The organism is Lysobacter sp. M15 (assembly GCF_022662515.1).
Lineage (GTDB): Bacteria > Pseudomonadota > Gammaproteobacteria > Xanthomonadales > Xanthomonadaceae > JAKPBU01.
Genome location: NZ_JAKPBV010000005.1, coordinates 55345 through 170687 on the forward strand (window position 1 = coordinate 55345; position 115343 = coordinate 170687).

Annotated in this window: 100 protein-coding genes, 2 tRNA genes and 1 pseudogene (1 of these 103 running past the window's edge); 69 read left to right on the plus strand and 34 right to left on the minus strand. The window is 66.8% G+C overall.

Annotated elements, in window-relative coordinates; all coding sequences use genetic code 11:
* The 5 genes from MC380_RS03855 to MC380_RS03875 form a co-directional block, all read left to right on the plus strand.
* Positions 1–412: the final stretch of a YdiU family protein gene (locus MC380_RS03855; RefSeq protein ID WP_242163154.1), read on the plus strand. The gene continues 1199 nt to the left of window position 1, outside the view; the window shows 412 of its 1611 coding nt (coding positions 1200–1611); the start codon falls outside the window, past its left edge; it ends in the stop codon at positions 410–412.
* Positions 413–493: 81 nt separating this feature from the next.
* Positions 494–1147 carry a DUF5666 domain-containing protein gene (locus MC380_RS03860; protein WP_242163156.1) on the plus strand — a complete coding sequence of 218 codons (654 nt, stop codon included), beginning with the start codon at positions 494–496 and terminating at the stop codon, positions 1145–1147.
* 473 nt (positions 1148–1620) lie between these two features.
* Entirely contained in the window at positions 1621–3519 is a 1899-nt protein-coding gene (locus MC380_RS03865; RefSeq protein ID WP_242163158.1) for an ATP-binding cassette domain-containing protein, read from the plus strand.
* A gap of 99 nt (positions 3520–3618) precedes the next feature.
* Complete coding sequence (locus MC380_RS03870; protein WP_242163160.1) at positions 3619–4158, plus strand: SRPBCC domain-containing protein; 540 nt, start codon at positions 3619–3621, stop codon at positions 4156–4158.
* Positions 4159–4160: 2 nt separating this feature from the next.
* Complete coding sequence (locus MC380_RS03875) at positions 4161–4766, plus strand: YdeI/OmpD-associated family protein (RefSeq protein WP_242163162.1); 606 nt, start codon at positions 4161–4163, stop codon at positions 4764–4766.
* 39 nt (positions 4767–4805) lie between these two features.
* Here the strand turns inward: MC380_RS03875 and MC380_RS03880 are convergent, their stop codons facing one another.
* Entirely contained in the window at positions 4806–6446 is a 1641-nt protein-coding gene (locus MC380_RS03880) for a M14 family metallopeptidase (protein WP_343223538.1), read from the minus strand.
* A 286-nt stretch (positions 6447–6732) separates the two neighbouring features.
* Here MC380_RS03880 and MC380_RS03885 point away from each other — a divergent pair, with 286 nt between their 5' ends.
* The 11 genes from MC380_RS03885 to MC380_RS03935 all read left to right on the plus strand — a co-directional run bounded on the left by MC380_RS03885 (position 6733) and on the right by MC380_RS03935 (position 20106).
* Positions 6733–7365 (plus strand): glutathione S-transferase, encoded by a 633-nt coding sequence (locus MC380_RS03885; RefSeq protein WP_242103953.1) that lies wholly within the window; start codon positions 6733–6735, stop codon positions 7363–7365.
* A gap of 142 nt (positions 7366–7507) precedes the next feature.
* Positions 7508–9130 (plus strand): oligopeptide:H+ symporter, encoded by a 1623-nt coding sequence (locus MC380_RS03890; RefSeq protein WP_242163164.1) that lies wholly within the window; start codon positions 7508–7510, stop codon positions 9128–9130.
* 18 nt (positions 9131–9148) lie between these two features.
* On the plus strand, positions 9149–9760 hold the full coding sequence (locus tag MC380_RS03895; protein WP_242103951.1) for a rhomboid family intramembrane serine protease: 612 nt from the start codon (positions 9149–9151) through the stop codon (positions 9758–9760).
* Positions 9761–9872: 112 nt separating this feature from the next.
* Positions 9873–10571 (plus strand): histone H1-like repetitive region-containing protein, encoded by a 699-nt coding sequence (locus MC380_RS03900; protein ID WP_242163166.1) that lies wholly within the window; start codon positions 9873–9875, stop codon positions 10569–10571.
* Positions 10572–10590: 19 nt separating this feature from the next.
* Entirely contained in the window at positions 10591–10875 is a 285-nt protein-coding gene (locus MC380_RS03905) for a GNAT family N-acetyltransferase (protein ID WP_242103949.1), read from the plus strand.
* Positions 10876–10917: 42 nt separating this feature from the next.
* Positions 10918–11631 (plus strand): pseudouridine synthase, encoded by a 714-nt coding sequence (locus MC380_RS03910; protein WP_242103948.1) that lies wholly within the window; start codon positions 10918–10920, stop codon positions 11629–11631.
* A gap of 207 nt (positions 11632–11838) precedes the next feature.
* Positions 11839–12051, plus strand: a complete 213-nt coding sequence (locus MC380_RS03915; RefSeq protein WP_242103947.1) for a cold-shock protein — start codon at positions 11839–11841, stop codon at positions 12049–12051.
* Between the two features lie 218 nt (positions 12052–12269).
* On the plus strand, positions 12270–13094 hold the full coding sequence (locus MC380_RS03920) for a DUF3298 and DUF4163 domain-containing protein (RefSeq protein ID WP_242103946.1): 825 nt from the start codon (positions 12270–12272) through the stop codon (positions 13092–13094).
* Positions 13095–13150: 56 nt separating this feature from the next.
* Positions 13151–14272, plus strand: a complete 1122-nt coding sequence (gene cfa / locus MC380_RS03925) for a cyclopropane fatty acyl phospholipid synthase (RefSeq protein WP_242163167.1) — start codon at positions 13151–13153, stop codon at positions 14270–14272.
* Positions 14273–14598: 326 nt separating this feature from the next.
* The gene (locus tag MC380_RS03930; protein WP_242163170.1) at positions 14599–19209 is read left to right on the plus strand and encodes a DEAD/DEAH box helicase; all 4611 of its coding nucleotides are present in this window, start codon (positions 14599–14601) and stop codon (positions 19207–19209) included.
* A 123-nt stretch (positions 19210–19332) separates the two neighbouring features.
* Complete coding sequence (locus MC380_RS03935) at positions 19333–20106, plus strand: UdgX family uracil-DNA binding protein (RefSeq protein ID WP_242163171.1); 774 nt, start codon at positions 19333–19335, stop codon at positions 20104–20106.
* Between the two features lie 49 nt (positions 20107–20155).
* Here MC380_RS03935 and MC380_RS03940 read toward each other — a convergent pair whose 3' ends face one another.
* Positions 20156–21229, minus strand: a complete 1074-nt coding sequence (locus MC380_RS03940) for a DUF1615 domain-containing protein (protein ID WP_242163173.1) — start codon at positions 21227–21229, stop codon at positions 20156–20158.
* A gap of 286 nt (positions 21230–21515) precedes the next feature.
* On the opposite strand from MC380_RS03940, the gene MC380_RS03945 reads away from it, so the two are divergent.
* Together MC380_RS03945 and MC380_RS03950 are read left to right on the plus strand one after the other, a co-directional pair.
* On the plus strand, positions 21516–21782 hold the full coding sequence (locus MC380_RS03945; protein WP_242103941.1) for a DksA/TraR family C4-type zinc finger protein: 267 nt from the start codon (positions 21516–21518) through the stop codon (positions 21780–21782).
* Between the two features lie 108 nt (positions 21783–21890).
* The gene (locus tag MC380_RS03950) at positions 21891–22145 is read left to right on the plus strand and encodes a hypothetical protein (protein ID WP_242103940.1); all 255 of its coding nucleotides are present in this window, start codon (positions 21891–21893) and stop codon (positions 22143–22145) included.
* Positions 22146–22295: 150 nt separating this feature from the next.
* On the opposite strand, the gene MC380_RS03955 is transcribed toward MC380_RS03950, so the two are convergent.
* A complete protein-coding gene (locus MC380_RS03955; protein WP_242103939.1) occupies positions 22296–22802 on the minus strand; it encodes a hypothetical protein in 507 nt (168 codons plus the stop codon).
* A gap of 167 nt (positions 22803–22969) precedes the next feature.
* On the opposite strand from MC380_RS03955, the gene MC380_RS03960 reads away from it, so the two are divergent.
* The gene (locus MC380_RS03960) at positions 22970–23395 is read left to right on the plus strand and encodes a hypothetical protein (protein ID WP_242103938.1); all 426 of its coding nucleotides are present in this window, start codon (positions 22970–22972) and stop codon (positions 23393–23395) included.
* A gap of 59 nt (positions 23396–23454) precedes the next feature.
* On the opposite strand, the gene MC380_RS03965 is transcribed toward MC380_RS03960, so the two are convergent.
* Positions 23455–26487 carry an Rne/Rng family ribonuclease gene (locus tag MC380_RS03965; RefSeq protein ID WP_242163176.1) on the minus strand — a complete coding sequence of 1011 codons (3033 nt, stop codon included), beginning with the start codon at positions 26485–26487 and terminating at the stop codon, positions 23455–23457.
* A gap of 476 nt (positions 26488–26963) precedes the next feature.
* Here MC380_RS03965 and MC380_RS03970 point away from each other — a divergent pair, with 476 nt between their 5' ends.
* Positions 26964–27965: an RluA family pseudouridine synthase gene (locus MC380_RS03970; RefSeq protein ID WP_242163178.1), complete on the plus strand. Its 1002-nt coding sequence runs from the start codon at positions 26964–26966 to the stop codon at positions 27963–27965.
* Between the two features lie 100 nt (positions 27966–28065).
* Here the strand turns inward: MC380_RS03970 and MC380_RS03975 are convergent, their stop codons facing one another.
* On the minus strand, positions 28066–28407 hold the full coding sequence (locus MC380_RS03975; RefSeq protein ID WP_242103935.1) for a 4a-hydroxytetrahydrobiopterin dehydratase: 342 nt from the start codon (positions 28405–28407) through the stop codon (positions 28066–28068).
* Positions 28408–28507: 100 nt separating this feature from the next.
* Between MC380_RS03975 and MC380_RS03980 the strand changes: the two genes are divergently transcribed.
* Entirely contained in the window at positions 28508–29104 is a 597-nt protein-coding gene (locus MC380_RS03980) for an NfuA family Fe-S biogenesis protein (protein ID WP_242103934.1), read from the plus strand.
* Between the two features lie 54 nt (positions 29105–29158).
* The gene (locus MC380_RS03985; RefSeq protein WP_242163180.1) at positions 29159–30805 is read left to right on the plus strand and encodes a transmembrane repetitive protein; all 1647 of its coding nucleotides are present in this window, start codon (positions 29159–29161) and stop codon (positions 30803–30805) included.
* A gap of 137 nt (positions 30806–30942) precedes the next feature.
* On the opposite strand, the gene MC380_RS03990 is transcribed toward MC380_RS03985, so the two are convergent.
* Both MC380_RS03990 and MC380_RS03995 read right to left on the minus strand, forming a co-directional pair.
* Complete coding sequence (locus MC380_RS03990; RefSeq protein WP_242103932.1) at positions 30943–31392, minus strand: cytochrome c; 450 nt, start codon at positions 31390–31392, stop codon at positions 30943–30945.
* 8 nt (positions 31393–31400) lie between these two features.
* Positions 31401–31775 (minus strand): cytochrome c, encoded by a 375-nt coding sequence (locus MC380_RS03995; protein WP_242163182.1) that lies wholly within the window; start codon positions 31773–31775, stop codon positions 31401–31403.
* A gap of 372 nt (positions 31776–32147) precedes the next feature.
* Between MC380_RS03995 and MC380_RS04000 the strand changes: the two genes are divergently transcribed.
* From MC380_RS04000 to MC380_RS04010, 3 genes are all read left to right on the plus strand, one after another.
* Entirely contained in the window at positions 32148–33227 is a 1080-nt protein-coding gene (locus tag MC380_RS04000; RefSeq protein WP_242103930.1) for an efflux RND transporter periplasmic adaptor subunit, read from the plus strand.
* A gap of 146 nt (positions 33228–33373) precedes the next feature.
* On the plus strand, positions 33374–36904 hold the full coding sequence (locus tag MC380_RS04005) for an efflux RND transporter permease subunit (protein WP_242163184.1): 3531 nt from the start codon (positions 33374–33376) through the stop codon (positions 36902–36904).
* 1 nt (position 36905) lies between these two features.
* The gene (locus tag MC380_RS04010; RefSeq protein ID WP_242163187.1) at positions 36906–40010 is read left to right on the plus strand and encodes an efflux RND transporter permease subunit; all 3105 of its coding nucleotides are present in this window, start codon (positions 36906–36908) and stop codon (positions 40008–40010) included.
* A gap of 16 nt (positions 40011–40026) precedes the next feature.
* Here MC380_RS04010 and MC380_RS04015 read toward each other — a convergent pair whose 3' ends face one another.
* The 3 genes from MC380_RS04015 to MC380_RS04025 form a co-directional block, all read right to left on the minus strand.
* Entirely contained in the window at positions 40027–41238 is a 1212-nt protein-coding gene (locus MC380_RS04015) for a TraB/GumN family protein (protein ID WP_242103927.1), read from the minus strand.
* A 240-nt stretch (positions 41239–41478) separates the two neighbouring features.
* Positions 41479–42240 (minus strand): alpha/beta hydrolase, encoded by a 762-nt coding sequence (locus MC380_RS04020; protein ID WP_242103926.1) that lies wholly within the window; start codon positions 42238–42240, stop codon positions 41479–41481.
* 185 nt (positions 42241–42425) lie between these two features.
* Positions 42426–43031, minus strand: coding sequence for a TetR/AcrR family transcriptional regulator (locus tag MC380_RS04025; RefSeq protein WP_242103925.1), 606 nt, complete (start codon positions 43029–43031; stop codon positions 42426–42428).
* A 105-nt stretch (positions 43032–43136) separates the two neighbouring features.
* On the opposite strand from MC380_RS04025, the gene MC380_RS04030 reads away from it, so the two are divergent.
* On the plus strand, positions 43137–44219 hold the full coding sequence (locus MC380_RS04030) for a diguanylate cyclase (protein ID WP_242163189.1): 1083 nt from the start codon (positions 43137–43139) through the stop codon (positions 44217–44219).
* Here MC380_RS04030 and MC380_RS04035 read toward each other — a convergent pair.
* The gene (locus MC380_RS04035) at positions 44216–45100 is read right to left on the minus strand and encodes a carbon-nitrogen hydrolase (RefSeq protein WP_242103923.1); all 885 of its coding nucleotides are present in this window, start codon (positions 45098–45100) and stop codon (positions 44216–44218) included. The genes MC380_RS04030 and MC380_RS04035 overlap by 4 nt on opposite strands.
* 99 nt (positions 45101–45199) lie before the next feature.
* Here MC380_RS04035 and MC380_RS04040 point away from each other — a divergent pair, with 99 nt between their 5' ends.
* A complete protein-coding gene (locus MC380_RS04040) occupies positions 45200–45808 on the plus strand; it encodes a hypothetical protein (RefSeq protein WP_242103922.1) in 609 nt (202 codons plus the stop codon).
* Between the two features lie 72 nt (positions 45809–45880).
* On the opposite strand, the gene MC380_RS04045 is transcribed toward MC380_RS04040, so the two are convergent.
* The 3 genes from MC380_RS04045 to ykgO all read right to left on the minus strand — a co-directional run bounded on the left by MC380_RS04045 (position 45881) and on the right by ykgO (position 47631).
* On the minus strand, positions 45881–46948 hold the full coding sequence (locus tag MC380_RS04045) for an agmatine deiminase family protein (RefSeq protein ID WP_242103921.1): 1068 nt from the start codon (positions 46946–46948) through the stop codon (positions 45881–45883).
* Positions 46949–46996: 48 nt separating this feature from the next.
* The gene (locus MC380_RS04050) at positions 46997–47320 is read right to left on the minus strand and encodes a hypothetical protein (RefSeq protein ID WP_242103920.1); all 324 of its coding nucleotides are present in this window, start codon (positions 47318–47320) and stop codon (positions 46997–46999) included.
* Positions 47321–47505: 185 nt separating this feature from the next.
* Complete coding sequence (gene ykgO, locus MC380_RS04055) at positions 47506–47631, minus strand: type B 50S ribosomal protein L36 (protein ID WP_010342887.1); 126 nt, start codon at positions 47629–47631, stop codon at positions 47506–47508.
* A gap of 135 nt (positions 47632–47766) precedes the next feature.
* On the opposite strand from ykgO, the gene cmk reads away from it, so the two are divergent.
* The 7 genes from cmk (at position 47767) to galU (ending at position 55819) form a co-directional block, all read left to right on the plus strand.
* Positions 47767–48450, plus strand: coding sequence for a (d)CMP kinase (gene cmk, locus MC380_RS04060; protein WP_242103919.1), 684 nt, complete (start codon positions 47767–47769; stop codon positions 48448–48450).
* A gap of 195 nt (positions 48451–48645) precedes the next feature.
* On the plus strand, positions 48646–50334 hold the full coding sequence (rpsA, locus tag MC380_RS04065) for a 30S ribosomal protein S1 (RefSeq protein WP_242103918.1): 1689 nt from the start codon (positions 48646–48648) through the stop codon (positions 50332–50334).
* Positions 50335–50396: 62 nt separating this feature from the next.
* The gene (locus MC380_RS04070) at positions 50397–50699 is read left to right on the plus strand and encodes an integration host factor subunit beta (protein WP_242103917.1); all 303 of its coding nucleotides are present in this window, start codon (positions 50397–50399) and stop codon (positions 50697–50699) included.
* A 105-nt stretch (positions 50700–50804) separates the two neighbouring features.
* Positions 50805–51983 carry a lipopolysaccharide assembly protein LapB gene (gene lapB, locus MC380_RS04075; protein WP_242103916.1) on the plus strand — a complete coding sequence of 393 codons (1179 nt, stop codon included), beginning with the start codon at positions 50805–50807 and terminating at the stop codon, positions 51981–51983.
* A gap of 4 nt (positions 51984–51987) precedes the next feature.
* The gene (locus tag MC380_RS04080; RefSeq protein WP_242163191.1) at positions 51988–52989 is read left to right on the plus strand and encodes a hypothetical protein; all 1002 of its coding nucleotides are present in this window, start codon (positions 51988–51990) and stop codon (positions 52987–52989) included.
* On the plus strand, positions 52986–54893 hold the full coding sequence (locus tag MC380_RS04085; RefSeq protein ID WP_242103914.1) for a nucleoside-diphosphate sugar epimerase/dehydratase: 1908 nt from the start codon (positions 52986–52988) through the stop codon (positions 54891–54893). The genes MC380_RS04080 and MC380_RS04085 overlap by 4 nt, the downstream gene beginning before the upstream one ends.
* A gap of 26 nt (positions 54894–54919) precedes the next feature.
* On the plus strand, positions 54920–55819 hold the full coding sequence (galU, locus tag MC380_RS04090) for a UTP--glucose-1-phosphate uridylyltransferase GalU (RefSeq protein ID WP_242163424.1): 900 nt from the start codon (positions 54920–54922) through the stop codon (positions 55817–55819).
* Between the two features lie 98 nt (positions 55820–55917).
* Here galU and MC380_RS04095 read toward each other — a convergent pair whose 3' ends face one another.
* The 3 genes from MC380_RS04095 to MC380_RS04105 all read right to left on the minus strand — a co-directional run bounded on the left by MC380_RS04095 (position 55918) and on the right by MC380_RS04105 (position 60322).
* On the minus strand, positions 55918–57120 hold the full coding sequence (locus MC380_RS04095; protein WP_242163193.1) for an acetyl-CoA C-acyltransferase: 1203 nt from the start codon (positions 57118–57120) through the stop codon (positions 55918–55920).
* Between the two features lie 178 nt (positions 57121–57298).
* Positions 57299–59674 (minus strand): 3-hydroxyacyl-CoA dehydrogenase/enoyl-CoA hydratase family protein, encoded by a 2376-nt coding sequence (locus MC380_RS04100; RefSeq protein WP_242163195.1) that lies wholly within the window; start codon positions 59672–59674, stop codon positions 57299–57301.
* Positions 59675–59695: 21 nt separating this feature from the next.
* Positions 59696–60322, minus strand: a complete 627-nt coding sequence (locus tag MC380_RS04105; protein WP_242103910.1) for a TetR family transcriptional regulator — start codon at positions 60320–60322, stop codon at positions 59696–59698.
* Between the two features lie 244 nt (positions 60323–60566).
* Between MC380_RS04105 and ndk the strand changes: the two genes are divergently transcribed.
* From ndk to MC380_RS04160, 11 genes are all read left to right on the plus strand, one after another.
* Positions 60567–60992: a nucleoside-diphosphate kinase gene (gene ndk / locus MC380_RS04110; RefSeq protein WP_242103909.1), complete on the plus strand. Its 426-nt coding sequence runs from the start codon at positions 60567–60569 to the stop codon at positions 60990–60992.
* 34 nt (positions 60993–61026) lie between these two features.
* A complete protein-coding gene (rlmN, locus tag MC380_RS04115) occupies positions 61027–62223 on the plus strand; it encodes a 23S rRNA (adenine(2503)-C(2))-methyltransferase RlmN (protein ID WP_343223527.1) in 1197 nt (398 codons plus the stop codon).
* On the plus strand, positions 62210–63040 hold the full coding sequence (gene pilW, locus MC380_RS04120; protein ID WP_242163426.1) for a type IV pilus biogenesis/stability protein PilW: 831 nt from the start codon (positions 62210–62212) through the stop codon (positions 63038–63040). Before rlmN ends, pilW begins: the two co-directional genes overlap by 14 nt.
* Positions 63037–63837 carry a helix-turn-helix domain-containing protein gene (locus tag MC380_RS04125; RefSeq protein ID WP_242103907.1) on the plus strand — a complete coding sequence of 267 codons (801 nt, stop codon included), beginning with the start codon at positions 63037–63039 and terminating at the stop codon, positions 63835–63837. The genes pilW and MC380_RS04125 overlap by 4 nt, the downstream gene beginning before the upstream one ends.
* A gap of 86 nt (positions 63838–63923) precedes the next feature.
* Complete coding sequence (locus MC380_RS04130) at positions 63924–64568, plus strand: tetratricopeptide repeat protein (RefSeq protein WP_242163197.1); 645 nt, start codon at positions 63924–63926, stop codon at positions 64566–64568.
* 5 nt (positions 64569–64573) lie between these two features.
* Positions 64574–65791, plus strand: a complete 1218-nt coding sequence (bamB, locus tag MC380_RS04135) for an outer membrane protein assembly factor BamB (protein WP_277929855.1) — start codon at positions 64574–64576, stop codon at positions 65789–65791.
* Positions 65792–65899: 108 nt separating this feature from the next.
* On the plus strand, positions 65900–67300 hold the full coding sequence (gene der / locus MC380_RS04140; protein ID WP_242163199.1) for a ribosome biogenesis GTPase Der: 1401 nt from the start codon (positions 65900–65902) through the stop codon (positions 67298–67300).
* Positions 67301–67392: 92 nt separating this feature from the next.
* A complete protein-coding gene (locus tag MC380_RS04145) occupies positions 67393–67965 on the plus strand; it encodes a molybdenum cofactor guanylyltransferase (RefSeq protein WP_242163201.1) in 573 nt (190 codons plus the stop codon).
* Positions 67962–69188 (plus strand): gephyrin-like molybdotransferase Glp, encoded by a 1227-nt coding sequence (glp, locus tag MC380_RS04150; RefSeq protein WP_242163203.1) that lies wholly within the window; start codon positions 67962–67964, stop codon positions 69186–69188. The genes MC380_RS04145 and glp overlap by 4 nt, the downstream gene beginning before the upstream one ends.
* A gap of 15 nt (positions 69189–69203) precedes the next feature.
* On the plus strand, positions 69204–70346 hold the full coding sequence (gene moeB, locus MC380_RS04155; RefSeq protein WP_242103902.1) for a molybdopterin-synthase adenylyltransferase MoeB: 1143 nt from the start codon (positions 69204–69206) through the stop codon (positions 70344–70346).
* 70 nt (positions 70347–70416) lie between these two features.
* Positions 70417–71550, plus strand: coding sequence for a DUF2272 domain-containing protein (locus MC380_RS04160; protein WP_242103901.1), 1134 nt, complete (start codon positions 70417–70419; stop codon positions 71548–71550).
* Positions 71551–71568: 18 nt separating this feature from the next.
* Here the strand turns inward: MC380_RS04160 and MC380_RS04165 are convergent, their stop codons facing one another.
* Positions 71569–71871 carry a DUF1244 domain-containing protein gene (locus MC380_RS04165; protein ID WP_242163205.1) on the minus strand — a complete coding sequence of 101 codons (303 nt, stop codon included), beginning with the start codon at positions 71869–71871 and terminating at the stop codon, positions 71569–71571.
* 98 nt (positions 71872–71969) lie between these two features.
* Between MC380_RS04165 and folD the strand changes: the two genes are divergently transcribed.
* From folD to tadA, 5 genes are all read left to right on the plus strand, one after another.
* Positions 71970–72833 carry a bifunctional methylenetetrahydrofolate dehydrogenase/methenyltetrahydrofolate cyclohydrolase FolD gene (folD, locus tag MC380_RS04170; RefSeq protein ID WP_242163207.1) on the plus strand — a complete coding sequence of 288 codons (864 nt, stop codon included), beginning with the start codon at positions 71970–71972 and terminating at the stop codon, positions 72831–72833.
* A gap of 149 nt (positions 72834–72982) precedes the next feature.
* A complete protein-coding gene (gene guaB, locus MC380_RS04175; protein ID WP_242103898.1) occupies positions 72983–74443 on the plus strand; it encodes an IMP dehydrogenase in 1461 nt (486 codons plus the stop codon).
* 59 nt (positions 74444–74502) lie between these two features.
* The gene (gene guaA, locus MC380_RS04180; RefSeq protein WP_242163209.1) at positions 74503–76068 is read left to right on the plus strand and encodes a glutamine-hydrolyzing GMP synthase; all 1566 of its coding nucleotides are present in this window, start codon (positions 74503–74505) and stop codon (positions 76066–76068) included.
* 3 nt (positions 76069–76071) lie between these two features.
* Positions 76072–76581, plus strand: coding sequence for a DUF1993 domain-containing protein (locus tag MC380_RS04185; protein WP_242103896.1), 510 nt, complete (start codon positions 76072–76074; stop codon positions 76579–76581).
* 6 nt (positions 76582–76587) lie between these two features.
* On the plus strand, positions 76588–77082 hold the full coding sequence (tadA, locus tag MC380_RS04190) for a tRNA adenosine(34) deaminase TadA (protein ID WP_242103895.1): 495 nt from the start codon (positions 76588–76590) through the stop codon (positions 77080–77082).
* A gap of 6 nt (positions 77083–77088) precedes the next feature.
* Here the strand turns inward: tadA and MC380_RS04195 are convergent, their stop codons facing one another.
* Positions 77089–77589 carry a DUF2721 domain-containing protein gene (locus MC380_RS04195; RefSeq protein WP_242103894.1) on the minus strand — a complete coding sequence of 167 codons (501 nt, stop codon included), beginning with the start codon at positions 77587–77589 and terminating at the stop codon, positions 77089–77091.
* 39 nt (positions 77590–77628) lie between these two features.
* Here MC380_RS04195 and orn point away from each other — a divergent pair, with 39 nt between their 5' ends.
* Positions 77629–78201, plus strand: coding sequence for an oligoribonuclease (gene orn / locus MC380_RS04200; protein WP_242163211.1), 573 nt, complete (start codon positions 77629–77631; stop codon positions 78199–78201).
* On the opposite strand, the gene MC380_RS04205 is transcribed toward orn, so the two are convergent.
* Complete coding sequence (locus MC380_RS04205) at positions 78198–79151, minus strand: mechanosensitive ion channel domain-containing protein (protein WP_343223529.1); 954 nt, start codon at positions 79149–79151, stop codon at positions 78198–78200. The genes orn and MC380_RS04205 overlap by 4 nt on opposite strands.
* Before the next feature lie 125 nt (positions 79152–79276).
* On the minus strand, positions 79277–81664 hold the full coding sequence (gene ppsA / locus MC380_RS04210; protein WP_242163213.1) for a phosphoenolpyruvate synthase: 2388 nt from the start codon (positions 81662–81664) through the stop codon (positions 79277–79279).
* 113 nt (positions 81665–81777) lie between these two features.
* Here ppsA and MC380_RS04215 point away from each other — a divergent pair, with 113 nt between their 5' ends.
* The 11 genes and pseudogenes from MC380_RS04215 (at position 81778) to MC380_RS04265 (ending at position 92094) form a co-directional block, all read left to right on the plus strand.
* The gene (locus MC380_RS04215; RefSeq protein WP_242103892.1) at positions 81778–82599 is read left to right on the plus strand and encodes a pyruvate, water dikinase regulatory protein; all 822 of its coding nucleotides are present in this window, start codon (positions 81778–81780) and stop codon (positions 82597–82599) included.
* 143 nt (positions 82600–82742) lie between these two features.
* Positions 82743–83267, plus strand: coding sequence for a DUF1249 domain-containing protein (locus tag MC380_RS04220; protein WP_242163214.1), 525 nt, complete (start codon positions 82743–82745; stop codon positions 83265–83267).
* 21 nt (positions 83268–83288) lie between these two features.
* A tRNA-Ala gene (locus tag MC380_RS04225) sits at positions 83289–83364 on the plus strand.
* A 56-nt stretch (positions 83365–83420) separates the two neighbouring features.
* Positions 83421–83496, plus strand: a tRNA-Glu gene (locus tag MC380_RS04230).
* A 914-nt stretch (positions 83497–84410) separates the two neighbouring features.
* Positions 84411–86243 (plus strand): copper resistance system multicopper oxidase, encoded by a 1833-nt coding sequence (locus MC380_RS04235; protein WP_242163216.1) that lies wholly within the window; start codon positions 84411–84413, stop codon positions 86241–86243.
* Positions 86240–87259, plus strand: coding sequence for a copper resistance protein B (locus MC380_RS04240; RefSeq protein ID WP_242163218.1), 1020 nt, complete (start codon positions 86240–86242; stop codon positions 87257–87259). Before MC380_RS04235 ends, MC380_RS04240 begins: the two co-directional genes overlap by 4 nt.
* A 14-nt stretch (positions 87260–87273) precedes the next feature.
* Positions 87274–88128 carry a cytochrome c gene (locus tag MC380_RS04245; protein ID WP_242163220.1) on the plus strand — a complete coding sequence of 285 codons (855 nt, stop codon included), beginning with the start codon at positions 87274–87276 and terminating at the stop codon, positions 88126–88128.
* A gap of 16 nt (positions 88129–88144) precedes the next feature.
* Positions 88145–88651, plus strand: a complete 507-nt coding sequence (locus MC380_RS04250; protein ID WP_242163222.1) for a nuclear transport factor 2 family protein — start codon at positions 88145–88147, stop codon at positions 88649–88651.
* An 11-nt stretch (positions 88652–88662) separates the two neighbouring features.
* Positions 88663–89193: pseudogene (locus MC380_RS04255) on the plus strand (DUF411 domain-containing protein).
* A 94-nt stretch (positions 89194–89287) separates the two neighbouring features.
* Positions 89288–89686: a heavy metal-responsive transcriptional regulator gene (locus tag MC380_RS04260; RefSeq protein ID WP_242103885.1), complete on the plus strand. Its 399-nt coding sequence runs from the start codon at positions 89288–89290 to the stop codon at positions 89684–89686.
* Positions 89683–92094: a heavy metal translocating P-type ATPase gene (locus MC380_RS04265; protein WP_277929856.1), complete on the plus strand. Its 2412-nt coding sequence runs from the start codon at positions 89683–89685 to the stop codon at positions 92092–92094. Before MC380_RS04260 ends, MC380_RS04265 begins: the two co-directional genes overlap by 4 nt.
* A gap of 135 nt (positions 92095–92229) precedes the next feature.
* Here the strand turns inward: MC380_RS04265 and MC380_RS04270 are convergent, their stop codons facing one another.
* Positions 92230–92802: a GNAT family N-acetyltransferase gene (locus MC380_RS04270; protein ID WP_242163224.1), complete on the minus strand. Its 573-nt coding sequence runs from the start codon at positions 92800–92802 to the stop codon at positions 92230–92232.
* 118 nt (positions 92803–92920) lie between these two features.
* Positions 92921–94051: a L,D-transpeptidase family protein gene (locus MC380_RS04275; protein ID WP_343223530.1), complete on the minus strand. Its 1131-nt coding sequence runs from the start codon at positions 94049–94051 to the stop codon at positions 92921–92923.
* Between the two features lie 160 nt (positions 94052–94211).
* Here MC380_RS04275 and MC380_RS04280 point away from each other — a divergent pair, with 160 nt between their 5' ends.
* Both MC380_RS04280 and MC380_RS04285 read left to right on the plus strand, forming a co-directional pair.
* On the plus strand, positions 94212–95051 hold the full coding sequence (locus tag MC380_RS04280; protein WP_242103883.1) for a universal stress protein: 840 nt from the start codon (positions 94212–94214) through the stop codon (positions 95049–95051).
* Positions 95052–95058: 7 nt separating this feature from the next.
* Entirely contained in the window at positions 95059–95439 is a 381-nt protein-coding gene (locus MC380_RS04285) for a hypothetical protein (protein WP_242163226.1), read from the plus strand.
* A gap of 142 nt (positions 95440–95581) precedes the next feature.
* Here MC380_RS04285 and MC380_RS04290 read toward each other — a convergent pair whose 3' ends face one another.
* Positions 95582–96136, minus strand: a complete 555-nt coding sequence (locus MC380_RS04290) for a GNAT family N-acetyltransferase (protein ID WP_242103881.1) — start codon at positions 96134–96136, stop codon at positions 95582–95584.
* Between the two features lie 164 nt (positions 96137–96300).
* On the opposite strand from MC380_RS04290, the gene MC380_RS17995 reads away from it, so the two are divergent.
* Positions 96301–97131, plus strand: coding sequence for a universal stress protein (locus MC380_RS17995; protein ID WP_242163228.1), 831 nt, complete (start codon positions 96301–96303; stop codon positions 97129–97131).
* 52 nt (positions 97132–97183) lie between these two features.
* Here MC380_RS17995 and MC380_RS04300 read toward each other — a convergent pair whose 3' ends face one another.
* A complete protein-coding gene (locus tag MC380_RS04300; RefSeq protein WP_242103879.1) occupies positions 97184–97957 on the minus strand; it encodes a glucose 1-dehydrogenase in 774 nt (257 codons plus the stop codon).
* 276 nt (positions 97958–98233) lie between these two features.
* Between MC380_RS04300 and MC380_RS04305 the strand changes: the two genes are divergently transcribed.
* A complete protein-coding gene (locus MC380_RS04305; RefSeq protein WP_242163230.1) occupies positions 98234–98833 on the plus strand; it encodes a cyclic nucleotide-binding domain-containing protein in 600 nt (199 codons plus the stop codon).
* Between the two features lies 1 nt (position 98834).
* Here the strand turns inward: MC380_RS04305 and MC380_RS04310 are convergent, their stop codons facing one another.
* Positions 98835–100835: a PAS domain S-box protein gene (locus MC380_RS04310; protein ID WP_242163232.1), complete on the minus strand. Its 2001-nt coding sequence runs from the start codon at positions 100833–100835 to the stop codon at positions 98835–98837.
* A 1-nt stretch (position 100836) separates the two neighbouring features.
* A complete protein-coding gene (locus MC380_RS04315; RefSeq protein ID WP_242163234.1) occupies positions 100837–101583 on the minus strand; it encodes a response regulator transcription factor in 747 nt (248 codons plus the stop codon).
* A gap of 258 nt (positions 101584–101841) precedes the next feature.
* Between MC380_RS04315 and MC380_RS04320 the strand changes: the two genes are divergently transcribed.
* On the plus strand, positions 101842–103689 hold the full coding sequence (locus MC380_RS04320; RefSeq protein WP_242163237.1) for a sensor domain-containing diguanylate cyclase: 1848 nt from the start codon (positions 101842–101844) through the stop codon (positions 103687–103689).
* Here the strand turns inward: MC380_RS04320 and MC380_RS04325 are convergent.
* Genes MC380_RS04325 through MC380_RS04335 form a run of 3 tightly spaced genes read right to left on the minus strand, consistent with a single transcriptional unit; the run spans position 103686 to position 107574 of the window.
* A complete protein-coding gene (locus tag MC380_RS04325) occupies positions 103686–104642 on the minus strand; it encodes a ribose-phosphate diphosphokinase (protein ID WP_242163239.1) in 957 nt (318 codons plus the stop codon). The genes MC380_RS04320 and MC380_RS04325 overlap by 4 nt on opposite strands.
* Positions 104639–106159 carry a thymidine phosphorylase family protein gene (locus MC380_RS04330; protein ID WP_242163241.1) on the minus strand — a complete coding sequence of 507 codons (1521 nt, stop codon included), beginning with the start codon at positions 106157–106159 and terminating at the stop codon, positions 104639–104641. Before MC380_RS04330 ends, MC380_RS04325 begins: the two co-directional genes overlap by 4 nt.
* The gene (locus MC380_RS04335; protein WP_242163243.1) at positions 106156–107574 is read right to left on the minus strand and encodes an MBL fold metallo-hydrolase; all 1419 of its coding nucleotides are present in this window, start codon (positions 107572–107574) and stop codon (positions 106156–106158) included. Before MC380_RS04335 ends, MC380_RS04330 begins: the two co-directional genes overlap by 4 nt.
* A 274-nt stretch (positions 107575–107848) precedes the next feature.
* Here MC380_RS04335 and MC380_RS04340 point away from each other — a divergent pair, with 274 nt between their 5' ends.
* Positions 107849–109528: an AarF/UbiB family protein gene (locus MC380_RS04340; protein ID WP_242103871.1), complete on the plus strand. Its 1680-nt coding sequence runs from the start codon at positions 107849–107851 to the stop codon at positions 109526–109528.
* Positions 109529–109672: 144 nt separating this feature from the next.
* Positions 109673–110191 (plus strand): hypothetical protein, encoded by a 519-nt coding sequence (locus MC380_RS04345; RefSeq protein WP_242163245.1) that lies wholly within the window; start codon positions 109673–109675, stop codon positions 110189–110191.
* Positions 110192–110214: 23 nt separating this feature from the next.
* On the opposite strand, the gene MC380_RS04350 is transcribed toward MC380_RS04345, so the two are convergent.
* The 4 genes from MC380_RS04350 to MC380_RS04365 form a co-directional block, all read right to left on the minus strand.
* A complete protein-coding gene (locus MC380_RS04350) occupies positions 110215–111246 on the minus strand; it encodes a LacI family DNA-binding transcriptional regulator (protein WP_277929488.1) in 1032 nt (343 codons plus the stop codon).
* A 17-nt stretch (positions 111247–111263) separates the two neighbouring features.
* Positions 111264–111443: a hypothetical protein gene (locus MC380_RS04355; RefSeq protein WP_242163442.1), complete on the minus strand. Its 180-nt coding sequence runs from the start codon at positions 111441–111443 to the stop codon at positions 111264–111266.
* A 114-nt stretch (positions 111444–111557) separates the two neighbouring features.
* Positions 111558–114140, minus strand: coding sequence for a TonB-dependent receptor (locus MC380_RS04360; protein ID WP_242163247.1), 2583 nt, complete (start codon positions 114138–114140; stop codon positions 111558–111560).
* A 135-nt stretch (positions 114141–114275) separates the two neighbouring features.
* A complete protein-coding gene (locus MC380_RS04365; RefSeq protein WP_242163248.1) occupies positions 114276–114683 on the minus strand; it encodes a hypothetical protein in 408 nt (135 codons plus the stop codon).
* Between the last annotated feature and the right edge of the window lie 660 nt (positions 114684–115343).

Consider the following 115343-nt stretch of genomic DNA (forward strand, 5'->3'; position numbering starts at 1 on the left):
CGAGGTGGACATGACGCTGTGGTTCCGGGCGCTGGCGGACGTGGATCCGGTCGCGCCGTTGCTGCAGCCGCTGGAGGAGGCGTTCTACGATCCGGGCAAGCGCCATGCGGGCGGGGACGCACTCCAGACCTGGCTGGAACGTCATGCCGCTCGCGTCCGCGAAGAGGCGTGGCCGGCGCCGGAACGGCGTGCCCGCATGCACGCGACGAACCCCAAATACGTGCTCCGCAATTACCTGGCGCAGCAGGCGATCGACCGGGCGGAACAGGGCGATCCCTCCGGCATCGGCGAACTGCTCGAGGTGCTGCGCAGGCCTTACGAGGATCAGCCGGGGCGCGAGGCGTTCGCCGCCCGGCGTCCGGATTGGGCCCGGGACCGGGCCGGCTGCTCGATGCTGTCCTGCAGTTCCTGAATCGGCCCGTCGTGATGCGATGTTCAGCGGCGCGGGCGGCAAGATGCGCGGCGTCCTATGTCGCATCGCAGGAGGTTGTCCATGGCTACTGTTCGTCTTCCGCTTGGTTCATGGGCGCGCCTGGCCGCACCCGCGCTGTTGCTGCTGCTCGGGGCCTGCGCGTCGGTGGGCGACTACGGAACCGGTTACCCCGATCGCGGCTATCCGCAGCAGGCCTCGCGCCAGGCCCTGGTTGGCGAAGTGCGCAACGTCGATCACGGCAACCGCCGCTTCCTGGTGCAGGAGCAGAACGGCGGGCGCGCCGACGTCGCTTACGACGACCGCACGCGCCTGGTCTACGAGGGCCGCGAGCAGCCGGTCGCCGGGCTCGAACCGGGCGACCGCGTACGCGTACTGGCCAGCCGCGATGGCGGACTATGGCGGGCCGAGGACATCGAGGTGCTGCAGGACGCACGCACCGGCGGCAGCTCGGGCGACGGCTACGGCATGGAGCACCGCGGCGCGATCAGCTACGTGGATTCCCGCACACGCGAGATCGGCTACACCGAGGGCGGATACACCGGAGGCGAACAGCGCGTGAGCTACGACAGCCGGACGCTGGTGGAGTATCGCGGCCAGCGTTACCCGGTCGATGCGCTGGAGCGAGGCGATCTGGTGCGCATGAGCCTGCGCCGGGGCGAGCGGGGCTGGGTGGCCGACCGCATTCTGGTGGAGGTCAGTGCCCGTGAACGCTGACGATTAGCTCGCTCGCTGACGCCCAAGAAAAAAGCCGGCTTATTTGCCGGCTTTCTTCTCTTTCTTCGCCGCGCGCTTTTCCTTCAGCGACTTTTCCGGCTTCTTCTTGTCTTCTTTCTTCTTGTCCAGACCCTTGGCCATGGCGCGCTCCGTGGTTTTGCCCGGCGCAAGCCTACTGCGAGTCCGGGCGGCCCGCTAGACTAGGGCCTGCTAGCGCTATGGGCATGGGCCGCGCCGGGTTTGCGCGTGCGCACGCCAAGGAAGAGCGAGGAAGTGGATGTGGATCCACGCCCGAGTGATGACGCCGGCGTGCGTGCGCGCAAACCCGGCCCTACGGGTTCGCTCTGAGGGGCCGCCAGCCGGCGTCCCGCAGCTTGACCAGACGGCCAGTCTGCCCTGCGCTGCGCAACACCACCTGACAGCCCCTCAGAACGAACGCGACCCATGCCCATAGCGCTAACAGGCCCTTGGCCATGCCTCTGATCACCTTGAACGGCGTCGACTATGGCGTCGGCGGCCCGCTGCTGCTCGAACATGTCGACCTGGCCATCGAGGCCGGGGAACGCATCGCCCTGATCGGCCGCAACGGCGCGGGCAAGTCGACCCTGCTCAAGCTGTTGGCGGGGGACCTCAGACCGGACGATGGGGCGGTCCGGGTCGAAGGCGGCCGCCGCATCGCGCGCCTGGAGCAGGAAGTGCCCCAGGACGCCGCTGGGAGCGTATTCGACGTGGTGGCCACGGGCCTGGGCGAGCTCGGCAGGCTGCTGGCCGAATACCACCATTTGATCGAATCGCTCGCTGCCGGGACCGACACGGGCGATACCGAGGCGCTGGCCGCGGTCCAGGCGCGGATCGAAGCGGCGCACGGCTGGTCGCTCGACCAGCGTGTCGCCGATACCCTGACCCGGCTGGGGCTGGACGGCGATGCCGACTTCGCACGCCTGTCGGGCGGCATGAAGCGACGCGTCCTGCTGGCCAGGGCCCTGGTTTCGGCGCCCGATCTGCTGCTGCTGGACGAGCCGACCAATCATCTCGACATCGAGGCCATCGACTGGCTTGAGGGCTTCCTCAAAGGCTGGAGCGGTGCGCTGGTGTTCGTCACCCACGATCGCCGCTTCCTGCGCGCGCTAGCCACCCGGATCGTCGAGATCGACCGTGGCCGGGTCACGAGTTGGCCGGGCGACTGGGACAACTACCAGCGTAGGCGCGAGGAGCGCCTGAATGCCGAAGCGCAGGAGAGCGCGCGCTTCGACAAGCTGCTGGCGCAGGAAGAGGCCTGGATCCGCCAGGGCATCAAGGCGCGCCGCACCCGCGACGAGGGCCGAGTGCGCCGGCTCGAGGCGATGCGAGTGGAGCGCGCGGCGCGGCGCGAACAAACCGGCAATGTGCGCATGCAGGCGGCCAGGGCGGAAGGCTCCGGGAAGAAGGTGATCGAGGCGCGCGGCGTCTCGTTCGCGCACGGCGCGGTCCCGATCGTGCAGGACTTCAGCACCACCATCCTGCGCGGCGACCGGATCGGACTGATCGGGCCGAACGGGAGCGGCAAGACCACGCTGCTCAAGCTGCTGCTGGGCGAGCTCGCGCCGCAGGCCGGTGAAGTGCGGCTCGGCACCCAACTGCAGGTGGCCTATTTCGACCAGTACCGGTCGACCCTGCGCGAGGACTGGAACGCGATCGAGAACGTCGCCGGCGGCCGCGAGTTCATCGAGATCGGCGACGGCCGCAAGCACGTGCTCGGTTACCTGCAGGATTTCCTGTTCACGCCCGAGCGCGCGCGCGCGCCGATCACCCGGCTGTCGGGCGGCGAACGCAACCGGCTGCTGCTGGCGCGGCTGTTCGCGCAGCCATCCAACCTGCTGGTGATGGACGAGCCGACCAACGACCTCGACGTGGAAACTCTGGAGCTGCTGGAGGAACTGCTGGCCGACTACGCGGGCACCCTGCTGCTGGTCAGCCACGATCGCGATTTCCTCGACCATGTCGTGACTTCGACCCTGGTCATGGAGGGTCAGGGCCGCGTTGGCGAATACGTGGGCGGATATAGCGACTGGCTGCGGCAACGCAGCGAGCCTGCTGCAACTCCGCCGCCGTCGAAGCCTGGTGCCGCTGCGACCAATCCGGAGAAGGCCACGCCATCCGCGCCGCCGCGCCGGCGCCTGGGCTTCAAGGAAACCCGCGAACTCGAGCAGCTGCCGGGCCGGATCGAGACGCTGGAAGCGCGACTGGCTGCGCTGGGCGCCGCGATGCACGAACCTGCGTTCTACCAGCAGGACGCCGCCACGATCGTGGCCCGCAATGCAGAGCTGGCCACGGCCCAGGCCGAACTGGACGCAGCGTACGCGCGCTGGTCCGAGCTGGAATCGGCTTCGTAGCGCAGGCGCAGCCCGCCACAGTGGTGCGACCCCGTGGCGCGGCTTGCCTTTCGCCAGGCCGCGCGCGTTAATCGCCGGGACGCGGCCACGGGGATAACGATGCGCCTGATTCGCGCAGCACTGCTGGTCGTTGTGGCGGCGCTTGCCGCGCCGGCCACGGCAGAGGTCAAGGACGCCACCGCGACCGGATTCACGGTCGAGAACGTAAGCACGGCACCAGTCGACCCGCAGGCCGCGTGGCGGGCGCTGATCGGCGACGTCGATCGCTGGTGGCCCAAGGACCACAGCTGGTGGGGCCAGGCCTCGAAACTGTCGATCGATCCGCGCGCTGGCGGCTGCTTCTGCGAGGACGCAGGCGCGCAGCAGGCGCAGCACATGCAGGTCAGCTTCGTCGACCCGGGCAAGCTGCTGCGCATGACCGGAGGGCTCGGGCCGCTGCAGGGGATGGGCCTGCATGGCACGCTCGAGTTCCGTCTCGCGCCCGAGGGCGAGGGCACGCGCATTACCCTGTGGTACCGGGTCGGCGGCTACGCGCCGGACGATCTGTCGAAGCTCGCGCCGGTCGTAGACAAGGTGCAGGCCTTGCAACTCGCGGGCCTGGCCGATTTTCTGACCAGCGCCGGTGCCGCGGAGAAATAGCCATGGGCAGGCGCGACCCGCGCATCGATGCGTACATCGCCAAGGCCGCGCCGTTCGCGCAGCCGATCCTGCAGCGCATCCGCGATGTGGTGCACGAGGCCTGTCCCGAGGTCGAGGAAACCATGAAATGGTCCGCGCCCAGCTTCGTCTATGCCGGAGGCATCCTCGCCGGCATGGCCGCGTTCAAGCAGCACGCCTCGTTCGGCTACTGGAAGCACGCACTGGTCATGGGCGAAGGCGCGCAGCGCGACGGGATGGGCAGCTACGGCAAGATGGCTACGCTGAAAGACGTGCCATCGAAACGCCGGCTGGTGGCCGATATCCGGCGCGCGATGCAGCTCAACGAAGCGGGCGTCAAAACGCCCGGACCGCGCAAGGCGGCCGCGCCAAAACCGCCACCCGAAACGCCGCCCGACCTGCTTGCGGCGCTGGCGAAGAACCGCAAGGCCAGGACGACCTTCGAAGCGCTCGCGCCGAGCCACAGGCGCGAGTACGTCGAATGGATCACCGAGGCCAGGCGCGACGAGACGCGGGCCAGGCGTCTGGCGCAGACCGTCGAATGGCTGGCCGAGGGCAAACGGCGGAACTGGAAGTACGAGGCCTGCTGAGCCCGCTCATGCCGCGCATGAAGCGGCCGACAGGCCGGCCTAGCGCGGCATCGAATCCGTGCGCAGGACCGGATACAGGTTCAGGCGCGCGTCGTAGGCGCTGTGCCGGCGGTAGAAGAAATCCAGCCGCGCCGCCGGCGATTTCGCGAATTCCGGGTCCTGCTTCAGCCTGCGCTCGAACGCGGCCTTCAGCGCCGGATCGCGGGCAAGCATCTCGCGCGCCACCTCCTCGGCGACGTACCCCTCCATGTACTCCTTCTGTTCGAAGGCATTGTTGAATTCGCCCCAGCCGAGCAGGGAGTCGGGCGCCAGCGGTTCGAGCAGTCCCATCGCCAGCCGGGCTTTGGGCTGCGCGATCGGCACGAACAGCGTGCCTGCGGCGATCTCCTGCGTCCGCTTCGCCCAGGCGCCTTCGGCGGTGAGCCGCTGATGGCCCTCGACCGAACTGGCGGCGAAGCTGGCCTTGGTCGCGCGCCATTCCTGGACCTTCGTGCCGGGCTGGGTACGCTCGATGCGGCGGAACGCGATGCCGTGCAGCGCCAGCTTCGGCTCGACCAGGGCCGCGAAGGCAGGGGGCACCAGATAGCCGGCGCGCGGGGCTGGCACCGACAGCGAAGGCAGCACCTCGTCGCGCAGCGGAATCTTCCACACCTGCGGCCGGGCCTCGTCGTAATGCGTCATCAGCGCGCCGGAGATGTCGGACGGCGTGCGCGTATAGGCGTAGCCGCGGAAATCGATGGTGCGGACCTTGGCGCTAGCCTCGTACTGCAGCGGCACCTGGGCGCCCGCCAGCCGCGATGCGCGGCGGTCGGCCGCTCGCGCGGTGGCGATCCAGGTTGCGCCGTCCCGCACCGCCAGCTCGACCAGGTCGAGCACGGTGTTGCGGGTGATACGCACGCGTGTGGGGTAGTCCTTCCACGAATGGGTTTCCACCAGCACCGCCATCCGGTTGCGCAGCGGGAAATACCCGTGCGAGAAGCGTGGGGTCGGAACCCCGTCGGCGAAACCGCTGGCCGGATCGTCGTCCTTGACGAACGCGGGATAGAACGCCAGCGGCAGCGAGCCCTGCGCGGCGAGCCGCTCGATGATCCCGTCGCGCAGCGCGCGGCCGAGCTTGCGCAGCCTGGCATCGCCGGAATTCACCGGCTCGGCGGTGATCGCCACGTCGTGCTCGAACTTGGCCCCGTCGGTGACGTGCAGGTCCATCGTCACGATCGGGTCCCAGATGTCCACGAGCCGCAGCATGGCCTGCATTTCCGGCGCGTCGGCCTTCATGTAGTCGCGGTTGAGGTTGTAGTTCTGGGCGGTCGTGCGCCAACCCATCTCTTCCGGACCGCGCTGGTTGGGGCGGTTCCAGCGACCGAAGCGTTCGTGCCCGTCCACGTTGAACACCGGCACGAAGAGCAGCACGACCTTCTCCAGCGCGCCCGGCGCGGCCTCCCCGTCGAGCATCTGGCGCAGCAGCTGGAAGCCGGCATCCTTGCCGTCGATCTCGCCGGCGTGGATGCCGCCCTGGGCCAGCAGCACCGGCAGTCCGCGTTCGCGCGCCTGCTGCGGCGACAGGGCGCCGGACCTCGAGGCCACCAGCAGCTTCATCGGCCTGCCCTCGGGCGTGGTCCCGAACGTTTCGCAGCGCACCGCATCCGGATAGGTCGACGCAAAGGCGTCGCACAAGGCCATCACTTCATCGTAGCGGCCGGTTTTCGTGAATCCGGAGCGTTCGGCCAGCGTCGCCAACGGCGTGTCCGGCTTCGCCACGGGGGCGGCCGCAAAGGCCGGGGACAGGCAGGCGAGCAGCAGGGCGAAGACAGGGCGGCACGGCGTCATGCGGTGGGTCCGATGCAGGGGTGCGACATCGTAACCGCCACGCGATCGGGCTTCACGATGGAAGGGCCGACCTGCTGCCGGCGTCGTGTCAGCAGCCGGACGCTTAGACTTGCGGCCTCTCCCGCTCAACGAGGACCGCATGGACCGTTTGTACTACGCACCGGGCGCCGCCAGCATGCTGGTGCACTGGCTGCTGATCGAACTCGACATTCCACACGCGCTGGAGCTGGTGGATACGGCCGCAAAGCAGCAGAAGAGCCCCGAATACCTGGCCCTGAATCCAAACGGCGTGGTGCCCACGCTGGTGATGGGTGGCGTGCCGCGGTACGAGGCGGCCGCGTTGGCGATGCTGCTGGCCGACCGGCACCCGGCGTCCGGGCTGGCTCCACTGGTGGAGGAGCCGGACCGTGCCGGTTACGTCCAGTGGATGTTCAACCTGGCGAACATGGTCCAGCCGCTGTTCCGGCAGTGGTGGTATCCGCAGGAACCGGCGGGCGAGGCGAATGCCGACACGGTGCGCAAGCACTGCGTGCCGCGCATCGAGGCGGAGTGGCAGCGCATCGACGCACACCTGGCGGCGAACGGCCCGTACCTGCTCGGCGATCGGCTGTCGGTCGCCGACTTCTACCTCACCATGCTGATGCGCTGGTCGCGCAACATGCCGCGGCAGGCGATCGAGTGGACGCATCTTGGCGCGCTCGCGTCGGCGATGAAGGCGCGCCCGTCGTTCAGGACTTTGTACGAACGTGAAGGCCTGACCGAATGGTCGTAGCTGGGAGCGGACCTGGCCGCGAATGCTCTTGTGCTTGTGGGTGGGCCAACGGGATTCGCGGCCAATGCCGCTCCCAAAGTCGTGACTGCCCTCGCTCCCACGCTTGGGTTAGGCTTGCCCGGCCTGAACCACGGACCGCCGAATGACGACGATCGCCGCTGACGCACCGCCCAGGGCCCGCCTGCCTAGGCAGGTGCCGTACATCATCGGCAACGAGGCCTGCGAGCGGTTCAGCTTCTACGGGATGCGCAACATCCTGGTGCAGTTCCTGATCAGCAGCGTGATCCTGGCCTACGTTCCCGAAGGCGAACGCGAAGGCGCCGCCAAGGACATCTTCCACAGTTTCGTCATCGGTGTTTATTTCTTCCCGCTGCTGGGCGGCTGGTTGTCCGACCGGTTTTTCGGCAAGTACAACACCGTGCTGTGGTTCTCGCTGGTCTACTGCGCCGGTCATGCCTGCCTGGCGCTGTTCGACGACAATCGCCAGGGCTTCTACACCGGGCTGTTCCTGATCGCGTTGGGTTCGGGCGGGATCAAGCCGCTGGTGGTGTCGTTCGTGGGTGACCAGTTCGACCAGTCGAACAAGTCCCTGGCGAAGATCGTGTTCGACTTCTTCTACTGGACGATCAACTTCGGCAGCTTTTTCGCCTCGCTGCTGATGCCACTGTTCCTGCGCAACTACGGGCCGGCGGTGGCGTTCGGCATTCCCGGCGTGCTGATGTTCATCGCCACGCTGATCTTTTGGCTCGGCCGCAAGCAGTACGTGCGCGTGCCGCCGACCCGGGGCGAGGACCCGGATTCGTTCTACAACGTGGCCCGCACCGCCTTGACCTCTCAGGCGGCCGGGCAGGGCAGGCCTGGCCTGGCGGTCGCCATTGCCGGCGGGGTCCTCGCCGTGGCGATCCTGCTGTGCTGGGCGCTGCGACCGGCGTTCTGGCCGGAGGATTTCGGCTTCGTCATCAGTGCCTGCGTGGCGCTCGGGGTGCTGATCGCCTTCGGCGGCATCGGCGTGTCGATGCAGCTCGAGCGCGCGCGCGGCAGGCACGCGGACGCAGCCGTCGACAGCGTGCGCGCGGTGCTGCGGATCATCATCGTGTTCGCGCTGACCACGCCGTTCTGGTCGCTGTTCGATCAGAAGGCCTCCACCTGGGTGATCCAGGGCAAGGCGATGACCGTGCCGCACGACCAGTGGTGGTGGCCGAGCTTCCTGGTGAAGGAAGCCGGTCAGATGCAGGCGCTCAACCCGTTGCTGGTGATGCTGATCATCCCGTTCAACAACATCGTGCTGTATCCCGCGCTGCGGCGGATGGGCTGGGAACCGAGCGCGCTCAGGCGCATGGGCTGGGGCATCGCGTTCTCGGGCTTTGCCTGGATCGGCGCAGGCCTGATCCAGCTGAGCATCGACAGCGGTGCATCGACGTCGCTGGCCTGGCAGATGCTGCCCTACCTGCTGCTGACCTTCGGCGAGGTGCTGGTGTCGGCCACCGCGCTCGAGTTCGCCTACAGCCAGGCCACCCAGGGCATGAAGGGCATCATCATGGCGTTCTGGTACCTCGCCAGCACCTTCGGCAGCCTGTGGGTGCTGATGACCAACGCGGCGGTGCGCAACGACGGCGTCACCACATGGATCGCCGGTACCGGCTACAGCGAGAACGCGTTCCTGATGTTCTTCTTCGCCGCATTCGCCTTCGCCGCTGCGGCGGCGTTCGCACTGTACGCGCGCAGTTACCGCATGCAGGACAACTACCGCCCCGTGGCGGCCTGACCGGCAAGGACTCCACCGATGCCCATCGCCACCTTCCTGCTGATCGGCGTCACCGTGCTGGTGTCGTGGCAGGCGTTCAACAACCGCGTGCTGCTCGACCGGCTGATCCTGTGGCCACCCGCGATCGACCGCAACAGGCAGTACGACCGCCTGGTGACACACGGCTTCATCCATGCCGACGGCCAGCACCTGCTGTTCAACATGATCACGCTGTTCTTCTTCGGACGAGCGATCGAGCCGGTGTTCGTGGAGAAGATCGGCCTGGTCGGCTTCATCGCCTTCTACCTGTCGGCGATCGTGATCGCGATCCTGCCGACCTACATGAATCACCGCCACGACAGCGGCTACCGCAGCCTGGGTGCGTCCGGCGCGGTTTCGGCGGTGCTGTTTAGCTACATCCTGTTCGCGCCTTGGTCGCTGATCTATGTGTTCTTCCTGCCCGTGCCGGCGGTGCTGTATGCGGTGGCCTATATCGGCTACTCGATCTGGATGGACCGGCATGGCACCGACAACGTCAACCATAGCGCCCACCTGTGGGGCGCCGCGTACGGCGTGATGTTCACCCTGCTGCTGGAGCCGGACGTGCTCGGACTCTTCATGCAGCGGCTGATGCAGCCGTCTTTCCGCTGAGTCGGTTGTTCGCCGGCGTGACTGGCGCGGCATCATTGTGGGGCCTGTAGATCGCATCGCCTCGAGCGCCCGCGATCACTTCGCGTGAATGGACGGCGTGGTAACTGGTCACGTGTCCCCGCAATCCGCCGCAGAGGAGCGAAGCATGGCAACACGCAAAAAACCCGCCGCTCGCAAGGCTGGCACGAAGCAGACCACGAAGAAGACCGCCCCCAAGACCGCCGCGAAGGCTGGCGCGACGAAACGCCGGGCCGTCGCGAAGAAAACCCCGGCAAAGGCCGCGAGTCGTACCGCGGACCGGAAGCCATCGGCGAAGAAGGTCGCAGTCAAGAAGCCTGCAGCCAAGAAGACGGCACAGAAGCCGGCAACCAGCAAGAGGCCGGCGATCAAGAAATCGGTGGCCAAGAAGTCAGTGGCCAAGAAGTCAGTGGCCAAGAAGTCAGTGGCCAAGAAGTCAGTGGCCAAGAAGTCAGTGGCCAAGAAACCGGCAGCCGGCAGAAAACCGCCGCTAAAGAAAGTACCTGCGAAGCAGGGCACCGGCAACGCTGCCCGCAAGCGGAAGATCACCCCCGAACAGGCGCTGGCCAACACCCGCGCGCTGCTCGAAGCCAAGCATGAGCACGACCGCCAGCCGCCGCCCTGGCAGGCGCTGGGTGCTGCTCCGGGACAGGCGCCGCAGCCTGGCTTCCAGTCGGACGAGGCCGCCCAGAAGGCGGGTGAACTGCATGCGGGCGAGAGCCGAATGCAGGCCATCCAGGGCAGCATCGGTACCCAGGGTCGCCACAACCAGGGCAAGCGCGACAGCCGTTGAGGCGGGCGCCAGACATCCCATGACTGGAATCGCTGACCGGATCCGCCACGACGCCGCTGCGCGACGCTTCAGCGTCGTGGTCGACGACGAGGAGGGCTACCTCCAATACAAGGCGGGCGAGGGCGCCATCGTCATCACCCACACGGCCGTACCTGAGGCGATCGGCGGGCGCGGCATTGCCGGCGCCCTGGTGCAGGCGGCGCTCGAGTACGCGCGCGCGGCCGGCCTGAAGGTGATCCCGCGCTGTTCCTACGCAGCACGCTACTTCGACACGCACCCCGAGTACGCCGACCTGCGGGAATAGCCGGTTCCGAATGCGGCGCGCTTGTGACAGCATGCGCGCCGCATGCGCCTGAACAAATACATCAGCGACACCGGATTCGCCTCGCGGCGCGAGGCGGACCGCCTCATCTCCGAGGGCCGGGTCACGGTCAACGGCCTGCGCGCGCGCATCGGCGCGGAGCTGGGCGAGGAAGACGACGTCCGGATCGACGGCAACCGCCTGCAGGCGCGCACCGCGGCCAAGGGTCGGCGCCGGCACGTGTACATCGCCCTCAACAAGCCGGTCGGCATCACCTGCACCACCGAAGCCGGGGTCAAGGACAACATCGTCGACTTCGTAGGCCACGCCGAGCGCATCTTCCCGATCGGCCGGCTGGACAAGGATTCCGAAGGCCTGATCCTGCTCACCAGCAACGGCGACATCGTCAACCGGATCCTGCGCGCCGAAAGCCGGCTGGAGAAGGAATATCTGGTGGTCGTGAACCATCCGGTCACGCCCGAGTTCCTGCGTGGCATGAGCCGCGGGGTGCCGGTGCACGGGCAGGTCACCCTGCCGTGCAAGACCGGCAAGCTGGGGAGCCAGGGCTTCCGGATCGTGCTGACCCAGGGTCTCAATCGCCAGATCCGGCTCATGGCCGCGCACTTCGGCTACCGGGTCAAGCAGCTGCTGCGGGTGCGGATCGGCGGCGTGAAGCTGGGCCACCTCAAACCCGGGCAGTGGCGAAACCTGACCGATGCGGAGCTGCGCGGCCTGGTTCCGGACCTGCAGGACTGGTAGCCCTGCCCGGGGTCATGCCGCCCATTCACATTCGCGCTCAAAAGTGATGTATCGTGCGCGCACTGTTTCAAGCCGGGATCACGGTACATCGTGGCTCCGATGCGGTAGATCCTGTGATCCGCTACATCGTTCGCGTTACCCCTTGCTCGACAGTCTCGGCCGCGACCGTGGCCGTGTTCCATCAAACTGTTTCAAGGAGTTACGCAAATGGCCGACGAACGCCAGAATGGCACCGTCAAGTGGTTCAACGACGCCAAGGGTTTTGGTTTCATCACCCCCGAAAGCGGTCCTGACCTGTTCGTGCACTTCCGCTCCATCCAGGGCACCGGCTTCAAGTCGCTGCAGGAAGGCCAGCGGGTCAGCTTCAAGGTAGTGCAGGGCCAGAAGGGCCTGCAGGCCGATGAGGTGCAGGCGGTCTGATCCGTCTGCAAGGCAAGACCATGGAAACCCGGCTCCGGCCGGGTTTTCTTTTGGAAGGAGTTACGTCTCGTGTGTTTCCAGGGCCGCTGCGGCGGCCTGGTAGCAGTTGCGACGGATACTTGATCGCGGCGCGGTTTTCTTTTGCCTGTGTGGATGACGGCATCACATCGTCCGCGCTAACGTTTCGCCCCAATACGTTGCGAACGATGGATCGACCGATGGCACGCGTCTTGGGGAATCGACTGCTCCTCCTTGCCCTGTGCGCCGTGCTGGCAGCAGCCTGCCGGCGCGAGGCACCGGCACCCGAACCCGCGGGTCCGGCCCCCGCAACCACCACGACGGCGCCGCCACCCGCGGTGCAGCTCAAGGATGTGTCCGAACGCGATCCGCGCTACATCGTCGGCATCAGCTACCCGCCCACGGTCAACAAATACCCGGGACTGGCGGCGGAACTGAAGAAATATTCCGATGCCGCGCGGACCGAATTGCAGCAGGCCGTCGATGGCCTCGGGGCGGAGCCGCCGCCGGCACCTTACGACCTGTCGCTGAGCTTCACCCAGCTGGTGGAAACGCCGGGCGTGGTGGCGATCGCGGCCGATGGCAGCAGCTATACCGGTGGCGCGCACGGCAATCCGCTGATCGCGCGCTTCGTCTGGCTGCCACCCGAGCAGCGCCTGTTGACCGCGGCCGAGCTGATCCCCGACCCGAAGGCCTGGCAGGCGATTTCGGACTACGCCCGCGAACAGCTGCATACCAGCCTGTCCCAGCGTATCGACGCCGAGGACATGGACCCCGCCGAACGCGCCGATCTGCTCAAGAACGCCGGCCGCATGATCGAGGAAGGCACGCTGCCCGACGCCGCAAACTTCGCCCAGTTCGAGCCGGTGCTTGCCGCCGACGGCCGCATCCGCGCCCTGCGCTTCGTGTTTCCGCCCTACCAGGTCGGACCGTACGCCGACGGCACCCAGACCGTGGAGGTGCCGGCGAACGTGCTCTTGCCGAACGTCGCGCCCGCCTACCGCGGTCTGTTCGCCACCGGCTGAGCCGAGGCAGCCCGGATGCAAAACCGGCGGCTGCGGGTGGATAATCCCGCGCAGTCATGCGCACGCACGACCGCTATCGCCGGCGCCTGCAGGCCCTGCTCGGGCCGGCCGACGTGCGCCTGGACGGAGACCGCGACTGGGACATGCAGGTCCACCACCCCGGTTTCTACCCGCGGGTGCTGGCGCAGGGCTCGCTGGGTCTGGGTGAGGCCTACATGGACGGCTGGTGGGATGCCCGCTCGCTCGATGGGCTCCTGTTCCGTCTGCTCGACGCGCATGTGGACGAGCAGGTCCACAGCCTGGCCGATGCGTTCGACGCCATTCGCGCCTGGCTGACCAACCAGCAGGATCGTCGGCACAGCTTCGAGATCGGCGAGCGCCATTACGACCTCGGCAACGATCTTTACCGGGCCATGCTCGGGCGCCGCATGGTCTACAGCTGCGGCTACTGGCGCCGTGCGGAAGACCTGGACGCGGCGCAGGAGGCCAAGCTCGACCTGATCTGCCGCAAGCTCGGTCTGAAGCCGGGCATGCGCGTGCTCGATATCGGCTGCGGATGGGGCGAGGCGCTCAGGTTCGCGGCCGAGCGCTATGGGGTCAGCGGCGTGGGCATCACCGTGTCGAAGGAACAGGCCGCGCTCGCCCGCGAGCTTTGCGCCGGCCTGCCGGTGGAGATCCGGCTGCAGGATTACCGCGAACTGGACGAGCGTTTCGACCACGTTTTTTCGGTCGGCATGTTCGAGCACGTCGGGGTCAAGAACTACCGCGCCTATTTCGAGGTGGTGAAGCGCAGCCTGCGCGGCGATGGCCTGTTCCTGCTGCACAGCATCGGCAGCAACATCTCGCGCCACCGCACCGACCCGTGGATAGGGCGCTACATCTTTCCCAATTCGATGCTCCCGTCCGCCGCACAGATCGCCAGGACGGTCGAAGGCCTGTTCGTGATCGAGGACTGGCACGGTTTCGGCACCGACTACGACCTCACGCTGCAGGCGTGGCGCGCGAACGTGGAAGCGGCATGGGATGAACTGCCTGCGCGCTACGACGAGCGTTTCCGCCGCATGTGGCGCTATTACCTGGCGGGCTCGATGGCCAGCTTCCGCGCGCGCCGTATCCAGCTGTGGCAGGTGGTGCTCTCGCCACGCGGCGTGCCAGGCGGCTATGTGGCGCCGAGGTAGTCGCTTTCCCGTCGCGCCGCAGATCGCATTGCTCGTCCCGCAGCGTGCGGCAAGCCAGCCTCAGGGAGTTTGGTTTCCCCCGCCGCCGGGCGGAGAGCAGCTCTGGGCCCGCATCCAGGAAGCCTGGGCCACCGCCTTGGCTTCCGCAGGCGGGAATCCTCGCGGGTAAAGCAGGCGTTAACTCCGACGGACGGCGCTCGTAGCCGGGCTGCGTCGCATGATCTGAGATCGGGTTCGCGCAACCTGCGCGAATGCAGGGTCAATTCCGCTTGGTGTTCCAGGACGCAGTTCACCCAGCAGCCGACGCGGGCTGGGATAATTCCGCGATGCAGCGCACGCATTATCCGCCGCCGCTGGATGGATTCCATCCGGCGGTCGCTGCCTGGTTCGCGGAAACCTTTCCGACGCCGACCCAGGCGCAGGCGCTCGCCTGGCCGGCGATCCGCTCCGGGCGCCACGTGCTGGTGTCCGCGCCGACCGGTTCGGGCAAAACCCTCACCGCGTTCCTGGCGGGCATCGACGGGCTGGTGCGCGATGGTCTGGAGGGACGGCTGCAGGACGCGGTGCGCATCGTCTATGTCTCGCCGCTCAAGGCGCTGTCGAACGACATCCACGTCAACCTGGAACTGCCGTTGCAGGGCATCCGCGAGCAGCTGTCGCGGATGGGCCTTCCGGATGTCGAGATCCGCACCGCGGTGCGTACCGGCGACACCCCGCAATCCGAACGCGCCGCGCTACGCCGGCAACCGCCGCACATCCTGGTGACCACTCCCGAGTCGCTCTACGTCCTGCTGGGCTCCGAGTCCGGGCGCGCCATGCTGGCACCCGCCCGCACGGTGATCGTGGACGAGATCCACGCCGTGGCCGACGACAAGCGGGGCAGCCACCTGTCGCTGTCGCTGGAACGGCTGGAGGCGCTGTGCGGACGTCGGCTGACCCGGATAGGCGTCTCGGCGACGCAGAAGCCGATCGAGGAGGTGGCGCGGTTCCTGATCGGTGCAGGGAATCTGGCCGACAGGCAGCCTGAGCCGGATTGTGGGAGCCGTCTGGGCCGCAATTGCTCTTTTCTGGATCACGACGGCGAACGGCATTCACGGCCGAGGCCGTCCCCACAGGAACCAGTGCCCGGCTGCGAAATCGTCGACATCGGCTACACCCGGCAGCGCGACCTGGCCCTGGCATTGCCCTCGACACCGCTCTCGGTGGTGATGAGCAACGAGCAGTGGGAAGAGGTCTACAGGCAGATCGCGGAACTCGCCGGCGCGCACCGCACGACCCTCATCTTCGTCAATACCAGGCGCATGGCCGAACGCGCCGCGCGCCATCTCGGCGAACTGCTGGGCAAGGAGCATGTCGCGGCCCATCACGGCAGCCTCGCCAAGGAGCTGCGCCTGGATGCCGAGCAGCGCCTCAAGCGTGGCGAGCTGAAACTGCTGGTCGCCACGTCGTCGCTGGAGCTGGGCATCGACATCGGCGACATCGACCTGGTCTGCCAGCTCGGTTCGCCGCGCGCCATTGCCGCGTTCCTGCAGCGCGCCGGCCGCGCCGGGCATCACGTCGGAGGCATTCCGAAGGCGCGTCTGTTCCCAGCATCGCGCGACGACCTGGCCGAATGCGCGGCGCTGCTGGATTGCGTGCGGCGCGGCGAACTCGATGCGCTGCGCATCCTGACCGCGCCGCTGGACGTGCTCGCCCAGCAGATCGTGGCCGAGGTGTCCTCCCAGGAATGGGACGAAGACGCACTCTACGACTGGTTGCGGCGCGCATGGCCGTATCGCGACCTGTCGCGCACGGACTTCGACGCGGTGGTGCGCATGATCGCCGAAGGCTACGCGAGCCGTCGCGGCGTGCGTGCCGGCCTGGTGCACCGCGATGCGGTCAACCGCAAGCTGCGTGGCCGTCAGGGCGGGCGCATGACCGCGGTGATGTCGGGCGGCACCATCCCCGATACCGGCGACTACACGGTGGTGCTTGAACCCGAGGCGGTCACGATCGGCAACGTGAACGAGGATTTCGCCATCGAGAGCATGGCCGGCGACATCTTCCAGCTCGGCAATACCAGCTACCGGGTGTTGCGCATCGAGCCGGGCCGGGTGCGCGTGGAGGATGCCCAGGGTGCGCCGCCGACGATTCCGTTCTGGCTCGGAGAGGCGCCCGGGCGCACCGATGAACTCTCGTTCGGCGTGTCGCGGCTGCGTGAGGAAGTGACCCAACGCCTGGCCCCCGCGGTTGGAAACCAGTTCCCCGCGGTGGCGTTGGAGGAAGGGGCACCGACAGGCGAGGGCGCTCCCTCCACCGATGCCGGGCCCGCGCGTGCCGAGTCGCCGCCGCCCGTGGCCCGCGACAGCGCAATGGCCTGGCTCACGGGCGCGCTGGGGCTCCCGTTCGACGCTGCCCAGCAGCTGCACGATTACATCGCCGCGACCCAGGCCACGCTGGGCGCGTTGCCCACCCACAAACGCATCGTGCTCGAGCGCTTCTTCGACGAGTCCGGCGGCACCCAGCTGGTCATCCATTCGCCGTTCGGCAGCCGTGTCAACCGCGCCTGGGGCCTGGCGCTGCGCAAGCGCTTCTGCCGCAAGTTCAATTTCGAGCTGCAGGCGGCGGCCACCGAAGACGCGATCGTACTGTCGCTCTCCACCAGCCACAGCTTTCCGTTGATCGAAGTCGCCAGCTATCTGCATTCGTCCTCGGCGCTGGACGTGCTGATCCAGGCGCTGCTGGACGCGCCGCTGTTCGGGGTGCGCTGGCGCTGGAACGCCACCACCGCGCTGGCGCTGCCACGCTTCCAGGGCGGCAAGAAGGTGCCTGCACAGCTGCAGCGGATGAAGTCCGAGGATCTGCTGGCCAGCGTGTTTCCCGACCAGGTCGCCTGCCTGGAGAACATCGTCGGCGAGCGCCAGGTCCCCGACCATCCGCTGGTCGCGCAGACCATGAACGACTGTCTCTACGAAGCCATGGACGCCGCCGGCTGGCTGGAAGTCCTGCGCGGCATGGAATCGGGTGAGATCGAAGTGATCGCGCGCGATCTCACCGCGCCTTCGCCGCTGGCCATGGAGGCGATCAACGCCAAGCCCTACGCCTTCCTCGACGACGCGCCGCTGGAAGAGCGCCGCACCCAGGCGGTGCAGTCGCGTCGCTATACCGATCCGCAGGAAGCCAGCGACCTGGGTCGTCTGGATCCAGCCGCGATCGAAGCGGTGCGCGAACAGGCCTGGCCCACGCCGCGTAGCGTGGACGAAATGCACGAAGCGCTGCAGGCGCTGGGTTTTGTCACCGCGGCGGAAGCCGATGCCAACGCTTCGTGGAACGGCTGGCTGATGGCGCTGGCCAGGGACCAGCGCGCCACCCGCGTGGGCGGCGAGGCGGGCGGCCTGTGGACCTGCGCCGAACGCCTGCCGCAGCTGCGCGCGGTGTTTCCGGATGCGCCGCTGTCGCCGCCGATCGAGCCACCACCGGGGTGGGACGCCAGCGGGCACAAGCGCGAATCGTCGGCGACCGAACTCATCCGCGCGCGACTCGGGGGTCTGGGGCCGGCCACGGTCACTGCGCTTGCGCAGGCCCTGCCGGTGCCGCGCGCCGAGATCGACGTCGCGCTGCTGCAGCTGGAAGGCGAAGGCGTGGCGATGCAGGGCCGTTTCACCACCAACAATGCGGCGGCCGAGATCGAGTGGTGCGAACGTCACCTGCTCGCGCGCATCCATCGCTACACGCTGGCGAAGTTGCGGAAAGAGATCGAACCGGTCGAACCGCGCGAGTTCATGCGCTTCCTGTGCGACTGGCAGAAAGTGTCCAAAGGCACGCAGGTCAGCGGCCCGGAGGCGCTGGCGGGCGTACTCGCCCAGCTGGAAGGCTATGAAGCCCCGGCAGCAGCGTGGGAGGGCGAACTCCTCCCCGCACGCGTAAGCGATTACTCCATCGCCTGGCTCGACGATCAGTGCACGGCAGGCCGCACGCTCTGGACGCGCCTACGCGCCGCTTCCGTGGACGCCGAAGCCGCGCGTGCGCCAGCTTCGGTCCGCACCACGCCCATCGTCCTGCTGCCGCGCCGCCATGCGGGCCATTGGACATCGCTGACTTCCGGGAGCGATGCCGCGCCGCTGTCGTCGCGGGCGCAGCGCGTGCTCGATCACCTGGGCTCGCATGGCGCCTCGTTCTTCGACGACCTGGTCGACGGCGCCCGTCTGCTGCAGGCGGAACTGGAAGATGCGTTGGCGGAACTGGTCGCCCGTGGACGCATCCACTGCGACAGCTTCGCCGGGCTGCGTGCGCTGTTGATCCCCGCGTCCAGGCGCACCGGGGGTCGACGTGGCCGTCGCACCTCGCTGTTCGGGCTGCAGGACGCCGGGCGCTGGGCCGCCGTCCCGGTGGCGGTAGAACCGTCGCGCGTGGTGGCCACGGGCACTGCCGAACACGTCGCGCGCACCCTGCTGCGCCGCTACGGCGTGGTCTGCTGGCGGTTGCTCGAGCGCGAGGCCGCCTGGCTGCCGCCGTGGCGCGAACTGGTGCGGGTCCTGCACCGGCTCGAGGCGCGCGGCGAGATCCGCGGCGGGCGTTTCATCGCGGGGCTGTCCGGCGAACAGTTCGCACTGCCGGAAGCCATCGCCCTGATGCGCCAGGTGCGCAGGCGCGCGCGCGATGGCGCGTTCGTCCGCGTGGCGGCGGCCGACCCGCTCAACCTCGCCGGCACGCTGTTGCCAGGCGAGAAGGTGCCGCGTCTGCCCGGCGCCCGCCTGCTGCTGCGCGACGGGCTGGTGGCTGCAACCCTGGTCGCCGGCAATATCGAATTCGTGGACCAGGGCCTCACGCCCGACGAGCAGGCCGAGGCGCGGCGGCTGCTGCGGGGCGAGCCTTCGCATCGACTGCAAGGTTTCGGCGAAGGCGATTTCGATGCGGACATGCCGCTCACAGCTGCTGGCGCAGTTTTCGCGGATTGAGCTTGCAAGCACTTGCCGCATGACCCAGGCCGTAACATGGCCTCGTAGATGCAACCGGGGATTTCTCGCCTTTTTGGCGAGCACGCGGGTACCGTTGCGCCCCGTGGACGCGCTGGCCACGCGATGGCGTCGATACTCTGCACAGGGCTCAATCCGAGCCGACTCACACAATCGCAGGGAATCATCATTTCGTCCGGCGGGCACCTGGTCTTCTACGCGCCGAGTACGAGGAGTCAGACGATGGCCAAGCGCAAGCCGGCGAACACGGAGTCGCGTGTCCGGACAACGGTGAACGCACCGACGTCCACCGGCAACAGTCTGGCCGCGCTGCGCTCCGCCGCGAAGGGTTGCCGCAACTGCGAGCTGTGGAAGGACGCGACCCAGACCGTGTTCGGCGAAGGTCCGGCCAGGGCGCGGGTGCTGGTAGTGGGCGAACAGCCGGGCAACGAGGAGGACCTGCAGGGGCGGCCGTTCGTCGGTCCCGCCGGCAAGCTGTTCGACAAGGCGGTCGCCGAGCTCGGCCTGGATCGGTCTGCGATGTACGTCACCAACGCAGTCAAGCATTTCCGCTTCGAGATGCGCGGCAAGTTCCGCCTGCATCGCAGCCCCACGTCGGCACATGTGCGCGCCTGCCATGTCTGGCTGGAAGGCGAGCTGCGCCGGGTCAAGCCCGATATCGTCGTTTGCCTGGGTGCGATCGCCGCCAAGGCTGTGTTCGGCTCGGGGTTCGGTCTGATGCGCGAGCGCGGGACATGGCAGGAACTGCCGGGAGGTGCGCGTGGCTTCGCGACCGTGCATCCGTCGTGGGTGTTGCGCCAACGCGATTCGGCTTCACGCGAGCAGGCCTACCGCGACTTCGTCGCCGACCTGGAACTGCTTGTCGAGTCGCGGAGCTGATCAGTGGCCATGGCGGGCGATGCTGTTGTCATCGCCATAGCCGGTGTGATCAGGTCCGGCTGGCGAACGCCCTGTTCACGCAGCGCTGGTAGCGCGTCTGCACCCGGGTGGCGAACCATTCGGTGGTCAGCTCGCGCGTGATCTTTGGGCTTTGCAGGGTGATCCGCGGGATCACCGCACGCGGCAACGCGCGACCGGCCCGCTGCTCGGCCAGCGCAAACACACGCCGATAGAGCTCGGTCCGTTCGAACTCCAGTCGATCGCCTGCGAGCAGTTGCCTGTGGATCGCCTCGTGGCTCATGTCGAGCTGCGGCGCCAGGGAGCGCACTGCAGCTTCGGTGGCACCGACCCGGCCGCCTTCGAGCACGATGTCGCCGTCCAGCGCTAGCGCCACGCCGCTGGCCTCGGTCACTGCGGCCTGGAACGCCGCGTTGCGGCTGGCATACCAGCCGGCGTTGAAGTCCGCGAAACGATGGATGTGGCGATCGTAACTGGTCGGATAACCGAGCAGATGGGCGATCCCAAAGTACAGGCCGCCGCGGCGCGTGAACACCTCATGCCGGATCGAGTCACCGCCGGCGTAGGGATAGCCGTGTTCGCGCGCATGGCGCTGGGCGAAGTCGATGCTGACCTGCATCGGGCCGCCGGTGCGCACCGGGTTGCTGGCGCCCAGCAGGCGCCTGCCCAGCGGCAGCTTCGCGATCATCTCCTCGTACAGGCCGCTCAGCTCCCTCTCGGTGCGCACGCGCTCGAGGCGTTTGCCGAAGCTGCGTCCATCGGCAGATTTCAGTTTCAGCGCGGCGCTCACCACGAATCGCGGAACCTTCTTCTGCGCCGCCCGGCGGTCGATTTCCGTGCGCGCGATGCGCGCCAGTCCCGGCACGACGGGATCGGCACGATAGGTCGATTCCTGTTCCGTCACCGCCAATGCCGCACACAGATTTTCGGTGCTCGCCGGAATATCGAGCAGCTGGAAAGCCGATTGGATCTCCGCGGCCCAGCCCTGGCGGTCGCTCACGCTTGCGGGAATCAGCTGCGCCAGCTGCGCGCGTACCTCGGCGGGTGCCCGTGGCGGCGCGCGAACCGGGCGCTGTGCCGAACACGCCGCGAACAGAGCGAGCATCAGAAGCAGGCCGAAGCGGCCGACTGTGCGGAGGCCATGCCTGGGATTTTCGTTGCTGAAGGGAACGGTCAATGCGTTACCAATCTGCGTGCGATCTGCCCGGGGAGATACTCCACCATCATCTGCAATCCCATTCCGTCTGCGCCCGATGCCGGCATCCTACCTTGGCACGAACTGCGCGCCAGACGAGGTTTTGACGTGGCGTCAGTGCCGGCCCGACCGTATCGAAGAACTATTCATCCGGCCTGCGCTAAGGTTCGAAAATTCCAGCAACGGGAGACTCGCGATGGCCACCGGTTGGGCCGGCGACGGCGCGGTACAGGACCAGATCGACGCGACCATCAAGGACGCGATCCAGCGTGCGCGCAGCCAGCTGCCCAGCGGACCCGGCCTGGAACGCTGCGAGCAATGCGACACCCTCATTCCCGAGGCGCGGCGCAAGGCGATCCCGGGCGTACGCCTGTGCGTGCCATGCCAGGAAGCGCACGATGCCGAGGAGGCGGGCTTCAGCGGTTACAACCGGCGCGGCAGCAAGGACAGCCAGCTCCGCTGAGGCGTTGCCGGATCGGCGCATGAATGCTTCAGGCGCCGCCGCCACGCCGGTTCCTGAATTCGTGCGGGCGCAACGCCTTCGTAACAGGCGCGCCCGCATATTTACGGCATGAACCACGCCCAGCTGTCCAGCGCTCTCAAGGCACTCGAGCGCGACCTGCCGACCCTGTGCGCAGGCGCGGATTTCCAGCCCAGGTTCGAGGCGCAGGTCGCCCGGCTTTCCGCACAGGCCGAGGATCCCGACGATGCGCTGTACGTGATCGAACGCGCGGACACGATGCTCGGGGATTTGGGCATCGACTGGGCGCGTGGCGGTGAGTTCAACCCGCGGCAGCCGCCTGCGTCGCCGGATCGATCCTCTTGATCTTCAGTATGGGTGGCCATGACCCTGCGCGGCGCGCGCACGGTCGCGCACGAGTTCGCCCGTCGCCGCCGGCACGATCTGCCCGATATCCGTATCGGTCCTAGGGTCAGCGCGTCGCCGGCCGACAACTGCATCCATGGCCGTGAAGACTCACGCGCGCCTGGCCGGAACCGCGTCGCGATAGCGGAACGTCAACCAGATGCCTACCGCGATCGCGTAACACAGGTTGGGGATGAAGGCGCGATCCAGGCTGGTGACATGCGTGGTGAGCGCGATGTAGTTGGTGTAAGCCGCCTGCGATGCGGTGAACGCCGCCACGATCAGCATCGTGCGTACCCAGACCGGATTGCCGATGCGCATCGCCAGGATCGTGGCTTCGGAAACCGCCACGCCGATCAGGAAGGGCATCAAACCGCCAATGAGAGCCAGGCTCAGCAGATTGTCCTGGACGCGCGCTCGCAGCATCAGGTCCGCGAAGGTGACGCCAAGCGGCCGGCTCAGCAGGAACAGCAACAAGCCCGAGCAGAATGACATCACACGAACGTATTGTTCGGCGCCGCTGGAGGCCATGATGACCTTGATCGCGATCCACAGCTGGCTGGAAATCGTCAGCAGGATCAGTACCTGCTCGAGTACGGTGAAGGCATCCCATCGCATGCGTACGGTCGCGTCCAGGCGGTTGCAGGCAGGATAACCGCAGCCGTCACGCCTGTCTGCCGACGACGCTTCCTGACCCGGTCCGGAACACCGGTCCATCCGCCGTCAACGAAACCAGCCGCGCGCGGTTGTTCCTGGGGCGCGTTGTGCGCCAAAGGAGAGCCGACATGACGAAATCCTGGTTGATGACTGCCATCCTGGCGGCGTTGGTCGCCACCGGAAGTACCGATGCAGTAGCGGCGCATCGTGACCGCGACAACAACCCGCCGGGCCCGCGTGGCGGTGCCGGCACCAACTGGGAGAATCCGCCCGGTTGGCGGGGCGGCCCCGGTGCATCGCCGGACTATCGCTATTGGCGCCACCAGGGACATCGCGTCCGCTTCGACCGCGTGTCCGCCGGGTACTACTACAGCCCCGCATACGGCTACTGGCACCCCGCGTACGGGTTCTGGAATCAGGTCGCGCGCTGCTGGCTGGATGCGGACGACAATCCGCCCGGGCCACGCGGTGGCCGGGGCACGAACTGGGAAAATCCGCCCGGCTGGCGTGGTGGCCCGGGGGCATCACCGGATCGCTTCGCGCGCTGCCGATGAGCCTTGGCTGCGATGGCGGGGCGCGGTACTGGTCACCGCGCCCCGCGTTGCCTCGTCAATCAGGCCCCGCGTTCGCCGGCTGCGGCCTTGCCGTCTTCGGACTCCCGGGTGACCGCGTTGGCCGCGGCCTCCGCCGGATCGGCGATGTTCGCGGGCGCCGCGGGTAGCGGATCGAACAGACCCGGAACAGCGACCTCGGTTTCTACATTTTCCATCGCGCCCGATGCGGCCGACGTCTGTTCGGGGGTCACGGTCTCGTCAGCGGAGGGGAGTACCGGATCCACCAAAACCACGTTGTTGCTGGGTGCAGGTTCGATCGGATCGACGGGCGAGGGCGCAACGTCGGTTTCGGCAGCCACCAGCGCATCGATTTGCTCGGAGGCATCGATCCCGGCAGGTTCGGTCTGCTCGTCCGCGGGAGGCCGGGACCCGATCTGCGGCGCGGCAGGGTACTGCGTGTCGGCGAGTTGAGGCGCAGTCAGGTCGGCGCCCGGTGCCTGCATCTGGTCGGTTTGGTCGGGTCGTCGCGAATGCTGCTCGCGCTCCGGCGCGACGACCTGCAACGCCGCTGTTTGCGTGTCGATCAGGCGCGTTGCCTGCGGGTCCTGTGCCCGTGGCGCATCGCCACCCACGATCTCGAGCGCGCCCTGCCTGGAATCGATCAGCCTCACCGGCGCGGGAACGTCCTCGAAATCGAACTCCGGCTGCGAGTCGCTGGCCGCCAACGTGTGGCCGTCCGCAGCGTCGTCCTGCAGCGCCTCGATGGCGTCGGCGGCAGCGCCCGTGGCCATGGCCTCGCCTCCCTTGCGACGGCGACGGCCACCGCGGCGTCCGCGCCTGCGACGTCCGCTGCCTTCGGCGCCGGCCTGGCTTTCGTCATCGTGGGCATCGGTGCCCACGGTCGTGGACGCGACCTCGGACGCGTCGGCGGCCGCGGTCCGCACGTTGGCGGATGGGGCTTCCTGACGGACTGGGCTGGTGGTCGGGGTAGGGGCGGGCACGCTCACGGCAGCGCCGGGCTCTGCGGGCACCGACGCGATGTCCTTGCGCGCAGCATCTTCCGCCGCGCGCAGCTGGCCCGGTTCGACCGGTCTGGCTTCCTGGGTCTGCGGCTTGGCCTGCTTCTGTGGGCCTGCCTGCCTGGGTTGCTTCTGCTTTTGCGCCTTGTCCTGCTTGGGCTGCTGCGCCGGCTGCGGTTGCGGCTGCGCCGGTGCCTGTGCACGCCGCTCGTCGCGGCGTGATTGGTCGCGACCCGGGCGGCTGCCGCGCCCGTCGCGCTCGCGGCGCTGGCCATCGCGGCCTTCCCGCTTCTGGCGTGCGTTCTCGTCGCTCTGGCGGGTCGCCGGTGCGGCCGCGGCCGTAGCGGAAGTACCGCCGAACATCGACTTCAGCCAGCCAACGAGGCCACCGCTGGCAGGTGCCGCCGCGACCGGCGCTGGCGCGGGCGCCGACACGGCCACCGGTTCCGGACGCGGTTCGCGGATCGGAGCGGGCTGCGCCGGCTTGACGTTGCGCACCGCGGCCGGCGGCGGCACGTTGAGATTGGCCTTGGTCAGGGCGATGGTGCTCAGCTTGCGCGGGGTCCCGCGCTGATAGCTGGGCCTGGACGATTCCTCGCCCAGTTCGTTCTCACGCAGACGCGTGACCTCGTAGTGCGGAGTTTGCAGCTGCTCGTCGGCGACGATCACGATTGGAGCCTCGTGGCGCTGCTCGATCTCGGCCAATGCGCGGCGCTTCTCGTTGAGCAGGTAGTTGGCGATCTCCACCGGCGCCTGCACCAGCACCTGGCCGGTGTTGTCCTTCATCGCGTGCTCCTCGGCGACGCGGATGATCGACAGCGACAGCGATTCCACGCTGCGCATGCGGCCATGGCCTTCGCAGGTGGGGCAGACCAGCTGGCTGGATTCGCCCAGGCTCGGACGCAGGCGCTGGCGCGACATTTCCATCAGGCCGAAGCGGGAGATCCGGCCCAGCTGCACGCGGGCGCGGTCGTACTTGAGCGCGTTCTGCAGCTTGTTCTCGACGTCGCGCTGATGCTTGTTCGACGACATGTCGATGAAGTCGATCACCACCAGGCCGCCCAGGTCGCGCAGCCGCATCTGGCGCGCGACTTCCTCGGCCGCTTCCAGGTTGGTGTTGAACGCGGTTTCTTCGATGTCACCGCCCTTGGTGGCGCGCGCTGAGTTCACGTCGATCGCGGTCAGCGCCTCGGTCTGGTCGATCACCAGGGCGCCGCCGGAGGGCAGGCGCACCGTGCGCTCGTAGGCATTCTCGATCTGGGACTCGATCTGGAAGCGGTTGAACAGCGGGGTGTCGTCGGTGTAATGCTTGAGTTTGCGCAGGTTGTGCGGCATGACCTGCTGCACGAATTCCTTCGCTTCCTCGTACATCTCCGGCGTGTCCACCAGGATTTCGCCGATGTCGGCACGCATGTAATCGCGCAGGGCGCGGATGATCAGGCGCGACTCCTGGTAGATCAGGAACGGGGAGGGCTTGCTCAGCGCAGCCTCGGCCACCGCCCGCCAGATGCTGAGCAGATAGTCCAGGTCCCACTGCAGTTCTTCCGCGTCGCGGCCCACGCCGGCGGTGCGGATGATCACACCCATGTCGTCGGGAATGGTCAGCGCATCCATCGCCTTCTTCAGCTCGGCGCGATCGTCGCCCTCGATCCGGCGCGAGACGCCGCCGGCCGTGGGCGAGTTCGGCATCAGCACCATGTAGCGGCCGGCCAGCGAGATGAAGGTGGTCAGCGCGGCGCCCTTGTTGCCGCGCTCCTCCTTGTCGACCTGGACGACGACTTCCTGGCCTTCGCGCAGCAGTTCCTTGAGCGAACCCTTGTTGGGGTCGACGCCGGACTGGAAGTAATCGCGGGAAATTTCCTTCAGCGGCAGGAAGCCGTGGCGCTCGGCGCCGTACTCGACGAAGGCGGCTTCCAGCGAAGGCTCGAGCCGGGTGATGCGGCCCTTGTAGATGTTGGACTTCTTCTGTTCCTTGGACGGCTGCTCGATATCGATGTCGTAGAGCGTCTGGCCGTCGACGATCGCCACGCGCAGTTCTTCTGCCTGCGTGGCATTGATCAGCATGCGTTTCATTGTTGCGTTCCTCGCGCGCTTCAGCACGCGGAACGCCGAGGCGTTTCGTCTGGACCTGCAACCGGCGGCCGGCCGCGCAAGGCGCAGCGGCAGCCCGATGTTTCCAGCGCTGCAACACCACGGCATGCCGCGGGAGCGCTTCATTCTTCTGGTGTGTTACTGGGCCGGCGGCGCTTTTGGCCGGTCACTGGGCGGGTTGGGTCGCCCGTCAGGACCAGGCCGCGGCATCGCGCGGGACATGTTCTTGCGCAGGCGTCCTGCATTCCATCCGGAAGCAGAGCCTGGCGATGGCCGGGTTTGCCGATCAGCCGCTAACATGTCCGCCCCTGGGGCGGTGGCCGCGCACTGCATCGGAATTCGCGGGAGCGGGGTTTTCGGCCCATGCCGGCGGACAGCAACGCTGTCGAACGGCGACAACTCCCTAGCGAAATCAAACCTTTATCTCGCGGGCTGAGTGTAACAGACCAAGGCCCACGATGACCCGTTCAGATTCCAAGACCACGGACAGGCCCGCCGGTGCCGGCGTGCGCCTGGTGCGCGTGCCGGAGGACCGCGCCGGGCAGCGTCTCGACAACTTCCTCCTGGGCGAGCTCAAGGGAGCGCCCAGGTCATTGATTTACAAGGTGGTGCGCAGCGGCCAGGTCCGGGTCAACGGCGGCCGGGCCAAGGCCGAGCGCCGGCTCGAGACTGGGGACGAGATCCGGATTCCCCCGGTTCGTCTCAGCGAGGCCGGCGACAAGGGTCGGCCGGCGGCGGGGCTGCTGGAGGCGATGGCGGCCAGCATCGTGTTCGAAGACGCGCGCCTGCTGGCGATCAGCAAGCCCTCAGGAGTGGCCAGCCACGGCGGCAGCGGCATCGGCTTCGGGGTGATCGAGACCCTGCGGGCATTGCGCCCGGACGAAACACTGGAGCTGGTGCACCGACTCGACCGGGACACATCGGGCCTGATGGTGGTGGCGAAGAAGCGCTCGGCGCTGCTCGAATTGCAGGCCCTGATGCGGGAAGACCCTGCCGATGGGAAGCCGGGCATCAGCAAGCGCTATCTCGCGCTGCTGGTCGGCCGGATGCCGGACGGGGTGATGTCGGTGGACGCGCCGCTGCACGTCGGGCTGCGCCAGGGTGGCGAGCGGCACGTGCAGGTCGTATCGGATAGAAGCGGCGCAGGCGGCAAACCGTCGCTCAGCCACTTTCGGGTCCTGGAGCGGCGCGGTGGGCACAGCTATTGCGAAGTGCGGATCGAGACCGGCCGCACCCACCAGATCCGCGTGCATGCCCAGCACATCGGCCATCCGGTGGCGGGCGACGACAAATACGGCGAGCCGGAGGTCAACCGGCGGCTGCGGGAGCAGGCGGGCCTGCGGCGACTGTTCCTGCATGCCGCGTCGTTGGAGTTCGCTCTCGACGCGGGCAGGACGCCTTACGTGCTCAATGCGCCGCTGGCACCGGAACTGATGGATGTGCTGGATCGGCTGGCCTGACGGCGTTGCGGGTTGCACGCCAGAGGGGCGCCGGATCGTTGGCCTCGCGCACGCGACACGAGTGGCGCCGCGCGCATCTTGCCGGTTGGGGTAATCGGAATCAGGAGGCCAGCGCGTCGGCCTTCGCCGCACAAATGAAGTCGTTCTCGCTCAATCCGCCCACGTCGTGGGTCGAATAACGCACCACGACGCGGTCGTAATGCACGCCGAGGTCGGGATGGTGGTCTTCGCGGTTGGCCATGTGCGCCAGCGCGTTGACGAAGGACATGGTCCGGTAATAGTCCTTGAACGCGAAGGTCCTGGACAGCGCATGGCCGTTCTCGGCGATTTCCCAGCCGGGCAATTCAGGCATGAGTTCGCGGATCCGGGCTTCGCCCAGCCGGTGCTCGCTGCCCTTGCGGGGAATGCAATGGGCCTGGGCCAGGGGGATAAGATCGGTCATCACGGGCTCCTCCCGCTGGAGCATGAACGCCGGATGGCGGCTGGAACGCCCTGCGTGCAGCCATGGGCGGACGGATGAGTCAGGCCGATAGAATACGCCCATGATCCAGATTACCGAATCCGCGCAGACCCACTTCCGCAAGCTGATCGAGCGCGAGGAGATCGCCGGTCTTGGCGTCAAGCTGGCCGCAGTGAACCCGGGCACCGCGCATGCCGACGTGCGTCTTGAATTCGCAGAAAGCGCCGACCTGCAGGGCGATGAATGGGCGATCGACTGCGAAGGCTTCACCCTCTGGCTCGACGCCGCAAGCGCACCGTTCCTCGATGGCGCGCTGATCGATTACGAACACAAGACGACCGGCGGCCAGCTGCAGATACGCGCGCCGAAGATCAAGGGCGAAGTGCCTTCGGAATCGGCCTCGCTGGTGGAGCGCGTGCGCTGGGTGGTGGAGCACGAGATCAATCCGCAGCTGGCGCAGCACCGCGGCAACGTGGCCGTGCAGGAAGTCACCGCCGAAGGCGTGGTGGTCCTGCGTTTCGGCGGCGGCTGCCATGGCTGTGGCATGGCTGATGTCACCCTGAAACAGGGCATCGAAAAAACCCTGATGGAGAAGGTGGAGGGCGTGACCGCGGTTCGCGACGCGACCGATCACGACAGCGGCGCCGCGCCGTACATCGCGCGGGACCACGCCGCTTGAGCGCACCGCCGCAAGATGCGCACCGCGCGTCCTGACGGCTGAAGGCGGCGCGGCATGTATTCGTCCCACGAACTGATCGAGGCGCTGCTCGCGCGGGGCCGCAAACGCCTGTGGTTCCGCAACCAGGCCGAAGAAACTCCGCCGGGCGAGTTCCCACCCGGCTGGAAAGCATGGTTCGCGTCCATGCGCGAACGCGCCGGCGCGGTCACCGGCGCAACCGCCGAGGCCATCGTCGCGATTTTCCTGCGGCGCGAGCTGGCGATGCCGGCCCCGCGCAGTGCTGACCTCAACCGCTGGCAGGCGTTCGGCGCGCTCTGGCGTCAGCAGTGGCATGCATCGGAGCCGGAAACCGCGCGCGATCGCATCGTCGCCGTGGTCGTCACCTTGCTGGTGCATCTGGTGCTGGCGATCCTGCTGTTGTGGATCGCTTATGTGCGTTTCATGGGCATGCCCCCGCCGCCCGGCGAGGATGTCGTGCAGGTGGAATACATTGGCGAAGGCACACCCGAGGAAACCGGCGGCGGCGCGCCTGCGGCCGAAACGATCATCGAACTGCCCGAGGCCGCGGCAGCCGCACGCCCGGATGCTGCCTCCGAACCGGCGCCGGCCGCTCCGGCGGCACCGCCCACGGAACCAACTCCACAGCCGCCGTCCGAAGCGCAGGCGCAGCAGCCGCTCGTGGTGACCGAGACGCCCGTACCCGATTCCGATTTCGTCGTACCGCCCACCACGCCGCCCGAGCTGCAGGTGACCACGCCGCAACTCGAACGCCCCACCTTGCAGGCGATCGAGCGCGAGGTGCAGGTTGTCGAGACGCCAACCCCGCCTGCGATCAGGCCACAGGTCGCCGAAAGACCCGTGGAGGTGCCACAGGTACAGCCGGCCCAGGTGGAGGTACGTACGCGCGATGTGCCGTTGCTGCCCCGCCCGCAAGCCATCCCCCAGGTGGCCGAACAGACGCAGCCGGCCCCACGCATCGACGCGCCGGCGCAGCAGGTCCGCGCACGGGACATCCCCCTGGCGTCTTCCAGCGGCCAGCAACGCACGCCCCAGCCGGCCACCGGCACCGCACCTGCGGCGACCCCGTCGCCGTCCGGGACTTCGCCCTCGTCCAGCGCATCCACACCGAGCGGTCGGCCCGCCGCGAGCAGCGGCGATCGGCCCGCGGCAGCCACGGCCGGACGCGGGGCCAGCCCGATCGCACCGCCGGGTGCCTGGCCCACGCCGCAGCGTGGGGACGACTGGGGCGAATCCGATCGCAATCGGCCTGGTGGCAACGCCGGGACGCAGTCGGGCCTGTTCAATGCCGACGGCAGCCCGAAGCTGCCACCGGGTACTGCGGCGCCCGGCGGCGGCTTCCCCCCGGGTAGCGACAACTGGACGCGGGACCAGCTCGATCGCTACGGCACCTGGTCCAAGCGTCCACCGATCGGCTACGAGCCGACCCGCTTCGACCAGTACTGGATTCCCAGCGGCACGCTGCTGGAAGAGTGGGTGCGGCGCGGCATCAAGAGCATGGCGATCCCGATCCCGGGAACCTCGAAGAAGATCAACTGCACCATCTCCCTGCTGCAGCTGGGCGGGGGATGCGGGATCAGCGACCCGAACCTGCAGGATCAGGAAGCCATCGCCCGACCGCCGCCGGACATCCCGTTCAAGCCCGAACTCCAGGAAGACCAGGACGCGCTCAAGCAGCCGTAACCTGGCGCTATCCCCGGCGGGCGGCGTTCCTGGCGCCCGCTCGCCGGAATCCACGTCGGCGTGCTTCGAGCGGCGATCCGCCATGGAAAAGGGGCCTTGCGGCCCCTTTTTCTTCTACCCGACGCGACGATCCGCTCTCAGTTCGTGCCGTGCAGGTCGCGCAGCTGGCTCGGACGCGAGCCGAAATAGGCGGCCAGGTCGGCGATCTGCTGGTCGCTCAAGTCCTTGGCCTGCTGCGACATCAGCGCGTGCTCGCGGTCGCCATCGCGGTACATCTGCAGCGAGTGCGCGATGTAGTCGTGGTACTGGCCGCCCAGCTTGGGATAGGTCGCGTCGATCGGCGCATTGCCGTCCTTGCCATGGCAGTCGATGCAGGACTGGCCGGTGGCCTTGCCCCTGGTGTTGGCCTGTTTTTCGCCCGCGTCGATGTGTCCGGGGGGCAAGCCTGCGGACGACGAGGTGTGTCCCTCCGCACGGTCGGCGGCGGAATGCTCGGCGGGCGTATCGCCCGACGAACACGCGGCCAGGGCGAGCGCAAGCAGGGAGGCGGTGAGGAGGATGCGGGTCCGGGTCATGGTCGTGGTCATGGCAGGGCTCACGGCTTCAGGGCCGACAGATAGGCGGCGATATCGGCGATGTCCTGCTCGGAAAAGCTCTGCGACTGCGCCTGCATGGTGGGGTGCTTGCGCGTGCCCCTGCGGTACTCGCCCAGCGCGTTGAACAGGTACTGCTCGGACTGCCCGCCGATCCGCGGCACGTGGTAGTTCGGGTACGCGTTCTTGTAGCCGGTGACGCCGTGGCATCCCTGGCAGGTGTAGGTAAGGGCCTTGCCACGGGCCGCGTCGCCCTGGAGTGCGCCCTGCACCGGCGCCGCGGGCTGGCTTGCCGGGGCTGGGGTCTGCGCTAGGGCGGTCGGGGCTAGTACGCAGGCAAGCGCAAGGCAGGCGGCGATCGGCAACGGTCGCGTCATGTCGTGGTTCCGCAATCCTGATGGCTGGAAAACTGGCTGTCGCTGCGCCGCGAACCCCTGCGTCGCGCAATCCGGACAGTATAGCCGGCGCGTCCAAATCGTTCACGGTCTGTCCGGACGGTGCGGCATACGATCGGAAAACCGCAAGTTCGCCCGCAATCGCCATCGTTGGCGCTGGGATGCAACCGCCGTGCGGCCTCGCGCATCCCTTGGAGCATCGGGTTCGAGCGTGACTTTCCGCACCATGACTTAAGGCGGATGTCATCGAGCCTTTGGGTGATATACCTTGCTACAACACCATTGGGGCTAGCGATCATGTCCGTGTCGAACCATTCTGCCGCCTCGCGTCCCTCGCGAGCCGGGCTTCCTGCCATGTCGGCGGCACTGCTGCTGGCCCTGATCGCCGTCCTCGCCGGATGCAAGAAGGGAGGCGAGGCCCAGGCCAAGGACAAGGAAGACAAGGGGCCCGAGGCGGTACCGGTGGAAGTGGTCGCGGTGGCACGTCGCCCGATCGCCGCGAGCTATTCCGGGACCGCGCCGCTGGAAGCCCGCGCCGAATCCCAGGTGGTCGCCAAGACCTCCGGCGTCGCCCTTGCGGTGCTGGTGGAGGAAGGCCAGATGGTGCGTGCCGGCCAGGTGCTGGTCCGGCTCGATCCCGACCGCGCACGCCTGCAGGCCGCGCAGAGCGCGGCGCAGATGCGCAAGCTGGAAGCCAACTACGCGCGCTCGACCCAGTTGTCCAAGCAGCAGCTGATCAGTGCGAACGATTTGGACCAGCTCAAGTACGACCTGGAGAACGCGCGGGCCGTCAACCGCCTGGCGAACCTGGAACTGTCCTATGCCAACGTGGTCGCGCCGATCTCCGGCGTGATCGCCTCGCGCTCGATCAAGACCGGCAACTTCGTCCAGATCAACACCCCGATCTTCCGCATCGTCGATAACTCGCGTCTGGAAGCCACGCTCAACGTGCCCGAGCGCGAACTGGCGACCCTCAAGCCGGGCCAGCCGGTGTCGATGCAGGTCGATGCCATCCCCGGCCGGAAGTTCGAGGGCGTCGTCGATCGCGTCGCGCCTGTGGTGGACTCGGGCAGTGGCACGTTCCGCGTGATCGCCGCCTTCGCCGGTGGCGGACTGCTCCAGCCCGGCATGTTCGGGCGCGTGCGCATCGACTATGACCAGCGCGCGGATGCGATCGTCATCCCGCGGGTCGCGCTGCTGGAAGGCGAGGGCGATCCGGCCGTGTTCACCGTGCGCGCCGGCAAGGCGGTGCGGGTGCCGGTGAAACTCGGTTACGTCGATGGCGCCTGGGCTGAACTGCGCTCGGGTCTGAAGCTCGGTGAGCCGGTGGTCACCGCGGGCAAGGTCGCATTGCGCGATGGCAGCGCGGTGCAGGTACTGGGTCAGCCCGAGACGAGGACCGCGGCGGCACCGGCCACCACCAAAAAGCAGTAGCCCAAGAGGCCGCAGCCGATAGTTCCTGCGCGGCCGGGGCGTAGCGCCCCGGATCGCGAGCGCCAACCCCGCATCGCAATAGCCACATACACGTCGAGCCGCGCGAATCCGCGGAGCACCGATCACCACACAGGTCGCACTGGCGCATGAACACAGGTTCCGAGCACAAGTCCTCCCATCCGCCGGTGCCCGGATCTGGCGCCGGTTTCAGCCTGGTCGAGTTCTCGACCCGTCGCCGGGTGACCGTGGCGATGGTGACCCTCACCTTCGTGATGTTCGGCCTGATCGCGCTGAGCGAGCTGAAGGTCAATCTGCTGCCGGACCTGAGCTACCCGACGCTCACCGTGCGGACCGAATACGCCGGCGCCGCACCGGCCGAGATCGAAACCCTGATCAGCGAACCGGTGGAAGAGGCCGTGGGCGTGGTCAAGGGCCTGCGCAAGCTGAAGTCGGTTTCGCGCACCGGACAGAGCGACGTGGTGCTCGAGTTCGCCTGGGGCACCGACATGGACCAGGCCAGCCTCGAGGTCCGCGACAAGATGGAGATCGTGCAGCTGCCACTCGAGGCCGAGCCTCCCGTGCTGCTGCGCTTCAATCCCAGCACCGAGCCGATCATGCGCCTGGTGCTTGCCGCGAAGGGTGGGGATGACGACAGCATCCGCCGTCTGACCGAATTGCGCCGCTATGCCGACGACGATCTGAAGAAGAAGCTCGAGCCGGTCGACGGCGTGGCTGCGGTGAAGGTCGGCGGCGGTCTCGAAGACGAAGTCCAGGTCGATATCGACCAGCAGAAGCTCGCCCAGCTCAATCTCCCGATCGACACCGTCATCCAGCGACTGCAGCAGGAGAACGTCAACATCTCCGGTGGGCGGCTGGAGGAAGGCACCCAGCGCTACCTGGTGCGCACGGTCAACCAGTTCGCCAGCGTCGAGGAAATGCGCGAGATGCTGGTGACCACCCAGAGTGCCGGTGGCGGCGGCGCTGCGAGCGCAGCCGAGGAAATGGCGCGCGTTGCCGCCGCCTCGGGCGACGCGGCTGCGATGGCCGCGGCCGCGCGTGCGCAGAGCAGTTCGAGCAGTTCGACGACGGTTGCCGGCGGCATGCCGGTGCGTCTGAAGGACGTCGCCGACGTGCGCCAGGGTTTCAAGGAGCGCGAAGCAATCATCCGCCTGGGCGGCAGGGAAGCGGTCGAGCTGGCCATCTACAAGGAGGGCGATGCGAATACCGTCGCCACTGCGGATGCCATCTCCAGGCGACTCGAACAGCTCAAGGAGCAGATGCCCGCGGACATCGAACTGACGGTGATCGACGACCAGTCGCAGTTCATCCGTCACGCCATCAGCGACGTCAAGATGGACGCCGTGATCGGCGGCTTCCTGGCGGTGCTGATCATCTTCCTGTTCCTGCGCGATGGCTGGAGCACGTTCGTGATCGGCCTGTCGTTGCCGGTCTCGATCATCGCCACCTTCTTCTTCATGGGCCAGTTCGGGCTGAGCCTCAACGTGATGTCGCTGGGCGGCCTTGCGTTAGCCACGGGCTTGGTGGTGGACGACTCGATCGTGGTCCTGGAATCGATCGCCAAGGCGCGCGAACGAGGTCTCGGAATCCTCGAAGCCGCCATCGCCGGTACCCGCGAAGTGAGCGTGGCCGTGGTTGCGTCCACGCTGACCACGATCGCCGTGTTCCTGCCGCTGGTGTTCGTGCAGGGCATTGCCGGGCAGCTGTTCCGCGACCAGGCGCTGACGGTGGCGCTGGCGATCTTCATGTCGCTGATCGTGTCGATGACGCTCATCCCGATGCTCAGCGCGCTGCGGGGTCGTCCTTCCGGAAGTTTCGCTGAAGAACCGCCGCATCCGCGCTGGCAGCCGCGCGCGAAGTGGCAGAAGCCAGTCGCAGTCGGCAAGCGCGGAATCGGGTTCGCATTGCGTGGGTTCTTCTACGGCCTGGCCTGGCTCGTGGTCAGGCTGTGGTGGGGCATCGGCGCCGTTGTCGGCCCGGTGATGCGCAAGTTCAGCGATCTGGCGATGGCCCCCTACGATCGCGCCGAGCGCGGCTATCTGCGGTTGCTGCCCAATGCCCTGCGCAGGCCGACCCTGGTCCTGGTACTGGCGGCGGCGGCGTTCTTCGGTGCCCTGATGCTGGTGCCGATGCTCGGCGCGGATCTGATCCCGCAGCTGGCGCAGGACCGCTTCGAAATGACGGTGAAGCTGCCGCCGGGCACGCCGCTGCGCGAGACCGATGCGCTGGTGCGCGACCTGCAGGTTGCGCACAGCAAGGACGAGGGCATACGTGCGCTCTACGGCGTCAGCGGTACCGGCACGCGGCTGGACGCCAATCCAACCGAAAGCGGAGAGAACATCGGCAAGCTGAGCGTGGTGATGGCCGATGGCGGCAGCAAGGAACTGGAAGCGGCCGAAACCGAGAAGCTGCGCGCGAGCATGCGCAACCACCCCGGCGCGCAGGTCGACTTCGCAAGGCCCGAACTGTTCAGTTTCTCGCCGCCGCTGGAAATCGAGCTGCAGGGCCAGGACCTGGAGGGCATCGAGCGCGCCGGGCAGCAGCTCGCGGCGATGCTGCGCAAGAACCCGCACTACGCGGACGTGAGCTCGACCGTGGAGGAGGGCTTCCCCGAGATCCAGATCCGCTTCGACCAGGATCGTGCCGGGGCTTTGGGCCTGTCGACGCGCCAGATCGCCGACGTGGTGGTGAAAAAGGTGCGCGGCGACGTCGCCACGCGCTACAGCTTCCGCGACCGCAAGATCGACGTGCTGGTGCGCGCGCGCGAAACCGATCGTGCCTCGATCGACGACATCCGCCGGCTGATCGTGAATCCGGGCAGCGGTCGCCCGGTCACGCTGGAGTCGGTGGCCGATGTCGTTGCGACCACCGGTCCAAGCGAGATCCATCGTGCCGACCAGGTGCGAGTGGCGATCGTCTCGGCCAACCTGCGCGGCATCGACCTGGGCGGCGCGGTGCAGGAACTACAGGACATGGTGGACGAGCAGCCGCTGGGCGCCGACGTGCGCATGCATATCGGCGGCCAGGGCGAGGAGCTGCAGCAGTCGATCAATTCGCTGATGTTCGCGTTCGGCCTGGCGATATTCATGGTCTATCTGGTGATGGCATCGCAGTTCGAGTCGCTGCTGCACCCGTTCGTGATCCTGTTCACCATCCCGCTGGCCCTGGTGGGTGCGGTGCTTGCCCTGTTCCTGACCCGCTCGCCGGTATCGGTAGTGGTGTTCATCGGCTTGATCCTGCTGGTCGGGCTGGTGGTCAAGAACGCGATCATCCTGATCGACAAGGTCAACCAACTGCGCGAGGCCGGCGTGGCCAAGCGTGAGGCGCTGGTCGAAGGCGCACGCTCGCGCCTGCGCCCGATCATGATGACCACGCTGTGCACGCTGTTCGGATTCCTGCCGCTCGCGCTGGCCTTCGGCGAAGGCGCGGAAGTGCGTTCGCCGATGGCGATCACGGTGATCGGCGGCCTGCTGGTTTCGACCTTGCTGACCCTGGTGGTGATTCCGGTGGTGTACGACCTGCTCGATCGGCGTGCGGATGCCTATTACCGCGAACGCGGACGCCGTGCGCGACGCGAGGCGCGTGAAGTGGCCGAGCACGTGGCCCATGACCAGGATCCGCTGGACGACGCCGATGGCCTGACCGAAGGAGCGCGCTGACGTGAGCGTCGCCGAACTCAGCATCAAGCGTCCGGTCACTACGGTGATGTTGTTCGTGTCGCTGTTCGTGATCGGGCTGATCGCGGCGATCCGGTTGCCCCTGGAAGCGTTCCCGGAGGTCTCGCCGCCCTTCCTCTTCGTGCAGCTGCCGTATCCGGGTTCCACTCCGGAGGAAGTCGAGCGCACCGTGCTGCGCCCGGTGGAAGAGGCGATTTCCACCATGACCGGCATCAAGCGCATGGATGGGCAGGCCAATTCGGAAGGGGCCCAGATCTTCCTGCAGTTCTCGGACTGGGAGCGCGATGTCGCGATCGCCGCATCCGAGGCGCGCGAACGCATCGACGCGATCCGCGACGACCTGCCCGACGACCTGCAGCGCTACAACGTGATGAAGTTCAGCACCACCGACGAACCGGTGCTGCGCGTGCGTCTGGCCAGCGCGACCGACCTGACCGGCGCGTACGCGATGATCGATCGCGAGTTCAAGCGCCGGATCGAGCGCATTCCCGGCGTCGCCCGGGTGGAGGTCACCGGCGCCGCCCCGAACGAGGTCGAGATCGCGATCGAGCCCGACCGGCTCACCGCCCATGGCATCAACCTCAACGACCTGACCACGCGCCTGCAGGCAGTGAACTTCTCGGTATCTGCCGGCCAGATCGAGGACGGCGGGCGCCGCCTGCGGGTGCAGCCGGTGGGCGAGGTCACCGATCTGCAGCAGCTGCGTGATCTGGTGCTCGACACCCGCGGCACCCGGCTGGGTGATATCGCTGACGTGCGTCTGAAACCTTCGCGCCTCACCTATGGGCGCCGCCTCGACGGTCGTCCCGCCATCGGCTTGGACATCTTCAAGGAGCGCAACGCCAACCTGGTCGAAGTCTCGCGCAACGCGCTGGCCGAAGTGGAGGCGATCAGGAAGGACCCCGCGCTCAGCGACATCCAGGTGATCATCATCGAGAACCAGGGCGACAGCGTGACCTCGTCGCTGATCGAGCTGGCCGAGGCCGGCGGCATCGGCCTGGTGTTGTCGATCATCGTGCTGTGGTTCTTCTTGCGGCATTGGCCTTCGGTGGCGATGGTGAGCCTGGCGATCCCGATCTGCTTCGTGATGACGCTCGGATTCATGTACTTCTTCGGCGTCACCCTCAACATCCTGTCGATGATGGGCCTGCTGCTGGCGGTCGGCATGCTGGTCGACAATGCCGTGGTAGTGGTGGAGAGCATCTACCAGGAACGGGAGAAGATGCCCGACCAGCCGCGCCTGGCTTCGATCATCGGCACCCGGCACGTCGCGATCGCGCTATCGGCGGGCACCCTGTGCCACTGCATCGTGTTCCTGCCCAACCTGTTCGGCGAGCGCAACTTCCTGAGCATCTACCTGGGTCAGATCGCGATCACGATCTCGGTGTCGCTGCTGGCGTCCTGGCTGGTGGCCGTGAGCCTGATCCCGATGATCTCGGCGCGCCTGAAGACGCCTCCCGCGCTGCATTCGACCACCGGCGTGATCCCGCGATTGCAGAAGCGTTACGCGGGGCTGTTGCGCTGGACCCTCGAGCACCGGGGCTGGAGCGTGGCCGGCATCCTGCTGATCGTGGCAGTGAGCATCGCGCCGATGGTGCTGACCAAGAAGAACATGTTCGGCGGCGACGACGCCGGCGAGGTCGACCTGTACTATCAGTGGAAGGGCGCCTACACCAAGGAGCAGATGTCCGGCGAGGTGCTCAAGGTCGAGCGGTTCCTCGACGAAAACCGCAAGAAGTTCCACATTACCCAGATCTATTCCTATTTCAGCGAGGAAGGTTGGGGCGGCACCAAGATCACCTTCGACACCAAGGATGCGAGCACGACCAAGCCACTGGTGGAAGCGATCCGCAAGGCGCTGCCCAAGTCAGCGCGCGCCAACATAGGCATCGGCAACCAGGGTGGTCCCGGCGGGGGTGGCGGACCGGGCGAGAACGTGTCGGTACAGCTCACGGGCGATTCGTCCCAGGTGTTGGCCGAGCTGGCGCGCGACATCGTGCCGATTCTGGCCAAGCGCAAGGAGCTGCGGGACGTGCGCGTGGATACCGGCGACCAGAACAGCGAGCTGTCGGTCCGGGTCGACCGCGAGCGGGCCGCTGCGTTCGGATTCAGCGCGCAGCAGGTGGCGCAGTTCGTCGGCCTCGCGTTGCGCGGCGCGCCGCTGCGCGAGTACCGCAGCAACGATACCGAGGTGCCGGTGTGGGTGCGCTTCGCCGGCGCCGAGCAGTACGGTACCGGCGACCTGGAATCGTTCATGGTGCGTACGCCCGACGGCCGCTCGGTGCCGCTGCTGGCGATGGTGGACGTGGCGGTGCGCCCCTCCGCCACCCAGGTGTCGCGCGCCAACCGCCAGACCACGCTGGCGATCCAGGCCAGCCTGGGCGAAAAGGTGACCATGCCCGATGCGCGCAAGGCGATGGAGGAAACCCTCAAGGGCGTGGCTTTCCCGGCCGGGTACGGCTTCACCTTCGAGGGTGGTGGCTTCCAGGACGAGGACGACGCCAACAAGCAGATGATGTTCAACCTGCTGATCGCGCTGGTGATGATCTATGTGGTGATGGCAGCGGTGTTCGAATCGCTGCTGTTCCCGTCGGCGATCATGTCCGGCGTGCTGTTCTCGGTGTTCGGCGTGTTCTGGCTGTTCTGGATCACGAGCACCGAGTTCAACATCATGGCTTTCATCGGCATCCTGGTGCTGATGGGTGTGGTGGTGAACAACGGCATCGTGATGATCGAGCACATCAACAACCTGCGCCGGCGCGGCCTGTCGCGCACGGACGCGCTGGTGGAAGGCAGCCGGGAACGCCTGCGTCCGATCCTGATGACTATGGGCACGGCGATCCTGGCGATGGTGCCGATCGCGATCGGCGATACCGCGATGGCTGGCGACGGGCCCGCGTATTACCCGATGGCGCGCGCCATCGCCGGCGGCCTGGCGTTCTCCACGCTGGTCAGCCTGCTGTTCCTGCCCACGATCTACGCGATGCTCGACGACCTGCGCAATGCGACCGCGCGCGGCATGCGCAAGGCGCGGCTGCGCAGGGGCGAGCAGCTGCCCGCGGCGGTGGCTGCGATCAGCGTCGATTGATGGCCTTTTTGCAGGTTCAGCCGGCCAGCTTCGCCAGCATCCTCGCGCCGCCGGTCCACACGCCGATGGCGGTGCCGAGGCTGGTGAGGAAGAAATTCAGCAGGACGCGCGAGACGCGGTTGCGCCACCAGCCCCTGAGTGTCTGCACGTCGTCGCGCAGGGCCATGAAGTCGGCGTAGGTCGGCTTGCGTACCCAGGCTTCGATCAGGCCGCTGATGGTGCCCGAAGCGAGCGCAGGATGCAGAGGCGTGACCGGCGACGAGATGAAGGCGCCGAGGATGCTGAGCGGATGGCCACCGGCGACGGCGCAGCCCAGCGCGCCCAGGCCACCGGTCCACAGCACCCAATACAGCATCAGGTCGGTGCCGACATCCAGGCCGCCGCGCCAGAAACCCCAGGCGAAACCGCCGAGTACGAAGGCCGTCAGCAGCAGGGTGAACCAGGGGACTTTCGATTTCTCGGCGACGCTGTCCAGCTCCGCGCGCAGGGCTTCCGGGTCGCCATGCTCCTCGCGCAGGTGCTGCGCCAGCCCCTGCAGGTGTCCGGCGCCGACCACCGCCAGCACGTGCCTGGCATCGCCGCTCGTTTCGCGCAACCTGGCCGCCATGTAACGGTCGCGCTCGGCGATGACCGTTTCGTACAGGGCAGGGTTCTCCGCGGCGAACTCGCCGAAGCTGGCCTCCAGCAGGTCGCCCTGCTTGAGTTTCTCGATCTCGTCGTGGCCGACTTCCTCGTCGGCGAACAGCGACGCCATCAGCCCGCCGCCGAGTTTGGCGCGCGCCCACCAGCCAAGCTTCTGCGATGCGCGCCTGAACGTGATGCCGACGTCGCGGTCGATCAGGTTCATCGGCAGGCCGCGCGCATGCGCTTCGGTGACCGCTGCCTTGAGCTCCGCGCCAGGTTCGATGCCCAGCTGCTCGGCCAGCCGCCGCTGGTACGCCGCCAGCCCCAGGTTGGCCGCGAACAGGGCGGCTTTGCCCTCGCGCAATACCTTGACCAGATCGAGCTTGCCCATGGCGTCGGGCTCGCTGATCGCGCGCAGCCGGCCTTCGTCCAGCTCGACCGCCACACTGTCGAATTGCCCGCTGTCGATGGCCGCGCGTACCGCATCCACGCTCGCGCGGGACACGTGCGCGGTGCCGAGCAGGGTGTAATGCACGCCTTCGCGCTCGACAATCGCATGCGGTTGTCCTGCGAGAAATGGGGGCGTTGCGGGGTCTGCGGCCATCGGCTACGTCGGAGGGGAAGGGCCGCGCAGCATAGCGTTCCCGGCTGGCCCGGCAAACCGACCGCTCACATGGGCATGTCCGCGATACGAAAGCGTGCGAAGGCGAGGACCGTTGCGATTTCGCCGCTTCGACGTTCGATCATCCACTGCTTGTGCCCGGACGCGAAGAGGAGACCCGGCGCGCTATCCGAGGGATTGGTCAGGTCGTCGCATTCATCCGCCCAGGCGCAGCTGCGGTACTCATGCGAATCCGTATGGCAGATTCGGGCTGGACACCACCCGCTGGCCGACAGTCTCGCCGCGCAGGAACCGCAGGCTGGCGGCAATCACGCTCTGATCGTCGGCGATGCGATGGTGGCCCAGGCCGCGCGTGCTCACGAGCCACGAGTCAGCCCAATAGCGCGCATAGCGTTCGCCTTCCGACCAGGGCACCTCGCGATCTTCCAGGTCGTGCACGATCAGCGCCGGTTGTGCGATCCGCGGCGCCAGGTTCTGCGCCTGCAGTTCCTCGACGGAAAACCGCATGCTGCGCTCGAACATCGCGAACATCCGCCGGCTCAGGTGGCGCGCCAGCCCGACCATGCGCGCGAACTGTTCGGCCATCACCAACGGATCGGCCGGCGGCGCGATCAGCACCGCCCGTCTTGCCTGCAAGCCGTGCGCGAGTGCGACCGCTGCCGCGGCTCCGCCGAGCGAGTGTCCGATCACGGCTGCCGCAGGCCCATAGCGGCGTCCAACCGCGAGCAGGTGACAGGCGAACTCCGGAAGGTTGGTCTGGGTGCCGTCGCTTCTGCCATGCGCGGCCTGGTCGAAAGTCACCACCGCGTAACCCGCGGCGCGCAGCGGTGCGATCCAGTTCGCAACCCGTGTGCCGTGGCTGGACCAGCCATGCGCGAACAGGACATACGGTTGGTGCAGCGGATCGCCCCAGCGATAGACGTGGATGGAGAGACCGTCGATCAGGAGATCCGTCTCCTGCGCGTCGTATGTGGGCGCGGTCATCGCGCGTCGTCGCGCAGACGGGTGCGGCAGGGTGAACAGGCGCCCGGCCCGTTGTACCGCCGTGCTCGGCATGAACCAGCCCTGCAATCGGAAGCTGGTTCGCAGGGTCGCGAGGATCAGATAGTTGCGAACGATCGTGCTAATTTTCGTGGAGGAAGCAGGCATGCGAGCACCTCATCCAGCGATCAGGCGGTGGGGGAATGGGCGGCGATCCAGCGCTCCAGCGCAGCATCGCCGTGGCGGCGTGCACGCTCGTAGCCGAACAGGCCGGCCTCGTGCAGCATCGCCAAGGGCATCGCGTACAGCTCGAATGCGTACTGGTCGGTGTCGCCGTCGCGCAGATGGCCGCAGTCGATCGCGAGCTGCGCTGCGCGTTGCAATTCGGAGCGCCAGCGCTGTTCGTTGTGCAGCACCTGATCGCGCAGCGGGCCCGGACGGTCGTCATACTCGCTGACCGATCCCACCAGCACGCAGCCGCCGGCTTCCAGTCGCCCCCATTCGAACCAGTTGCGCATGATCGCGCGCAGCCGCGGGAGCCCACGTGGCTGCGACAGGGCGGCAATCAGTACATATTCTCCGAACCGCGTCGCCGCAGATTGCAGCACCGCCAGCTGCAGTTCCTCGCGCGAGCCGAAGTGGGCGAAGACTCCGCTCTTGGACATGCCGACCGCCTGTGCAAGCGGGCCGAGCGACAACCCCTCGATGCCGGCGAAACGGGCGATCTCATAGGCCCGGTCGAGGATCGTTTCGCGGGTGGCGGCACCCTTCGGGGTTGCGGTCAGCGCATTCATGCACAAAGACTAGCACGACCGTTCGTTTTATTTTAGCCGTTCGTCGGTTTGGTCTACGCTTGCGCCAAGCTGGCCGAGCCGGGATGGCGGGGGCGAAAGGCGCGCATGAGCGAGGTTGGCATCTCCGCCACGGCGGCCAAACGGCTCGCGCATGCGCGATTTGCCAGCCGTATCTACAAGATGCGGGCGCTCGGACTGGGCACCGGCTGCATTGCGGTGGGGGGCGTGCTCTACGGCAACGGCGCTTCGTGGCCGTGGTGGGTCGCGTTGGTCGCCAATGGCGCCGTATGGCCGAGCTTCGCCTACTGGTGGGCGCGCCGCAGTGCCGATCCCCGGCGCGCGGAATTCCGCAACCTGACGATTGATTCGGCTGCAGGCGGCGTCTGGATCGCGGCCATGCAGTTCAACCTGATGCCGAGCCTGCTACTGGCGGTGATGCTCTCGGCCGACAAGATCGGGGTCGGCGGCTGGCGCTTCTTGCCGCGGACCGCGACCGCGCAGGCGCTCACCTGCGCGGTCACCTGGAGCCTGCTGGGGTTTCCGTTCCAGCCGCAGACCACACTGGTGGAAATGCTGTGGTGCATTCCGTTCGTGCTGGCGTATCCGCTCGCGCTGAGCACGCTGACCCATGCGCTCGGACGCGAAGTCGTGCGCCAGAACCGCATGCTCGAACGGTCGAGCAGGACGGACCCGCTGACCGGCCTGCCGAACCGGCGGCACTGGGAGGAGGCGGTGGCGGCGGAGTGCGCGCGGAGCGAACGCAGTGGCGGTCCGGCGGCGTTGCTGATGCTCGATGTCGACCTCTTCAAGGAAGTCAACGACCGTTACGGTCATCCGGTGGGCGATCGTGTCCTGCAGCAGGTCGCGCAGATCGTGCAGGCGGTTGTCCGCGAGGTGGACACGCCGGGACGCTTCGGCGGCGACGAATTCGGCGTTCTCCTCACAGACGCGTCGATGGCCGATGCCGAGCAGGTCGCGGAACGGATCCGCGCCGCAGTGGCGACGCTGCGCCTGGCCCATCTGCCCGAACGCATGCTCTCGGTCAGCATCGGCGTCGCCGCCAAGCCGCAGTTCGCGAGCGCCGGCGAATGGATCCGGCAGGCCGACCTGGCGCTGTACGCGGCCAAGCGGGAGGGACGCAACCGGGTCGCCTCCAGCGCAATGGATCCGGATATCGGGGAAGACTAGTCGCGATAGCGTTTGAGCAGGTCGCCGTAGGCGTCGATCCTGCGGTCGCGGAGAAATGGCCAGATCCGGCGCACGTGTTCGCTGCGCTGCAGGTCCACCTCGGCCATCAGGATCTCGGGCGCATCGCCCGCTTCGGCCAGGAATTCGCCCTGCGGCCCGAGCACATGACTGGCGCCCCAGAAGTCGATCCCGGCTGCATCCAAGGGCGACTGCTCATGGCCGACCCGGTTGCAGCTGAGCACCGGAAGCCCGTTGGCCACGGCGTGGCCGCGATGGCTGAGAATCCATGCATTACGTTGACGATCCTTCTCGGCCTGCTCGTCGTTCGGGTCCCAGCCGATCGCGGTGGGGTAGAGCAGCAGCTCCGCGCCGGCCAGCGCCATGAGCCGCGCGCCCTCCGGATACCACTGGTCCCAGCACACGAGCACGCCGAGCCGGCCGACAGAGGTATCGATCGGCTCGAAACCGAGGTCGCCCGGAGTGAAGTAGAACTTCTCGTAGAAGCCCGGATCGTCCGGGATATGCATCTTCCGGTACTTGCCCGCGATGCCGCCGTCGACATCGAACACTACGGCGGTGTTGTGGTACAGCCCGGCGGCGCGTCGTTCGAACAGCGAGCTGACCAGCACGACGCCATGCTGCTTTGCCAGGTTGCCCAGGCGCTCGGTACTCGGTCCGGGGATGGCTTCAGCCAGGTCGAATTCATCCACCGATTCGTGCTGGCAGAAGTAGGCGCCGTTGTGCAGTTCCTGCAGCAGGACCAGCTTGGCCCCGCGCCTGGCCGCCTCCGCCACGCGCGTTTCAATGACCGTCAGGTTGGCGTCGGCATCGCCGTGGTTGCGCTCCTGGATCAAGGCGACAGGGAGGGTGTTGCGCTTCATCGTCATCTGCGGTTCTGGTGGCGTGGTTATGGTACCCGCATGCACAGACCATCCCTCGCGCAATCCCTAAGGGCCGGTGCCATGGCGATTGCCCTACAGATGGGCCTGGCCGCGTGCGACGCGGCACCTTCCGACGCGCAGCCGCCGCAAGCTGCATCCAGTCCGGCAGCAAGCACGAGGGAGCCCTTGCTGCCGGCCCCATTGCCCAATGCAACATCGGCGCCTCGAGCGGGCGATCGAGAGGAGCCGGGCCACTACACCAGCCTCGCGCCGGCCGATTGCAAGGTCATCGACACCGACGAGGAAGCGGGTGGTTCCACCTCGATCTGCCCAGGCATGGGCGGCTACACGCTGCGGGTGCTGGATGGCGACGCACGCATGTCGATCGATGTGATCGCACCGGATGGTGGCCGCCATCCACTCGATCTGTGGACCGTGGCCAGTGGTGCTTTCAGCAGCCTGGGGCCGCGTGCGGAATGGCGGTTCGCCGTGGATGACCGGGTGCCGACCGCATTGATCGTGCGTTTCGAAGCGTACGAGTTCCCGGAGCAGCCCGAACGCACGACGTCCTATCTGCTGGTCGCCAGGTTGGCAGGCAAGGACACGTGCCTGACCGCTCGGATCGCTCCAGGCTCGAGTCAGAATCTCAAGGCCCGCGAGGCCGCAGATCGTGCTGCAGGCGCTCCGTGCCTGCGGCCGGATGCGTGATCCGGCCCGACAGCTATCTGGTCCTCAGCCTGCATCGCGCCGGATCGCGAGGTGCAGGCCCATCGCACGCCGTCAACCGGCAAATGCAGCGGAACTTGCACGATCGTCGGTGAGCAGACCCTGCGGCAGCTGCATGGTGATGCAGTGCAGGCTGCCGTTCTGCCAGATCAGCGCACGGCAGGGAACAGGCACGATTTCCCGATCCGGAAACGCCTGCGCCAGGACTGCGGCAGCGGCGGCGTCCGCGTCGTCGCCGTAGGCGGGCATCAGCACGGCACCGTTGACGATCAGGAAATTGGCGTAGCTCGCGGCCAGGCGCCTGCCCGCATCGACGATCGGCCTGGGCCAGGGCAGCGGAAACAGGCGATAAGGGTGGCTGTCGCGGGTACGGAGCGCGGCGATTTCGTCGGCCATTGCCTTGAGCTCGACGTAGTGGGCATCGTCAGGGTCATCGCACGCCTGGAACACGATCGCATCCGTGCCGGCGAAGCGGGCGAGGGTGTCGATATGGGCATCGGTGTCGTCGCCTTCCAGGTAGCCGTGGTCGAGCCAGAGCACGCGCTGCTGTGCGAGCCAGTCCGACAAACGCGCCGTCAGCTCTTCACGCGAGGCGTCCGGATGCCGTTCGTGCAGGCACTGCCAGGTGGTGAGCAGGGTTCCGGCACCGTCGGTGTCGATGGCGCCGCCCTCCAGCGCGAAATCGATCTGCTGGCGTTGCGCGCGTTCGAATACATGTTGCGCATCGAGCGCCTGGACCAGCCGGTCGTCGCGACTTGCCTCGAACTTGCCGCCCCAGCCGGTGAAGCGAAAGTCGAGCAGCCGGAAACCGTCGCTCCCGCGCAGGGATATGGGACCCGAATCTCTCAGCCAGGTGTCGTCGTATTCCACCGTCACGAAGCGGACCCGCGCCATGTCGGCGCGCGCCGAACGCAGGCGCGCCTCGGCATAGGTCTGCAGGTCGTCGTCGGCGACGCAGATCACGATGTCCTCGAATCGCACGATCGCGGCGACCAGTGCGACGTAGGTTTCCTCGACCTCGTCCAGGCGTTCGGCCCAGTCGGTGCCGGCGTGCGGCCAGGCGAGGAGGACAGCCGACTGCGGTTCCCACTCTGCGGGGAAGCGCTCTGTGGAAGCGATCATAGGCTCAGAGCCCGCGCGCGGCGGCGCGGGACGCGGCGAGGTGGGACATCAACGGATTGGTGGCTTGGGGCCGACCTCGGTGGGATCGGCCTGTACCGCCACGGCGTCGATCACCTTGTTCTTCTCGAAATACACGACGAAATTCGGGTAGCGCCAGCGGTTGATGGTGGGCCACTGCCGCTTCTGTCCGCCGCGCGGGTCGAGGCGGTCCGCCGGCGCGCCGAAGCGGGCCTGGACCTGCTCCATGCTCATGCCGCGTGCCGGCAGCGCCATCGTTTCTTCCTGCACGCGTTCGATCAGCAGGGTTTCGGCGCATGCCAGGCTCGGCAGGGCAAGAGCAAGTGCTGCGAAGACATACGAGGCAGGTTTCATGGCGGGACTCCCCTGTGGTGATGGCCGGATTGTAGGGGCGAACGGGGGATTTCAGCCTACCCCGGCGATCGCAAGGTAATGTGAGCACGCGTCGACACGAAAAAGGCCGCATTTCTGCGGCCTTTCGACGCGTACACCTAAGGGTGTGCGCTCAGCGGAGGCGCGCCTTGGGCGCGCCCTTGAAATCAGCGCTGACGCGCCTTGAAGCGCGGATTGCTCTTGCAGATCACGAAGACCTTGCCGCGACGGCGGACGACCTTGCAGTCGCGGTGGCGGGCCTTCGCCGACTTCAGGGAGGACAGGACCTTCATGATGGAATCTCGGCTGAAATGTGGATGGAGAAACGAAGCCGCTCATTCTAGCCTGACTTTTCCCATCGATTCAAGCGCTTGCAGCCATTTGTGGCGATCGCTCGCTAGAATGGCGGTCACCTAGGGGAGCCGACCATGCCCAAGACCGTGCCGGTACTGACCATCGATGGGCCTTCCGGGTCTGGCAAGGGCACGATCAGCCGCCACGTCGCCCAGGCCCTGGGCTGGCACTACCTGGATTCGGGTGCGATCTACCGTGCGGTGGGACTGGCGGCGGCATGGGAACAGGTCGATCTGGGCGATCCGGACGCGGTTGCCGCTTGCGCAGCCCGGGCGGACATCCATTTCGAGACCGGGGTCGGCTCGGGCGAGCCGCGGGTCATCGTCAATGGCAAGGACGCCACCCATCAGCTGCGCATGGAGACGGCCGGTGCGGCTGCCTCGGCGATCGCGGCGATGCCCCCGGTGCGCGCGGCGCTGCTGGAGCTGCAGCGCGGGTTCCGCCGCCCGCCAGGGCTGGTGGCCGATGGCCGCGACATGGGCACGGTGATCTTCCCGGATGCTGCAATCAAGGTGTTCCTGACGGCCAGCGCCGAGGAGCGCGCCCAAAGGCGCTATAAACAATTGAAAGACAAGGGAGTTTCGGTTACATTGGCCGGTCTGCTGGGCGAAATTCTCGCTCGCGACGCCCGCGACGCCAGCCGCGCGGTGGCGCCGTTGCGGCCGGCCGATGACGCCGTGCACATCGACACCACCGGCCTGGGCATCGACGCGGTCGTCGCGCAGGTGCTGGCCCTGGTGCCGGCGCACGGGGGCTGAAATCCGTCCGGCAGGCGTGTCGCGGCAACGCGGCGCACAGTTTCACTTGCAGCACTGCTTCATCGGCCCGTCGCATCCGCGGCGGTTCTTCAACTTCCAGCACTCATGGCAAAGCGCAATCCCGCGCAAGCCGACAACGGGTGGGTCTGTTCGAGCGTGCTCGCGCCGGCCTGGATATCAACGAGATTTTCATCAATGACCGAATCATTCGCAGAACTGTTCGAAGCCAGTCAGGCCAACCTGGCCAAGCTCAAGCCGGGCGCCATCGTCTCCGGAATCGTCGTGGAAGTGCGCAACGACGTGGTGGTGATCAATGCCGGGCTCAAGTCCGAAGGCATCGTGCCGATCGAACAGTTCCGTAACGACGCAGGCGAGATCGACGTGGGTGTCGGCGACACCGTCAAGGTGGCGCTGGACTCACTCGAGAACGGCTTCGGCGAAACCGTCCTCTCGCGCGAGAAGGCCAAGCGCGCCATGGTGTGGGACGAGCTCGAGGAAGCGCTCGAGAAGAACGAGACCATCGTCGGCCGCATCAGCGGTAAGGTGAAGGGCGGCTTCACCGTCGACATCAAGGATGTCCGCGCGTTCCTGCCCGGTTCGCTGGTGGACGTGCGCCCGGTGCGCGATCCGGTGTACCTGGAAGGCAAGGAGCTGGAATTCAAGCTCATCAAGCTCGACCGCAAGCGCAACAACGTGGTGGTTTCGCGTCGCGCGGTGGTCGAGAGCGAGCATTCCGAAGAGCGCGAACAGCTGCTCGAGAAGCTGGTCGAGGGCGCGGTGCTCAAGGGCGTGGTCAAGAACCTTACCGACTACGGCGCGTTCGTGGACCTGGGCGGTATCGACGGCCTGCTGCACATCACCGACATGGCCTGGAAGCGCGTGCGCCATCCGTCCGAGGTGGTGGAAGTGGGCCAGGAAATGGACGTGCGCGTGCTCAAGTACGACCGCGAGCGCAACCGCGTCAGCCTGGGCCTGAAGCAGCTGGGCGAGGATCCGTGGGACAACATCGCCCGCCGCTATCCGGCCAACAGCCGCGTCTACGGCAAGGTTAGCAATGTCACCGACTACGGCGCGTTCGTGGAGATCGAGCCGGGCGTCGAGGGCTTGGTCCACGTGTCCGAGATGGACTGGACCAACAAGAACGTCAACCCGTCCAAGGTCGTGCAGGTCGGCGACGAGGTCGAGGTGATGGTGCTGGACGTGGACGAGGAGCGTCGCCGCATCTCGCTGGGCATCAAGCAGGTCACCAGCAATCCGTGGGAGACCTTCGCCGCCATTCACAAGAAGGGCGACAAGGTGTCCGGCCAGATCAAGTCGATCACCGACTTCGGCGTGTTCATCGGCCTGGACGGCGGCATCGACGGCCTGGTCCACCTGTCCGACATCAGCTGGAACTCCACCGGCGAGGACATCGCGCGCAATTTCAAGAAGGGCGACACCCTGGAAGCGGTGGTGCTGGCCGTGGATCCGGAGCGCGAGCGCATCTCGCTGGGCGTCAAGCAGCTCGAGCAGGATCCGATGGGCCAGTACGTGGCCAGCAACGCCCGCGGCGCGATCGTCAAGGGCACCGTGAAGGAAGTCGATGCCAAGGGCGCCACGGTCGAGCTTTCCGACGGCGTGGAGGGCTACGTCGCCGCCCGCGACATCTCGCACGATCGGGTCGAGGACGCTTCGCACGTGCTCAAGGTGGGCGATGAGATCGAAGCCAAGATCATCGGCAACGACCGCAAGACCCGCGTGATGCAGCTGTCGATCAAGGCCAAGGACGAAGCCGAGACCAAGGAAGCGCTGGCCGAGTACAACAAGTCGGCTGCCGATGCTTCCAGCGGCACCACCAGGCTGGGCGCGCTGCTGCGCGAACAACTGGAAGGCAAGTCCGAGTAAGGCAGACCAGCGGCGGCGCTCCGGATCCCGGGGCGCCGTCCGTTTCGGCCGATGGATCCGCGATGACCAAATCCGAACTGATCGAAGTCCTCACTGCGCGCCAGGGGCATCTCAAGGCCGACGACGTCGACCTCGGAGTGAAGGCTCTGCTCGACATGATGGGCAGTGCGCTGGCCAGCGGCGAGCGGATCGAGATCCGCGGCTTCGGCAGTTTTTCCCTGCACTACCGGCCCGCCCGCACCGGGCGCAATCCCAAGACCGGCGACGCCGTGCCGCTGCGCGGCAAGCACGTGCCGCATTTCAAGCCCGGCAAGGAACTGCGCGAACGGGTCAGCAGCGTGATGCCGCTCGAAGACGAGGAATAGTGGCGAGCCTGCGGGCGCTACCCGGCTTCGGTTAAGCTTCGGCGATTCCAGAAGCACTTCGCAAAGTCCCTCCAACCGGGGCGGCGGCGATCGACGGCGAGACCGATGGCATTCCTCAACGAATGGTTCTGGTGGGTCCTGCTGCTGCCGAGCGCGGCGCTGTTCGGCTGGGTGATCGGCCGGCGTGGTGGCGAACGTCACAGCGACAGCCAGGTCAGCAAGCTTTCGACCACGTACTTCCGCGGCCTGAACTACCTGCTCAACGAACAGCCCGACAAGGCGATCGAGTTGTTCCTGCACATCGCGGAACTCGACAAGGAAACCTTCGAGACCCAGGTGGCGCTCGGGCATCTGTTCCGGCGTCGCGGTGAGGTCGATCGTGCGATCCGCCTGCACCAGGCGCTGGTGCAGCGCTCCGACCTCAGCGACGCACAGAAGGTCCAGGCGATGCTTGCGCTGGGCGAGGACTACATGCGATCCGGACTGCTTGATCGCGCTGAGACCGTCTTCAGCGACCTCGCCAAGATCGACCAGCGCGCGCCGCAGGCATTGCGTCATCTGATCGGTATCTACCAGGCCGAACGCGATTGGCCCAAGGCGATCGAGAACGCGACCCGCTACGAGGCCGCCACCGGCGAGCCCATGGGCAAGCTGATCGGCCAGTTCGAGTGCGAGTTGGCCGAGAGACTGCGCAGCAATGGCGACATCGAAGGCGCGCGCGCGGCCGTGGCGCGTGCCTACCAGGCCGACTCGGCCTCGGTGCGGGCGGGCATGATCGAGGGCCGTATCGACCTCGAGGCAGGCAACGACGCCTCGGCGATCCGTGCGTTCGAACGTGCCGCACGGCACGACGCGGACTACCTTCCCGAAATACTTCCGCCGCTCCTGGCTGCGTACGCGCGCGTGGGCGACAACTCGGGAGCGCGCGCCTTTCTTTCCGAGATGAGCGAGCACTACCGCGGCATTTCACCGGTGCTGGCGCTCGCCAGGCTGGTCGAGAACGAAGACGGGGTCTCGGCGGCCCGTGCCTACCTGGCCCAGCAACTCAAGGACCGTCCATCGGTCCGCGGCGAAGCGGCCCTGATCGATCTTACGCTGGCCGAACAGGCCGATCCGACCACCACCCTGCAGGATCTCAAGCACATCACCGACCAATTGCTGGTGCGCAACCCGAGCTATCGCTGCACCCGCTGTGGTTTCGGCGCGCGCAGCCATCACTGGCAGTGCCCGAGTTGCAAGGAATGGGCCACGGTGAAACCGCTGTTGAACTACGCGGTGGTGTGAGCGGATGCCGGCAGGGCTGAGCGGCTGGATCCTGCTGCATCTCGCCATCGTCCTGGCCGGAACATGGCTGGCGCGGCGCTATGCCCTGGCGCGCCGGCTGGTGGATGAGCCGGGGGAGCGGCGCAGCCATGAGGTCGCCACTCCACGTGGCGGAGGTATCGCGATCGTCCTGGCGATGCTGGTGGCGCTTGCCGCCCTGATGTTGAGGGTTCCGGCATGGCTGCCCCAGCTGCTGGCGGTTGCCGGCGGCCTGCTGCTGGTCTCCGTGATCGGGTGGATCGACGACCATCGCCCGCTCTCGCCGTGGCCGCGGTTGGCCACCCATGCGGTGGCGGCCCTGTTGCTTGCTCTGGCCAGCATCATCGCCGGGGGCGGGCTCGCGGCCTCGCTGTACGTGTTTGCGCTGACCATGGTCTTGGTCAATGTCTGGAACTTCATGGACGGCATCGACGGCCTGGCGGCAAGCCAGGCACTGCTGGTGGCCCTGCTTTTCGCGCTGGCGGCGCCGGCAGGCAGCCCCGCAGTGTGGGTCGCCTGGGCGCTGGCATCGGCTTGTGCCGGCTTCCTGCCGTTCAATTTCCCGCGTGCGCGCATCTTCCTGGGCGATGTGGGAAGTGGCGCTCTGGGCTACGCACTGGCGGCCCTGGTGGCCCTGGGGTTCCGTGGAGGCCCGGCGCAGCTATGGGTCTTGCTGCCGCTATCCGCTTTCCTCCTTGACGCCACCTTGACCCTGGGGGCGCGCATCGTCCGTGGCGAGCGTTGGTGGACGCCCCATGTGCAGCACCTCTACCAGCGGCTGGCGCGCCATTGGCAGGGCCACAGACGCGTCACGTATCTCTATGCCGGCTGGACGCTGGCGGCAGGCGGAATAGGGTGGTGGATGCGTTTCAGTGACGCGACGACTATCATGCTCGCCGTTTGTACGTGGTACCTGCTGGGGACCGGTACCTGGATGTGGTCGATGCGCGTCGCCACGCGTTCCTCGAAAGGAGTAGTGACTGGATGAGCGGCTGGAAGGACCTTGCCCGCGTCGGATTCCCAAGGGCGGCTGTTGTTGCCCATGACCTGTTGATGGTCTGGCTGGCCTGGTACGGCCTCCACCAGTTCCGCTACGCGATCCAGCCCAATGCCCCCGTACTGCCCTATTTGTCGGCCGAGATCCTGCTGGTTCTGGCGGCCCAGGGCCTGGTGTTCTGGCAGGTTGGCCTGTATCGCGGCATCTGGCGCTTCGCCAGCGTTCCCGACCTGATCAATATCTTCAAGGCCAGCCTCTATGGCCTGCTGGCGGTCGTGCTCGCGCTGTTCCTGTACAACCGTCTTGACCCGGTACCGCGCAGCGTGCTGGTGCTTTACCCCGTGGTGTTGACCGCGCTGCTGGGGATGCCGAGGCTGCTGTACCGCAGCTGGAAGGACCAATCGCTCAACCGGACCGACAAGGCTGCGCTGCGGGTATTGATTCTCGGCGCCGGCCGGGCCGGCGAGACCCTGGTACGCGACCTGCGCCGTGCCGGCTCATATCAGCCCGTGGGCTTCCTGGACGATGCCGCCAAGCTACGTGGGAGCCAGCTGCAGGGAGTGCCGGTCCTGGGGAAAATCGAAGACGTCGAACGGATCGCACCAGAGACCGCGGCGAAGCTGCTCGTGATCGCGATGCCCTCGCTCGACGCGGCGGCGATGCGTCGGGTGGTGAACGCCTGCGAACGCACCGGCTTGCCGTTCCGCACCGTACCGAGGCTCGACGATCTGCTCGAAGGACGCTCCCTGCCGGGCGAGCTGAAGGAAGTCGCGATCGAGGACCTGCTTGGACGCAAGCCGGTGACGCCGGACTGGAAGGCCATCCGCGGGTGGCTCGGCGGTCGCAGCGTGCTGGTGACCGGTGCCGGCGGCTCGATCGGGGCCGAACTCTGCCGACAGTGCGCCCGCCACGGCGCCCGCCAGATCACCTTGGTGGAAATCGACGAGCTGGCCCTGACCACGACCGAGGCGGAACTGCGGCGCGACTTCCCGCAGGTGCAGTGCGTGCCGATCCTCGGGGATTGCGGCGATGCCGCGGTGATGCGGTTCGCGATGGGGCGCTCCTCGCCCGATGCGGTATTCCACGCTGCCGCCTACAAGCAGGTTCCGCTGCTGGAAGCACAGCTTCGGGAAGCGATTCGAAACAACGTGCTGGCCACCGAGACCGTCGCCGCGGCCAGCCGGGAAGCCGGCGTGGGTACGTTCGTGCTGATTTCCACCGACAAGGCGGTCGACCCGGTCAACGTGCTCGGTGCTACCAAGCGTCTCGCCGAGATGGTATGCCAGGCCCAGGCGGAGGACTGCGCGACCCGCACCGTCACCGTGCGCTTCGGCAACGTGCTCGATTCGGCCGGTAGCGTGGTGCCGCTGTTCCGCGAACAGATCCGCAGCGGTGGTCCGGTCACGGTCACGGATGCGGAGGTCACGCGTTATTTCATGACCATCCCCGAAGCATGTCAGTTGATCCTGCAGGCTTCCTCCACCGGCTCGCAACATGCGATCTATACCCTCGATATGGGCGAACCGGTTTCGATCCGCATGCTGGCCGAGCAGATGATCCGGCTCGCGGGCAAGCAGCCCGAGCGGGATATCGCCATCGTCTATACCGGCCTGCGCGCCGGGGAAAAGCTGCATGAAACGCTGTTCCATGCCGACGAACGCTATCGTCCGACGTCGCATCCCAAGATCCTCCAGGCCGAAGCGCGTGAAATCGTCGGCGAGCGCATCCACGCAGCCAATGTCCGTCTGCGCGATGCGGTTGCGCGTTATGATCTGGAGGAGCTGGCCCTGACTCTGCGCGAGTCCGTGCCGGAGTTCCTGCCAATGAATGAGGTGCGTGAGTCGAACGGCGGTACGGTGGTAGCGTTTCCTGCCCGCCACGCACGGAAGATCTGATGCCCGATACAAACAAGACCGCACGCGTGCGAGCGCGCATCCGCCATGCCGTCTTCCCGGTCGCGGGATTGGGGACGCGCTTTCTGCCCGCGACCAAGACGGTACCGAAGGAGATGCTGCCGGTCATCGACCGTCCGCTGATCCAGTACGCGGTCGACGAGGCGATCGAAGCCGGCTGCGATACGCTGGTGTTCGTCACCAACCGTTACAAGCATGCGATCGCCGACTATTTCGACAAGGCGTACGAACTGGAGCACAAGCTCGAACGCGCGGGCAAGCATGAACAGCTCGCATTGGTGCGCAAGATCCTGCCCGATGGCGTGCGCGCCGTTTTCGTCACCCAGGCCGAGGCGCTTGGGCTAGGCCATGCGGTGTTGTGCGCCAAGCCGATCGTGGGCGACAACCCCTTCGCCGTGCTGCTTCCCGACGATCTGATCTGGAGCAGCGGCGATGGGGCGTTGAAGCAGATGGTCGATCGGGCAGGGCAGACCGGTGGAAGCGTGATCGCCGTGCAGGATGTGCCACGGGATCAAACCAGCAGCTACGGCATCGTCGCCACCGAAGGATTCGACGGACGCGCCGGAAGGATCCGAGAGATCGTGGAGAAGCCGAGCCCGGAGGATGCGCCGAGCACCTTGGCGGTGGTCGGTCGCTACGTGCTCAATCCGGCCATCTTCGACCTGCTGGAGCACACCGGACGCGGGGCAGGCGGGGAGATCCAGCTGACCGATGCGATCGCACAGCTGTTGTCGCGGGAAACCGTGGAGGCGTTCCGCTTCCGTGGTACGCGCTTCGACTGCGGAACCCATATCGGTCTGGTCGAAGCGACGATCCGTTACGCGCTCGACCATGAGGTGATCAGCGATGCGGCCCGACAGGTGATGCAGAGCGCGCTCGACGAACTCGGTGTCGAGGACCTGAAGTAACCGCGCCGCGGCGCCGCGCCGCGAGGCAAATCGCCTGCGGTGACATCACGACGCGCCGCAGCGCACGCGCGCCGTGGCCCCGGCCGGCCGCTTCTGCCTCAGAGCGCCTCGAAGATGCCCGCAGCACCCATGCCTGTGCCGATGCACATGGTGACCATCCCGTACTTCTGCTTGCGCCTGTGCAGCCCGTGCACGATCGTCGCGGTGCGCACCGCGCCGGTGGCGCCGAGCGGATGTCCCAGTGCGATCGCGCCGCCGAGCGGATTGACCTTGCCCGGGTCAAGCTCCGAGTCTCTGATCACGGCCAGCGCCTGCGCCGCGAATGCCTCGTTGAGTTCGATCCAGTCGAGCTGATCGCGATTCAGGCCGGCCTGCTTGAGTGCCTTGGGGATCGCGGCGATCGGGCCGATGCCCATCACTTCCGGACGCACCCCGGCCACCGAGAAGCTGACGAAGCGCGCCAGCGGCGTGAGCCCGTAATCCTTGACCGCCTGCTCCGAGGCCAGCAGGACGGCCGCGGCGCCATCGCTCATCTGCGAGGAATTGCCCGCGGTGACGCTGCCGCCGAACTGCGCGTTGCGGAACACCGGGCGCAGCCTGGCCAGGCCTTCGAGCGATGTATCGGGGCGCGGTCCCTCGTCGTTGTCGACCACGCGCTTCTTCAGCTGCACGGTGTTGCCCGTGAGATCCGGCGCGTGCGACATCACCTCGTAGGGCGAAATCTCGTCCTTGAACTCGCCCGCATGGATCGCGGCAATCGCCTTCTGATGCGAGGCGAGGGCGAAGGCATCCTGCTCATCGCGGGAGACCTTCCATTCCTCGGCCACCTTTTCGGCGGTGATGCCCATGCCATAGGCGATCGCGACATGGTCGTCCTCGAACACCGAGGGCGACAGGGCGACCTTGTTGCCCATCATCGGCACCATTGACATCGATTCGGTGCCACCAGCCAGGACCAGGTCGGCGTTGCCGAGGCGGATTTCGTTGGCCGCCAGGGCGACCGCCTGCAGGCCGGAGGAACAGAACCGGTTGATGGTCTGTGCCGCGACGGTATCGGGCAGCCCCGCCAGCAGCACGCCGATGCGCGCCACGTTCATGCCTTGCTCGCCTTCGGGCATGGCGCAGCCGATGACGGCATCCTCGATGCGCGTCAGGTCGATCCCCGGCGCCTGCGCCACGACGCTGCGCAGCACGTGCGCGAGCATGTCGTCCGGCCGAGTATTGCGGAATACGCCGCGCGGCGCCTTGCCGACCGGGGTGCGGGTGGCAGCAACGATGTAGGCGTCCTGGATTTGTTTCATGACTTTCTCCGAAAGCCGGGGATTAGGGATTCGGGATCGGGGATTCGCAGAAGCGATTCCTCCTTCCAGAACGTTCCTTCCAGCCGGCGATATTTGAAGGGAAGCGGCAGGAGTTCGCGCTTGCGAATCCCCAACCCCCGATCCCGAAGCGGTTTACAACAGCCGCAGGCTGGTCATCTCAGTTCCTCAGCGGCTTGCCGGTCTTGAGCATGTGCGCGATGCGCTCCTGGGTCTTGGGCTGTTGTGCGAGCTCGACGAAATGCTCGCGTTCCAGCCTGAGCAGCCACGCTTCGTCCACCAGCGAGCCGCGGTCGACCTTGCCGCCGCACAACACCGTGGCGATGCGGGTGGCGATTTCGTTGTCGTACTCACTGATGAAACGCCCTTCGAGCATGTTGACCAGGAGCATGCGGAAGGTGGCGATGCCGACATCGCCCGCGACCTGGATATGGCGCGCAGGCAGGGGCGGGCGGTAGCCGCGCTCGGCCATGGCGCGCGCCTGCGCCTTGGCGATATGCAGCAGCTCGAAGGCGTTGAACGCGACGATGTCCTCGCCGCGCAGCAGCCCGAGCTCCTTCGCCTCGACAGCGGATGTCGAAACCTTGCCCATCGCCACGGTCTCGAAGGTCTTCTTGAGCTCGGCGAACACGTCTCCGGCCGGGCCAGCCGCGTGCGCTGCGCGTACGGCCAGTTCCTTCAGGCCCCCGCCGGCGGGCAGCAGGCCGACACCGGCTTCCACCAGGCCGACGTAGCTCTCCAGATGCGCCACGCTGCGCGCGGAGTGCATCTGGAATTCGCAGCCGCCGCCCAGCGCCAGCCCGCGCACCGCGGCGACCACCGGCACCAGCGCATACTTGATCCGCTGGCTGGTGGCCTGGAAGTCGGCGACCATCGCCTCGAAACCGGACAGGTTGCCGGCTTGCAGCAGGCCCAGTGCGCCGGCGAGATCGGCGCCGGCGGAGAAGGGCTCCTTCGGCTGCCACAGCACCAGGGCGGCGAACTTGCGCTCGGCGATGCCAATGGCTTCCTGCAGGCCGGACAACACCTGATCGTTGACCGTGTGCAGCTTGGTCTTGAACGAGACCACGGCCACCTCGTCGCCCGGGTCGGCCCACATCCGCACGCCGTCGTTCTCGAACACGGTCTCGCCAGGATCGAATCGCTCGCCCAGCAGCGGGTCCGGGAAGCGCTGGCGCCTGTAGACCGGCAAGGCCGAGCGCGGCAGCTTGGCATCCTTGCCGGGGCTGTAGCTGCCTTCGGCGCCGTGCACGCCCTCGCGTCCATCGAACACCCAGTCGGGCAGCGGCGCGGGGCTCATGGCCTTGCCGGCGACGATGTCCTCGGCGATCCAGTCCGCCACCTGTTTCCAGCCGGCGGCCTGCCAGGTCTCGAACGGACCCTGCGTCCAGCCATAGCCCCAGCGAATGGCGAAGTCGACATCGCGGGCCGTTTCGGCAATGGATTCAAGCTGATACGCGCAGTAATGGAACAAATCCCTGAATACCGACCACAGGAATTGCGCCTGCGGATGCTGGCTCGCGCGCAGGCGTGCGAACTTCTCCGCCGGATTCCTGAGCTTGAGAATCTCGACGATCTCCGGGTCCGCCGTCGCCGTCGCGGCTCGGTAATCCTGCGCCTTCAGGTCCAGCACCAGGATGTCCTTGCCCTGCTTACGGAAGATGCCGGCCCCGGCCTTCTGCCCGAGTGCGCCCTTTGCGATCAGCGCCTCGAGCCACTTGGGCGCCTTGAAATAGGCGTGCCATGGATCGTGCGGCAGGGTGTCGGCCATGGTCCTGATGACATGGGCCATCGTGTCCAGACCGACCACGTCGGAGGTTCGGAATGTCGCGGATTTGGGCCGGCCGATCAGCGGGCCGGTGAGGGCATCGACCTCATCGAACCCCAGGCCGAACTCGGTGGTGTGATGGATCGTGGCCAGGATCGAGAACACGCCGATCCGGTTGCCGATGAAGTTCGGCGTGTCCTTGGCCTGCACCACGCCCTTGCCCAGTTGGGTGGTGAGAAAGGCTTCCAGGGCCGCAAGCAGCGCCGGCTCCGTGGTCCGGGCCGGGATGAGCTCGGCCAGGTGCATATAGCGCGGCGGGTTGAAGAAGTGCACGCCGCAAAAGCGATGACGCAGTTCTTCCGGAAGAACCTCCGCCAAAGCATTGATCCCCAAGCCCGAGGTGTTGCTGGCAAGCACGGCATGGGCGGGGACGTGCGGAGCGATGCGGCGGTACAGGTCCTGCTTCCAGTCCATCCGCTCGGCAATGGCCTCGATGATCAGATCGCAGCCCTCGAGGGCCGCAAGCCCGGTCTCGTAGTTGGCGGGCGTGATCCCTTCGGCCAGGGTTTTGCTGGCCAGCGGCGCGGGCGAGAGCTTGGCCAGGTTCGCGATCGCCTTCAGGACCACACCATCGGGATCCCCGTCCTTCGCCGCCAGGTCGAACAGGACCGTATCCACGCCCGCGTTGGTCAATTGGGCGGCAATCTGCGCGCCCATGACCCCGGCGCCCAGCACCGCGGCGCGGCGGACAAGCAATTTCTCAGACATGTTGTTTAAGACCTTGAATAATTAAGCAGTTTCAGCACGGAAGCCGGCAGCGGCAAAGCGGATCAGGGCACGCGCGGCGCGCTCGCGGTGCGCCGCTTCGCTCACCCCGGACGGGCGCTTGATGAGCCCGAAGTCGGCCATCGCGTAGGTCAGCGATCCGGACAGGAAATCGAGTCGCCAGTACAGCTCTTCCTTGCCAAGTTCCGGCACGCAAGCGCCGATGGCCTTGGCGAACTCGCGCAGCACGTGGCCGTACTGGTCGGATAGGAACTTGCGCAGCGACTCGTTTTTTTCGGCATAGGCGCGGGCGATGACCCGGATGAAGGCGCCACCGCCGTGGCGGTCCTGGGCCAGGGCAAGGGCGGGCTCGACGAAGGCCGCCAGCACCGGCTCCAGCGCGCCGGGATACTGCTCGCAGGCGGTTTTCAGGGCGGCCATGCGCTGCGCGCTCATCTCGTCCATGCGCCGGCGGAAGACCTCGTTGACCAGGTTCTCCTTGCTGCCGAAGTGGTAGTTGACCGCGGCGATATTCACGTCTGCCCGGCTGGTCACCTCGCGCAGCGAGGTGCCGGCGAAACCCTGCTGGGCGAACAGTTCTTCTGCAGCTCCGAGGATCCGGTCCTTGGTGGAAAACTGGGTGGTCGACATCGGCAGGGCTCCAAGCGCATGCTTCAAACGATTGTTTGATCGTACGTCCGGGGTCGCCTTGCGGTCAATCCTGTCCTCCCTGGCGGCGTGCAAGCGACGTCAGCAATCCGTTAGAATTACCGTAGCCTTGTCGGCTAAACCCGCGTCCACACGCGGGTTTTTCTCATTCCCATCTGTTATCCTCGGGCCCGAACCTGACGCGGAGCGTCAGGTCCTGGGGCCCGCCTGACCGGAGAAATTCCACATGGCGCTGGAGCGCACCCTGTCGATCGTCAAGCCCGATGCCGTCGCCAAGAACGTCATCGGCGAGATCTATTCGCGTTTCGAAAAGGCCGGCCTGAAGGTCGTCGCCGCGAAAATGAAGCATCTGTCGAAGCAGGAAGCCGAAGGCTTCTATGCCGTGCACCGCGAGCGTCCGTTCTTCAACGCGCTGGTGAACTTCATGATTTCCGGCCCGGTGATGGTGCAGGTGCTCGAAGGCGAGGGCGCGGTGCTCAAGAACCGCGAACTGATGGGCGCGACCAACCCCAAGGAAGCCGCCGCCGGCACCATCCGCGCGGATTTTGCGGACAGCATCGACGCCAATGCGGTGCACGGTTCCGATTCGCTGGAGAACGCCGCGATCGAGATCGCGTACTTCTTCCCGGCGACGGACGTCTACGGCCGCTGAAGCGAGGAACATAGTGAAAAGGAACGAGGAACTAGTGAAGGCGGGAGCTGCGAGTGATGAACTCGTTTCTAGTTCCTCCTCGCTAGTTCCTGCTTCCAAGACCAACCTGTTCGACTTCGACCGCGTCGCGCTCGAAGATTTCTTCGAGCAGGTACTCGGCGAGAAGCGCTACCGCGCCCACCAGGTGATGAAGTGGATCCATCACCGCTATGTCACCGACTTCGACGGCATGACCGACCTGGGCAAGGCGCTGCGCGCCAAGCTGCAGGAGCATGCGGAAGTGCGGGTGCCGGAGGTCATCTTCGACAAGGCTTCCACCGATGGCACCCACAAGTGGCTGCTCGGCATGGACCCGAAGAACGCTATCGAGACGGTGTTCATTCCGGCCGATGGCCGCGGCACCCTGTGCGTGTCTTCGCAGGTGGGGTGCGCGCTCAACTGCCAGTTCTGCTCCACCGCGACCCAGGGATTCAACCGCAACCTGAGCACGGCCGAGATCATCGGCCAGGTGTGGGTGGCGGCCAGGCATCTGGGCAACCTGCCGCACCAGCGCCGCAGGCTCACCAACGTGGTGATGATGGGGATGGGCGAGCCGCTGGCGAACTTCGACAACGTGGTGCGCGCGATGAGCATCATGCGCGACGACCTGGGCTACGGGCTGGCCAACAAACGGGTGACCCTGTCGACCGCCGGCATGGTGCCGATGATCGATCGGCTGGGCGAGGTTAGCGACGTATCTCTCGCCATTTCCCTGCATGCGCCGAACGACGCGCTGCGCAGCGAACTCGTTCCCTTGAACAAGAAATATCCGATTGCCGAACTTATGGAGTCTGCCAAGCGCTACGCCCTGCGCAAGCGCGGGACCTCGATCACCTTCGAATACACGCTGATGAAGGGCGTCAACGACCAGCCGGAACACGCGCGCCAACTCGCAAAGCTGATGCGCCAGTTCGATAACGCCCTGCAGATGAAGGACGCGGCCAAGGTCAACCTGATTCCGTTCAACCCGTTCCCGGGCACCCGCTTCGAGCGCTCGGACGAGGCGACCATCCTCGCGTTTCAGAAGCAGCTGCAGGTGGCACGCGTGCTGACCACCGTGCGTCGCACCCGCGGAGACGACATCGACGCGGCCTGCGGCCAGCTCAAGGGCCAGGTCATGGATCGCACCCGTCGCCAGGCCCAGTTCCGCAAGAGCCTGCAAGACAAGGGCATCGATGATGCGGCTGCGTAGCGCTGCAGTCCTTGCCCTGGTTGCCGTGCTGGCTACGGGCGGCTGCGCGAGCATGAGCCGCAAGTTCACCTTCATGCGGCCGGATGTGTCACGCAAGGATTATCGCCAGGTCGCACCGGATTACGACGTCCGTCCGGACAGCAAGGCGCGTCATGGGGGGCAGACGGCCCGCGACCGGGTGACGCTGGCCGAACAGCGGCTGCGGGCGGGGCAGCTGGCAGAAGCCGAAACCGAAGCCCGGGCGGCGCTCAAGGCCGATCCGAAATCGCCCGACGCCTACACGATCCTGGCGGTTCTCGCCGACGAGCGTGGCCAGGCCGCGCAGGCCGGCGGCTATTACGCCCAGGCAGCGGAGCTTGAGCCCACGCGCGGCGGGGTGCTCAACAACTATGGTGCCTGGCTATGCGGCAACGGACGCGCGGGCGAATCGCTGGCGTGGTTCGACCGGGCACTCGCCGATCCGTCCTATGCATCGACGGCGTCGGCGCACGCCAACGCCGGTGCCTGCGCTCTCGACGCCGGCCAGGACGCTCGCGCCGAGCGCGACCTGCGCATGGCACTGGCCCAGGATCCCACCAACGCCACCGCGCTGGCCGCGATGGCTCGCAGCGCATATCGCGCGGGTCGATACCTCGAAGCCCGCGCCTTCAGCGAGCGCCGCCTTGCAGCGGCGCCGCCGACGAAGGAGATTCTGCAGCTGGCTTCGCAAATCGAGCAGAAACTGGGCGATAATCAGGCGGCTGCGCGCTATACGCAGCAAATGACCGCACAATCGTCGCAAGAGGCGGTGCGGTCGGGGGAGACGGGCGAGCAATGACCTCAGGCAACGATACGCAGTTCCCCGAGCATGGCATCGGTGCGCGCCTGCGCAGCGCGCGCGAAGCGGCCGGTCTCAGCGTGGCCGATGTCGGCCAACAGCTGAAGATGCCGGCCCGGGTCGTCCTCTCGCTCGAGGCGGAAGACTGGGGCCGTCTCGGCGCTCCGGTGTTCGTGCGCGGGCAGCTGCGCAGCTACGCGCGGCTGCTGGGGCTCCCGGTCGACCAGGTGGTGCAGGTGTCGGAACTGGCGCCCGTGGTGGCCACCGAGCTCACGCCGCGCACCTATACGCCGCGAATGCAGCGGGTCGCCGAACAGGCCTCGCGACGCGCGGTGTACATCGTGCTCACTCTGGCGCTACTGGTGCCGATCTGGGTCGCGACTAGGCCACAGATCGAGCAGGTCGCGCGCGAGGCGACGCCACTCGATGCGCCCGCCGACCCGCGGCCAGCGCGCAATGAATCCGCTCCGCGCAAACCCGCTGCGCCGATGCTGCGGGCTTCGCTGACGCCCCTCCCGACGCGTCCGGCCGCCGCCGCCTTGTCGCTGCAGTTCCAGGGCGACAGCTGGGTGGAAATCCGCGGTGCCGACGGGCAGGTGGTGGAGTCCGGCCTGCTCAAGGCCGGAGAACAACGCAGCTATCGGGCGGGCGAGGTGACTCGGGTCAAGCTTGGCAATGCGACTGCTGTACGCGTGCTACATGAAGGCGACGTTCAGGATCTGGCCCCGTACCTGCGGGCGAGCGTCGCGCGGTTTGCGGTATCCTCCGACGGTTCGCTCGCGCCTCCAGCCGAGTAAGGCATCACCCGGCGGCGCCGGGTCAGGGCCCTTGTTCCGAACTCCCTCCCCAGGTGCCTCCGGCGCCGACTACCGAATTGCATCGTATGGCGATAGACGAACTGCTCGACGAGCACGAACAAGGCGAACGCGTCCGCAGCTGGCTGCGAAGCAACGGCGGCGGCATTCTCGGCGGGATCCTGTTGGGCCTGGCGGCCATCGGTGGCTGGCAGTGGTGGCAAAAGCAGCAGCATCAGCAGCGCGCACAGGCCGGCGAGCGCTACCAGTCCGTCCTCAAGTCGCTCGAAGGCGGCGATCCATCCAAGGCGAAGGCGCAGGCGCAGGTTTCTGCACTTGATGGAACCGCCTACGGCACGCTCGCCGCGATGGCGCTGGCCAAGAGCCAGGCCGATCTGGGGCAGCGCGATGCGGCCATCGCCACCCTGCGCGCGGCGCGCAACGGTAGTGGCAGCCTCGATCCCGTGCTGGAGCAGCGCCTGGCGCGGCTGCTGATCGACGCGGGCAAACCCCAGGAAGCGCTGGCGCTGCTCGCCAACGCATCCGGTGCCGGTGCGCTTGAAACGCGTGGCGACGCCGAATTCGCCGCCGGCAAGCCGGACGCGGCGCGGGCCAGCTATCGCAAGGCGCTCTCGACGACCGATGAGGCCTCGCCGCAGCGCCGCCTGCTGGAACTGAAGCTATCCGAAGTCGGCGGCTCCGCCGCGGACACCTCCGCAAAACCCGAGGCCTGAGCTTGATGACTTCCCCCGCATCGGGTCGGCGCGCCGACCGCACGCGTACGTCCCACTTTCCGCGCTTCGCCCTGCTTCTCGCCGCGGTGATGGCCATGGCCGGCTGCAGCACCATCAAGGGCTGGTTCGGAGGCGACGACGAAAAGAAGAAGGCCTCGGAGCCGGCCGAGCTCACCGAGTTCACCGCTACCGCTTCGGTCAGCAGGTTGTGGTCCGCCAAAGCGGGCAAGGGCGAGCGCCGGATCGCAGCGCGCCAGGGGCCTGCGATCGCGGACGGCCGGGTGTACGCGGCTGCGGTGGAAGGCGGCGTGCGCGCGTTCGATCTGCAGTCGGGCGCGGTGGCATGGCACTACGCTTCCGAGCTGCCGCTTTCGGGCGGACCGGGAGCCGGCGATGGGCTGGTCGCGGTGGGGAGCCTGGAGGGCGACGTGATCGCCCTCGATGCGGCCAGCGGGGCCGAGAAGTGGAAGGCCAAGGTGGGCAATGAAGTGATCGCGGCGCCCGCAATCGGACAGGGCATGGTGGTCGTGCACAGCAACGACGGCCGAGTGACCGCTTTCGACGCCGCAACCGGCGAACAGCGCTGGTTCTGGACCCACGAGCAACCCACCCTCACCGTACGCGGCATCGCCAGTGTCACGCTGGGTCCTGGGTACGTGTTCGTCGGCAACGACGACGGGACGGTGACCGCCCTGTCGCTGGCCGATGGCCGGCCGCTGTGGGACGCGCAGGTGGCGGCTCCCGACGGCCGCACGGAACTCGACCGCATGGCCGATGTCGACGGCGGTCCGATCCTGGACGGCGCGGTGCTGTATGCGACGAGCTACAAGGGCAAGACCGTGGCGATCGAGGGCCCCAGTGGCCGGGTGCTCTGGTCGAGCGACAGTGGCGGCCCGGGACGCGTCGGCGTCGGCAGCGACAGACTGGCCGTGTCGGACCGCAATGGCGTGGTGTGGGGCTTGGACAAGACAACCGGCGGCGGGATGTGGCAGCAGGGCGCGCTTGCCCGCCGCAACCTCACCTCGGCCACGGTGCAGGGCAACTATGCCGTGGTGGGCGATTACGACGGGTACCTGCACTGGCTCCGGCTCGAGGACGGCGCGCTCGCCGCGCGCATCCGCGCCGGTGGCGAAACCTTGCGATCCACCCCGGAGGTATCCCCCGACGGCGTGCTGGTCGTTCAGGACGTGGAAGGCGAACTCAGCGCCTATCGCGTCCAGTAAGAACGCGTCCGGTCGCCCGGCGCCAATCCCGATCGCTTTCCACGCCCCGGGCGGCCGCGCTGTCCGGGGCGATGTTTTTCCCCTCCCTCCGGCGCTTATCCTGATCCGATGTTGCCTCTCGTCGCCCTGGTCGGCCGTCCCAATGTCGGTAAGTCGACCCTGTTCAATGCGCTGACCCGCACGCGCGATGCGTTGGTCCACGACCAGCCCGGGGTGACCCGCGATCGAAACTACGGCGTCTGCCGTTACGACGAAGCGCACCCGTTCGTCCTGGTCGATACCGGGGGCATCGCGGGCCAGGAAGAAGGCCTCGCGGGCGCCACCGCGCGCCAGGCACGGGCCGCGGCGGAGGAAGCCGACCTGATCCTGTTCGTGGTCGACGGACGCGAAGGCCCGAGCGCGCTCGACGAGGAAATCCTGGCCTGGCTGCGCAAGGTGGACACGCCGGTGTTGCTGACGGTCAACAAGACCGATGGCATCGATGCGCAGGCCGCGCTGGCCGAATTCGCCCGCTTCGGGTTCCGTGACGTGCTTGCAGTGTCGTCCGCGCACAAGCGCGGCATCGATGAACTGGTCGGTCACGCCGTCCAACGCCTGCCCGAAGATGGCGATGCCGAACTCCTGGACGACGATCCCGGACGGGTGCGCATCGCGTTCGTCGGCCGCCCGAACGTCGGCAAGTCCACATTGGTGAACCGGATCCTCGGCGAGGAACGGATGATTGCGTCCGAAGTCGCCGGAACCACCCGGGATTCGATCGCGGTCGACCTCGAGCGCGACGGCCGCAAGTACCGGCTGGTCGATACCGCCGGCATCCGACGCAAGTCGAAGGTGGAAGAAGCGGTCGAGACCTTTTCGATCATCAAGACGCTGCAGGCGATCGAGCAGTGCCACGTCGCGGTGATCATGCTCGACGCCACCGAGGGCGTGACCGAACAGGACGCCAGCGTGCTTGGCGCGGTGCTCGACTCGGGGCGCGCGCTGGTGATCGCCGTGAACAAGTGGGATGGCCGCAGCGACTACGAGCGCCAGCAGGCCGAGGCGCTGCTCTCGCGCAAGCTCGCATTCGTCGACTGGGCCGAAGCAGTCCGGATCTCGGCGCTGCATGGGTCGGGGCTGCGCGAGCTCTTTCGCGCGGTGCACCGCGCGTACGCTTCGGCGACCCGCAAGTTCAGCACCAGCGAGGTCACGCAGGCCATCGAGGCGGCCTACGAGGCCAATCCGCCATCCGTGGTGCGGGGCCATGTTCCCAAGCTGCGCTTCGCCCATCCGGGCGGCGAGAACCCGCCGACCTTCATCGTCCATGGCACGCGTCTGCGTACCTTGTCCGATAGCTACAAGCGCTATCTGGAAAACTTCTTTCGCAAGCGCTTCAAGCTGGTCGGCACGCCGGTGCGTTTCATCTTCAAGGAAGGCGACAACCCGTACAAGGACAAGAAGAACGTGCTCACCGACCGCCAGGTCGCGCGCAAGAAGCGTCTGCTGCGGCACGTCAAGAAGCGGGGGTGAGCGCAGGCCGCGCCGTGCGCGGATGCCCGAACCGGAGCGTCGGGGGCCATCGCCCCGACCTACAATGCCCGATCATGCCAAGTGCTCCGATCATGGCCGAGGTCACTCTCGGCATCCTCGCCGGCGGACGTGCGACGCGCCTGGGCGGGGTCGACAAGGCCTGGCTCCAGCGCGAGGGCCTGTCGCAGGTGCTGCGTCTCAGCGAGCGGTTCCGGCCGCAGGTCGTGGAGGTCGTCGTCAGCGCCAATCGTGACCTGCAGCGCCATGCAGCCGCAGGCCTGCGCGCCATCGCCGACCGCGAGCAGGACATCGGTCCGATGGGTGGAATCGACGCGCTTGCGCAGGCCTGCACGACCCCCTGGCTGCTGACGATCCCGGTGGACCTGGTCGATATCAACGACTGCCTGCTCCCCAGCTTGCTGGCGGCAGGTGGTGCGGGGACGGGCGCGTATGCCGAGGACGACAATGGCGCGCAGCCGCTCGTGGCGCTGTGGCGGGTCGCCGACTTGCGCCGTGGGCTTGCGAGCGCGATCGCATCGGGCGACTACGCCGTGCAGGCCCTGCAGGCCCGGCTGCAGATGCGCCTGGTCCGGTTGCCGGGCGTGCGCTTGGGTAACCTCAACACTCCGGCGGATCTCGCCGCCGCCGGCATCGATCACCCATGAGCGCCGACTCCCTGCCATTTCCCAGTCGTATCGGTTTCGATGAGGCCGAGGCGATTGTTCGCCACGTCGCTGCGGCTCGGCGGCTGTCGGTGGAGCGCCAGGCGCTGGCGCGTGCGCACGGCCGGATCCTGGCCGAGGACATCGCGGCGGCATTGCCGCTGCCGGCTTTCGACAACAGCGCGATGGATGGCTTCGCACTGCGGCATGCCGATCTGTCGGCAGGGCAGACACGGCTGCGCCTGGTCGGGGAGCAGTTCGCCGGTCCTGCGCTCGACCTGGTGGTCGGCGCCGGCGAGTGCGTCCGGATCACCACCGGCGCGCCGATGCCCGCGGGCAGCGACACGGTGGTGATGAAAGAGAACACATCCCTGCAAAACGGCGAGGTGATCGTGCCCGTGCCGCCGCGGCCCGGACAGCACGTGCGCCGCGCAGGCGAAGACGTCGGCACGGGCGATACCGTGCTGGCGGCGGGACAGGTGCTCACACCGGCGCGTATCGCGCTGGCAGCTGCGCTTGGCATCGCCGACGTGCAGGTCTCGCAGCGGCCGACCGTGGCCGTATTCACCACCGGCGACGAGCTGGTCGAACCGGGCCTGCCGCTGGCGCCGGGCCAGATCTACAACTCCAACCGCGAGCTGCTGATGGGCCTGCTACGCGCGGATGGTCTGGAACCCACGGCATGGCCGACGCTTCCCGACGAGCCCGGCAGGATCGCCGCGATGCTCCGCGATGCCGCGTCCAGCTTCGATCTCGTCATCACCTGCGGCGCGGTGTCTGCAGGCGAGAAAGACCATATTCCCGAGCTCCTCCAGCACGAAGGCCGGGTGCGCTTCTGGAAAGTGCGGATGCGGCCCGGGATGCCGCTGCTGTTCGGCGAGCTCGGTCAGGGCGCGTTCCTGGGTCTGCCCGGCAATCCGGTGTCGGTACTCGCCACATGGCTCGCGCTGGGGCGTACTCTCATCGACGGTCTGCAGGGCAGGGCCGAGCCGCGTCCGCGGCTGTGGGCGCGCCTTTCCGGGCCGTGGAACAAGCGTCACGAGCGTCTCGAATTCCTGCGCGGCCGCCTGCGTTCGAACCGCGACGGCCTGCTGGAAGTGGAACCCAACCCTGCCGACGGCTCGCACCGCATGCGCGGGGCGGCCGACAGCGACGCACTGATCGTATTGCCCGAGGGCGAATGCCTGTTCGCCGCCGGCGAGGCGGTCGAAGTGCTGCCCTATTAGCCCAGAGGTGTTCGCATGAGCGTCCCGCAGATCAGTCCGCGCGAAGCGCGCCAGCTCGCCGAGCATGGCGCCGCGCTGGTGGACGTGCGCGAGGCGCACGAGCACGCGCAGGGCATGGCCGAAGGTGCCCTGGCCATTCCCCGGGCCGAACTCGAGCGCGATCCGGACCGCCACTTTCCCGACCGCAGCCGGCCGATCGTGCTCATCTGCCAGGCCGGTGGCCGCTCGCTGCTCGCCGCGGAGGTGCTGCAGCGCGTGGGTTATCTGCAGGTGTCCTCGGTGCACGGCGGCATGAACCAGTGGAGCGCGGTTGGCCTTCCGGTGAGCGCGCCTGCTCCGGATATCGATCACGATTTCCACGAACGCTACGCGCGCCATCTGCTGTTGCCGCAAATTGGTGCTCAAGGCCAACGCCGGCTCGAAGCGGCGCGTGTGCTGGTGCTCGGTGCGGGCGGACTGGGCTCGCCCGCGGCGTTCTACCTGGCCGCCGCTGGCGTCGGGCACCTGCGCCTGGTGGACAACGATCTGGTCGAACGCAGCAACCTGCAGCGCCAGATCCTGCACGTCGATGCCGACATCGGGGTCCCGAAAGTGGACTCGGCGCAGGTCCGGCTTGCCGCGCTCAATCCCCGCACCCGGGTCGAAGCCGTACAGGCACGATTACAGGCGGACAACGTCGAGCACCTGCTCGCCGGAGTCGATGTCGTGATCGATGGTGCCGACAACTTCCCGGCGCGCTACCTGCTCAACGATGCCTGCGTGAAGCTGGGGATTCCGCTGGTGTACGGCGCGGTGCACCGGTTCGAAGGGCAGCTGGGCGTCTTCGATGCCGGGCGCCACCGCGGCCAGGCGCCGTGCTACCGCTGTCTGTTCCCCGAGCCGCCGCCGCCCGAGGCCGCGCCGAACTGCGCCGAGGCCGGCGTGCTCGGCGTGTTGCCTGGGGTCGTGGGCCTGCTGCAGGCCACCGAGGCGATCAAGCTGCTGCTTGGGATCGGCGAACCGCTGAGCGGACGCCTGCTGCATTTCGACGCTCTGAGCATGCGCTTCCGCGAGACCCGGCTGGCACCCGATCCGGACTGCCCGGTCTGCGCGCCGCATGTGGTCTTTCCTGGCTATATCGACTATGCCGCGTTCTGCGCGGGTGCCGTGGCAACGTGACGTGCGCGCCGCGTCAACGGCCGGCGCATCGCTTCGGGTAACCTGTGCCGCCCTTCGCCACGGAATGACGATGCGTCGCCTGCTGTTGCTGCTTGTGCTGTGCCTGTTCGCATCCCCGCTGTTCGCGGCCGATCCGTGCCCGCTGCTGCGCAACCAGAAGAACGCGCCAGACGTGGCCACGCGCATCGCCGCCTGGGCGTGCGAGGCCAACCAGAACTGGTACGCGCCGTTCATCGATGCCGATGGCAAGGTCAACGGCGTGAGCATCTACGAGGCCGAAGCCAGCGCGCTGGCGAACAGCGTCGAAGCCTGGCAGCAGGTGGCGATCTACTGGAACGACAGCGGTCTGTTGCCGCAGGCCTACGGTCGCCCCGGCGCCAGCGAATGTGCCTATGCGAATACCTCGCGTTATCCCTCGCCCTCGTGCAGGGCGTTCGTGATCGATACGCCGTGGTCGGCGGCGTTTGTGTCCTGGGTGATGCGCCGGGCCGGCGTGCCCGGCTTCAACGGCTCGCCCAGCCATGTGAACTACGTGCGCGACGCCTACCGCAACCCGACCCAGAGCGCGTATCAGATCAGCGATCCGCGTGCGTCCAAACCGGCGCCGGGGGACTTGCTGTGCTACGTGCGGGTCTCCTCGCGCGTCTATGGTTTCGGCGACCTGGCGACCCTGCTCAGCTCCGCGAACGGGGAAGGGCTGAACATGCATTGCGACATCGTGGTGGGGACGCGCGCCGGCAACCTGGCCTACCTGGTCGGCGGGAACGTGGCCCAGGCGGTCACCCTGCGCATGTTGCGTCTGGCGCCCAACGGTTATTTCTCCGACTTGCCGATGCGCACCATGAGCGACCTGCCATGCGCGCCCGATATCCCGGCGGGCTGCAATGCCAACCGCCAGGACTGGTCGGTGCTGCTCAAGCTGCGTCCGGCCGCGCAGCTGGCCACGCTGCCGCCACCTTATGTGCCGCCGCCGAGCCAGGTGCTGCCGCGTGCGTCGGCCCAGCAGTGCTGCGTGAATTGCGTCGTCGGCTCCGGGATTCCGCGCTGCCCGGCCGGCGGCGCGCCGGCCCCGGTCCAGACGCCGGATCCGGACCCCGGCAAGCAGGTGCCGTCGGCCCCCGCGCAGCAATGCTGCGTCAACTGCACGGTGGGTTCGGGAATTGCGCGTTGCCCGGTGAACGCTCCGGCATCGCAAACGCCGTAAGCCAGCGGGCGGCGCCGCTTACGGCGCGTGCCGTGCCTGCGCCGCCTCGAAGGCGGCCAGTTGCTCCGGAGTTGCCTCGCGCTGGTGCCGGGTTTTCCACTGTGCGAACGGCTCGCCATAGATCAGCTCGCGGGCGGCGTCGCGGTCCATGACAATGCCGCGTTCGGCGGCCGCCTCACGGTACCAGTCGGCCAGGCAATTGCGGCAGAACCCGGCCAGGATCATCAGGTCGATGTTCTGCACGTCCGGCCGCTCGTGCATCAGATGCTCGCGCAGGCGGCGGAAGGTGGCGGCTTCGAGTTCGGTATTGGCTTCGGACATGGCGGGTTCTCCTTCGCTGGCATTGTAGGAGCGCCACAGCGATGCCTACATCGCCTGTCGAATCGGGGACAATACGCATCTCCCCAGCGAAGTCCCCCATGACCGCACGCATCCTCGACGGCCGCCGCATCGCCGATGAACTGCTCGACGACCTCAAGACCCAGGTCGACGCGCGGGTGGCTGCCGGCAGGTCGCGACCGGGCCTGGCGGTGGTGCTGGTGGGACAGGATCCGGCCTCGCAGTCCTACGTGCGCAACAAGCGCCGTGCTGCGCAAAAGGTGGGCATCGAGGCCTTCGACTTCGATCTGCCCAGGGACACGAGCGAATCCGAGCTGCTGGAGTTAATCAACCGGCTCAACCACGACCCGGCCGTGCACGGCATCCTGATCCAGCTGCCGCTGCCGGGCATCCCCGACGCCAGCCGCCTGATCCAGCGGATCGACCCGGGCAAGGATGTGGATGGGTTCCACCCCGAAAACGTCGGCCATCTGGCCCTGCGCGAGTTCGGCCTGCGTCCGTGCACGCCGCGCGGGATCACCACGCTGCTGGCGTGGACCGATCGGCCTGTGCGTGGGCAGAGCGCGACGATCGTCGGCGTGTCCAACCACGTCGGCCGGCCGATGGCGCTGGAACTGCTGATCGCCGGCTGCACCGTGACCAGCTGCCACAAGTTCACTCCGGCCGATGTGCTGAAGCGGCACGTCGGCGAGGCCGACATCCTGGTGGTCGCGGTCGGCAGGCCTGGGCTGATCCCCGGCGACTGGGTGAAGCCGGGCGCGGTGGTGATCGATGTCGGCATCAACCGGCTCGAGGACGGCCGCCTGGTCGGCGATGTGGGCTTCGACGCGGCTGCCCGGCGTGCCAGCTGGATTACCCCGGTGCCGGGCGGGGTGGGGCCAATGACTGTCGCAACGCTGATGCAGAACACGCTGGAAGCCGCAGAGGCGGCAGATTCCGCATAGGGTGCGCCCCGGCGCACCGTCCCAGGCACATCAGCATGCCGGGGTGGTCGAAGCGGTGCGCCAAGGGCACACCCTATGACCCTCTTCCACAAGCGGGAGAGGCGGGAAAACCGTTACAATGACGCGCTTCCCCACATTCGGGTTTGCCGATGCTCCGCATCCAGGCTGAAGCACTCACCTTCGACGACGTCTCCCTCGTCCCCGCGCATTCGACTGTCCTGCCCAAGGACGTTTCCCTTGCCACCCGGCTGACCCGCGGCTTGCGCCTGAACCTGCCGATCATCTCGGCCGCCATGGACACCGTGACCGAAGCGCGCCTGGCCGTGGCCATGGCCCAGCTCGGCGGCATCGGCATCCTGCACAAGAACCTGTCGGTCGAACGCCAGGCGGCTGAAGTGGCCCGGGTCAAGAAGTTCGAGGCCGGGGTCATCCGCGAACCGTTCACCGTCGGCCCCGACACCACCATCGGCGAGGTGCTCAAGCTCACCCGCGCCCGCAACATCTCCGGCGTGCCGGTAGTGGACGATGCCGGGCAGCTGGTCGGCATCGTCACCGGGCGCGACATGCGGTTCGAGAAGAAGCTCGACGATCCGGTCCGCCACATCATGACCAAGAAGGATCGCCTGGTGACCGTGCGCGAGGGCGCTGCGGACGACGAGGTGATCGGCCTGCTGCACAAGCACCGGATCGAGAAGGTACTGGTGGTGAACGACGAGTTCGCGCTGCGCGGCCTGATCACGGTGAAGGATATCCAGAAGAAGTCCGACAACCCCAACGCCGCCTACGACAGCAGCGAACGCCTGCTGGTGGGCGCCGCGGTGGGCGTCGGCGGCGACACCGATCAGCGGATCGAGGCGCTGGCCGCCGCAGGCGTGGACGTGATCATCGTCGACACGGCGCATGGCCATGCGCAGGGCGTGATCGACCGCGTCGCATGGGCGAAGAAGGCCTTCCCGCAATTGCAGGTGATCGGCGGCAACATCGTCACCGGCGATGCAGCGCTGGCGCTGATGGATGCCGGCGCCGACGCGGTGAAGGTCGGCGTCGGCCCCGGATCGATCTGCACCACGCGGGTGGTCGCCGGCGTCGGCGTGCCGCAGGTGACCGCGGTGTCGATGGTGGCCGAGGCGCTGCAGGACCGCATTCCGCTGATCGCCGACGGCGGCATCCGCTATTCGGGCGACATCGGCAAGGCGATTGCCGCCGGCGCGTCCACGGTGATGATCGGGGGCCTGTTCGCCGGCACCGAAGAAAGCCCGGGCGAAACCGAACTGTTCCAGGGACGCAGCTACAAGAGCTACCGCGGCATGGGTTCGCTGGGGGCGATGGAGAAGGGGTCCAAGGACCGCTACTTCCAGGACGCGAGCGACGCCGACAAGCTGGTGCCCGAAGGCATCGAAGGACGCGTGCCGTACCGAGGCTCGTTGGCGGGCGTCGTCCACCAGCTGGCCGGCGGCCTGCGCGCCACCATGGGCTACGTGGGCTGCGCGACGATCGAGGACATGCGCACCAAGCCGCAGTTCGTGAAGATCACCGGCGCAGGGCAGCGCGAAAGCCACGTGCACGACGTGCAGATCACCAAGGAACCGCCGAACTATCGCGCCTCCTGATGCAGTCCTGGGAAGGGAGACGCAAGTTTCCCTTCTTCGTTTGAGAACACGAAAAACCGATGACCAACATCCATACCGACAAGATCCTGATCCTCGACTTCGGCGCGCAGTACACGCAGCTGATCGCACGCCGCATCCGCGAGATCGGGGTGTATTGCGAGATCTGGGCCTGGGACCACGACCCGGCGGAAATCGCCGCATACGGCGCGAAGGGCATCATCCTCTCGGGTGGGCCGGAATCGACTACGGAATTCGGCGCACCCAAGGCTCCGCAGGAAGTATTCGACAGCGAGCTGCCGATCCTCGGCATCTGCTACGGCATGCAGACCCTGGCCGCGCAGCTGGGCGGCGCCACCGAAGCCGCCGACGCGCGCGAGTTCGGTCATGCCGAAGTCGAGCTGGTCGCGCATGACGCCCTGCTCGGCGGCCTGAGCGACCACGATGGCGAACCGCGCATCGATGTGTGGATGAGCCACGGCGATCACGTCGCGCAGGCGCCGCCGGGCTGGACGGTCACCGCCGTCACCGAGCGCATTCCGGTTGCGGCCATGGCCAACGAGGCCAGGCGCTGGTACGGCGTCCAGTTCCATCCCGAAGTCACCCATACCAAGCAGGGCCAGACCTTGCTGCGCCGCTTCGTGGTGGAGGTGTGCGGCTGCCAGACGTTGTGGACCGCTGCCAACATCATCGAGGACCAGATCGCACGCGTGCGCGAGCAGGTCGGCAGCGACGAAGTCATCCTGGGCCTGTCGGGCGGGGTGGATTCGTCGGTGGTCGCAGCGCTGCTGCACAAGGCGATCGGCGATCAGCTGACCTGCGTATTCGTCGATACGGGCCTGCTGCGCTGGCAGGAAGGCGACCAGGTGATGGCCACCTTCGCCGAGCACCTGGGCGTCAAGGTGCTCCGGGTCGACGCGGCCGACCGCTATTTCGACAAGCTCGAGGGCGTTGCCGACCCGGAAGCCAAGCGCAAGATCATCGGCAACCTGTTCGTCGAGATCTTCGACGAGGAATCGCACAAGCTCGCCAATGCGCGGTGGCTGGCCCAGGGCACCATCTATCCGGATGTGATCGAATCGGCCGGCAGCAGGACCGGCAAGGCGCATGTGATCAAGAGCCACCACAACGTCGGCGGGCTGCCTGCGGACATGAAGCTCGGCCTGGTGGAGCCGCTGCGCGAGCTGTTCAAGGACGAGGTGCGCCGCCTGGGCGTGGAACTCGGACTGCCAAGGGAGATGGTCTACCGGCATCCGTTCCCCGGGCCTGGGCTGGGCGTACGCATCCTTGGCGAGGTGAAGCGCGAATACGCGGAATTGCTGGCCAAGGCCGATCACATCTTCATCGACGAACTGCGCCAGGCCGATCTGTACGACAAGACCTCGCAGGCCTTCGCGGTGTTCCTGCCGGTGAAGTCGGTTGGCGTAGTCGGCGATGCCCGCGCCTACGAATGGGTCATCGCGCTGCGTGCGGTCGAGACCATCGACTTCATGACCGCGCACTGGGCGCAGCTGCCTTACGATTTTCTCGGCAAGGTTTCTAACCGAATTATCAATGAGTTAAGAGGCATTTCTCGCGTTGTTTATGACATCAGCGGAAAGCCTCCGGCCACCATCGAATGGGAGTAGTGCGTGACGCTTTCGCTGTATGAGGTTTCCATCCCCGCGCTGGTCCGCGGCCTCGAGAATCTGTCGATGCAGATCGACAAGGCGGTCGCATTCGCCCGCGACCACGGCATCGACGAGGCCGAACTCGTGCATGCGCGCCTGGCGCCGGACATGCTCGACTTCGCCGGTCAGGTGCAGCGTGCCAGCGATACCGCCAAGTTCGGCGGCGCGCGACTGTCGCAGGGCCAGGCGCCCGGCTTCGCGGACGAGGAGACGACCCTGGACGAGCTGAAGGCGCGCATCACCAGAACCGTCGCGTACCTGCAAGGCGTTGCCGCCGCGGACATCGACGGCGGCGAGCAGCGGGAGATCCGTTTCAAGGCCGGGCAGCGCGAACTCAAGTTCACCGCGCAGGATTACGTGCGCAGCTTCCTGTTGCCGAATCTGTATTTCCATCTCGCCACCGCCTACGGAATCCTGCGCCACAAGGGCGTCCCCTTGGGCAAGCTCGACTATCTCGGAAAGATCCAGTAGCGGACGATGGAACCGGAACCCAACGCCGATCTTCGCTGGATGCGCCAGGCGCTGGCACTGGCGGATCGTGCCGAGCACCAGGACGACGAAATTCCGGTCGGTGCGCTGGTGGTAGATGCAGAAGGAAATATGCTCGGCGAGGGCTGGAACCGCAACATCAGCGAGCATGACCCTTCCGCGCACGCCGAGATCATGGCGATGCGGCAGGCGGGCAGGGCGCTGCGCAACCACCGGCTTGTCGGCTGCACGCTGTACGTCACCCTGGAGCCTTGCGCGATGTGCGCGATGGCGATGGTCCATGCGCGGGTCGCGCGCCTGGTCTACGCTGCGACCGATCCGAAGACCGGAGCGGCGGGCAGCGTATTCGACCTGCTCTCCGATCCGCGGCATAACCATCGTGTCGAAGTCGTTGGCGGGGTCATGGCCGCCGAGGCAGGCGCACGCCTCACCAACTACTTCCGCCGAAAACGGGGCAAGCCGCTCTTGCAGGGCGGGTCTTGACCCCCCCTACGGTTCTTCGTCTTCCTGTTTCTCCTCACGCCTGCGCATGCGCGCGATCGCATGCCGGTGATCCATTTCCTCGTCGATCACCTTCACCGCCAGCACCGACTCGCGCGCCAGGTACAGGCTCGCCGCGAACAGCGACAGCACGCCGAGCACCGCCATGATCGTGGGCAGCGCCACCGCGCGATAGCCGACGATGGCGTCGGCCGCGACGCTCAGGCTGGTGCCGACGAAAAAGCTGATCGCCGCGTAGAGCAGCTGGCTTCCGCGCAACACCAGGCGGCTGCGGAGGCGCTGGATCTCGATGCGCCGCTCGAGCACGCTGCGGTACTCCGGGTCGCTGGTGTCCTCAAGTTCCTTGAGTACGGTGCGCAGGCGATCGATCACCCGCGCCAGGCGTTGATTGGCCGACATCAGCAGCGAGGCTGTGGCGGTCAGGAAGAAGGCCGGCGCCAGCATCGCGGTCAGGATGGCGTAATGGGCGAAGGCGGGATTGGTCGGCATGCCGGGTATCATGCCGCGACCCTACCGGCAGCGCGAGCGATGACGACAGCCAACGGCAAGGAAGGACGCCTGATCTGGATCGATCTGGAGATGACCGGACTGGATACCGACCGGGATTCGATCCTGGAAATCGCCACCGTCGTCACCGACTCGCAGCTCAACGTACTGGCGGAGGGCCCCGAGTTCGCCATCGCCCAGCCCCTGTCGATGCTCGAGGGGATGGACGACTGGAATCGCAAGCAGCACGGCAAGTCCGGGCTGTGGCGGCGGGTGTTGGAGGAGGGGGTGCCGATGGCCGAGGCCGAAGCGGCCACGCTGCGCTTCCTGGCCCAGTGGGTGCCGGCGAACACCTCGCCCATGTGCGGCAATTCGATCTGCCAGGACCGTCGCTTCCTGCACCGGCTGATGCCGCGGCTGGAGAAGCACTTCCATTACCGCAACCTCGACGTCAGCACCCTCAAGGAACTCGCGCGACGCTGGGCGCCGCAGGTACTGGCGGGCGTGTCCAAGGAAAGCGCGCACACCGCGCTCAGCGACGTGCGCGATTCGATTGCCGAACTGCGCCACTACCGCAAGCACATGGCGGCACTGGCCGTCGCTCCAGCGCCTTAGGGCGCAGGTGGCTTCTTCGGACGGTCGCCGTCGTCGGCGACCGCACGCATCAGGATCTCCGCGATCGGACGCCCATCGGCGTCGCGGTGGTAGACGTGCAGATCGCGCTGCGGATAGGGGATGTTGATACCGTGGCCAATGAGGTCGTTGCGGATGGCTTCAGTGACCCGGCTCGAGGCTTCGCCGAAATCCGTGTTCCTGGCATACGCATACAACATCAGGTCGACCCCGTTTTCGGCGAGGTTCTTGACCTGGACGAAGGGTGCGGGCTCGTCGACCACGAGCGGTTCGCGCCGCGCGATGTCGAGCAGCAATTCGCGTGCCTGCTTCAGGTCGTCCTCGTAGCCCACACCCACGGGGATCTCCATGCGGCGGGTGGGCAGAGTGGTGTAATTGATGATCGGCGCGGTGGTGATCTCGCTGTTAGGCAGCACGATCACGCGCTGGTCGAAGGCATGCAGGCGGGTCTGGAACACCCGGATTTCCTGGACGATGCCTTCCTCACCCGCGACGACCACATGGTCGCCGAGGCGAAACGGTCGCAGCACGATCAGCATCACGCCGGAAGCGATGTTGGAAAGCGAATCCTTCAGCGCCAGGCCGACCGCCAGGCCCGCGGCGCCGAGGAGCGCGAACATCGAGGTGGTCGGCACGCCGATCGCGCTGAGCGCGGTGATCACGACCAGCACCAGCATGGCCGCGTAGCCGACGTTGCGCAGGAAGCCGATCAGGGTCGCATCGACGCGGGCCCGTCCGAGGACCCTCTCCAGCGCAAGGATCAGCCGCCGGGCCAGCCAGCGCCCGACCAGGAAGATGACGACTGCGGCCAGCAGCTTCAGGCCCCAGGTTTCCAGCAGCTGCATCCAGTCGACGCCGCGGAACTGCTGCACGATTGCGCTGGTGTCCTTGGGCGCAGGCACGGCGGGTGCGGCCGGGGTTTGCTGCAACATCGTTCGCTCCGGAATGCAGCACGCCCCTGTTCGGGGCGTGCGGGTTGGATCGCGGGGATGGTAACAACGCCCCGGTTAAACGACTGCAAGCCGCCCGGGCTGTGGCGAACGGCTGATGGCCCGGCTCAGCTGGCCTTCGATTTCGCCAGCCTGAGCCAGGTATCGACCACGGTGTCGGGATTGAGCGAGACCGATTCGATGCCCTGGTCCATCAGCCACTGCGCCAGGTCCGGATGGTCGCTCGGTCCCTGGCCGCAGATACCGATGTACTTGCCCTTGGCGCGTGCGGCGCGGATGGCCATGGACAGCAGCTTCTTCACCGCGGGGTCGCGTTCGTCGAACAGGTTGGCGACGATGGCCGAATCTCGGTCCAGGCCCAGAGTCAGCTGGGTGAGGTCGTTGGAGCCGATGGAGAATCCGTCGAACAGTTCGAGGAACTCGTCGGCCAGCAGCGCATTCGACGGGACTTCGCACATCATGATGACCTTCAGGCCCCGCTCGCCCTGTTTCAGGCCGTTCTCCGCCAGCACCTCGAGCACCTTGCGGCCCTCGTCGAGCGTGCGCACGAACGGGATCATGACCCACAGGTTGTCCAGGCCCATGTCTTCGCGCACGCGCTTGACCGCGCGGCATTCGAGGGCAAACGCGTCGCGGAACGACGGGTCGACATAGCGGCTGGCGCCACGGAAGCCGATCATCGGATTTTCTTCGTGGGGCTCGTAGCGGGCGCCGCCGATGAGGTTGGCGTATTCGTTGGACTTGAAGTCCGACAGCCGCACGATGACCGGGTTCGGCGCTACCGATGCGGTGATAGTCGCGATGCCCTCGGCCAGGCGATCGACATAGAACTCCACCGGACCGGTGTAGCCAGCCATGCGTTCGTCGATCTTCTTCCGCGTCGCCGCGTCCTGCTGCGCGTATTCGAGCAGGGCCTTGGGATGCACGCCGATATGGCTGGCGATGATCATTTCCAGACGCGCCAGGCCGATGCCGGCATTGGGCAGCTGGCCGAAGTCGAACGCGCGCTCCGGGTTGGCCACGTTCATCATGATCTTCAGCGGCGCCGGCGGCATGTTGCCCAGGTCGGTGGTGATCCGCTCGAAGGGCAGGGCGCCGGCGTAGATGAAGCCGGTATCGCCTTCGGCGCAGCTCACGGTCACTTCGCTGCCGTCGGCGACGCGCTCGAGCGCATCGCCGGTGCCGACCACCGCCGGCACGCCCAGTTCGCGGGCGATGATCGCGGCGTGGCAGGTGCGGCCGCCACGATTGGTCACGATCGCCGAGGCGCGCTTCATCACCGGTTCCCAGTCGGGATCGGTCATGTCGGCCACCAGCACGTCGCCGGCTTGCACGTGGTTCATGTCCTCGAGGGTACGCACCACGCGCGCCACGCCGCTGCCGATCTTGCTGCCGATGGCGCGGCCGTCGGCCACCACCTGGCCGCGTTGCGACAGGGTGTAGCGCTCGATCTGGGTGACGTGCGCGCGCGACTTCACCGTCTCCGGACGCGCCTGCAGGATGTAGAGCTTGCCGGTGATGCCGTCCTTGCCCCATTCGATGTCCATCGGCCGGTCGTAGTGCTGTTCGATCACCAGCGCCTGCTTCGCGAGTTCCTGCACGTCGGCGTCGGAGATCGAGAACTTCGAGCGCAGCTCGGCGGGCGTCTGTTCGGTGCGCACGCGTTCGCCTGGCACGTCCGAATACACCATGCGCAGCTGCTTGCTGCCCAGCGAGCGGCGCAGGATCGCGGGCTTGCCCTGACGCAGGGTCGGCTTGTAGACGTAGAACTCGTCGGGATTCACCGCGCCTTGCACGACCATTTCGCCGAGCCCGTAGCTGGCGGTGATGAACACCACGTCGCGGAATCCGGATTCGGTGTCCAGGGTGAACAGCACCCCGGCGGAGCCGACATCCGAACGCACCATCAGCTGCACGCCGGCCGACAGGAACACGTCTTCATGCTTGAAGCCGTGGTGCACGCGATAGGCGATGGCACGGTCGTTGTACAGCGAGGCGAAGACTTCCTTGACCTTGCGGACTACATCGTCGGCGCCGGTGACATTCAGGAAGGTCTCCTGCTGGCCGGCGAAGGACGCATCGGGCAGGTCTTCCGCGGTCGCGGACGAACGCACCGCCACCGCGACATCGTTGCCGTTGGACGCGGCTCCGCCCTGTTCGGCGCACAGCCTGGCATAGGCGGTGCGGATGTCCCGGTCCAGCTCCGGCTGCAGCGGCGCATCGATCACCCAGCTTCGGATTTCCGTACCGGCAGCAGTGAGCGCCCGGACATCCTCCACGTCCAGCGTCGCCAGCCGGTCGTAAATCCGCTGGTGCAGGGTGTTGTGCGCGATGAAGGCCTTGAACGCGTCGGCGGTGGTGGCGAAACCGCCGGGCACCGACACACCGAGTCCGGAGAGCTCGCCGATCATCTCGCCGAGCGAGGAGTTCTTGCCGCCGACCTGGGCGAGATCGGTCAGGCGCAGGTCGTGCAGCCACAGGATGTTGGCGGTCAAGGTGGGCTCCGGGGTCGCGGGCGGCGCGGTTGCACCGGTGATAACGGGCGAAAGCGGCTATTTTAGCCGGTGCCAGAATCCGGCCTTCCAGCCCGGAACATGAAACCGCTTCCATGAGCGCGACCCGTCCCGTGTTCTATGTCTCCGATGGCACCGGGATCACCGCCGAAACCATCGGCCACACCCTGCTGACCCAGTTCACCGGCCTGCAGTTCGCGACCGATCGCATTCCCTTCGTGGATACGATCGAGAAGGCGCAGGCGGCGGCCGAAGAAATCCGGGAGAGCGGGGTGCAGGCGGGGCTGCGTCCGATCGTGATCAACTCCTGCGTCGACCCGGACCTCAATGCGATCCTGGCCGGCAGCGATGCCTTGATGCTGGATGTGTTCGCGCCGTTCATCGAGCCGCTGGAACGCGAGCTGGGAACCCAACGGCTGTCCCGGGTCGGCCAGGCGCATGGCATGGTCGACTTCGAGACCTACCACCGGCGCATCAACGCGATGAACTATGCGCTGACCCACGACGACGGGGTCAGCATGGATTACACCGACGCCGACGTGATCCTGGTGGGCGTGTCGCGGGCGGGCAAGACCCCGACCTGCGTCTACCTTGCGCTGCATTACGGCATCCGCGCGGCAAACTACCCGCTCACGCCCGACGACCTGGATGGCGAGCGGCTGCCGGCAAAGCTGCGCGCGCATCGCAGCCGGTTGTTTGGCCTGACAATCGACCCGCAACGCCTGCATCAGATCCGCCAGGAACGCCGGCCGGATTCGACCTACGCGCAGCTCGATACCTGTCGCCGGGAAGTGGCCGCCGCCGAGTCGATGTTCCAGATGGAACGCATTCCCGTGCTGAGCACGACCCACGCCTCGATCGAGGAGATCTGCAGTCGCCTGCTCGAGGAACTGGGGATCAACCGCGAGATGTTCTGAACGGGGCCGAACGCTCGCAGCGCGGTGCGGCTCGCAACGAAAAACCCGCGCAAGGGCGCGGGTCGAGTGGAACTTCACGTTAGCCCTCATCGCGTGATCCGTCAATGCTGCCCGGATCGTTCCGCGCCGTGTAGGATCGGGTCATGGCAGAAGTTCTCGCCCGCGTCGCGCGGCTCCCCCGGATCGGCCGGTTCGGCTGGCTGATGGGGCTGTACGCGGAAAACTATCGCAAGCTCGTACGCCTGTTCGAACCCGCCGATCTGGTCGCGGGCAACTACGTCTCGCAAGGCACCGATGGCCTGGCCTTGTGCCTGCAGGTGATCGAACAGCATCGCTACACGGTGGAGCTGCGCATGACCTATGCGCTGCGCGATCCGGTCACCGGCGAACCCGATCCGTCCGCGTTCCTGCGCCTGTACCGCGATGCCCGCCAGGTCGAAGCCACGCACTGCTATATCGGCCGGCGCTGGCAGGATGTGATCGGGATGTACCCGCCGCCGGCCGAGGTCATCGGGCACCGGCTGCGGATGAACACCTTTCTCGGCAAGTGGCTCGACTACCTGGCCGAGCGCGGCCATGGGGTTGCGACGCTGGTGCGGGTCGAAAACGACTCAGCCGCCGCCGAGCCGGATGTCAAAGCCTTGACGCTGACTTCCACGGATCGTTAAACTTTCGCGCTTTCCAGCCGTGGGGCCATAGCTCAGCTGGGAGAGCGCCTGCATGGCATGCAGGAGGTCGCCGGTTCGATCCCGGCTGGCTCCACCACGGTTCCAGAACCAAAGGACTTTCGGACTGCCTCGTCCGAACCGTCCCTGTACAACGTCCCCATCGTCTAGAGGCCTAGGACATTACCCTTTCACGGTAGCGACCGGGGTTCGAATCCCCGTGGGGACGCCACTTCAGAACGCCCGCGCAAGCGGGCGTTCTTCTTTCCCAGCCACGGGGATGAGAATCCCGCGGGGTTCGACTGCAGCCGCGCAGCGGCTGCGAACACCGGCGCAGCGTGCCGATGGCCCGAAGGGCGCGCCGCAGGCGCGTAATCCCCGTGGGGGCGCCAGCTCAAGACCCGGCTTCGCTGGGTCTTTTGCGGGTGCGCGACTGCGGTAGGTTCCGAGTCTGCGCCGCAGAGGCGCCTTGCGGTGCTGCTGGCATCTTCCGGGAATGCGGCGCGCAGTCACGTGAGAAGCCGCCCGGTACTCGAGCCGGCCTCGACGCGGCAGGACGTGAGCCAATGCTGGAGTCCGTTCAGAGTTCACGAATCATCTACTTTGCCCGCGTCGCGGCGCGCTAAAGTAGACGCATGTCGTTCTGGCCGCTCCTGACGCGCGTGCTCCTGATCGTTGCCTTCGTCCTCAACGGGACCACGGCGGTGGCAGGCGCAGCGACTATCGGTGGCACCCATGCGTCCAAATCGGAAGCCGCGCGGAATTCGGCGCCTTCCGCTGGCCACGCTTGTCATGAAGGCGTCGAAGCAACGCCTGCGGCGGACGAGGCGCCGCAACGGACGGGGCCCGACCAGCAGTCGAAGCATCCGGCACCCGACTGCTGCACCCAGTCGAGCTGCAGTTGCGCGTGCATGGGTGCGCAGGCCGGTGCACCTACCGCTCATGATGGATCGGTTACCCCACGCAGCGACAGGCTGATGTCGCCGGTAGCCAAGGGGCATATAGAGCCCGCGACTTTGCACCTGATCCGACCTCCCATCGGCTAAGCGTCCGATGCGCCGTTTCCGGCGCCCCTGACCTGTGCGCTACCGGCGCACGCGTGGCTCCGCAGGTTGCGGACGCCGCAGACGCTTCCATGGAGTTCGTATGTCTACCGATCCGATCCCCCCCGGGCGCCGCGTCCGCACCTCGCGACGTCGCTTCGTTCAGGGTCTCGCCGCAGGCGGCGCGGTCGCGAGCCTGGGCCTGTGGCCCAAAGCTGGCTGGGCGCTCGACTCGCCTGCAGGCCAGGGCGTCCTGGCCGGGACGGAGTTCGATCTGTCCATCGGCGAAACGCCGGTGAATTTCACCGGACGCACCCGTCCGGCCATTACCGTCAATGGCTCGCTGCCGGCGCCTCTGCTGCGCTGGCGCGAAGGCACCACGGTGAACCTGCGGGTGACCAATGCGCTACCGGCCGGTTCGATCCATGGCCACGAAACCTCGATCCACTGGCACGGCATCCTGCTGCCGGCGAACATGGACGGCGTGCCGGGCCTGAGCTTCGCCGGGATCCGCCGTGGCGAGACCTATCACTACCGATTTACGGTCAAGCAGGGCGGAACCTACTGGTACCACAGCCATTCGGCTCACCAGGAGCAGGCCGGTCTCTACGGCCCGCTGGTGATCGATCCGCTCGAGCCCGAGCCCTTCGCGTTCGACCGCGACTACGTGGTCATGCTGAGTGACTGGACCGACCTGGATCCGGCAGCGTTGTTCGCCCGCCTGAAAAAAATGCCGGGGCACGACAACACCTACAAGCGCACCGTTGGCGATTTCCTCCGCGACGCCGAGCGCGATGGTCTCGCTGCGACGGTGGCCGACCGGAAGATGTGGGGCCAGATGCGCATGACGCCCACCGACCTGTCCGACGTCAACGCTAATACCTATACCTACCTGATGAACGGCACGACCGCGCTCGGCAACTGGACCGGGCTGTTCCGGTCCGGCGAGAAGGTCCGCCTGCGCTTCATCAACGGCTCGTCGATGACCCATTTCGACGTGCGCATTCCCGGCCTGAAGATGACGGTCGTCGCGGCCGACGGCCAGTACGTCCACCCGGTGACGGTGGACGAGTTCCGCATCGCCACGGCCGAAACCTTCGATGTGATCGTCGAGCCCGCTGGGCAGGACGCGTTCACCATCTTCGCGCAGGACATGGGCCGCACCGGCTATGTCAGCGGCACGCTGGCGGTGCGCGAAGGCCTGCGCGCGCCGGTGCCCGCCGTGGATCCACGCCCGATCCTGACCATGGGCGACATGGGCCATGGCGGCATGGGCCACGACATGTCGGGCATGGACCACGCGGGCGCAGCGATGCCTGCACAACCAGCCGCAGGCGATGCGCATGCCGGGCACGACATGTCGGCCATGCAGCACGAAGGCATGGCGGGAATGGACCACGGCAGCGGCGCAATGCAGACCCACCCGGCCAGCGAATCGGGAAACCCGCTGGTGGACATGCAGACCATGTCGCCCGTGCCCAAGCTGGACGATCCGGGCATCGGGCTGCGTGGCAACGGGCGCCAGGTGCTCACCTACGCGATGCTGCGGAGCGCGTTCGAGGATCCGGACGGTCGCGATCCAGGTCGGACGATCGAGCTGCACCTCACCGGCCACATGGAACGATTCGCCTGGGGCTTCAACGGGCAGAAGTTCTCGGATGTCGAACCGATCCGCCTGAACTACGGCGAGCGCATGCGCATCGTCCTGGTCAACGACACGATGATGACCCATCCGATCCACCTGCACGGCATGTGGAGCGATCTGGAGGACGAGCAGGGCAACTTCCTGGTGCGCAAGCACACCGTCGACATGCCACCCGGCAGCAAGCGCGGCTATCGCGTGCGCGCGGACGCGCTGGGCCGGTGGGCCTACCACTGCCACCTGCTGTACCACATGGAGGCGGGAATGATGCGGGAAGTGAGGGTGGAGGAATGACCATGCGCACGCTTGCTTTCGCAACACTTGCGCCGGCCCTGCTGCTTGCCGCCCAGGCCGTGGCCCAGGGCCACGCGCAGCACCAGATGCCGGTGCCGGCGGCGCAGGATCATACGCAGCACCAGACCAAACCGAAGGAACCTGCGAAGGCCAAGCCTGCGCCCAAGAAAAAGCCAAAGGCAAGCCGGGAGCCAGCACCGGTTGACCATGCCGCCATGGGGCATGCCATGCCCACCGCCCAGCAGCCCGGCGAGCCAGTCGATCACGCGGCGATGGGGCATACGATGCCGACCCCCAGCGACGAACCGCGCACCCCGATTCCGGAAGTCACGGACGCCGACCGGGCGGCAGCGTTTGCGCATGCCGGCAACCACGCGGTGCACGACAACACCATCCAGTATTACGTCCTGTTGGACCGGCTCGAAGCGTTCGACGCGGATGAAGGAACCGGCCTGGAGTGGGAAGCGCAATCCTGGATCGGGACCGACCTCAACAAGCTGTGGCTGCGCAGCGAGGGAGAGCGGACTGGCGGCCACACCGAAGCGGTGGATCTGGAGGTGCTGTACGGCCGCGCCTTCGCTCCCTGGTGGGATCTGGTCGTGGGCGTCCGCCACGACTTCGAGCCAGGCGATTCCCAGGATTTTCTGGCGATCGGCGTGATGGGTCTTGCTCCGTACAAGTTCGAGGTGGAAGCCACCGCCTACCTGGGTGAACGCGGCCAGACTGCGGCGCGTTTCGAGGTCGAGTACGAAACCCTGCTGACGAACCGGTTGATCCTGCAACCGCAGATCGAGGTGAACCTCTACGGAAAAGACGATCTGCGGCGGGGCATCGGCTCGGGACTGAGCACGGCAGAAGCCGGGCTTCGCCTGCGCTACGAGTTCACCCGGCAGTTCGCGCCCTACATCGGCATCGTCCATGAACGTGCCTTCGGTCGGACGGCGGATTTCCGCCGCGACGAGGGCGAAGACGCCGACGACACACGCCTCGTCGCCGGCGTGCGCATCTGGTTCTGACAGGGAAATCGCCCATGCCTTTCGTGACACGCAAAACACTGCTCGCCCTGAGCGCCCTGGCTGGTCTCGGCGCGGTCGCCGCTGCCGGCTTCGTCTGGTCCGGGGTCTACAACGTCGCTGCCGATGACCCTCACACCCGGCCGGTCTACGCGCTGACCGAGGCCTTGCGAAAACGTTCGATCAAAGCCCGGGCGAGCAAGCTGCAGGTACCGGCGCTGAACGACCCTGCGCGCATCGCGCAGGGTGCGGGCAATTACGAAGCCATGTGCACCGGATGCCATCTCAAGCCGGGAACGGCTGGGACCGAACTGAGCAGGGGCCTGTATCCCGTGCCTCCCGACCTGACCCGGCAGACCGTGGATGCCGCCGAGGCCTTCTGGGTGATCAAGCATGGGATCAAGGCCTCGGGCATGCCGGCCTGGGGCAAGAGCATGGGCGACGAATACATCTGGAACATGGTCGCGTTCGTGCAGGAGTTGCCCAAGCTGGACGCCGCGCAATACCAGGCGCTGGTAGCCCGAAGCGGCGGGCACTCCCATGGCGGTGGCGAAACCGGTGACCATCCGCATGCGGAGGGCATGACCGATCACGATGAGGCTGCTGGTGCGGCTCATCCGCATCCGGCAGGCGAGGGCGACGACCACGACGCGCCCGCATCGACGGCCGCAAAGGCTGCGCCTGAAGCCTCGCCGGGGACAACGCATGTCCATGCCGATGGCAAGCGCCATGTCCATGCGCCGGAGCCTGCCGCGGCGAAAGCGGCACCGACCCTGGCAGCTCCATCGCCTCAGTCCGCAAGCGAGACCAAGCCGGCTGCCGACCCCGAGCCTGCCGAAGCGATGCAGCACGACCATGATCACCCGCACTGACCTTAGGGACTGCCCCATGAAACCTGCCATTCAGGCCCTTGCGCTTGCCGGCTCGCTCCTGCTGTCCACTCCTGGCTGGGCGCACGATCCGAAGGACCACGCGCATGCCGTTCCTGCGACCGGAGTCGACCCACAGGCGCAACCTGCTGTCGCCGTGGTCGAACGGTTCTCCAAGGCCCTGCAGGCCGGCGACCTGGACGGAGTACGCACGCTGCTTGCCGATGACGTGCTGGTGCTGGAAAGCGGCGGCGCCGAACGCTCGCGCGAGGAGTATCTCGGCCACCATGCCCGCGCAGATGCCGCGTTCCTGCGTGAGGCACATGTGCAGGTGAAGCAGCGCGTGGCCAGGGCGGAAGGATCATTGGCCTGGGTCAGCACCGAGAGCGAGCTGCACACCACCAAGGATGACAAGCCACTGACCCTGTTCAGTACCGAAACCATGGTCCTCAGGAAAGTCGGCGCCGACTGGCGCATCGTGCACATCCACTGGTCGTCGCGGCCGAAGAAGCAGGTGTCGAAATGAACAGCAAATGCATGCTCGCGATCCTCGCCACGCTGGCGCCATTGACGCTGGCAACCGCCTGCGCCAAGAGCCCGGAACCCGTGTCCAATCGATCCGTGGCGGCAATCACGGCTCACTCGCCTGCGCCCGCCGCTGCGGCGTCACCGGCTATTGCCGCACCGGCCAAAGTGCAGCAGATGGTCGTCCACAAGAGTCCGACCTGTGGCTGTTGCGGTGCCTGGGTCGACCATATGCGTGCCGCCGGCTTCTAGGTCGAGGTACGCGAGACCGACAATCTTCACCCCATCAAGGAGCGTGTCGGCGTGCCGCTCGGCAAGGGGTCCTGCCATACGGCCGAAATCGGCGGCTATTTCATCGAAGGACACGTCCCGGCGGAAGACGTGAAGCGGTTGCTGGCGCACAAACCCGACGCCAAGGGCCTGGTCGTGCCGGGCATGCCGGCAGGCTCGCCGGGCATGGAACTGCCGGATGGGCGCACGGAGCCGTACACGGTCGAACTGGTGCACCGGGATGGCTCGACCGGGGTCTTCGCCACGCATTGAACGCAGCCGATACAGGGTCAGGCCTACAAGGGGCTTGACTCTGGACCTTACTCAAGGGTGCAGACTTGCTCCATCCCGCATCCGAGAGGTTTCGATGAAGATCGGTGAACTCGCGCAACAGACCGGCGTCCCCATCGACACCGTGCGCTACTACGAACGCCAGGGCCTGCTTCCTGCCCCGGCGCGCCGCCCATCGGGCTACCGCAGCTATGAGGCTGGCGACGTCACCAGACTGCGTTTCGTGCGGCGCGCAAAAAGCCTCGGGTTCACCCTGGAGGAAATACGGGAACTGCTTGCACTGTCCGGGCGCAGGGAGGACGACATGGGCAGCCTGAAAGCGGCAGCGGAACACAAGCTGGCCGATGTCGAGGCCAAGCTGTCGGAACTCACCCGCATCCGCGACGGCTTGCGGACCCTTGTGGAGGCCTGCCCAGGGCATGGCGCACTGGAAGCGTGCCCGATCCTGCACGCGCTGGACGAGGACGCGTCATGAACACGCACGAACACCACAATCACGGTGCGCATGGGCAGGGCGGCGGCGCAGGCGCGGGAGCAGCGACGGACAAGTCGGCCATCGATCCGGTCTGCGGCATGCGGGTCGATCCTGCCAGCACGGCGCACCACGCTACGCACGCAGGCCACGAATATCACTTCTGTTCGGCACGCTGCCTGGACAAGTTCGTTGCCGATCCTGCGCACTACCTCTCTCCGAAGACCGAGACTGCGCCTCCGGCTCCACCAGGCACGATCTATACCTGTCCCATGCATCCGCAGATCCGGCAGCAAGGGCCGGGCACGTGTCCGATCTGCGGGATGGCGCTCGAGCCGGAGATGCCCAGCCTGGAGGACGAGGACAACCCCGAACTGCGGGATTTCTCGCATCGCTTCTGGTGGACGTTACCGCTGACGGCGGTGGTGTTGCTGCTGGCGATGCTGGGCGACCGCCTGACGTTCGTGAGCACTGGTGCGCGCACCTGGCTGGAGCTGGTGCTGAGCGCGCCGGTGGTGCTGTGGGCTGGCTGGCCGTTCTTCGAACGTTGCGTGCAATCGATCCGCAACCGCAGCCCGAACATGTGGACGCTGATCGGAATCGGCGTGGCTGCCGCGTTTGGGTACAGCGTGGTCGCCACGGTCGCGCCGGGCCTGTTTCCGGCGTCGTTCCGCGAGCACGGGCGGGTTGGCGTCTATTTCGAGGCGGCCGCGGTCATCGTGTCGTTGACCCTGCTGGGCCAGCTGCTCGAGCTCCGGGCGCGGTCCAGGACCTCCGCCGCAATCAAGGCGCTGCTGGGTCTTGCGCCGAAGACGGCGAGGCGGATCGGCGACAACGGGATCGAAGAGGACATTCCGCTCGCGCACGTGCACGTCGGCGACCGGCTGCGGGTGCGACCGGGCGAAAAGGTGCCGGTCGACGGCACGGTACTGGACGGCCGTTCGAGCATCGACGAATCGATGCTCACCGGCGAGTCCATCCCGGTCGAGAAAGGGGAAGGCGCGAAGGTGATCGGCGCGACCCTCAATGGCACCGGCAGCCTGGTGATCCGCGCGGACCAGGTCGGGTCGGGAACGGTGCTGTCGCAGATCGTGCAATTGGTGGCGCAGGCGCAGCGTTCGCGCGCGCCCATGCAGCGCATGGCCGACAAGGTCGCGTTCTGGTTCGTGCTGGCCGTGTTCGGCGTCGCCGTGCTGACCTTCTTCGCGTGGGGCCTGCTCGGACCCGATCCGTCCTGGACCTACGCCGTACTCAATGCGGTATCGGTCCTGATCATCGCCTGTCCGTGCGCGCTTGGGCTGGCGACGCCCATGTCGATCATGGTCGCCACCGGCCGCGCCGCGCAGACCGGCGTACTGTTCCGCGATGCCGAGGCGATCGAGCGCCTGCGTGCCATCGACACGCTGGTGGTCGACAAGACGGGCACCCTCACGCAGGGGCGTCCTGCGTTCCGCGACGTGATTGCAGTCGAGGCGTTTTCCGAAAGCGAAGTGTTGCGCCTCGCGGCAAGCCTGGAGCAGGGCAGCGAACATCCACTGGCCGAGGCGATCCTGGCCGAGGCCAAGCATCGCTCCCTGGCGATCGCGCAGGTGCAGGACTTCGATTCCCTGACCGGGCGCGGCGTTCGCGGCGTACTGGACGGACGCGCCGTGGTCCTGGGCAACCTTGCGTTGATGGAAGAGGTCGGTGCGCGGATCGATGCCGTCGGCGCCGCAGCCGACGCCCTGCGGGCGGAAGGCGCGACGGTGATGTTCCTGGCCGTGGATGGCCAGCTCGCGGGCGCGGTGGCCGTGGCCGATCCGATCAAGCCAACGACCCGCGCCGCGCTCGACGCATTGCGCGCCGCCGGGCTGCGCATCGTGATGGCCTCCGGCGACGCCCAGGCGACGGCAGCCGCAGTTGGCAGCTCGCTGGGGATCACGGAAGTGCGCGGCGAGGTCCGGCCCGCGGACAAGGTGCTGCTCATCCAGCAGCTGAAGGCCGAAGGCCGCAGCGTGGCGATGGCCGGCGACGGCATCAACGATGCGCCCGCGCTGGCCGCGGCCGACGTCGGCATCGCGATGGGCACCGGAACCGACGTAGCCATGTCCAGCGCGCAGGTGACGCTGGTGAAGGGCGATCTCCGGCGAATCGTGGAGGCGCGCGCGATATCGAACCAGACCGTGGCGAATATGAAGCAGAACCTGGGCTTCGCCTTCCTCTACAACGCCCTCGGCGTGCCGATCGCGGCCGGGGTGCTGTATCCGGTGTTCGGCCTGCTGCTCAGCCCGATGATCGCGGCCCTGGCGATGAGCCTGAGTTCGGTCTCGGTCGTCACCAATGCGCTGCGTCTGGGGCGACGCCCGCATACAGACGAACGCGCGGCGATCCAGTCCCGCCAAGAATCAGTGACGGGAGTGCCGTCTCCGTAGCCGCATCGGTACATCGGCGAGCGCGCTGTGCTTCGTCAGTGCGTGGGACGGACGCGTTGCGACGACGGTATCGCACGTTTCAAGCAACTGCCGGCGTTCACCCAGCCATCAGGTCCGGATGACCGGGCGGACGGCTCAGGACACGCGAGACGGGCCCGGCAAAGGCAATCCGTAGATCACCTGGTGTGCGTCCTCGGGATCGACCCGGCAATGGAAGCCGAGGTCGCGTGCGAGTTCGCGCATCTCGCTGTTCTCGCTCATGTCGGTGGATTCGAGCAGGCGCAGCCCGCGGTCCTGCGCGATCCCGATCAGGTGACGCATCAGCGCAGTGCCCAGCCCCTTGTGTTGCCATTCGTCCGCGACCACCACCGCGCATTCGCCGCGTTCGCGCGTGCTATCGGCCGCATAGCGGCTGATGCCCACGATCCTTTCGCCGCCATCGTCCTGGACGACGGCAGCCAGGGCGACGTCGTTGGCGTAGTCGATGTCGGTCAGTTGCTCGATGAATTCGTCGCTGGGATGCGGAACCTGGCCGAGGAAGCGGTAGCGCCGGGATTGGTCCGAGAGGCCTTCGATGAAGCTGCGCTCTGCAGCGGCGTCGCGCCGGCTGAGCGGCCGGATCACTATCTGGCGGCCATCGGCCAGAGTCTGGGTCCACCTCGGATAATCGGGGCCGACATAGGCCGGACCGGATGTGGGCTCATTCATCACGCGCTCCTGACGTACGGACGATGCAGCCAGAATTGCAGAAGCGCCGCGGCAGGTATTGATGCAGGTCAAACGAACGTCGTGCGTTGCCACTGCGTGCTTGCCCAGGCAAACGCGCTCATTCGGCTGGCCGCTCCGCGTCCAGTAAGGCTTCGGCAGAGACCGGGCGGGTCCCGACCGGCTCGTCGGTCACCAGCACGGTGGCGCCGGGAACGAGCACGTCGTAGATCCGGGCAGCGAAGCCCGGATCGAACCGCATCAGACCCGCGTCGATCGCCTGGGCCGGATCGGATGCAGTCTCGGACACCGGCCCGAGCGGGATCTCCAACCAGCGAAGCGCGGGTCGCCCGGGCACGACGCGGCTGGTTCCCGGGCCTGAGCCTTGCAACAGCAGATAGGCACGCGTGCCGTGCCAGGTGCCGGCGGCAATATTGACCGGCGCGCGGCCGATCTCGACGGCGTTGCGCAACACCACGATTTCCTGCTCGACCGCGCCCACGACCACCGTGACCGGCCCGGTTTCCGAACGTTGCGGTTCCCATTGGTAGCCACTTTCCTGTGCGGTGCGCGGCGCAGGGGTGTCCATGCGCGCCGCTAGCGGTTCCGACTGAACGATCGCGGCGACATCGCGCGAAGCGCTGACGATCACCGTCATTCCGGTCGTTGTCGCGTCGAACAGGTGTTCGGCAAAGGCATAGGGCAGGCGGATGCAGCCGTGCGATGCCGGATAGTCCGGCACCTGTCCGGCATGCAGCGCGACGCCGTCCCAGGTCAGGCGCTGCATCAGCGGCATCGGCGCGTCATCGTAGAGGTTGGAATAGTGCTCGCGATGCTTCTGGAGGATGGTGAATACGCCCGTTGGCGTTTCGTAGCCGGTTTTTCCCGTGCTGACCCTGGACACGCCGATTCGGATCCCGTTGCGGAACACATAGGCCCGTTGCAACGGCAGGCTGACGACGATCGTCATCGGCCCTGCGGGCGCCAGTTGTGGCAGCCAGAGGAAGCCGGAGTCTGGAAGCGTCCCCGATGTGGTAGTTGGCAACGTCTGTGGCCGGGACGGCAGCGCAACCAGCATCAGGCACGCGATGAGCATCCATTTGCTTGTGCGCGCAGCGGACAAAGTACGCACCTCGATATGGGACGACCGCGACAGGCGTGGGATTTCGAAGTCGCACTCCAGCATCGAGTCGACATTGAATCCGGGGAACCGTGGCGGGTACACCTTCCCGCAGCCCGGGCTCCGGCTCATTGATCGGGATCAACTTGGCCTGACATCGAGGCGACAGGCGCACGAGGATCCACACCGCCCGATGACGTCGCCGCCACGGCGTGCAGGAGAGTTGACCCAGATCAACGGCCGCGTCCGCGCGGGATGCAACCGTACGCCCATTCCAGACGAGTGAGCAACCATGTTCCGGGATCTGATGTTTCCTGCCAGCGGCACCGCCGGGGACGAGAACGCCTTGGCGGCTGCGATTGAACTTGCCTCGCAACTGGACGCGCACCTTTCCCTCGTCCAGACCATCAACCTGCCATTGCCGCTTCCCAGTCCGTGGGGGATGCAGCCCGACGTGCTGATCGCGGACGCCGATCGTGATCTGCGTAAGGCCGGCGAGACCCGGGCCGCACGGCTCCGGGACCGCATGAAGGGCGAGACGATCCCGTGGGAGGTGCGCATCGCCGAATCGCGACTGGGCGACCCTGGGCGAATGCTGTCCCTGCATGCGCGCTATTCGGACCTGGTCATCATGGCCGGCCCCTCTTCGGCACCCGATGATGCGGTCGTCCGCGAACTGTTCGGCGATCTGCTGCTGGAATCGGGGCGGCCGCTGCTGGTCATTCCGTCCGGCCATCAGGCACGCCTGCCGGCGACGCACGTGGTCGTGGCGTGGCAACCCACGCGTGAAGCCACCCGCGCCCTGCATGACGCGCTTCCGTTCCTGCTGCTCGCGTCGTCGGTCGACGTGGTGACGGTCGATCCGGTCGTGAGCGAATCCGGGCATGGGCAGGATCCTGGCGTCGACATCGGCACCCATCTCGCCCGTCATGGGCTCGAGGTCAACGTGGTCGCTATCCCACGCCGCGGCGAGGGCGTCGCCCAGGCGTTGCTGCGCCACGCGACCGAGTCAGGCGCACAACTGCTCGTCGCCGGCGGCTATGGGCACAACCGGTTGCGGGCATGGATGCTCGGCGGCACCACGCGCGAGTTGTTGCAGGCCGCACACATCCCGGTTCTCTACTCACATTGAGCGGCAGATGCAGGTCACCGTCGATCTACTGAAGCACGCGAGAACCGCGTTGGAACGCTCGGCGAGCGTCCTGTCCGAGTTGTCGTTGATGTTGAAGAGGAGCGCGACCGGCACGGGCCGCGCGCATCGCATCATGGTGGAAGAAACCGTTGCCGAACTGGACAGATTGCACGCCGTGCTGACGGGCTGCTACAGCGACATGGTCCTGGCGCCGAGGGAGGAGCTGCCGGTCCTGTGGCGGCGCTTCTACGTGTGCTACGACCAATATCTGGAGGCTGCGCGTCTGGCCAGAACCGGACTGGCCCGGGAAGATCGCCAGCACGGGCAAGCCGCCGCATCGATCGGCGCCGAGCTGCCAACGGAGAGCGTGGGTTCGAATGAAGGGTGAGATCTGCCCGCCAACCTTCCGCATCACCGAACCCGAGATTGCAGGAGTGCCGCTGCTCAAATTCCGGTCGACCCGCAACCAAGTTCAGTTCGCCCAAGAGGCGGCCTTCCGCGACGTATAACACTCGCGCTCGCAGCCGCCTCTACAAGCTCAATGCATAAATCACCCGGCTGGGATCCTGCGGATCGACCCGCGCCTGGAATCCCAGGTGCTCCGCCAGATCATGCATCTGGACGTTCTCGGCCGAAGCAGTGGATGTCATCCTGCGGATGCCACGGATGCGGGCCACCTCGATCAGGTGCCTCATCAACACGGTTCCCAATCCCTTGCCCTGCCACTCCTCGTCGACCGTAACGGTGCACTCGCAGTGCTGGCTGGAATCGTCCGTGCTGTAGCGGGCAACCCCGACCATGCGCTCGCGGCTGTCATCCATGGTGAAGGCTGCGAAGGCGACATCGTGCCCACGGCCTTCTTCGACACATGTTTCGCCCGTCGGCTCCCCCGGCCCTTCTGCCTCGCCGAGGAATCCGAAACGCCGCGCCCGATCCGACAGGCCCTGCATGAACGCACGCTCGGCAGCTTCGTCTTTGGTGGTGATCGGGCGGATCAGGACGTGACTGCGATCGCGGAGCGATTGCGACCAGCGCGGGTATTCCGGGCCGATGGAAGGGCGCTGGACGAGCGGCGTGCTGGTCACGGGGCGGACTCCCGGTAGAGGTGCCGCACCAGGCTAGCCGGTGAAAGGTGGATGGACCTTGATGCAGATCAACGGTTCGCCCGGCTTGCCGGACTTGACATGGATCAATGCCGGCGCCCCCGACTAGAAGATGATTTGTCCGTGATCGTCACGGAGTCGCCGTCGTGTTCAAGGACATCCTGGTTCCAGTGGTACAGGGCGACATCAGCGATGCGGCGCTGCTGACGGCCAGCAAGCTCGCCGAGGCGAATCGCGGGCACGTAGTCGCCCTTGTTGGCGTCAGCATGATCACGCCGAACGCCGGTTGGGACTATTACCCGGAAGGCGTGTTCACGACCCTCAAGGAATCCGCGGACGCCGCGATTTCCGCCCTGACCGCGAAGCTGGAAGCGCGTCTGGTCGGCGGTACCGCTCCGTACGAGATCCGCCGCTGCGCCAGCCCCTGGCTGACGGCGACGGAAATGGCCCTGGTCGCGGCGCGCTATTCCGACCTGGTCGTGATGGGACGCGGCGACAGGATCGTCGATGCCGACCGGCAACTCTTCGCAGGCCTGCTCACCGGCAGTGGGCGGCCACTGCTGCTGGTGCCGGACGCTGCGCCGGTGGCCGATGCGTTCGAGCGCATCCTGATCGCCTGGAAGCCGACCCGTGAGGCGACGCGGGCGGTGCACGATGCCATGCCGCTGCTGCGGGCAGGGCGGGCCATCGACATGCTGATGGTCGACGACGACCACGCTCGCTGGCCGAAGGACGAAGCGATAGGGCAGGCCTTGCTGCGTCACCTGCGGCGACACGAGGTCGCCATCCGTCTGCAGCTGCACGAATCCGGAGACCGTTCGAGTGGGCAGCGGATCCTGGACTATGCGGCGGAATCCAGTGCCCAGCTGATCGTCGCGGGCGGCTACAGCCGCTCGCGCGCGATGGAACAGGTGTTCGGCGGCGTGACCCGGACATTGTTCGAGCACGCACGGTTGCCGGTGCTGTTCTCGCACTGAGTGGTCAGAAGAAGTCGCGACGCCAGACCCGTAGCGGATCGGGGCTGCGCTCTCATCGTGCGGTATAGCCGCCGTCGATCACCAGTGCGGCGCCGGTCATGAACTTCGATTCGTCCGAGGCCAGGTACACCACGCCCCAGGCGATATCGTCCGGCTCCCCGACATGGCCGAGCGGGTGCAGCTGGCCCAGTTCCTCACGCGCCGCGGCCAGGTCGGTCGCGCCACCCGAGCTCACGTGGCCGATGACCATCGGCGTCCAGATGTATCCCGGGTGGACCGAGTTCACACGGATGCGGTCGGGCGCATAGAACATGGCATCGGTCCTGGTCATCAGCGACACCGCCCCCTTGGACGCATGATAGGGCGGCACGTCCGGAGCCCCGACCAGCCCGTAGATCGACGACAGGTTGACGATACTGCCGCCGCCTGCACGCCGCAGGTGCGCAATCGCATGCTTGGTGCAGAAGAACACGCCCTTGACGTTCACCGCCTGCACGCGATCCCACTCATCCTCGGTAACCTCGTGGGTGGGCTTGTCGACGCCCGCGATACCGGCGTTGTTGACCAGGACGTTGATCGATCCATAGTGATTCGCGACCCCGTCGATCGCCGCCTGCACGGATCGCTCGCTGGCGACGTCGACATGCCAGTAGCGTGCGGGCATGCCCTGGTCCTGCAGGGCGTCGGCCAGACCGCGTCCTTCATCGTCGATCACGTCGAACAGCGCCAGGTTTGCCCCTTCCTCCGCCAGTCTTTGCGCGCAGGCGCGGCCGATGCCCAGCGCAGCCCCGGTGACGATGCAGGTCTTGCCTTTGACGCGATTCATGGCGGGGACTCGCGAAGCGGGCTCGAGCCAAGTTGACCCCAGGGAGCCGGCCAGGGGCTTGATCGCGATCAACCCGGACGCCCCGCGTGACCGGCCGTTACCGTCCGTTACAGAAGCGACATCGTCCGATGACCGAGCCGGCCTAACGTGCCGGCTGTCCTTCAGGAGAGCTCCGCCATGTTGATCGAGAGCCATGTGATGTCCTGCGAGCCGACCCCTGTGACGTCTGCCGACCAGGAGACGACGCGACCTGGCCTTGAGGCGCTGCTACGGGGCATGCCCTTGCTGCGTCGCCGCCTGCAGCCCAAGCAAACGCTGTTTCGCGAAGGCCAGCCCTGCAAGGCGCTGTACCTGGTCCATGCCGGCTGCTTCAAGACCTGCGTCCTCAGCGAGGATGGACGCGAGAAGATCACCGGCTTCCATCTGCGCGGGGATCTGCTGGCGATCGATTCCTACGACACGCCCACGCACGCCTGCTCGGCGGTGGCCCTGGACACCTCCGAGGTCTGGGAATTGCCCCTGGACCTGCTGAAATCCCAGTTGCCCGAGGCGCTGCCCCTGGTGACCGCGATGCTCGCGAACGAGCTGCGGCGCGACTGGCGCTGGATGCTGACGGTCGGCACGCTCAACGCCGAGCAGCGCGTCGTGGCATTTCTGCTGGATCTGGCGACGCGGCTCGAGGCGCTGGGGTTCAGTGCCCGGCAGCTGTTCCTACGCATGACCCGGGCCGAGCTGGGCAACTTCCTGTCGCTGCAGCTGGAAACGGTTACCCGGGCGCTGTCGCGCCTGGCGGCGGCGGGCATGATCCAGGTGGAAGGGCGCGAAATCCGCATCGAGAATGCACCCGCGCTGCGGGCCATGCTCGGCACGCATTGAGTCAGGGCTGCGGTGGCGCCTGAATATTGCGGCGTATCGCCGTGGCCAACGCCTCACGGCGATACGGCTTGCGCAGCAGTTCGAAGCGTTGGGGCGACTCGATCTGGATCGATGGATCGTCGTATCCGGATGTGAGCAGCACCCCGATGTGCGGCCGCAACGCCTGCGCGGCCTGCGCCAGCTCCATGCCGTTCATGCCTCCGCCGAGCATGACGTCGCTGAAGATCAACGCGAAATCATCGCGCGAAGCCAGTCGTTCGAGCGCGTCGGCCGCACTGCCCACTTCCACGACGTCGTAGCCCAGCGACCGCAGGAAGGCTCCACCGATGGCGCGCACATCCGCTTCGTCCTCCACCAGCAGGATCGCTTCCGATCCACGTACGTTCACGTCCGGCGCGGGCGCTTCACGCATCGCTGCATCGGCGGAGGCCACCGGGAGGAACAATTCGACCCGCGTGCCCTGACGTGGTTCGCTGTGGATATGCATGTAGCCGCCGCTCTGCGAAACGAAGCCGTACACCATGCTCAGTCCCAGCCCGCTGCCGCGGCCGATGGCCTTGGTGGTGAAGAACGGCTCGAACGCTCGCGCCACGACCGCCGGTGACATGCCGTGACCGGTATCGGCCACCGTGAAGGCGATGTAATGCCCGGGGCGCTGCCCGGGCGTCGAGGGCTCCGCGGTCACCCAGCGCTCCCGCGCCGTGATCGTGATTTCTCCCCCTCCGGGCATGGCGTCGCGGGCGTTGAGCGCCAGGTTGAGCAGCGCGCTGTCCAACTGCGAAGCATCGGCGTAGAGCGGCGAGAGGCCGGGTTCGCAGTCGATCCGCAATACGACCGTTTCGCCCAGCGTTCGGCGCAGCATCCGTTCCAGATCGGCCAGCAGCGCCCCGGCGTCGATGACGCGGGGAGACAGGTGTTGCCGCCGCGCGAAGGCGAGCAGCTTCGAAGTCAGCTCGGTTCCGCGCTCGACCGAACGCAACGCGCTGCTGATGATCTCGGATGCATCGCGTTGGCCCTCGCATTCGATTTCCAGCAGCTGCAGGCTCCCCGACAATACGGTCAACAGATTGTTGAAATCATGGGCGACGCCGCCGGTGAGCTGGCCGACGGCTTCCAGTCGTTGGGCGTGGGCAAGCTGCTCTTCGGTGCGCCGGCGCTGCATGAGCGCGGACACCAGGTTGCCGGTCTGCTGCAGGAGCTGGAGCGCGTCGTGATCGAAGCGGGCCGGCTGGGGCGACAGCGCGACGAGGGCGCCCATCGGACGCGAGCGATCCAGCAGCGGAATCAGCGCCGCACTGGCCGTCTCGACTGGCCATGGAGGAGGCGGCCCAGGCAGCTCTGGGGACTGGACCAGCACGGGCTGTCCGCTATGCAACACGCGCTGCAGAGGCCCCTGTTCGAGCGACAGCCATTGCGGGTCGACCAGGTCCGCGGCCTCCAGGCCAGTCTGCGCGCTGATCATGGCCTCTTCGCCGCGCACGACCACGACCGCGACGACCGGCAGGTCCATTACCTCCGCCAGCAGGCCGGGCAGGCGCCCGATGACGCTTTCTTCGTCGGTGGACGCGAGCGCCAACTGGCCGATCCTGGCGAGCACCGTGTCGTAACGCGCTCGCGCAAGCGCCTGGCGGGCACGCTGGGTTTCGGAGATATCGCGGATCGAGGCCAGATAACGCGGGGCCTCATCGCTGGCATCCAGCGGGCTGAGCGCGATTTCGACCGGGAAGTGCTGGCCGTCGCGCCGCTGTCCCACCAGCGTCATGTTGGCCCCGCCCATCGGCCGCACGCGTGGCTGGTGCATGTAGCGTTCCCGGTGCCCACGATGCCGCTCGCGCGCGCCGGCCGGAACCAGCTCTTCGACGCTCAACCCACTGAGCTGGCCGGACGCGTAGCCGAACAGGCGCTCGGCGTTCTCGTTGGCCAGCTCGATCCGGCCGTCGCGGCCGACCACGAGCAGGGCATCCGGGACCGATTCGAACAGCTGGGAAAACACCGGGGTCATGTCAGTTGCGCACCACCGCGACAGCGAACAGGTAGCCTGCGCCGCGAACCGCCTTGATCAGCTGCGGGTTGGCCGGGTCGGCTTCGATCTTGCGGCGCAACCGGCCGACCTGCATATCGATGGCCCGATCGAATGGGCCAGCCGTCCGTCCGTGCATGGCGCTCATGAGCTGGTCCCGGCTAAGCACCACGTTCGGCCGTTCGAGCAGGGTCCGCAACAGCTCGAACTCGCCGCTGGTCAGGCTGACGGGTTCGCCATCGCGCCCGATCAGGCGACGCGCATCGAGCTCGAGCCGCATCCCTTCGAAGCAGAGCGCCCGCCCGCGATCGACCGCCGGGGGCGACGGTTGCGTGCGGCGCAAGACCGAGCGGATGCGCGCCAGCAGTTCGCGCAGGTCGAACGGCTTGGTGACGTAGTCGTCCGCGCCCAGTTCCAGGCCGACCACCCGTTCGACGGAATCCCCGCGTCCGCTGACGATGATCACCGGGCCCTGCCAGTGCGTGCGGAGTTCGCGGATCAGGCCCAACCCTTCCTCATCCGGCAGACCCAGATCCAGCAACACCACGTCGAACTCGGGCGAGCGCATTGCGGCACGAAACCGGGCACCGTCCATCACCACGGTCACTTGCAGGCCCTGGCCCCCCAGGTAGCGCGTCAGCAGGGCGCCAATCTCGGGTTCGTCGTCCACCACCAGCACGCGCGGTGCCTGCGCTCTGGATTCTGGCGAAGTTGGAGATGGGGCGCGCATGCCGCCGGTTCCAGGGAATTCCTGTCCATGGTAATGCGGGCGCGGCCACTTGTCCGGCGCAGGACGCGGAGCGATGGCTTGATTCAATGCCGATAGTGATTGACTTGCGCTCGCGATGACGTAGGCAATGCCCATGCGGAGCGCGCAGGACGGCTGGCGGCTGTGTCGCGGATGCTGCGGTGAAGCAAATGCAGGGCGCGGGCGCAACAATATTTGTGGGCTACTATCGGGCCAAGTCATCCAGGATCGGTTGCCGCCATGGACAGACCTTCAACGATGTCGCATCGCCAGTGGAAGGATCTCGCGGTCCTGATTCTGCTGATCGGTGCGACCGACTGGCTCTCGCTGATGCTGGCGCTCGGGCCGGGGGAGTTGACAGCGGTCTGGATCGGCAATGGGATCCTGGGTGGCTGGCTGTTGTCCAGGCCTACGTCCTTGTGGCCCGGCTACATCGCAGGTGGACTTGCCGCGGATTTCCTGGCGCACCTGCTGACGGGCTATTCGGTGGGGTACGGGTTGGCGCTCGCCGCCAGCAATATCGTCGAGGTCCTGATCGTTGCTGGCGGTATCCGGCGCATCGTCGGCGATGTCGGCGATCCCAAGCGATGGATCACCCTGGGCGTCGTCGCGACAGGCAGCACGTTGATCGCCTGCGCGGTGTCCGGCGTCCTTGCCGCAATGGCCATCACTGTCACATCAGGTGGTTCGTTCCTGACTCACCTGCTGACCTGGTACGCCGCGCACGTCGTCGGCATGGTGATCGTCGGAACCTTTACCCTGGTTGCCCTGCGCGAAGGGCTTGGCCTGGTGATCGCCTCGGGCAAGCGCGGGAGCTTCGTTGGCACGATGCTGTTGCTGGTGCTGGTGGCCCTGGCGGCGTTCTCTTCCCCCTATCCAGTCCTGTTCCTGCCCTATCTGCCCTTGCTCTTCGGCGCGTTCCGGCATGGTTTCGCAGGCGTGACCGTCGGCGTAGTCCTGCTGGCCCTGATCGGCAGCATCGCCACGGCAATGGGGCAGGGGCCGCTGGCGTCGATCGCGAACATCGCACCCTCGAGCCGCATCGCGCTGCTGCAGCTCTATATCGCGGCCGGTTGCCTGATGACCATACCGGTGGCGCTGGCCATGGCCGAGCACAAACGTTTGACACAGCGCCTGCGCGACAGCCAGCAGCGGTACAAGATGCTCGCCGACTATTCGCATGATGTCGTGGTGCGGATGCGCGCGAATGGCGAGCGCCTCTACGTTTCGCCTTCGGCCAAGGACATGCTGGGCTGGGAGGCCGATGAAATGCTGGGCACGCGCTGGAGCCTGGTGCACCCCGAGGACCGCGACCGGCAAGCCGACTCCATGGCGCAGGTGATTGCCTCGGGCGAACCGAAGACGGAGGTCTACCGGGTCCGCCACAAGGACGGCCATTACGTCTGGGTCGAGGCGGTGACGCGACCGATTCCCAGCGCGGATAGGGAGGGCGAGTGGGACATCATCTACGCCGGCCGCAACGTCACCCGGCGCATCGCCACCGAGCACGCCCTGGAAGAGAGCAGGCGCGAACTCGAGCGGCTGGCCCGCACCGACACCCTGACCGGCCTGGCCAACCGGCGGCAGTTCGACGAACGCCTGTCGCTGGCGATATTGCGCCTGCGCCGGCATGAATTCCCGATCGCGCTGCTCTACCTGGATATCGATCATTTCAAGACCATCAACGACAAGCATGGCCACGCGATCGGTGACGGCATCCTGTGCGCATTCGCGCAGCGCCTGCTGGACAACGTGCGCGCCACGGATCTCGTCGCCCGCCTGGGCGGCGATGAATTCGTCGTGATCGTCGACGACGCCGCGCTGCCGGACGCGGCGGAAACGATTGCGCGCAAGCTCATCGAGACGATGACCCAGCCGATGCGCGTGGAGGGCAGAGAATTGAAGGTGACGACCAGCATCGGGATCGCATACACCCACGCGCCGGTCGACGCCAGGACATTGATGTCGTGCGCGGACGCGGCGCTGTACGCCGCCAAGGAGGCGGGTCGCAACACGTATTGCATGAAGTCGCTGCATGCCGGCGCAGCCAACCAGGACACGGCCGAAGCGGGTTCGCGGCCGGCCTAGATGACCGGGCTGCGGCCTTCGCTCGCCGGTTGAGCAGGTTTCCCGGGCGCGCCGCGCAACAGCTCCGCCGCCGCCTGGGCGAGCAGGGGCGCGAGCCCGATGGCATTGGATGGATGCGGAATGGTGTCCGTGCTGACAATGCGCCCGGCACCTGCGGCGAGCAGATGTTCGTACGCGCCAGCGGCGAAGACGGCGTGGATCGTCACGCAGGTCGCCGGTCGCAGCCCTGCCGCGATCAGATGCCGCAGCGCCTCGACTATCGTCTGCCCGGTCGAAATGATGTCATCGACGATCACAGGTGTCCGATCCCGCAGCAGGCCGGGATCCGGCAAACTCACGATGACGTCACGATCGCCCCTGCGCCGCTTGCTCAGGATCTGGTACGACAGCGCCGCACGCCTGGCGATGTCGGCGACCCACTGTTCGCTTTCCCCGTCCGGGCCGATCAGGACCGCATCTGGCACCGTTGTGCGGATCCATTCGGCCACGGCCGGCGCTGCGGCGACGCAGCGCGTAGGCATGCGGAACACCGCGTCCAGCGTCGGAATGCGATGCAGATGCGGATCGACCGTGGCCAGCCAGTCGAAGCTGTCTTCCAGGAAGCCTGCGAACAGCGGAGCCGTGATGGCTTCGCCGGGGTGGAAGCGCGCATCCTGGCGCATATAGGCGAGATAGGGCGCTACCAGGCCCATCGAGCGCGCGCCGAACTCGCGTGCCGTGGCAGCCGCGTAGCGGAGCGCCAATGCCATGGCGTCGGGGTCGCGCAGGCTCGCCACGACGATGACGTCGGCGCCGTCGATGGCCTCATCGATCGCGACCAGGGATTCGCCGTCCGGAAAGCGGCGCCAGTCGAGCCGTCCGACATGGGCGTCGAATCCGTGAGCCTCGAGGAGAACCCCGAGGTCCGCGGCCAGTGCTTCCTGTGCAGGGAAAGGCAGGATCACGACCGTCATGGCGCCTCCCGTGCCACGCTGATGATCTGCGGATGCGCGCGGGCATAGGCCAGGGCGTACTTGAGCTCGCCACGCGTCTGCGCATGCACCGTGTAGAGCAGGTCGCCGCGCCGGACCGCGTCACCGATCCTTATCGCGGTGATGAGACCGGCGGCGGCGGCGGCAGGTGCGCCGGCCAGCTTCGCCACTTTGGCAAGATGCCGGTTGTCGATGGTGGCGACCCGGCCTGTGTGCAGCGCCAGGATCTCGGCGCGATGGCCGGCCAGCGTCGGCTCGGTGAATCCACCCTGCGCCTCGCAGATCGCATAGAACTTGGCCAGCGCCCGTCCCGAGGCGAGCGTCTCGCGGGCCCGTTCGCGGCCCTGCCCGAGCACGCTTCCAGGCACCAGGTCGAGCAGTTCGCCGGTCAGGTCGAGGGCACGCTCGCGCAGGTCCGCCGGTGCATCCGCATCGCCGCGCAACACCTGCAATACATCCCGCGCTTCCAGCGCCGGACCGATTCCGAAGCCCACCGGCTGACGGCCATCGGACCGATGCACCGCCAGGCGCAGCCCCAGTGCCGCCGCGGTGCTTCCGAGCCGGCCGGTCAGTGCTTCGGCCGCGGCGTTCGAGCGCACCTTGGCGGTGGGGCCGACGGGCATGTCGATCAGTACATGGCTGGAACCTGCCGCCGCCTTCTTCGACAGTACGCTCGCCACCAGCTGGCCATCGCTGTCGAAGTCCAGCGGTCGCTCCACCCGGATCAGCACGTCGTCCGCCGGGCTGAGCCGCACGTTGCCGCCCCAGACCACGCAACCGCCCTCGCGCGCCACGACCCGGCGCATCGCGGCCAGGTTCAGCTCCACTGGAGTCATCACTTCCATCGTGTCTGCGGTGCCGGCGGGCGAGGTGATCGCGCGCGACGAGGTCTTGGGAATGCGATGGCCCAATGCCGCCACGATCGCGACCACGATCGGCGTGGTGCGATTGCCGGGCAGGCCGCCCACGCAATGCTTGTCCAGGGTCGGGCCTTCGCCCCAATCGAGGGTCTGGCCCACTGCGATCATCGCGCGGGTGAGCGAGGTGGTTTCCGCGTGGTCCAGGCGCTCGCCGGCACAGGCGGTGACGAACGCGGCAAGCTCGATGTCGGACAGGCGGCTGGCGACCGTATCCTGCATCAGTGCCAGGTAGTCGGCGTCCTCCAGTCGCTGCCCGAACACCTTGGCCCGCAAGGCCGCGGAGGAGCGGGGCGGTTCGGCGTGGTGGAACACCGCATAAGCGCCCGGCTCGGGCTGGATCGCCATCCACGCCGCCTCCGACAACGCCACCACATCGGCGCCGAGATGGTCGTCCACCACCACGTTCAACGTGGCGATCAACTCCTTGTCGCCCACGCTCATCTGCACCCGGGTGAGCGCCGCAAATCCTTCGGAACGACACACCTCGCAGTCCTTGTGCATGTAGACCACGGGCTGCTGATAGGTGTCGATGCCCGCACGGACGACCCGCAGGCTGACCGGATTGGGCCGACCGTTCACGTCCGCGCCCGCAGACCGTCTCGAATCGCGTGCAGGTCCACCGTGTCGCGGAAATCGGGCACGGTAACCTCCCACCCCAGCTGCCGCTCGATGCGCTGGCGCAGCGCATCGGCCGCCGCGGGTTCGCCATGGGTGATGAACACGCGTTTGGGCGGCACCGGGATTGCGCCCATCCAGGCGAGGAGTTCATCGGCATCGGCATGCGCCGAAGCGCCGGACAACTGCACGACTTCGGCACGGACCGGTATGTTCTCGCCGAAGATCCGGATGCTCGAGGCACCGGCCGCCAGGGATGCACCGCGGGTACCGCCGGCCTGGTATCCGGCCAGCACGATCGCATTGCGCGAGTCCGGGGCGAATGCCTTGAGGTGATGGACCACCCGCCCGCCGGTGGCCATGCCGCTGGCGGAAATGATCACCATCGGTCCCCCGCGGCGATTGAGCGCCTTCGATTCTTCAGCCGTGTTGATCACGGTGGTGGATGTATGCAGCGCATCGCACTCGGCCGTGCTCAGGCGATGATCGCCGCGAAACTGGTGATAGAGCGCCGTTGCATCGGTCGCCATCGGACTGTTGAGATAGACGGGAAGCGCCTTGGGGATCGCGCCGTTGGCTTTGAGCTGGGCAACCAGGTGGATCAGGGCCTGCGCGCGGCCCACGGCAAAAGCCGGGATCACCACCACGCCACCGCGCGCGGCCACGCGGCTGAGGATCGGCCCGAATTCTTCCTGCGGGTCCGTTGTCGGGTGCAGGCGATCGCCATAGGTCGATTCGATCACCAGGATATCGGTTGCCGCCAGCGGAGCAGGCGCGCGCATCACCGGATCGTGGGGCCGACCCACATCGCCGCTGAAGGTGATGCGGGTACCGTCGCATTCCAGCGTCACCGACGCCGCACCGAGGATGTGGCCGGCATGGCGGAAGGCGGCGGTGACCGACGTTCCCCCCAGCGCGAACGGCGCGTCGAACGGGTGCGGGGCGAACTGCCGCAAGCAGGCCTGCGCGTCCTCCTGGGTGTACAGCGGCAGGGCAGGGTGATGCTTGGACGAGCCCTTCTTGTTGGCGTAACGCGCCTCCTCCTCCAGCAGATGGCCGCTGTCGGGCAGCAGGATCCGGCTCAGCGCGGCGGTTGCGGGCGTGCAGTGCACCGGGCCGCGATAGCCGTTGCGTGCAAGCAATGGCAGGTAGCCGGCATGGTCCAGGTGCGCATGGGTGAGAAGGACGGCATCGAGGCTGGCAGGGGCCACAGGAAACGGTGCCCAATTGCGCAGGCGCAGCTGCTTGTAGCCCTGGAACAGCCCGCAGTCCACCAGCACCTGCTTGCCATCGGCCTCCACCAGATACCGGGAGCCGGTCACCGTTCCGGTGGCGCCGAGGAAACTCAGGCGGAAGTCGTTGCGCTTGGCTGCGGCCATCGAACTGCTCCATGCGGATTGTCTGGGACGAAGCGCCTGGCGATGGCGTCGCTGCGCTCGGGGAGGGCGGCCGCGTTCGAGCATGGAATCACGACCCGACAGATCGCCACGGATGCCCGCACCTCAGGCTCCAGCATCATCCGGATGGGCGGAGATGCCCTTGATCTCGATCAATGCCGCTGACCGGGCCGATGCGCATGCTGCGCAGATCGAGCGCTGCGGGTGTCGGGGTGCGCGACGCCCGATCCACCTTGCGCTGTGAGGGCTGATCGTCATGTGGGACACGCTGATCGCGACTCATGATGCAGGCCGGGTCCAGGCCATCGCGGCCATCCTCGTGCGTCATGGCTTTGGCGACCTGGTACAGCGGCTCGGCCTGACCCGCGCGCTGGCGCGGGCGGGCACCTTTCTGCCGCTGGAGCGCATCGAGGAGCTGGCCGCCCTGCCGAGCCGCGTGCGCGTGCGCCGTGCGCTGGAGGAAATGGGTCCGTGCTTCGTCAAACTGGGCCAGGTGCTGGCCACGCGGGTCGACCTGTTCCCGCCGGACTGGATCGCCGAGTTCAGCCGCCTCCAGAATGCGGTTCCGCCGGTGCCGTTCGATGCCATCTGCTCCGAAATGTGCGCAGCACTGGGCGTCGCTCCCGAAGCCGCATTCGGTTCCATCGACCCGGTCCCCCTGGCGGCCGCGTCGATCGCACAGGTGCACCGCGCCCGCCTGCACGATGGGCGTGAAGTCGTAGCCAAGGTGCGCCGTCCTGGCATCCGCCCGGTCATCGAAGCCGACCTGCGCCTGCTGCAGTACGTGGCCAGGAAGATCGAGTCCCGCCTTCCCGATCTGCGCCGGTTCCATCCGGTCGGCATCGTGAGCCAGTTCAGGACCTCGCTGATGCGCGAGCTGGACCTCGCCGCCGAATGCCGTCACGCCGAGCGAATCGCCGCCAGCTTCGTCGGCGAGCCCCGCCTCGTCGTTCCGGCCGTCTACTGGCCGTACACGAGCGAACGCATGAACGTGCAGGACTTCGTCGACGGCATTCCCGTCGCCGATCTCCAGGCGCTGGCGGCCGCCGGCATCGACCGGGTGCAGGTCGCGCGCTCAGGGGCGCAGCTGGTCCTGAAGATGGTGCTTTCGGATGGCTTCTTTCATGCCGATCCGCATCCCGGCAACGTGTTCGTGCTTGGCGACGGGCGCATCGCCCTGATCGACTACGGAATGATCGGCCGGCTGTCGCCGACGCGCCGCGCCGAAGTGGTGAATCTGATGTTCGGACTGGTCGAACGCGACCCGGGCCGCGTCACCGAGATCCTGCTCGACTGGACCGAGCGACCGGATGTCGACGAAACCCAGCTGGCAGTCGATATCGATGCGTTCGTCGACCGCTACCACGGGATACCGCTCGGCGAACTGGATCTGGCTGGGATGCTGCTGGAGGTCACGACACTGCTGCGCTCCCATCGGCTTGCCCTTCCGGCCGACCTTGCGTTGCTGATCAAGACCTGCCTCACGCTCGATGGCCTGGGCCGCAGCCTCGATCCGGGCTTCGACATGGCGCGGCAGGCCCGGCCATTCCTGCGCCGCGCCATCGCGGCCCAGTACAGTCCGCGCGCGGTGGCCATGCGGAGTGCGCGCGCCATGACCGATACCGTGCGCCTGATGGCGGCGTTGCCGGGCGAACTGCGGCGGTTGCTGCGGGCGGTGCGGGGTGGAGGAGCGCGCCTGCACGTGCAGGTGGAGGAACTGGACGATTTCAGCCGCCAGGTCAGCCACTCCGCGAACCGGCTGGCGGGCAGCATGGTGATCGCGGCGCTGATCGTGGGCTCGTCGATCGTGATCACGGTGTCGGGTGGACCGACCCTGCTGGGCTTGCCGTTCTTCGGGCTGCTGGGCTTCGTCGGGGCTTCATTACTCGGGCTCTGGCTGCTGTGGTCGATATTCCGCAGCGGCGGTGGACGTTAACGAACGCGCCTTCCACAGGACTGGTCGACCCGACACTCCCGGACCGTGGGCGCCGGCGCGATGCCATGCCCTTGATCCTGGTCAATATGCCCAGCCGACTCGATGCATAGGCTGTGCCGGCCTTCCCTCGAAGAGGAGCCTCGCATGTCCAGCGTCCATATCATCGTGGCCGCGGCAATGCTTGCCGCGAGCCTGGCGGCGGCTGCACATCAGCAGCAGCCCGCGGTCACCGCGGAACCCGAACCCGCCTCCGAAGCCGAACAGCGCGCCGAGATGCGCCGGGAAGTCGACGAAGCCGTACGCGCCATCGAAGCCTATTCCACGGCCCGGCGCGACCAGGCGGTGCGGCGCGCACGCTCGGCAACCGATCGCATGGACCAGCGCATTCGCCGCTACCGCGCGGAATGGCTGGCGGAAGCCGAAGCCGTGAAAACAAAAAGGCAGATCGAGCGTGATCGCTCGATGGCAAGGGTGACCGAACGTCGCGCAGCGCTCGAAGAGCGCTACCGGGAACTGCAGAAGGCCAACGCGCAGGCCTGGGAGCGCGCCCGGGACCGGTTCGTAAACGCATATCGCGCGTTGGCAGATGCACTGCGCGAAGCCTCGGACGAACCAGAGGCCGAGGAAGAAGCGAAGAAGGATTCCTCCCGCGAGGAAGACTGACTGCAGTACCCGGTCAAGCCAGATCACGCATGCGGGGTGCTATCCCGTTCGGTCAGCAGCACGGGCACGATCACCGATCGCCGCGGCATCGACGGCGCGGCTGCACGCTGCAAAATGAGCTCGGCCACCTGACGCCCGCGCGCACGCGGGTCGGCATCCAACGTGGTCAGTGGGGGCATGCCGACCGCGGCTTCGGGAATGTTGTCGAAACCGGTGACGGCGAAGTCGACGCCCGGGCGGCGACCTAGGCGGGTTAGTCCCAGCATCAGACCCAACGCCACCGCGTCGTTGTAGCAGACGGCCGCGGTCGGTGCCGGATCCATGGCGAACAATGCATCGGCGTGCGCGTTGGCCTCGAGGAGGGTCGGCGCGGTTTCGATCATCAGGCGCTGATCGACCGCGATGCCGGCTCCGCTCAGCGCATCCTGGTATCCCAGCCGGCGCTCGCGGCAGGAACTGGAATCGGCGTGGCCACCATAAAAGGCGATACGACGGTGTCCCAGTTCCAGCAGCCGCGTGGTCGCCGCACGCGCGCCAGCGCGATTGTCGAGGCCAAGGAAGTCGTACTCGAAACCCGGAACCGGCGGCCCGGTCAGCTCGCGGTTGAAGACCAGCAGCGGCGCATGGCGGCCGATCGCCAGTTCCACGTCGGCGACATCGCTGTTCTCGGCCGGCGACAGGATGATCCCGGCCGGATGGTGCTCCATCATCGAAGCAAGCACCTGGCGCTGCCGCTCGGGCGACTCGTTGCTGCTCCCAAGCAGGGTGACATAGCCCTTCGCGCCGAGCGCCTCATCGACGCCGGCGGCAAACTCCGCGAAGAACGGATTCGACAGATCGTTGATGACCAGTGCCACCGTGGTGGACACACGCTGGCGCAGGTTGGCGGCAGCGCGGTTGTAGACGTAGCTCTGACGCCGCATTTCCGCCTCGACCCGGCGGCGCGTTTCCGCATGCACCAGCGGACTACGGCGCAGCACCAGCGACACGGTCGCGCGCGAGACTCCACAAGCCCGTGCGATGTCGGTCAGGGTGACCCTGCGCTGTTTTTCCAAGGCGTCACCAATCCGACTTAGATCGATAAAACCTTGATATCGTGCGACAAACCCGACGGGCCTGCAAGTTCGTGCCGTGTGTTCGCTGCATGGCGCACTGGCGTCCTGTGTGATGCAAACCAGCGATCCTGGCGACTGCGTTCGCTGAGCGCGCCGCCGTTGCAAATCGCCAGGCCGGCGGCGTTGCGAATGGCCATGCCCAGGTCCGGATCATCGGCTGGACCGTGCCGGCCGTCGTCGATCCAATGCGCTGTTGCGTTGAAAAAAGAGGCGGGCCATCGGGGAGGGAGCGATGGCCCGCCAATACCACATCAGAACTTGAAGGTGAGCGCCACCTGGTAGTTGCGTCCGCTCTTGTACAGGCCGAGCGGGGTGCGCTTCTGGGTGTCGTACCAGTAGTAGGTTTCGTCGAGCAGGTTGGTGGCGCTGAAGGTAACCCCAAGCAGATCGTTGATCTGGTAGCCGGCGATCAGGTCGAGCTGCTTGTATGCATCAGCGAACACGGTGGATTGCTGGCGTCCGATCTGGTTGAAGTACTCCGAACGATAGCTGTAGTTAAGCCGCACGTTGAATGGACCTTTTTCGAAGTACGGCGTCAGCGTATAGGCGTTCTTCGAGACGTAAGGCAGGAACAGATCGGTGCTGGTGCTGGTATCGGTATACGTGTAGTTGGCATTGATGCCAAAACCGTTGTCGAACGCTTGTTGGTAGATCAGCGCAACGCCGGTGGCAGTGGCATCGGCGACGTTGATCGGACGGCTGATGGAATAGACGCCCGACACGCCGGAGATCGGATTGGTCAACTGCTGTTCCGTGGTGTTGGTCACGACGTAGTTGGTGATGTCGCGACGGAACACCTCCGCGGCGAGCATGCTGCTCGGGGCGAAGTACCACTCGAACGCCAGGTCGTAGTTGGTGGCCTCGTAGGGTTTCAGGTCGACGTTGCCGCCGCCGCCGGTGAAGTTCTGGTCGTTGAGGTCCAGAGTCCCGGCCAATTGGCCGTAGCGCGGGCGGGCCATCACCTTGGCGGCGGAGAAGCGCGCCACCATGTCGTCGTTCAGCTCGTAAGCCAGATTGAAGCTGGGCAGCGGCTTGTAGTAGCTGCGATTGGCCAGCGCCTGATCGTAGCCGCCCGAGCCGTTACTGACCCAGTACAACGACTTGTCCGACGTGTCGACATAGCGTACGCCCAGGTTGCCGCGCCACTTGCCCGACTCGAAGTTCGCCTGGGCATACAGCGCGGTGGTGATTTCCTTGACCGAGAACGAAGGGCCGTAGTTGTAGTTGAAAGCACCTTCCGGGAGCGAATTGAAGTAGGCGATTGCCTTGGCCAGATCGGCCGTCGTCCAATCCGTCAAGTCTCCGCTGGCTCCCAGGCCGTCGTAGAGCCCGCCCGGCGACATACCGCCGGCAATCTCGGTGAGGTTGAGGGGTGAGGTCACAAACACCGCGTTACCGCGCGAAGACACGCTGTTGTCGTGGTTGGTGTACTTGTAGCCCATCTGGATCTTGTTGATGGGACCCCATGCCACGTCTTTCGCGGCATCGAACTGGAAGTAGCGTTCCTTGTCGCGGCTGGTCTCGTAATACTTGCCGCCGTACTGCTCGTTTGTTACACCCGGGATCAGCCCCCAGTTGGAAGCATCGTTGTTGTCGTAGTTGACGATGGTGTGCTTGGCGTCGTACTCGAAGTCGAATCCGCCGCTGAGCAGCAGCGTCTTCATCAGGTACTCGGGATCCTTGCCGCCCTTGGCGCTGGTCGTGCCCGCCTGGGTGGTGAACACCCAGTTGTCGCCGTAGAAGTCGTGGCGCAGGTTCAGGCTCTTGGTCTCGACTTCGCTCTTGCGCAGGTTGAAATCGTGCTGTGCATAGGCGTCGCCGTCGACATCGGCGGCGATCACGTAGCCGTCTTCGATGGTGGCACTGGTGATCTGGCTCAGGCTGCAGGCCGGGCAGACGTAGCGCGCCTGGCTGAAGTTGTCGTACTTGCCCTTGACATAGATGCCGGTCAGGTTGAACTCGTTGCGATCATTGGGCTTCCACTGCAACGCGGTCTGCAGGCCGTCGCGTTCGCGATCCTGCTGGAAGTAGGAACTGCTGATGCCGACCGGCAGCTTGGCAGCTGCGGGATCGCCTTCGCCGGTGATCGTGGCGGTTGCAGGCAATCCGGTGACGTAGCCCCAATACTCGATGCCGGCGCGAGAAATGCTCTGCTTGTCGTGGGTCGCGGACACCAGGAAGCCGAAGTCCTCGGCGTCGTTCTTCCAGCTCCACAGCACCGATCCACGCGGATTGCCGTCTTCCGAGCGGTCGTTGTAGTTGTAGCCGACCGAACCGCGGACGGTGTTCTTGGGCAGCTCCAGCGGCTTGCGGGTGTGCACGATCACGGTGCCACCGATCGAGCCTTCATCGATGCGGGCTTCGGGCGTCTTGTACACCTCCATCAGGCCGATGATTTCCGGCGAGAGCAGGGTGTAGTTGAAGGTACGGCCGCTGGTATCGGTGGGATTGCCGCCCCAGTCGCCGGAGGCGATGGTTTGTCCGTTGACCAGCACCCGGTTGAGCGCCGGGTCGGTACCGTTGATGCTGACTTTCTCGCCTTCGCCGAACTGGCGGTCGACCGTAACGCCAGGCAGGTGCGACAGCGATTCGGCAGCATTGGTGTCAGGGAACTTGCCGATGTCTTCGGCGCTGATCGCGTCGACGATGGCATTGGCCGTGCGCTTGACCGCCTGGCTCTTTTCCAGGGAAACGCGATACCCGGTAACGGTGACGGTATCCAACTGGGTGGCCTGATCGTCTGAGCTGGGCTCCTGGCCGGCATCCTGTGCGTGGGCGCTGAACGAGATGCAGGCGACGATGGCCACCGATAATGCGGACTTGCGGTACTTCATGCCACTCTCCCGATCGATCTGTTGGTTGCTGCGGTGGTTGTGTTGTTGCCGAGCCGTTGTTGCTCCATGAGTTCCACCCCCAGCGCCGGACGCGCCCCTCCGTGTCCATGTATTGCAGTCGCAAAAACTCTTTCCCTAGTCCGGATACCCGTGTGCTGCGCCGGCCCTAGGCAATCCGTGTTCGAGCAGAGGCGCGGGAATGCGCTCCAGCGGCGCACGCACCGGTTGCGTGTCGAGGTGGAGCGCGACGAAGTCGCGGTTCTGCGGCTGGATGTCGCTCCGCGGGATATGGGGCGGCGTCATGTCGCCGGCCACGCTGTTGAGCAAGCCGCGGGACATTCCGGGTGGTTGCGCGTTCAAGCGTGTCGCCGCCGACCCGCGTTCGTCGCGGCGGTTCGAGCGGGCCTTGTCGAGGGGGAGGGCAGCCGCTGTGGCCACGGCTTCGAAATCATTGATCAGGCGCGGGTCGGCAAACCCGCAGTGGTCGCGGGGCTCAGGAATTGCCGCCCGCGGCAGGTTGGTGGCGATGGCCGTGACGGCCATTGCAACACCGCCTACTCCCCGCGGGAGGGGAGTGCCGTTCACCCGCAAACCCGTTGCGGCTGGACCGACCATTGCGAACACACTTTTTCCATGCTCCGCATCCGCCGTGGCGACCGAAATGCACCACCTGGATCGAGTTTGGATCGATCTAAACTAGCGTGTCAATGGTCTGACCAATAATTGTGGTAAACGGGGCCGAATTATCACCATTGATGCCCATTCATATTTCGCAACTGCCATATTATGGCGTTCAATGCGTTCTTTAACGCGTCTTGTATCGTTCCAATGGAACAAAGGTCTGATGTTTTAGCGCCAAAGTTCGTAGGGAGGGACGAAGAGGAGGGGCCGGAGGGGTCAGAAATCAGAGCCACGAACCCTCGTAGCCCACGGCGGCAGAGCCGAGCTACTGCCGAATCCCTGGCGATGCTGGAATTCGCATGGCCAACTCATCGCCGCCGCTTGCATCGCAATTGGCGGGGCCCGCTTTAGCCGAGCTGAGAGGCCAGGGCCAAGCTCCGCTAGAACTTGCTGGCTCTGGCAGGGCGCATGACGCTTCCCAAGCGGAGGAGAGGCACGCGAGATCCTGGCGGCTCGTCGCGGCTCCTCGCCGCAAATGATGAGAACAACCGACATCGCCGGCGATCAACGGCGTCATCGCGA

Excerpts from the sequence above, each read along its gene's own strand:
- MC380_RS03860 (WP_242163156.1), top strand. The coding sequence starts at position 494 with ATGGCTACTGTTCGTCTTCCGCTTGGTTCATGGGCGCGCCTGGCCGCA.
- MC380_RS03865 (WP_242163158.1), top strand. The coding sequence starts at position 1,621 with ATGCCTCTGATCACCTTGAACGGCGTCGACTATGGCGTCGGCGGCCCG.
- MC380_RS03870 (WP_242163160.1), top strand. The coding sequence starts at position 3,619 with ATGCGCCTGATTCGCGCAGCACTGCTGGTCGTTGTGGCGGCGCTTGCC.
- MC380_RS03875 (WP_242163162.1), top strand. The coding sequence starts at position 4,161 with ATGGGCAGGCGCGACCCGCGCATCGATGCGTACATCGCCAAGGCCGCG.
- MC380_RS03880 (WP_343223538.1), bottom strand. The coding sequence starts at position 6,446 with ATGGCCTTGTGCGACGCCTTTGCGTCGACCTATCCGGATGCGGTGCGC.
- MC380_RS03885 (WP_242103953.1), top strand. The coding sequence starts at position 6,733 with ATGGACCGTTTGTACTACGCACCGGGCGCCGCCAGCATGCTGGTGCAC.
- MC380_RS03890 (WP_242163164.1), top strand. The coding sequence starts at position 7,508 with ATGACGACGATCGCCGCTGACGCACCGCCCAGGGCCCGCCTGCCTAGG.
- MC380_RS03895 (WP_242103951.1), top strand. The coding sequence starts at position 9,149 with ATGCCCATCGCCACCTTCCTGCTGATCGGCGTCACCGTGCTGGTGTCG.
- MC380_RS03905 (WP_242103949.1), top strand. The coding sequence starts at position 10,591 with ATGACTGGAATCGCTGACCGGATCCGCCACGACGCCGCTGCGCGACGC.
- MC380_RS03910 (WP_242103948.1), top strand. The coding sequence starts at position 10,918 with ATGCGCCTGAACAAATACATCAGCGACACCGGATTCGCCTCGCGGCGC.
- MC380_RS03915 (WP_242103947.1), top strand. The coding sequence starts at position 11,839 with ATGGCCGACGAACGCCAGAATGGCACCGTCAAGTGGTTCAACGACGCC.
- MC380_RS03920 (WP_242103946.1), top strand. The coding sequence starts at position 12,270 with ATGGCACGCGTCTTGGGGAATCGACTGCTCCTCCTTGCCCTGTGCGCC.
- cfa (WP_242163167.1), top strand. The coding sequence starts at position 13,151 with ATGCGCACGCACGACCGCTATCGCCGGCGCCTGCAGGCCCTGCTCGGG.
- MC380_RS03930 (WP_242163170.1), top strand. The coding sequence starts at position 14,599 with ATGCAGCGCACGCATTATCCGCCGCCGCTGGATGGATTCCATCCGGCG.
- MC380_RS03935 (WP_242163171.1), top strand. The coding sequence starts at position 19,333 with ATGGCGTCGATACTCTGCACAGGGCTCAATCCGAGCCGACTCACACAA.
- MC380_RS03940 (WP_242163173.1), bottom strand. The coding sequence starts at position 21,229 with ATGCTCGCTCTGTTCGCGGCGTGTTCGGCACAGCGCCCGGTTCGCGCG.
- MC380_RS03945 (WP_242103941.1), top strand. The coding sequence starts at position 21,516 with ATGGCCACCGGTTGGGCCGGCGACGGCGCGGTACAGGACCAGATCGAC.
- MC380_RS03950 (WP_242103940.1), top strand. The coding sequence starts at position 21,891 with ATGAACCACGCCCAGCTGTCCAGCGCTCTCAAGGCACTCGAGCGCGAC.
- MC380_RS03955 (WP_242103939.1), bottom strand. The coding sequence starts at position 22,802 with ATGCGATGGGATGCCTTCACCGTACTCGAGCAGGTACTGATCCTGCTG.
- MC380_RS03960 (WP_242103938.1), top strand. The coding sequence starts at position 22,970 with ATGACGAAATCCTGGTTGATGACTGCCATCCTGGCGGCGTTGGTCGCC.
- MC380_RS03965 (WP_242163176.1), bottom strand. The coding sequence starts at position 26,487 with ATGAAACGCATGCTGATCAATGCCACGCAGGCAGAAGAACTGCGCGTG.
- MC380_RS03970 (WP_242163178.1), top strand. The coding sequence starts at position 26,964 with ATGACCCGTTCAGATTCCAAGACCACGGACAGGCCCGCCGGTGCCGGC.
- MC380_RS03975 (WP_242103935.1), bottom strand. The coding sequence starts at position 28,407 with ATGACCGATCTTATCCCCCTGGCCCAGGCCCATTGCATTCCCCGCAAG.
- MC380_RS03980 (WP_242103934.1), top strand. The coding sequence starts at position 28,508 with ATGATCCAGATTACCGAATCCGCGCAGACCCACTTCCGCAAGCTGATC.
- MC380_RS03985 (WP_242163180.1), top strand. The coding sequence starts at position 29,159 with ATGTATTCGTCCCACGAACTGATCGAGGCGCTGCTCGCGCGGGGCCGC.
- MC380_RS03990 (WP_242103932.1), bottom strand. The coding sequence starts at position 31,392 with ATGACCACGACCATGACCCGGACCCGCATCCTCCTCACCGCCTCCCTG.
- MC380_RS03995 (WP_242163182.1), bottom strand. The coding sequence starts at position 31,775 with ATGACGCGACCGTTGCCGATCGCCGCCTGCCTTGCGCTTGCCTGCGTA.
- MC380_RS04000 (WP_242103930.1), top strand. The coding sequence starts at position 32,148 with ATGTCGGCGGCACTGCTGCTGGCCCTGATCGCCGTCCTCGCCGGATGC.
- MC380_RS04005 (WP_242163184.1), top strand. The coding sequence starts at position 33,374 with ATGAACACAGGTTCCGAGCACAAGTCCTCCCATCCGCCGGTGCCCGGA.
- MC380_RS04015 (WP_242103927.1), bottom strand. The coding sequence starts at position 41,238 with ATGGCCGCAGACCCCGCAACGCCCCCATTTCTCGCAGGACAACCGCAT.
- MC380_RS04020 (WP_242103926.1), bottom strand. The coding sequence starts at position 42,240 with ATGACCGCGCCCACATACGACGCGCAGGAGACGGATCTCCTGATCGAC.
- MC380_RS04025 (WP_242103925.1), bottom strand. The coding sequence starts at position 43,031 with ATGAATGCGCTGACCGCAACCCCGAAGGGTGCCGCCACCCGCGAAACG.
- MC380_RS04030 (WP_242163189.1), top strand. The coding sequence starts at position 43,137 with ATGAGCGAGGTTGGCATCTCCGCCACGGCGGCCAAACGGCTCGCGCAT.
- MC380_RS04035 (WP_242103923.1), bottom strand. The coding sequence starts at position 45,100 with ATGAAGCGCAACACCCTCCCTGTCGCCTTGATCCAGGAGCGCAACCAC.
- MC380_RS04040 (WP_242103922.1), top strand. The coding sequence starts at position 45,200 with ATGGGCCTGGCCGCGTGCGACGCGGCACCTTCCGACGCGCAGCCGCCG.
- MC380_RS04045 (WP_242103921.1), bottom strand. The coding sequence starts at position 46,948 with ATGATCGCTTCCACAGAGCGCTTCCCCGCAGAGTGGGAACCGCAGTCG.
- MC380_RS04050 (WP_242103920.1), bottom strand. The coding sequence starts at position 47,320 with ATGAAACCTGCCTCGTATGTCTTCGCAGCACTTGCTCTTGCCCTGCCG.
- ykgO (WP_010342887.1), bottom strand. The coding sequence starts at position 47,631 with ATGAAGGTCCTGTCCTCCCTGAAGTCGGCGAAGGCCCGCCACCGCGAC.
- cmk (WP_242103919.1), top strand. The coding sequence starts at position 47,767 with ATGCCCAAGACCGTGCCGGTACTGACCATCGATGGGCCTTCCGGGTCT.
- rpsA (WP_242103918.1), top strand. The coding sequence starts at position 48,646 with ATGACCGAATCATTCGCAGAACTGTTCGAAGCCAGTCAGGCCAACCTG.
- MC380_RS04070 (WP_242103917.1), top strand. The coding sequence starts at position 50,397 with ATGACCAAATCCGAACTGATCGAAGTCCTCACTGCGCGCCAGGGGCAT.
- lapB (WP_242103916.1), top strand. The coding sequence starts at position 50,805 with ATGGCATTCCTCAACGAATGGTTCTGGTGGGTCCTGCTGCTGCCGAGC.
- MC380_RS04080 (WP_242163191.1), top strand. The coding sequence starts at position 51,988 with ATGCCGGCAGGGCTGAGCGGCTGGATCCTGCTGCATCTCGCCATCGTC.
- MC380_RS04085 (WP_242103914.1), top strand. The coding sequence starts at position 52,986 with ATGAGCGGCTGGAAGGACCTTGCCCGCGTCGGATTCCCAAGGGCGGCT.
- MC380_RS04095 (WP_242163193.1), bottom strand. The coding sequence starts at position 57,120 with ATGAAACAAATCCAGGACGCCTACATCGTTGCTGCCACCCGCACCCCG.
- MC380_RS04100 (WP_242163195.1), bottom strand. The coding sequence starts at position 59,674 with ATGTCTGAGAAATTGCTTGTCCGCCGCGCCGCGGTGCTGGGCGCCGGG.
- MC380_RS04105 (WP_242103910.1), bottom strand. The coding sequence starts at position 60,322 with ATGTCGACCACCCAGTTTTCCACCAAGGACCGGATCCTCGGAGCTGCA.
- ndk (WP_242103909.1), top strand. The coding sequence starts at position 60,567 with ATGGCGCTGGAGCGCACCCTGTCGATCGTCAAGCCCGATGCCGTCGCC.
- pilW (WP_242163426.1), top strand. The coding sequence starts at position 62,210 with ATGCGGCTGCGTAGCGCTGCAGTCCTTGCCCTGGTTGCCGTGCTGGCT.
- MC380_RS04125 (WP_242103907.1), top strand. The coding sequence starts at position 63,037 with ATGACCTCAGGCAACGATACGCAGTTCCCCGAGCATGGCATCGGTGCG.
- MC380_RS04130 (WP_242163197.1), top strand. The coding sequence starts at position 63,924 with ATGGCGATAGACGAACTGCTCGACGAGCACGAACAAGGCGAACGCGTC.
- bamB (WP_277929855.1), top strand. The coding sequence starts at position 64,574 with ATGACTTCCCCCGCATCGGGTCGGCGCGCCGACCGCACGCGTACGTCC.
- der (WP_242163199.1), top strand. The coding sequence starts at position 65,900 with ATGTTGCCTCTCGTCGCCCTGGTCGGCCGTCCCAATGTCGGTAAGTCG.
- MC380_RS04145 (WP_242163201.1), top strand. The coding sequence starts at position 67,393 with ATGGCCGAGGTCACTCTCGGCATCCTCGCCGGCGGACGTGCGACGCGC.
- glp (WP_242163203.1), top strand. The coding sequence starts at position 67,962 with ATGAGCGCCGACTCCCTGCCATTTCCCAGTCGTATCGGTTTCGATGAG.
- moeB (WP_242103902.1), top strand. The coding sequence starts at position 69,204 with ATGAGCGTCCCGCAGATCAGTCCGCGCGAAGCGCGCCAGCTCGCCGAG.
- MC380_RS04160 (WP_242103901.1), top strand. The coding sequence starts at position 70,417 with ATGCGTCGCCTGCTGTTGCTGCTTGTGCTGTGCCTGTTCGCATCCCCG.
- MC380_RS04165 (WP_242163205.1), bottom strand. The coding sequence starts at position 71,871 with ATGTCCGAAGCCAATACCGAACTCGAAGCCGCCACCTTCCGCCGCCTG.
- folD (WP_242163207.1), top strand. The coding sequence starts at position 71,970 with ATGACCGCACGCATCCTCGACGGCCGCCGCATCGCCGATGAACTGCTC.
- guaB (WP_242103898.1), top strand. The coding sequence starts at position 72,983 with ATGCTCCGCATCCAGGCTGAAGCACTCACCTTCGACGACGTCTCCCTC.
- guaA (WP_242163209.1), top strand. The coding sequence starts at position 74,503 with ATGACCAACATCCATACCGACAAGATCCTGATCCTCGACTTCGGCGCG.
- tadA (WP_242103895.1), top strand. The coding sequence starts at position 76,588 with ATGGAACCGGAACCCAACGCCGATCTTCGCTGGATGCGCCAGGCGCTG.
- MC380_RS04195 (WP_242103894.1), bottom strand. The coding sequence starts at position 77,589 with ATGCCGACCAATCCCGCCTTCGCCCATTACGCCATCCTGACCGCGATG.
- orn (WP_242163211.1), top strand. The coding sequence starts at position 77,629 with ATGACGACAGCCAACGGCAAGGAAGGACGCCTGATCTGGATCGATCTG.
- MC380_RS04205 (WP_343223529.1), bottom strand. The coding sequence starts at position 79,151 with ATGTTGCAGCAAACCCCGGCCGCACCCGCCGTGCCTGCGCCCAAGGAC.
- MC380_RS04215 (WP_242103892.1), top strand. The coding sequence starts at position 81,778 with ATGAGCGCGACCCGTCCCGTGTTCTATGTCTCCGATGGCACCGGGATC.
- MC380_RS04220 (WP_242163214.1), top strand. The coding sequence starts at position 82,743 with ATGGCAGAAGTTCTCGCCCGCGTCGCGCGGCTCCCCCGGATCGGCCGG.
- MC380_RS04235 (WP_242163216.1), top strand. The coding sequence starts at position 84,411 with ATGTCTACCGATCCGATCCCCCCCGGGCGCCGCGTCCGCACCTCGCGA.
- MC380_RS04240 (WP_242163218.1), top strand. The coding sequence starts at position 86,240 with ATGACCATGCGCACGCTTGCTTTCGCAACACTTGCGCCGGCCCTGCTG.
- MC380_RS04245 (WP_242163220.1), top strand. The coding sequence starts at position 87,274 with ATGCCTTTCGTGACACGCAAAACACTGCTCGCCCTGAGCGCCCTGGCT.
- MC380_RS04250 (WP_242163222.1), top strand. The coding sequence starts at position 88,145 with ATGAAACCTGCCATTCAGGCCCTTGCGCTTGCCGGCTCGCTCCTGCTG.
- MC380_RS04260 (WP_242103885.1), top strand. The coding sequence starts at position 89,288 with ATGAAGATCGGTGAACTCGCGCAACAGACCGGCGTCCCCATCGACACC.
- MC380_RS04265 (WP_277929856.1), top strand. The coding sequence starts at position 89,683 with ATGAACACGCACGAACACCACAATCACGGTGCGCATGGGCAGGGCGGC.
- MC380_RS04270 (WP_242163224.1), bottom strand. The coding sequence starts at position 92,802 with ATGAATGAGCCCACATCCGGTCCGGCCTATGTCGGCCCCGATTATCCG.
- MC380_RS04275 (WP_343223530.1), bottom strand. The coding sequence starts at position 94,051 with ATGAGCCGGAGCCCGGGCTGCGGGAAGGTGTACCCGCCACGGTTCCCC.
- MC380_RS04280 (WP_242103883.1), top strand. The coding sequence starts at position 94,212 with ATGTTCCGGGATCTGATGTTTCCTGCCAGCGGCACCGCCGGGGACGAG.
- MC380_RS04285 (WP_242163226.1), top strand. The coding sequence starts at position 95,059 with ATGCAGGTCACCGTCGATCTACTGAAGCACGCGAGAACCGCGTTGGAA.
- MC380_RS04300 (WP_242103879.1), bottom strand. The coding sequence starts at position 97,957 with ATGAATCGCGTCAAAGGCAAGACCTGCATCGTCACCGGGGCTGCGCTG.
- MC380_RS04305 (WP_242163230.1), top strand. The coding sequence starts at position 98,234 with ATGCCCTTGCTGCGTCGCCGCCTGCAGCCCAAGCAAACGCTGTTTCGC.
- MC380_RS04310 (WP_242163232.1), bottom strand. The coding sequence starts at position 100,835 with ATGACCCCGGTGTTTTCCCAGCTGTTCGAATCGGTCCCGGATGCCCTG.
- MC380_RS04315 (WP_242163234.1), bottom strand. The coding sequence starts at position 101,583 with ATGCGCGCCCCATCTCCAACTTCGCCAGAATCCAGAGCGCAGGCACCG.
- MC380_RS04320 (WP_242163237.1), top strand. The coding sequence starts at position 101,842 with ATGGACAGACCTTCAACGATGTCGCATCGCCAGTGGAAGGATCTCGCG.
- MC380_RS04325 (WP_242163239.1), bottom strand. The coding sequence starts at position 104,642 with ATGACGGTCGTGATCCTGCCTTTCCCTGCACAGGAAGCACTGGCCGCG.
- MC380_RS04335 (WP_242163243.1), bottom strand. The coding sequence starts at position 107,574 with ATGGCCGCAGCCAAGCGCAACGACTTCCGCCTGAGTTTCCTCGGCGCC.
- MC380_RS04340 (WP_242103871.1), top strand. The coding sequence starts at position 107,849 with ATGTGGGACACGCTGATCGCGACTCATGATGCAGGCCGGGTCCAGGCC.
- MC380_RS04345 (WP_242163245.1), top strand. The coding sequence starts at position 109,673 with ATGTCCAGCGTCCATATCATCGTGGCCGCGGCAATGCTTGCCGCGAGC.
- MC380_RS04355 (WP_242163442.1), bottom strand. The coding sequence starts at position 111,443 with ATGGCCATTCGCAACGCCGCCGGCCTGGCGATTTGCAACGGCGGCGCG.
- MC380_RS04360 (WP_242163247.1), bottom strand. The coding sequence starts at position 114,140 with ATGAAGTACCGCAAGTCCGCATTATCGGTGGCCATCGTCGCCTGCATC.
- MC380_RS04365 (WP_242163248.1), bottom strand. The coding sequence starts at position 114,683 with ATGGCCGTCACGGCCATCGCCACCAACCTGCCGCGGGCGGCAATTCCT.